This is a genomic window from Nocardiopsis sp. NPDC006139 (assembly GCF_040614155.1).
GTDB lineage: Bacteria > Actinomycetota > Actinomycetes > Streptosporangiales > Streptosporangiaceae > Nocardiopsis > Nocardiopsis changdeensis.
In genome coordinates, this window is sequence record NZ_JBEXTT010000001.1 from 415,766 (window position 1) to 501,946 (window position 86,181).

78 protein-coding genes and 3 tRNA genes (1 of these 81 running past the window's edge) are annotated in these 86,181 nt (G+C 73.6%); 32 read left to right on the forward strand and 49 right to left on the reverse strand.

Annotated elements, in window-relative coordinates; all coding sequences use genetic code 11:
• Positions 1-441: the 3' portion of a LysR family transcriptional regulator gene (locus ABZ249_RS01715; protein WP_355255802.1), read on the forward strand. Its footprint begins 459 nt before the window's first position; 441 of the gene's 900 nt are visible here — the last part of the coding sequence; its start codon lies off the left edge, out of view; it ends in the stop codon at positions 439-441.
• Between the two features lie 161 nt (positions 442-602).
• Here the strand turns inward: ABZ249_RS01715 and ABZ249_RS01720 are convergent, their stop codons facing one another.
• Entirely contained in the window at positions 603-1,625 is a 1,023-nt protein-coding gene (locus ABZ249_RS01720; RefSeq protein ID WP_355255805.1) for a glutathione S-transferase C-terminal domain-containing protein, read from the reverse strand.
• A 102-nt stretch (positions 1,626-1,727) separates the two neighbouring features.
• Between ABZ249_RS01720 and ABZ249_RS01725 the strand changes: the two genes are divergently transcribed.
• Positions 1,728-2,624, forward strand: a complete 897-nt coding sequence (locus ABZ249_RS01725) for an AraC family transcriptional regulator (RefSeq protein ID WP_355255808.1) — start codon at positions 1,728-1,730, stop codon at positions 2,622-2,624.
• On the opposite strand, the gene ABZ249_RS01730 is transcribed toward ABZ249_RS01725, so the two are convergent.
• Entirely contained in the window at positions 2,539-3,465 is a 927-nt protein-coding gene (locus ABZ249_RS01730; protein WP_355255811.1) for an NAD(P)-dependent oxidoreductase, read from the reverse strand. The two genes, ABZ249_RS01725 and ABZ249_RS01730, sit on opposite strands and share 86 nt — an antisense overlap.
• A gap of 150 nt (positions 3,466-3,615) precedes the next feature.
• Here ABZ249_RS01730 and ABZ249_RS01735 point away from each other — a divergent pair, with 150 nt between their 5' ends.
• Positions 3,616-4,173, forward strand: a complete 558-nt coding sequence (locus tag ABZ249_RS01735; RefSeq protein WP_355255814.1) for a TOPRIM nucleotidyl transferase/hydrolase domain-containing protein — start codon at positions 3,616-3,618, stop codon at positions 4,171-4,173.
• Positions 4,174-4,193: 20 nt separating this feature from the next.
• Here ABZ249_RS01735 and ABZ249_RS01740 read toward each other — a convergent pair whose 3' ends face one another.
• Entirely contained in the window at positions 4,194-5,291 is a 1,098-nt protein-coding gene (locus tag ABZ249_RS01740) for an NAD(P)-binding domain-containing protein (protein ID WP_355255817.1), read from the reverse strand.
• A gap of 330 nt (positions 5,292-5,621) precedes the next feature.
• Entirely contained in the window at positions 5,622-5,993 is a 372-nt protein-coding gene (locus tag ABZ249_RS01745) for a cupin domain-containing protein (RefSeq protein ID WP_355255820.1), read from the reverse strand.
• A 103-nt stretch (positions 5,994-6,096) separates the two neighbouring features.
• Between ABZ249_RS01745 and ABZ249_RS01750 the strand changes: the two genes are divergently transcribed.
• Complete coding sequence (locus ABZ249_RS01750; protein ID WP_355255823.1) at positions 6,097-7,080, forward strand: DUF5937 family protein; 984 nt, start codon at positions 6,097-6,099, stop codon at positions 7,078-7,080.
• Between the two features lie 216 nt (positions 7,081-7,296).
• Entirely contained in the window at positions 7,297-7,557 is a 261-nt protein-coding gene (locus tag ABZ249_RS01755) for a hypothetical protein (RefSeq protein WP_220562373.1), read from the forward strand.
• Positions 7,558-7,713: 156 nt separating this feature from the next.
• Here the strand turns inward: ABZ249_RS01755 and ABZ249_RS01760 are convergent, their stop codons facing one another.
• Positions 7,714-8,280 carry a TetR family transcriptional regulator gene (locus ABZ249_RS01760; protein WP_355255826.1) on the reverse strand — a complete coding sequence of 189 codons (567 nt, stop codon included), beginning with the start codon at positions 8,278-8,280 and terminating at the stop codon, positions 7,714-7,716.
• Between the two features lie 22 nt (positions 8,281-8,302).
• Positions 8,303-9,808: an MFS transporter gene (locus ABZ249_RS01765; RefSeq protein WP_355255829.1), complete on the reverse strand. Its 1,506-nt coding sequence runs from the start codon at positions 9,806-9,808 to the stop codon at positions 8,303-8,305.
• Positions 9,809-9,947: 139 nt separating this feature from the next.
• Here ABZ249_RS01765 and ABZ249_RS01770 point away from each other — a divergent pair, with 139 nt between their 5' ends.
• Complete coding sequence (locus tag ABZ249_RS01770; RefSeq protein WP_355255832.1) at positions 9,948-10,469, forward strand: SRPBCC domain-containing protein; 522 nt, start codon at positions 9,948-9,950, stop codon at positions 10,467-10,469.
• A 12-nt stretch (positions 10,470-10,481) separates the two neighbouring features.
• Here the strand turns inward: ABZ249_RS01770 and ABZ249_RS01775 are convergent, their stop codons facing one another.
• The 3 genes from ABZ249_RS01775 to ABZ249_RS01785 form a co-directional block, all read right to left on the reverse strand.
• Positions 10,482-11,267, reverse strand: a complete 786-nt coding sequence (locus ABZ249_RS01775) for a hypothetical protein (protein ID WP_355255835.1) — start codon at positions 11,265-11,267, stop codon at positions 10,482-10,484.
• 229 nt (positions 11,268-11,496) lie between these two features.
• Positions 11,497-12,120 carry a maleylpyruvate isomerase family mycothiol-dependent enzyme gene (locus ABZ249_RS01780; RefSeq protein WP_355255838.1) on the reverse strand — a complete coding sequence of 208 codons (624 nt, stop codon included), beginning with the start codon at positions 12,118-12,120 and terminating at the stop codon, positions 11,497-11,499.
• Positions 12,117-12,395: a DUF1905 domain-containing protein gene (locus ABZ249_RS01785; RefSeq protein ID WP_220562381.1), complete on the reverse strand. Its 279-nt coding sequence runs from the start codon at positions 12,393-12,395 to the stop codon at positions 12,117-12,119. The genes ABZ249_RS01780 and ABZ249_RS01785 overlap by 4 nt, the downstream gene beginning before the upstream one ends.
• Before the next feature lie 95 nt (positions 12,396-12,490).
• Between ABZ249_RS01785 and ABZ249_RS01790 the strand changes: the two genes are divergently transcribed.
• Together ABZ249_RS01790 and ABZ249_RS01795 are read left to right on the forward strand one after the other, a co-directional pair.
• Positions 12,491-13,120 carry a TetR/AcrR family transcriptional regulator gene (locus tag ABZ249_RS01790; RefSeq protein ID WP_355255841.1) on the forward strand — a complete coding sequence of 210 codons (630 nt, stop codon included), beginning with the start codon at positions 12,491-12,493 and terminating at the stop codon, positions 13,118-13,120.
• A gap of 128 nt (positions 13,121-13,248) precedes the next feature.
• Positions 13,249-13,593, forward strand: a complete 345-nt coding sequence (locus tag ABZ249_RS01795; RefSeq protein ID WP_355255844.1) for a DoxX family protein — start codon at positions 13,249-13,251, stop codon at positions 13,591-13,593.
• Here the strand turns inward: ABZ249_RS01795 and ABZ249_RS01800 are convergent.
• Positions 13,578-14,804: an MFS transporter gene (locus ABZ249_RS01800; protein WP_355255847.1), complete on the reverse strand. Its 1,227-nt coding sequence runs from the start codon at positions 14,802-14,804 to the stop codon at positions 13,578-13,580. The two genes, ABZ249_RS01795 and ABZ249_RS01800, sit on opposite strands and share 16 nt — an antisense overlap.
• 115 nt (positions 14,805-14,919) lie before the next feature.
• Between ABZ249_RS01800 and ABZ249_RS01805 the strand changes: the two genes are divergently transcribed.
• Positions 14,920-15,834 carry a LysR family transcriptional regulator gene (locus tag ABZ249_RS01805; protein WP_355255850.1) on the forward strand — a complete coding sequence of 305 codons (915 nt, stop codon included), beginning with the start codon at positions 14,920-14,922 and terminating at the stop codon, positions 15,832-15,834.
• 233 nt (positions 15,835-16,067) lie between these two features.
• Here ABZ249_RS01805 and ABZ249_RS01810 read toward each other — a convergent pair.
• Positions 16,068-16,141: transfer RNA gene (locus tag ABZ249_RS01810), tRNA-Pro, on the reverse strand.
• Between the two features lie 168 nt (positions 16,142-16,309).
• Positions 16,310-16,930, reverse strand: a complete 621-nt coding sequence (locus ABZ249_RS01815) for a TetR/AcrR family transcriptional regulator (protein ID WP_355255853.1) — start codon at positions 16,928-16,930, stop codon at positions 16,310-16,312.
• Positions 16,931-17,023: 93 nt separating this feature from the next.
• Between ABZ249_RS01815 and ABZ249_RS01820 the strand changes: the two genes are divergently transcribed.
• The 8 genes from ABZ249_RS01820 to ABZ249_RS01855 all read left to right on the forward strand — a co-directional run bounded on the left by ABZ249_RS01820 (position 17,024) and on the right by ABZ249_RS01855 (position 25,887).
• Entirely contained in the window at positions 17,024-18,556 is a 1,533-nt protein-coding gene (locus ABZ249_RS01820) for an MFS transporter (protein WP_355255856.1), read from the forward strand.
• 280 nt (positions 18,557-18,836) lie between these two features.
• The gene (locus ABZ249_RS01825) at positions 18,837-20,084 is read left to right on the forward strand and encodes a helix-turn-helix transcriptional regulator (protein ID WP_355255859.1); all 1,248 of its coding nucleotides are present in this window, start codon (positions 18,837-18,839) and stop codon (positions 20,082-20,084) included.
• A 199-nt stretch (positions 20,085-20,283) separates the two neighbouring features.
• Entirely contained in the window at positions 20,284-20,787 is a 504-nt protein-coding gene (locus ABZ249_RS01830) for a hypothetical protein (RefSeq protein ID WP_355255862.1), read from the forward strand.
• A 221-nt stretch (positions 20,788-21,008) separates the two neighbouring features.
• Positions 21,009-21,185, forward strand: coding sequence for a hypothetical protein (locus ABZ249_RS01835; protein WP_355255865.1), 177 nt, complete (start codon positions 21,009-21,011; stop codon positions 21,183-21,185).
• 119 nt (positions 21,186-21,304) lie between these two features.
• Positions 21,305-21,901 carry a TetR/AcrR family transcriptional regulator gene (locus tag ABZ249_RS01840; RefSeq protein ID WP_355255868.1) on the forward strand — a complete coding sequence of 199 codons (597 nt, stop codon included), beginning with the start codon at positions 21,305-21,307 and terminating at the stop codon, positions 21,899-21,901.
• Positions 21,902-21,977: 76 nt separating this feature from the next.
• Entirely contained in the window at positions 21,978-23,225 is a 1,248-nt protein-coding gene (locus tag ABZ249_RS01845; RefSeq protein WP_355255871.1) for an MFS transporter, read from the forward strand.
• A 287-nt stretch (positions 23,226-23,512) separates the two neighbouring features.
• Positions 23,513-25,303, forward strand: a complete 1,791-nt coding sequence (locus ABZ249_RS01850; protein ID WP_355255873.1) for a TIGR03767 family metallophosphoesterase — start codon at positions 23,513-23,515, stop codon at positions 25,301-25,303.
• Between the two features lie 152 nt (positions 25,304-25,455).
• The gene (locus ABZ249_RS01855; protein WP_220562397.1) at positions 25,456-25,887 is read left to right on the forward strand and encodes a methyltransferase domain-containing protein; all 432 of its coding nucleotides are present in this window, start codon (positions 25,456-25,458) and stop codon (positions 25,885-25,887) included.
• Between the two features lie 38 nt (positions 25,888-25,925).
• Here ABZ249_RS01855 and ABZ249_RS01860 read toward each other — a convergent pair whose 3' ends face one another.
• The gene (locus ABZ249_RS01860; RefSeq protein ID WP_355255876.1) at positions 25,926-26,408 is read right to left on the reverse strand and encodes a TipAS antibiotic-recognition domain-containing protein; all 483 of its coding nucleotides are present in this window, start codon (positions 26,406-26,408) and stop codon (positions 25,926-25,928) included.
• A gap of 209 nt (positions 26,409-26,617) precedes the next feature.
• Here ABZ249_RS01860 and ABZ249_RS01865 point away from each other — a divergent pair, with 209 nt between their 5' ends.
• From ABZ249_RS01865 to ABZ249_RS01875, 3 genes are all read left to right on the forward strand, one after another.
• Positions 26,618-27,442 (forward strand): SAM-dependent methyltransferase, encoded by an 825-nt coding sequence (locus ABZ249_RS01865; RefSeq protein ID WP_355255879.1) that lies wholly within the window; start codon positions 26,618-26,620, stop codon positions 27,440-27,442.
• Positions 27,443-27,533: 91 nt separating this feature from the next.
• The gene (locus tag ABZ249_RS01870; RefSeq protein WP_355255882.1) at positions 27,534-28,370 is read left to right on the forward strand and encodes a DUF1963 domain-containing protein; all 837 of its coding nucleotides are present in this window, start codon (positions 27,534-27,536) and stop codon (positions 28,368-28,370) included.
• Positions 28,371-28,483: 113 nt separating this feature from the next.
• Entirely contained in the window at positions 28,484-28,888 is a 405-nt protein-coding gene (locus ABZ249_RS01875; RefSeq protein ID WP_355255885.1) for a four-helix bundle copper-binding protein, read from the forward strand.
• A 91-nt stretch (positions 28,889-28,979) separates the two neighbouring features.
• Here the strand turns inward: ABZ249_RS01875 and ABZ249_RS01880 are convergent.
• The 3 genes from ABZ249_RS01880 to ABZ249_RS01890 all read right to left on the reverse strand — a co-directional run bounded on the left by ABZ249_RS01880 (position 28,980) and on the right by ABZ249_RS01890 (position 30,260).
• Positions 28,980-29,053, reverse strand: a tRNA-Pro gene (locus ABZ249_RS01880).
• Between the two features lie 96 nt (positions 29,054-29,149).
• A complete protein-coding gene (locus tag ABZ249_RS01885; RefSeq protein WP_355255888.1) occupies positions 29,150-29,809 on the reverse strand; it encodes a dienelactone hydrolase family protein in 660 nt (219 codons plus the stop codon).
• 85 nt (positions 29,810-29,894) lie between these two features.
• Positions 29,895-30,260, reverse strand: coding sequence for a VOC family protein (locus tag ABZ249_RS01890; protein ID WP_355255891.1), 366 nt, complete (start codon positions 30,258-30,260; stop codon positions 29,895-29,897).
• A gap of 166 nt (positions 30,261-30,426) precedes the next feature.
• Between ABZ249_RS01890 and ABZ249_RS01895 the strand changes: the two genes are divergently transcribed.
• Together ABZ249_RS01895 and ABZ249_RS01900 are read left to right on the forward strand one after the other, a co-directional pair.
• Entirely contained in the window at positions 30,427-31,365 is a 939-nt protein-coding gene (locus tag ABZ249_RS01895) for a helix-turn-helix domain-containing protein (RefSeq protein ID WP_220562408.1), read from the forward strand.
• The gene (locus tag ABZ249_RS01900; RefSeq protein WP_355255894.1) at positions 31,362-31,925 is read left to right on the forward strand and encodes a dihydrofolate reductase family protein; all 564 of its coding nucleotides are present in this window, start codon (positions 31,362-31,364) and stop codon (positions 31,923-31,925) included. Before ABZ249_RS01895 ends, ABZ249_RS01900 begins: the two co-directional genes overlap by 4 nt.
• Here ABZ249_RS01900 and ABZ249_RS01905 read toward each other — a convergent pair.
• Positions 31,904-32,425 carry a DUF523 domain-containing protein gene (locus ABZ249_RS01905; protein WP_355256040.1) on the reverse strand — a complete coding sequence of 174 codons (522 nt, stop codon included), beginning with the start codon at positions 32,423-32,425 and terminating at the stop codon, positions 31,904-31,906. The genes ABZ249_RS01900 and ABZ249_RS01905 overlap by 22 nt on opposite strands.
• A gap of 235 nt (positions 32,426-32,660) precedes the next feature.
• On the opposite strand from ABZ249_RS01905, the gene ABZ249_RS01910 reads away from it, so the two are divergent.
• Positions 32,661-34,088 (forward strand): MFS transporter, encoded by a 1,428-nt coding sequence (locus tag ABZ249_RS01910; RefSeq protein WP_355256043.1) that lies wholly within the window; start codon positions 32,661-32,663, stop codon positions 34,086-34,088.
• A gap of 75 nt (positions 34,089-34,163) precedes the next feature.
• Here the strand turns inward: ABZ249_RS01910 and der are convergent, their stop codons facing one another.
• The 16 genes from der to uvrB form a co-directional block, all read right to left on the reverse strand.
• Positions 34,164-35,591, reverse strand: coding sequence for a ribosome biogenesis GTPase Der (gene der, locus ABZ249_RS01915; RefSeq protein ID WP_220562412.1), 1,428 nt, complete (start codon positions 35,589-35,591; stop codon positions 34,164-34,166).
• 243 nt (positions 35,592-35,834) lie between these two features.
• Positions 35,835-36,539, reverse strand: a complete 705-nt coding sequence (cmk, locus tag ABZ249_RS01920; protein ID WP_355255898.1) for a (d)CMP kinase — start codon at positions 36,537-36,539, stop codon at positions 35,835-35,837.
• Positions 36,540-36,642: 103 nt separating this feature from the next.
• Complete coding sequence (locus tag ABZ249_RS01925; protein ID WP_355256046.1) at positions 36,643-37,755, reverse strand: prephenate dehydrogenase; 1,113 nt, start codon at positions 37,753-37,755, stop codon at positions 36,643-36,645.
• Between the two features lie 117 nt (positions 37,756-37,872).
• Positions 37,873-38,235, reverse strand: coding sequence for a chorismate mutase (gene aroH, locus ABZ249_RS01930; RefSeq protein ID WP_220562414.1), 363 nt, complete (start codon positions 38,233-38,235; stop codon positions 37,873-37,875).
• A 111-nt stretch (positions 38,236-38,346) separates the two neighbouring features.
• Positions 38,347-40,503: a pseudouridine synthase gene (locus tag ABZ249_RS01935; protein ID WP_355255901.1), complete on the reverse strand. Its 2,157-nt coding sequence runs from the start codon at positions 40,501-40,503 to the stop codon at positions 38,347-38,349.
• Positions 40,490-41,065 carry an SMC-Scp complex subunit ScpB gene (gene scpB / locus ABZ249_RS01940; protein WP_220562416.1) on the reverse strand — a complete coding sequence of 192 codons (576 nt, stop codon included), beginning with the start codon at positions 41,063-41,065 and terminating at the stop codon, positions 40,490-40,492. The genes ABZ249_RS01935 and scpB overlap by 14 nt, the downstream gene beginning before the upstream one ends.
• Positions 41,062-41,904, reverse strand: coding sequence for a segregation/condensation protein A (locus tag ABZ249_RS01945; protein WP_355255905.1), 843 nt, complete (start codon positions 41,902-41,904; stop codon positions 41,062-41,064). Before ABZ249_RS01945 ends, scpB begins: the two co-directional genes overlap by 4 nt.
• 121 nt (positions 41,905-42,025) lie before the next feature.
• Positions 42,026-42,418 carry a hypothetical protein gene (locus tag ABZ249_RS01950; RefSeq protein ID WP_220562418.1) on the reverse strand — a complete coding sequence of 131 codons (393 nt, stop codon included), beginning with the start codon at positions 42,416-42,418 and terminating at the stop codon, positions 42,026-42,028.
• Entirely contained in the window at positions 42,415-43,374 is a 960-nt protein-coding gene (locus tag ABZ249_RS01955) for a ParA family protein (RefSeq protein ID WP_220562419.1), read from the reverse strand. Before ABZ249_RS01955 ends, ABZ249_RS01950 begins: the two co-directional genes overlap by 4 nt.
• Before the next feature lie 218 nt (positions 43,375-43,592).
• Entirely contained in the window at positions 43,593-44,633 is a 1,041-nt protein-coding gene (locus ABZ249_RS01960) for a tyrosine recombinase (protein WP_355255909.1), read from the reverse strand.
• The gene (locus ABZ249_RS01965) at positions 44,630-45,295 is read right to left on the reverse strand and encodes an NUDIX hydrolase (RefSeq protein WP_220562421.1); all 666 of its coding nucleotides are present in this window, start codon (positions 45,293-45,295) and stop codon (positions 44,630-44,632) included. Before ABZ249_RS01965 ends, ABZ249_RS01960 begins: the two co-directional genes overlap by 4 nt.
• A 42-nt stretch (positions 45,296-45,337) precedes the next feature.
• Positions 45,338-46,978: a CTP synthase gene (locus ABZ249_RS01970; RefSeq protein ID WP_220562422.1), complete on the reverse strand. Its 1,641-nt coding sequence runs from the start codon at positions 46,976-46,978 to the stop codon at positions 45,338-45,340.
• A gap of 656 nt (positions 46,979-47,634) precedes the next feature.
• Positions 47,635-48,558, reverse strand: coding sequence for a hydroxymethylglutaryl-CoA lyase (locus ABZ249_RS01975; RefSeq protein WP_355255914.1), 924 nt, complete (start codon positions 48,556-48,558; stop codon positions 47,635-47,637).
• 89 nt (positions 48,559-48,647) lie between these two features.
• Positions 48,648-49,643, reverse strand: coding sequence for a GNAT family N-acetyltransferase (locus tag ABZ249_RS01980; protein WP_355255917.1), 996 nt, complete (start codon positions 49,641-49,643; stop codon positions 48,648-48,650).
• A 302-nt stretch (positions 49,644-49,945) separates the two neighbouring features.
• On the reverse strand, positions 49,946-50,380 hold the full coding sequence (locus ABZ249_RS01985) for a DUF3060 domain-containing protein (protein ID WP_220562425.1): 435 nt from the start codon (positions 50,378-50,380) through the stop codon (positions 49,946-49,948).
• A 147-nt stretch (positions 50,381-50,527) separates the two neighbouring features.
• Positions 50,528-52,624 (reverse strand): excinuclease ABC subunit UvrB, encoded by a 2,097-nt coding sequence (gene uvrB, locus ABZ249_RS01990; RefSeq protein ID WP_355255920.1) that lies wholly within the window; start codon positions 52,622-52,624, stop codon positions 50,528-50,530.
• Between the two features lie 244 nt (positions 52,625-52,868).
• Here uvrB and ABZ249_RS01995 point away from each other — a divergent pair, with 244 nt between their 5' ends.
• Complete coding sequence (locus ABZ249_RS01995; RefSeq protein ID WP_355255923.1) at positions 52,869-54,050, forward strand: hypothetical protein; 1,182 nt, start codon at positions 52,869-52,871, stop codon at positions 54,048-54,050.
• A gap of 193 nt (positions 54,051-54,243) precedes the next feature.
• Entirely contained in the window at positions 54,244-55,287 is a 1,044-nt protein-coding gene (locus ABZ249_RS02000; RefSeq protein WP_355255926.1) for a hypothetical protein, read from the forward strand.
• 168 nt (positions 55,288-55,455) lie between these two features.
• Here the strand turns inward: ABZ249_RS02000 and coaE are convergent, their stop codons facing one another.
• Positions 55,456-56,058 carry a dephospho-CoA kinase gene (gene coaE, locus ABZ249_RS02005; RefSeq protein ID WP_355255929.1) on the reverse strand — a complete coding sequence of 201 codons (603 nt, stop codon included), beginning with the start codon at positions 56,056-56,058 and terminating at the stop codon, positions 55,456-55,458.
• A gap of 55 nt (positions 56,059-56,113) precedes the next feature.
• On the opposite strand from coaE, the gene ABZ249_RS02010 reads away from it, so the two are divergent.
• Entirely contained in the window at positions 56,114-57,526 is a 1,413-nt protein-coding gene (locus ABZ249_RS02010) for a hypothetical protein (protein ID WP_355255932.1), read from the forward strand.
• On the opposite strand, the gene ABZ249_RS02015 is transcribed toward ABZ249_RS02010, so the two are convergent.
• From ABZ249_RS02015 to polA, 4 genes are all read right to left on the reverse strand, one after another.
• Complete coding sequence (locus ABZ249_RS02015; protein ID WP_355255935.1) at positions 57,513-58,004, reverse strand: GNAT family N-acetyltransferase; 492 nt, start codon at positions 58,002-58,004, stop codon at positions 57,513-57,515. The two genes, ABZ249_RS02010 and ABZ249_RS02015, sit on opposite strands and share 14 nt — an antisense overlap.
• Before the next feature lie 176 nt (positions 58,005-58,180).
• The gene (gene rpsA, locus ABZ249_RS02020) at positions 58,181-59,671 is read right to left on the reverse strand and encodes a 30S ribosomal protein S1 (RefSeq protein ID WP_220562431.1); all 1,491 of its coding nucleotides are present in this window, start codon (positions 59,669-59,671) and stop codon (positions 58,181-58,183) included.
• A gap of 460 nt (positions 59,672-60,131) precedes the next feature.
• The gene (gene arfB / locus ABZ249_RS02025; protein WP_355255938.1) at positions 60,132-60,575 is read right to left on the reverse strand and encodes an alternative ribosome rescue aminoacyl-tRNA hydrolase ArfB; all 444 of its coding nucleotides are present in this window, start codon (positions 60,573-60,575) and stop codon (positions 60,132-60,134) included.
• A gap of 20 nt (positions 60,576-60,595) precedes the next feature.
• Positions 60,596-63,340, reverse strand: a complete 2,745-nt coding sequence (polA, locus tag ABZ249_RS02030) for a DNA polymerase I (protein WP_355255941.1) — start codon at positions 63,338-63,340, stop codon at positions 60,596-60,598.
• 54 nt (positions 63,341-63,394) lie between these two features.
• On the opposite strand from polA, the gene ABZ249_RS02035 reads away from it, so the two are divergent.
• Both ABZ249_RS02035 and ABZ249_RS02040 read left to right on the forward strand, forming a co-directional pair.
• The gene (locus ABZ249_RS02035) at positions 63,395-63,802 is read left to right on the forward strand and encodes a hotdog fold thioesterase (protein WP_355255944.1); all 408 of its coding nucleotides are present in this window, start codon (positions 63,395-63,397) and stop codon (positions 63,800-63,802) included.
• A 365-nt stretch (positions 63,803-64,167) separates the two neighbouring features.
• The gene (locus ABZ249_RS02040) at positions 64,168-65,421 is read left to right on the forward strand and encodes an ABC transporter substrate-binding protein (RefSeq protein ID WP_355255947.1); all 1,254 of its coding nucleotides are present in this window, start codon (positions 64,168-64,170) and stop codon (positions 65,419-65,421) included.
• A 780-nt stretch (positions 65,422-66,201) separates the two neighbouring features.
• Here the strand turns inward: ABZ249_RS02040 and ABZ249_RS02045 are convergent.
• The 5 genes from ABZ249_RS02045 to ABZ249_RS02065 form a co-directional block, all read right to left on the reverse strand.
• Positions 66,202-67,146: an ABC transporter ATP-binding protein gene (locus ABZ249_RS02045; protein ID WP_355255950.1), complete on the reverse strand. Its 945-nt coding sequence runs from the start codon at positions 67,144-67,146 to the stop codon at positions 66,202-66,204.
• Between the two features lie 2 nt (positions 67,147-67,148).
• Positions 67,149-67,991, reverse strand: coding sequence for an ABC transporter ATP-binding protein (locus ABZ249_RS02050; RefSeq protein WP_355255953.1), 843 nt, complete (start codon positions 67,989-67,991; stop codon positions 67,149-67,151).
• Complete coding sequence (locus tag ABZ249_RS02055; protein WP_355255956.1) at positions 67,981-68,973, reverse strand: branched-chain amino acid ABC transporter permease; 993 nt, start codon at positions 68,971-68,973, stop codon at positions 67,981-67,983. Before ABZ249_RS02055 ends, ABZ249_RS02050 begins: the two co-directional genes overlap by 11 nt.
• A gap of 11 nt (positions 68,974-68,984) precedes the next feature.
• The gene (locus tag ABZ249_RS02060) at positions 68,985-70,544 is read right to left on the reverse strand and encodes a branched-chain amino acid ABC transporter permease (RefSeq protein ID WP_355255959.1); all 1,560 of its coding nucleotides are present in this window, start codon (positions 70,542-70,544) and stop codon (positions 68,985-68,987) included.
• A 316-nt stretch (positions 70,545-70,860) separates the two neighbouring features.
• Positions 70,861-71,430: a response regulator gene (locus tag ABZ249_RS02065; RefSeq protein ID WP_220562440.1), complete on the reverse strand. Its 570-nt coding sequence runs from the start codon at positions 71,428-71,430 to the stop codon at positions 70,861-70,863.
• 156 nt (positions 71,431-71,586) lie between these two features.
• Here ABZ249_RS02065 and ABZ249_RS02070 point away from each other — a divergent pair.
• From ABZ249_RS02070 to ABZ249_RS02080, 3 genes are all read left to right on the forward strand, one after another.
• A tRNA-Leu gene (locus tag ABZ249_RS02070) sits at positions 71,587-71,669 on the forward strand.
• Positions 71,670-71,772: 103 nt separating this feature from the next.
• Entirely contained in the window at positions 71,773-72,567 is a 795-nt protein-coding gene (locus ABZ249_RS02075) for a transcriptional regulator (RefSeq protein ID WP_355255962.1), read from the forward strand.
• 248 nt (positions 72,568-72,815) lie between these two features.
• A complete protein-coding gene (locus ABZ249_RS02080; RefSeq protein ID WP_220565249.1) occupies positions 72,816-73,775 on the forward strand; it encodes a DUF1266 domain-containing protein in 960 nt (319 codons plus the stop codon).
• Between the two features lie 192 nt (positions 73,776-73,967).
• Here the strand turns inward: ABZ249_RS02080 and pyk are convergent, their stop codons facing one another.
• From pyk to gltB, 6 genes are all read right to left on the reverse strand, one after another.
• Positions 73,968-75,401: a pyruvate kinase gene (gene pyk, locus ABZ249_RS02085; RefSeq protein WP_355255965.1), complete on the reverse strand. Its 1,434-nt coding sequence runs from the start codon at positions 75,399-75,401 to the stop codon at positions 73,968-73,970.
• Positions 75,402-75,710: 309 nt separating this feature from the next.
• Positions 75,711-76,643, reverse strand: a complete 933-nt coding sequence (locus tag ABZ249_RS02090) for a prenyltransferase (RefSeq protein ID WP_355256050.1) — start codon at positions 76,641-76,643, stop codon at positions 75,711-75,713.
• Between the two features lie 71 nt (positions 76,644-76,714).
• Positions 76,715-77,122, reverse strand: coding sequence for a DUF2784 domain-containing protein (locus ABZ249_RS02095; protein ID WP_355255968.1), 408 nt, complete (start codon positions 77,120-77,122; stop codon positions 76,715-76,717).
• Between the two features lie 24 nt (positions 77,123-77,146).
• A complete protein-coding gene (locus tag ABZ249_RS02100) occupies positions 77,147-77,572 on the reverse strand; it encodes a DUF2784 domain-containing protein (protein WP_355255971.1) in 426 nt (141 codons plus the stop codon).
• Between the two features lie 168 nt (positions 77,573-77,740).
• On the reverse strand, positions 77,741-79,198 hold the full coding sequence (locus ABZ249_RS02105) for a glutamate synthase subunit beta (RefSeq protein WP_355255974.1): 1,458 nt from the start codon (positions 79,196-79,198) through the stop codon (positions 77,741-77,743).
• Positions 79,199-79,228: 30 nt separating this feature from the next.
• A complete protein-coding gene (gltB, locus tag ABZ249_RS02110; protein WP_355255977.1) occupies positions 79,229-83,791 on the reverse strand; it encodes a glutamate synthase large subunit in 4,563 nt (1,520 codons plus the stop codon).
• Positions 83,792-84,355: 564 nt separating this feature from the next.
• On the opposite strand from gltB, the gene ABZ249_RS02115 reads away from it, so the two are divergent.
• On the forward strand, positions 84,356-86,050 hold the full coding sequence (locus ABZ249_RS02115) for a bis-aminopropyl spermidine synthase family protein (RefSeq protein WP_355255980.1): 1,695 nt from the start codon (positions 84,356-84,358) through the stop codon (positions 86,048-86,050).
• The last annotated feature ends 131 nt before the right edge of the window (positions 86,051-86,181 follow it).

Genomic DNA, 86,181 nt, shown 5'->3' on the forward strand with positions numbered 1-86,181 from the left:
CCGATGAGCGTCCCCGAGGGGGTGGCGCGGGAGCGCATCGGCGAGGACCGCTGCGACGTCCTGCTGCCGCCCGACCACCCCCTCACCGTCCGGGACTCCCTGACCCGCGCCGACGTGGCCGGGGAGCGGTGGATCTGCCAGCCCCCGGGGACGGTGTGCCACGACTGGCTGACCCGCACGGTGCGCTCCACCGGCACCGAGCCCGACATCGCCCACTACGTGGCCGAGTACCAGACGCAGCTGGCGCTGGTGGCCGCCGGCCTGGGCGTCGCCGTGGTCCCGCGCCTGGGCCGGGGGCCGCTGCCCGCCGACGTGGCGGTGCGGCCGGTGGACCCGGCACCGGTGCGGGGCCTGGCGGTGCTGTGGCGCGAGGGCGCGTCCCGCCGGCCGGCGATCACCGAGGCCGTGCGGGTGCTGCGCGAGCACGCCGCCCGTCTCTAGACCGTGTCCTCGCGGCCCTCCGCCGCGTGGCGGGAGGTCCCCGGCGGGCGGCCGACGGCCGCGGCACCGCCACCCTGCGCGGCGCCCTCGGGGGACGGGGGCCTTCGGCCCCGACGGCGCCTCGCGGACCCCGGCGGCACGGCGGGCGCTCGGGGCGGCGCTCAGTCGGCGATGGCGGGGACGCGCTCGCCCTCCGGGACCGGGCCGGGCGCGGTGCCCTCCCCGAACGGCGACCCGCCCAGCGCCTCGCGCCCGTGCGGGGCGAGCCACCCCTGCGGGTCGGGCCCGGCGGCGACGACCCGCGTCGGATTGATGCCGGTGTGCACCCAGTAGTAGTGGACCCGGATGTGGTCGAAGTGGGTGGTGTCGCCGAACCCGGGGGTCTGGAACAGGTCGCGGGCGTACGCCCACAGCGCCGGGTACTCGATGAGCTTGGCGATGTTGCACTTGAAGTGCCCGTGGTACACGGCGTCGAAGCGCACCAGGGTGGTGAACAGCCGGATGTCGGCCATCGTCAGGGTCTCCCCCACCAGGTAGCGGCGGGAGGACAGGCGCGCCTCCAGGTCGTCCAGGCGGGCGAACACCCCGGCCACGGCGCGGTCGTAGTGCTCCTGGTCGGGGGCGAACCCGGCCCGGTACACCCCGTTGTTGAGGTCGCGGTAGACCTCCGCGCCGACCGCCTCGATCTCCTCGCGCAGCGGTTCCGGGTACAGGTCGGGGGCGCCCTCGCGGGTGAGCGGCCCCCATTCGGTGGCCATGTCCAGGCAGAGCCGGTCGTAGTCGTTGGTGGCCAGGTGGCCGGTGGCGGTGTCGACCAGGCCGGGCACGCTCACCCCGCCGGTGTAGCCGGGGTCGCGGGCCAGGTAGGCCTCGCGCAGGGCGTGGATGCCCAGCACCGGGTCCACGCCGCCCGGGCTGCCGGTCTCCTCGGTGAACACCCAGTGCGGGTCGCCGTCGATGACCTCCTGCCTGGGGTCGGTGACGGCGAGGGAGACCGCGTCCTCCAGGCCCATGAGGCGGCGGACGATGACGGTCCGGTGCGCCCACGGGCAGGCCCGGTTGACCACCAGCCGGTAGCGCCCGGGCTCGGCGGCGCGGCCGAACCGGCCGTCCGCGGTGACCCGGTCGGCGAAGGCCGCCGGATCGCGTGTGATCTCCTCCGTGGGGACTTCGTTGGCCCGCATCCCGCTTCTCCTCCCGGCGACGGCACTGCCGGTCGCATCGTATCCCCGCGGCGGCGGCGCGTCCGGTACCGGACGGAGGGCCTGGGCTACCGTGGTCCTCCCATGGACGACACGACCCCGGAACCGGTCGGGCCCCTGGCGGGCGCCCGGGGCGGCAGGCTGCGCTACGGGCGCGGCGCCCCGGGGATCGAGCGGCTGGCGGTGTCGTTCTCCTCCGGGGGCTTCGCCCCGCACCGGCACGACGTGTACGCGGTCGGCGTCACCCTGGCCGGAGTCCAGGGGTTCGGCTACCGCGGCGGGCGCCACCACTGCCTGCCCGGGCAGGCCCACGTGCTGCACCCGGACGAGGAGCACGACGGGGCGGCCGGGACCGAGGAGGGGTTCGGCTACCGGATCGTCCACATCGACCCCGCGCTGGTCCAGCGGGCGCTGGGCGGGGTGCCGCTGCCGTTCGTGGCCGACCCCGTGGTGCCCGCCGAGCGGGTGCCCCGCGCCCTGCTGCGGTGGCTGGGCACCATGGACGACCCTTTGGACGGCCTGGCCGGGGCGGAGCTGGCCGCGTCCCTGGCCGACCTGCTCCTGGCCTGGTCGGGGCGGTCCGCCCAGGCCCGGCCCCGGGGCGGTCCCCTGCCGCTGGCGGCGCTGGAGCGGGCGCGCGGGCTCATCGCCGACGACCCGGCCGCCGCGCACTCCGCCGAGGAGCTGGAGCGGGCCTGCGGACTGGACCGGTGGACGGTCGCGCGGCGGTTCCGCGAGGCGTTCGGCACCAGCCCCACCCGGTTCCGCGCCATGCGGCGGCTGGACCGGGCCCGGCGGCTGATCGCCTCGGGCGTCCCCCTGTCCGCGGCGGCGGTGGAGGCCGGGTTCGCCGACCAGAGCCACCTCACCCGCGTCTTCAAGGGCGCCTACGGGCTCACCCCCGGCCGCTGGGCGGCAGCGCTGGAGCGGGCGCCCGCTCCGGAGCGGGGCCGGGGTCGGCCGCCCGCAGCGCCTCGATGACGGCGGCCATGTCCCGGCCGCCGTGGCCGGAGCGGTCGGCGTCGGCGAACGCGCGCAGGCACGCCTCCATCAGCGGCGCCGCCGCACCCGCCGCGCGGGCGGCCTCCACGACCAGGCGGCTGTTCTTGAACACGTCGGTGACCGCCGCCTGCGGCGCGAAGTCCCCGGAGACGAGCTTGTCCGCCTTGGCCCGGGAAACGGCGCTGGCCATGGGCCCGGCGTCCAGGACACGGGCCAGCAGGCCCGGGTCCAGCCCCTGGCGCTCGGCGAAGTGGAACGCCTCGGCCAGCCCGGTGACCAGGGTGATGAGGAAGGTGTTCACCGCGAGCTTGAGGGTCAGGGCGGCGGGCACCGGCCCGCACACGACCTGGTCGGCGCACAGCGGCGCGATGATCCGGGCGGCCTCCGCCACCGGCTCCGGGTCGCCCGCGAGCATCGCCACCAGGGTCCCCTCCTCGGCCGGCCCGCGCGAGCCCGAGACCGGGGCCTCCACGTAGCGGCCGCCCGCGGCCTCGATGTCCGCCCCCAGGGAGCGGGAGGCCGCCGGGGCGATCGTGCCCATGTGGACGACCGTGCGCCCGGCGACGCCGACGGCCACCTCCCCCTCCGCCGTGCGGCCCAGCACGGCGTCGGCGGCCGCCTCGTCGGAGAGCATGAGGATCACCGCGGAGCAGGAGTCGAACACCTCGGCCGGGTTCGCGGCGATCCGCGCGCCCGCGCGTTCCAGGGGCCCGCACCGGTGCGGGGACCGGTTCCACACCACGAGGTCGGTGCCCGCCCGCAGCAGCCGCAGCGCCATGGGGGTCCCCATGATCCCCAGTCCGACGAAACCGATCGCCATGTCCTCGTCTCCTCCCGGGAGGGTGCCGTCCGGGCGCCGCCCGGCGCCCCGCACGTATCGGAGCACCGCGGGGCCGAGCGCGTCTTGAACGATCGTGCGGCGGCGAAAACGGCGTGCGGCCACCGGTCCGCGGACCGTAGTGTGACGCCCGTGGAAGGGCTGAACGGCTTGGGCACCGCGATCCTCGTCGAGGGCGAGAGCGATCGCGCCGCCCTGCTGGCCCTGGCCCCGGGGCGCGGACTGGACCCGCGGCTCCTGGGCGCGGCGATCGTGCCGATGGGCGGGGCCACCAACGTCGGCCGCTTCGTGGCCCGGCTGGGGCCGCGGGGCGCCGGGCTGCGCCTGGTGGGGCTGTGCGACGCCGCCGAGGAGCGGCACTTCGCGCGGGCGTTCGCCGGGGCGGGACTGGGCCGGGACTTCCACGTGTGCGTGGACGACCTGGAGGACGAGCTGATCCGCGCGCTGGGCGTGGCCGGGGTGGAACAGGTGATCGCCGGCCAGGGCAGGGAGCGCTCCCTGCGGATCTACCGCAGGCAGCCCGCGCACCGGGGCCGGCCGGCCGACCGGCAGCTGCACGGGTTCATGAGCAACAACAAGGAGCAGTACGCCCGGGCGATGGCACGGGCCCTGGCCCCCGAGCGGGTGCCGGGGCCGCTGGCGGCGGTCCTGGCCGCGCTGGAGGCGGCGGCCGGGGAGGCCTCCGCCTGAACGGGGCGGGCCCGGTCGGCTCAGGCGGCGGCCGGTGCGCCGCGCAGGTACTCCACCACCTGGCGGGCGACGGTCCGCCCGGCCCGGTTGGCGCCGATGGTGCTGGCCTGCGGCCCGTACCCGGCCAGGAACACGCGCGGGTCGCGCACCGAGCGGCCCTGCTCCACCCTCACCCCTCCCCCGGGTTCGCGCAGCCCCAGGGGGGCCAGGTGGGTGAGCTCGGCGCGGAAGCCCGTGGCCCAGATGATCGCGTCCACGGGCTCGAAGGTCCCGTCGGCCCAGCGCAGCCCGTCGGGCTCCACGGCGGCGAACATGGGGCGGGCGACCAGGAGCCCGCGCTCGACGGCGGCCAGGTTGCGCGGGGTGGCGGGCAGGCCCGTGCCGCTGGAGATGCTGGGCAGCGGCCGCCCCGCGCGGGCGGCCTCGTCCGCCCGGCGCACCGCGGCGACCCCGGCCCCGGGGTCGTCGGTGAACCGCACCGGGCGGCGGGTGACCCAGACCGTCGAGGCGGCCACCCCCTCCAGTTCGTGCAGGAAGCCGGTGGCGGAGGTGCCCCCGCCCACCACGGCCACGCGCAGGCCCGCGAAGTCCCGCGCGGACCGGTACTGCGGCGTGGACACCTGCACGCCCCGGAAGTCCGCGGCGCCCGCGAAGTAGGGGCGGAAGGGCCGAGCCCAGGTGCCGCTGGCGTTGACCAGCGCCCGGGTGAGCAGGGCTCCCCGGTCGGTCTCCACCCGCAGGCGGCCGTCGCCGGCCTCGCGGACCGCCGTGACCTCGACCGGGCGGCGCACCCGCAGGTCGAAGGCGCGTTCGTAGCGGTCGTAGTACTCACGGACGACGTCGCGGGCCGGGCGGTCGCCGTCGGCGGTGGCGAAGCTCAGCCCGATCTCCCGCATGCCCGGCAGGTCGTCGACCTTGTGGGCGTCGTCCAGGCGCAGCGCCTCCCAGCGGAACTGCCAGGCCCCGCCGGGGGCGGGCCCCCGGTCCAGGACCACCGCGTCGGTGCCCGGTACCAGGCCCAGGCGGCGCAGGTGCCAGGCCGCCGACAGGCCGGCCTGGCCCGCGCCCACCACGACCGCCTCGGCCTCCTGCGGTCCTCCCGGTGCTCCGCCCGTCATGGCGTCCCCCTTAGCGTCGTCGCCGTCCATGGGCAACAACGCGCGGCGGAGTTTCTTCCCGGTGCTGCGCCGGGGCTCGGACGGCCGTGGCGGAGGCCTCTCTGACCAGGCTCCGGGTCGCCACCGTGCGCAGGAAGCCGGTGTCCGGCACCCACCCCGCCCCCGGCCGCGACGGCGGACTCCGAGCGGCGCGCGTCCTCCGTGTCCTGGGCCCGGTCCTGTCGGCCGCCGGTCCGGTGCCCGCCGCCTCCCCGGGCGCCCCGGCCACCGGCGAGCGGCCCGGGCGGGTCCTGCGCCGGGCCGCCTGGGGCGCCGGTCCCGGAGGGCGGGTCACAGTTCGTCCTTGAACTCCTGGATCATGGTGTCGGAGGCGTGCACGCACATGATGCGCAGGCGTCCGGTGCCGGAGTTGACGAACCCGTGCCACACGTGGGGGCCGACCACCGCGGTGTCCCCGGCCCGGGCCACCAGTCGCTCCTCGCCGATGGTGATGGTGGCCTCGCCCTCCAGGACGGTCCAGGTCTCGCTGTAGGGGTGGCGGTGCAGGCCGGGGCCCTGGCCGGGCTCGTTGTCGACGAGGAAGAAGCTGATCCCGGAGCCGTACCTGCGGCCCTCGAAGAGCAGGGTGCGGCGGGCCTCGCCGATGACGATCTCGTCGAACGGGATGGCGCGGGGGGCCGCGGTGTTCGCGGTGGTGTCCATGGTTTCCTCTTCTCCTGTGGGGCCTCCGAGCGGTTCGCGTCCCCGCCGTCCGGCCGATGTCCCCACTCTGGCGGGCGAGCCCGGGAGGCTCTACTGTTTCGACATGGATCGAAAGAGCGCCCGGTTCCACATCGGCGCCGACGACGTGTCGGCCATCCGGTTCGGGGTGTCCCCGGGCCACGAGCTGGCGCACGCCGTGCGCATCCTGCTGAACCCGCAGCGGCACCCGCTCCAGTGGGGGTGGCTGCGGTCGGTGCGGGCGTCGGTGCCGGCCGCGGCCCTGGACCGGCTGACCGCGGTGATCCGCCGGGAGGGGTACTTCCCGGACTTCCTCACCGCGGCGCCGAGCTGGGACATGACCCCCGAGGAGGAGATCGAGCGGCTGCGCGCGGTGCCGATGGACGCGGTCCGCTTCGACCTGGGCAAGGTGCTGGTGCGTTCGGAGGGGCGCGCCAGGGACCTGGTGGCGGGCATGATCGAGCACCCGCGGCGGACCCGGGACATGATCGCCGACGCCTGGGAGCAGGTGTGGGAGGCGACGATGGCCCCGCACTGGCCGCAGATCCGCCGGCTGATGGGCGCGGACATCGACCTGCGGATGCGGCGGATGGGCGCCGGCGGGGTGGGCGCGATGGTGGCGACCCTGCACGAGACGGTGCACTGGCATCGCAACACCATCGAGGTGTCGCTGCGCATGCACGACGAGGACGTGCGGTGCGAGGGCAGCGGGGTGGTGCTCGCCCCGTCGGTGATGGGCACCGCCCGGTGCGCGGTGCTCACCGAACCGCCGGTCCAGCCCTCCCTGTTCTATCCGGTGGACGGGCTGGCCGAGACCTGGATCCACGGCCCCGCCGCCGAGGAGGCGCTGACGGAGCTGCTGGGCGCGGGCCGGGCCCGGGTGCTGGCCTGCCTGGACGGGCCCCGGACCACCTCGGAGGTGGGCGACGCCTGCGGGATGGCGGTCTCCACGGCCTCCCACCACCTGGGGGTGCTGCGCCGCTCCCGGCTGGTCCACGCCCGCCGGGAGGGGAACCGGGTGCTGCACACCCGCACCCCGATGGGCGAGACCCTCCTGGGCCGCGGCTGACCGGGCGCTCCGCCGCCCCGGCCGCCCCGACAGAACACGATAAAAAACCAGAATTCGTATATATGAATTCGCTTGACCATTGCTTTACCCCCGCTTTCCCCCGGCTTTAGACCCGTGGAATTTATGATCATCTCGATCCGGATGAGCGCGATCGCGCACCCGCTCCATCGGGTTCCTTTCCGGTCACCCTTTACGGGACAAAAGAAGAGGTGGTTCGTGAAGTTCGCCAAGACGCTCGCCGTCGCCGCCATGACGACCGTCGTCACCCTCGGTCTCGCCTCCCCCGCCGCGGCGGTCGAACCGACCCCGCAGTGCGAGCACAACGGCAACGTTCCTCCCTGCTGGGAGTACTACTCCTGGTACTGGACCTACTCCGCCTGCCACGAAGAGGGGCGCAAGCAGGTGCAGAGCAGCCGCTACTCGGACTACCTCTGCGACGGCGGGGCCACCGTCTACCTGTGGCTGCGCCGCGTCTGATCCCGGCCCGAACGAGAAGGGGCCCCGCCGGAATTCCGGCGGGGCCCCCGCATATCCGGACAACACGGGGTTCGAAAAACAGCACCCGCCCGGAACGGGAAAAGGGATTCCGAAAACGGCACCCCGCGCCGCCCGGAACGGTTTCGGGCCGGGCGGTCACCGGCCTCCGGTGAGGGCGTGGCTCAGGACCGCGTGCAGGTGGTCGACGTCGGCCTCGGCGCCCCCCAGCAGCAGGGAGGCGCACAGCCCGTCGGAGGCGGCGACCAGGGCCTCGACGGCGGCCGGGTCGTCGGTGCGGGCGCGGGCCAGCCCGGCGACCTCCTCCCGCCACCGCCGGGCCAGCGGGCGCAGCGCGGGGCGCCGCGCCGCCAGGGTGGACAGTTCGCGTTCGGCGAGCGCGCGCTCGCGCCCGGGGCCCGCGGACTCCGCGAGGAGCTCGGCCAGTCCCCGCAGGGTGTCCCCGCCGGCGGCGGTGACGGCCCGGATCCTCGCGGTGTAGTGGTCGGCGACGGTCGACAGCGCCGCCACGAGGAGGTCGTCGAGCGTGGCGAAGTAGTAGGTGGTCAGACTGGCGGTCACCCCGGCCTCGCGGGCGACGGTGCGGTGGGTGACGCCCGCGGCGCCGTCGCGGTGCACGACCCGCAGGGTCGCGTCGATGATCTCGGCCCGGCGGCGCTCCCCCCTGATCCTGCGCCCGTCGGTGACCGCCGTCGTCTCGCCCATGGTGCCTCCCTCACCGCCCAGGCTAGTGGCCGCCGCCCGTTCCGGCCCCGATGGGGCGGACGTGCCGCAGGGCGACGGCGCAGACCACGGCGAGCACGGCGACGACCGGTCCGGTCGCCAGGGCCGCGAGGTTGAGCCCGGCGACGAACGCGTCGACGGCGTCCCGGACGGTGGCCTCGGGCAGCCGGTGGGCCACCGACCGCACGCCCGACAGACCCTCGCCGACCCGCGCGGCCACGGCGGCGGGCGCGTCGTCCGGAGGGGCGACCCTGGAGCGGTGGACGGCGGTGGACAGCCCGCCCAGCAGCACCACGCCGACCGCCAGCCCCAGTTCCTGCACGGTTTCGGACACCGCCGCCGCCGAACCCGCCCTGTCCGCGGGCGCCGCGCCCACGACGATGTCGGTCCCCAGGGCCGCGATGGACCCGAGCCCGAGGTAGACCAGGGTGAACCCGGCGACCACGCAGACCCGCTCCTCCGGGCCGGCGGCGGCCAGCAGCGCGTACCCGGCCAGCGAGGCGCCGAGCGTCGCGGCCATGACGGTGCCGGGGCGGATCCGCCGGGCGGCCAGCGGGGCGCCGACCGCGGCGGCGAGCATCGCCAGCGCGGGCGGTCCCATCCACAGCCCCGCCTCGGTGGCGGAGAGCCCTTCGACCAGCTGCAGGTACTGGGTGACCAGGAACATGACCCCGCCGACGCCGACCAGCCCGACCAGCAGCACGAGCAGGGCGGCGGAGAAGGCGCGGTCGGCGAACAGGGACACGTCCAGCAGCGGCTCCGGAGAGCGGAGCTGGCGGCGGACGAACAGCACCGAGCAGACCGCGCCCAGCAGGGCGGCGCCGAGGGTCCACGGGTCGGGCCCGTCGGCGGCCAGGTGCTTGACGGCGTAGACCAGCGGCAGCAGCGCCCCCAGCGACAGCGCCACGCCGGGCAGGTCGAAGCCGCCCCGGCCGGGGTCCCGGTGCTCCGGCAGCAGGAACGGGGCGGCGGCCGCGACGACCGCGGCGACGGGGACCGCGAGCAGGAACACCGACCCCCAGGGGAAGTGCGCCAGCAGGGCGCCGCCGACCACCGGGCCCGCGGCCATCCCCAGCGCGAACATGGTGGCCCAGATCCCGATGGCCAGGGCGCGGTGCCGGGGGTCGGGGAACAGCGTCCCCACCAGCGCGAGGGTGGAGGGCATGAGCGTGGCCCCCGCGACGCCCAGCAGCGCCCGGGCGGCGATCAGCCACTCCGCGGTGGGGGCGAACGCCGCGAGGACCGAGAAGAGGCCGAAGGCGACGACGCCCACGGACAGCAGCCGGCGGCGGCCGATCCGGTCCCCCAGGCTCCCCATGGTGATGAGGAACCCGGCGATGAGGAGCCCGTAGGCGTCCATGATCCACAGGGTCTGCGCGGCCGTGGGCTCCAGGTCCGCCGCCAGGCTCGGCAGGACGAGGTAGAGCACCGTGACGTCCAGGCCGAGCAGCACCGTCGGCAGTGACAGCAGCGCGAGACCGGCCCAGGCGCGCGCTCCGGGGCGTTCCACGGGTGTCTCCCTTCTCTCGAGAAAGTTGAACGAGAGTACAAGTTGTACCATCGTTCAATTTTTTGGGGAAGGGGCGGCCCCGGGCGGGGAACGTGAGCGGAACCGGAATCAGGGCGGGCGGGCGGCGGTTGGCAGCGGTATGACCGAGACCTCCCCCGTACTGCACGGCACCTTCACCGTGCCCTTCACGCTGGCCGCCACTCCCGGCCGGGTGTTCGCCGGATTCTCCGACGAGCCGCTGCGCCGCCGGTGGTTCCGCATGCCGGGACCGTCGGCGACGGCCCGCCACCGGCTGGACTTCCGGACCGGCGGCACCGAGGAGGCCGGGAGCGTCTTCCCCGGCACGGAGGGGCCGGAGGAGCTGGAGTACCGGTCCCGGTTCCTGGACATCGCGCCCGACCGGCGCATCGTGTACGGGTACGAGGCCCGGGTGAACGGGGTGACCCGGTGGACCTCCCAGGTGATCCTGGAGTTCGCGCCCGAGACCGGGGGGACCCTGCTGACCTGGACCGAGCAGTACGCCTTCCTGGTGCTGACCGGGGACGGGTCCCAGGACGTCGCCCACCTGAAGGGCGCCACCCGGCTGCGCCTCAACGGGCTGGCCTCCGTCGTGGAGGACCGCCCGGCCCCGGGGCGCCCGCTCAGCCGCCCCCGCCGGTAGCCCCCGGGCGGGTCACCGGTCGCCGGTCCACGCCTCCCCCCGCCATCCGTCGTCCGGGTACTCCTCCCCCTGCCAGCGGCCGTCCGACCAGTGCTCGTCCGGGGGCGCTCCGCCCGGCCGGCGCCCCGCCGACCCGGTGGACTCCGGCCGCTCCCCCCGCGGGTCCTCCCCGGGCCGGGGACGCCGCGGCCGGGGCAGGGCGACGGCCAGCAGGGAGGCGCCGGCCAGGAACCACACCGACGGCCACAGCAGGCCCAGCGCCTGTTCGGCCCGCATCGACGGCATGGTCCCCCGGGGGTCGCGGGCCACCTCCATGACCTGCCCGGGCTCCGCGTCGGGCCGGGTCGCGGTCGTTCGCGAGGTCGTCAGGGTGCCGCCGCAGTCCCACTCGACCGTGAAGTTCCCCGTACCCGTGACGGGGTCCTCCTCCCACACCCGGCCCGGTCCCCTTGCGGAGCGCCCGGCGATGGCCTCGCCGCCGACGTACGTCACCGTGCACGTCTCGACCACGGCGACCGTGCGGTAGGCCAGTCCGCGCCCCAGGAACTGGACTGCGCCGAGCAGGACCGCGACGGCCACGAGGCCGAGGATCAGAGGGGTCCAGCCGGCGGAATCCCGCACGACCGCGAAGAGGACCAGCACGACCCCGACGATCCAGGCGACCACGAGGACGAACACACCGGCGGCGTTCGGCGCCCATCCGTAATGGAGGTACGAGGCGCCCAGGAGCACCGTTACCGCGATGGGCGCCGCCAAGGCCGCGAGGAGCCACCGCGATCCCTCGACTTCGTCCCGCATGCGCCCACTATCCCGTTCCCGTCGTACGGTTCGCGGGTGGGACGGCCTTCCGAAGGAGGCGGTTCCGCCACGGCCGCGGGGTTCCCCGGCGGCGGGGCCGCCCGGGCCGTGCGGTTCCGGACGGGCGCGGGCGCACCGGCGGCGGAACCGGAGGTCGGGGCGGGGACGGGGCTCCGGGAGGGGCCTTCGCGAGGGTGTGGCCGGAACCGGCCGCGTGGCCCGCGGGGCCTCAGAGCCGGGCGCGGAGGGCGTCCGCGCCGGGGCCGCCCAGCCCCTCCAGCGCCGCCCCGCGGCCCGAGAGGGCCAGGAGCAGGTCCAGCGCCGTACCGGAGACGACCGGGCCGTCGCCCAGTTCGGGCCCTCCGTCGGCGGCGGCGAGCCGCAGTCCGGCGGCCCTCTCCCGGCCTCCGCCATAGGCCGCCGGTGTGCGGGCCTGGAGCCGGAGGGCGCGCTCCACCGCCTCCGGCGGGTACGCGCGGACGATCCCCAGGGGGCGCCGGATGTCCTCGCCGTGGACGACCTCCTCCACGAGCCGCGTGTCCAGGGGCGCCGGAGGCGCCGTCGTCCGCGGCGCGACCTCCCGCAGCCGCTCCAGGGTGTCGGCGGGGCCGTTCCCGCGCTCGCGGGCGACACCGGCCCCGTTGAGCCGGTCGAAGTCCAGCCGCGCCCGCAGCATGCCCAGGACGAAGCCGACGCGCGTGGTCCGCGCGGAGTCGACCAGGTGCGCCGCCACGTCGTGGACGGTCCAGCCGTCGCAGAGCGAGGGCGTCCCCCACCGGTCCGGCGACAGCCCGGCCAGGTCCTCGACGAGGGCGCGGCGTTCGGCGTGCACGAGCGCCCAGACCCCGTTCACGGCGCGACCGCCGCGACGCTCACCCGGACGCGGTCGCCCGCCTCCTTGCCCAGCGCCTTGCGCGTCGCCGCCTTGACCGAGCCCATGTGGCCGCCGTTCCCGGTGGGCATGAGCGTGATCTGCACGGGCACCTCGTCGAGGGTGCCGTGGACCCGCACCGGCCGCCGGGTGCCGAAGAAGGCCGCGGAGCCGGGCACGTCGAAGACGGTCCAGGAGCCGGCCTCCGGGCCGGTGCGCAGTTCGGCCTCGAAGACGAGAGGTGTGTCGGCGGACATGGCGGCCCCACTTTCTGGACTGATGAGTCTTACTTCTCTGAGATTAGACTGCCGAGTATGATTTCTGCAAGAGAAGAAGCGTGAGGAGTGAGCGCGTGCGCCCCAGTTCGGTCCAGAAACGGGAGGCCGCCCTCGCGGCGGCCGAGCGCCAGTTCCTGGCCACCGGGTACGAGTCGGTGACCATGGACTCGATCGCGAGCGAGTCCGGTATCGCGAAGCAAACGCTGTACAGCCACTTCGGCAGCAAGCGGGCGCTGTTCCTCGAACTGGTCACCGCCAAGACGGTGGCGGCGAGCGAGCACGTGCTCGCCGAGCCGCCGCGGCCGGCGCCCGGATCCGACCCGCGCGCGGTGCTCGGCGAGGTGCTCCGCGCCCAGCTGGCGACGGTGCTGGACCCGGCGATCCTGGGCCTGCGGCGGCTGGTGATCGGCGAGGCGACCCGGTCCCCGGAGCTGGCCGCCGCGCTGTACGAGCACGGCCCCCGCCGGGCGATCGCCTCGCTCGCAGCGACCCTGCGCGCCCTCGACGGCCTCGCGATCCTGGACGTGCCCGACCCCGGGCTCGCCGCGACCCACCTGAACTGGCTGGTCATGGGCGAGCCGGTCAACCGCGCCATGCTGTTGGGCGACGGGGCCGCGCGCCTGGACGAGGACGAGGTCGAGCGGCACGTCCAGGCGGCCCTGGACACCTTCCTGCCGAGCGTGCTGCCGGGGCGGGAGCGGTAGCCCGCCCCGGGCGGAGCACGGGGGCGCCGCCCGGGGCGGTCCCCGGGTCCGGGCGGCGCGGTGTCACATCAGGGGGACGCGGTCCGTCCCAGGGGTGTAAACGACCCCGAACGGTCCGGAGCCGAACGATGTCCTTTCTCCACCTCGCCGCCGTCCTGCCCGCGGCGCTCCTCTGCGCCGCCGCGGCGGTCGCGAACCTCACCGGCCACCGCTACCCGCGCGAAGAGGCGGACCGGCTGGGTGTGCCCCGCACGTGGATCCCGGTGCTGGGGACACTGCTCGGCGCGGGAGCGCTGGGGCTGCTGGCCGGCCTGGCCGTACCCGCCGTGGGGCTGGCCGCCGCGGCGGGGCTCGTCCTGTACTTCATCGGCGCCCTCGTCGCCCACCTGCGCGTCGGGGACCTCCGCCTCGGCGCCTGGGCGCTGTTCTCCGTCCTGTCCGCGGCGGCCCTGACCGCCTACCTGCTGTTCTGATCCCGGGCCCCCGGCCGCCCGCCCGCTCCGGCCCCCGCACCCAGGGCCCCGACGGCGAGGGCGGCCAGGGCGAGCCCCGCCGCGCCCCACAGCAGCGGGGCGGTCCCCGCGGTGTCGACGACGGCTCCCCCTGCGAAGGCGCCCAGAGCGATGGAGGCGGTGAAGACCCCGGCGTACAGGCCGGTGACGTGTTCGACGCGGTCCGGCGCCGCCGCGGTCATCCAGAGCTGCCCGGCCACGGAGAGCCCGCCGTAGGCCGCGCCCCACAGGGCGACCGCCGCCACCACCGCGGCGGCCGTCCCGGAGGCCGCCAGAACGGCGACGGCCGCGGCGATCCCCCCGGCCAGCAGCAGGACCGTCGGTCCGGGCCGACGCGCCGCGAGGGCCCCGGCGCCGAAGTTGCCGGCGAGCCCGAAGACCCCGTACAGCAGCAGGAGCACGGCGATCGCCCCCGCCGGGAACCCCGCCCGGTCCTCCAGGACCGGGCGGACGTAGGTGTAGGCGGCGAAGTGCGCGACGACCAGGAGTGCCACGGCGGCCAGGCCGGCGGCGACCGCCGGGCGGAGCAGGCGGCGGCGTTCGCCGCCGCCCTCCGCTCCGGCGGGCTCCGGGCGCCGCAGCCGGGGCAGCACGGCGGCCAGCCCGACGGCCAGCACGAACGCGAGGACGGCGAACACCGCGAACGCCGCCCGCCAGCCGGCGAGGCCGCCGACCAGGGTGCCCAGCGGCACGCCCAGGACGGAGGCCGCGGCCACCCCGCCGACGGTGACCGACACGGCCAGGGCGGCGTCGCGCGGCGAGACCAGGCGGACGGCGACCGCCGCCGCCAGGCCCCACACCGCCCCCATCCCGATCCCGAGGACGATCCGCGAGACGACGAGGAGTCCGAAGCCCCCGGCCAGGGCGGTCAGCAGGTTGCCCAGGCCCAGGACGACCATCGCCGCCGCGAGCACGGCGCGGCGGTCGAGGTCCCCCAACAGGCGGGGCACCACGGGCGCGACCGCCGCAGCGACCAGGCCGGTGACCGTCAGGCTGGTGCCCGCCGCCCCGGGGGACACCCCGAGGCCCTCCGCCATCGGGGTCAGCACCCCCACGGGCAGCATCTCGGACGTCACCACGGTGAACGTGGCCGATGCCAGGACGGCGACCGCGGCCCGGCCGCGGGGAGAGGTCCGCGCGTGATCGCGCGCGGGAGGAGAGAGTCGTTCCATGGGGTCCACCCCACCGCTCCGGAGCCCCGGGAACAACGGCGATCCGCTCAAGGATCGATGAGCTAGGCTCATCGATATGCCGGACACCCCTCCTTCGACGAACCGGGTCCCCCCGATGAACCAGGTGCACCTCCAGCAGGTCGAGTGCCTGGTCACCCTGGCCGAGGAGCTGCACTTCGGCCGGACCGCCGAGCGCCTGGGCTACTCCCAGTCCCGTGCCAGCCAGCTCATCGCCTCGCTGGAGGGGCGCGTCGGCGCGCGGCTGGTGGAGCGCACCAGCAGGCGGGTGGCGCTCACCCGCCTGGGTGCCGAGTTCGTCGAAGAGGTCCGCCCCGCCTACCGGGCACTGGCGGCCGCGTTCTCCCGGGCGCGCGAGAACGCCATGCGGGGAGCGCTGCGGGAACTGCGGATCGGCTTCACCGGCATGGTGTACGAGGAGGTCACCCGGACGTTCCGCGCCCTGCGGGAGGAGCACGGGGTCTCGGTGCACACCTGCGACCTGCCCCTGGGCACGCCCTTCGCGGCGGTGCTGGAGGGCGCGGTGGACGCCGTGATCGCCGAGCTCCCCGTCCACGAGCCGGAACTGACGGTCGGGTTCCTCTTCCCGCCCCAGGACCGGCTGCTCGCCCTGGCCGGTGACCACCCGTGGGCGGACCGGGAGGCGGTCCCGGTGGAGGACCTGGCCGGGTCCGACCTGCTGCACCGCGTCGGCGACGCCCCGGACTACTGGACGGCCGCCCACACCCCGCCGACCACGCCGGCGGGCCGCCCCATCCCCTCCACCCGGGGTGTCGCCACCCTCCAGGAGGGGCTCGCCCTGGTGGCCTCAGGGCACCACACCATGCTGGTCTGCCGCCCGCTGAGCGAGCACAGCACCCGCACGGACGTGCGGTTCCTCCCGGTCCGGGGGCTGGAGGGGGCGAGCCGCCTCGGACTGCTCTGGCGGACCGACCGCACCGTCCCCCCGCTCACCGTCCTGGCCCGGCTGCTGGCCGACGCCCACGGAGCGCCGCATCCCTCCCCCGCCTGACCCGCCCCCGCGAGCGCCGGACGGCGCGCCGGGGCGCTCCCCGGCGTGCCCCCCTGCACCGGGCACCCAGACCACGACACCTGGGAGGACGCCGCCGCCACCCACCTCCGCGGCGTCGTCTGGCCGCACCGCCCGAGGCGGTGCGGCCGCGGTCCCGGACGGCCGAGGGGGGCACCGGTGTGCTCCCCGGCACACGGAAAAGGGCGTTCACCTCGGTGAACGCCCTTCATCTGTCGGGACGGCGGGATTTGAACCCACGACCCCTTGACCCCCAGTCAAGTGCGCTGCCAAACTGCGCTACGTCCCGCCGGCGCCACCGCGGCGGCGCCAACAGGTAAGACTGTATCGCATGTTCGTACGGCTCCGAACCGCCGCCCCAGGGGTGTACGGGATCCGCGGACCGGCGGCCCGCCCCGCCCGTCGGCCGGGCGGACACCTCCGAGGAGTCGACGGGGCACGCCTCCGCGGCGGCCGGCTACCGGGGGTGCGCGCCCTCGGCGTGTCCGGCGGCCTTCGCCGCCAGGGCGTCGTAGTCCGATGCCAGGCCGCGGAGCAGCCCGGTGACGGCCCGACCGATCTCCCGGGCGTCCACCGGCGCGTGCCCGAACAGCAGCCGGTAGTGCACCAGCGATGCCAGGCCGTCCACTGTCAGCTCCAGGTCGGCGTCGGCGCGCAGGTCACCGCGCTCGCGCCCCTTCTCCAGGGTGGTGCGCACGGCCGCCCGGGGCGGGTCGAACAGAGTGTCCATGAACGTGCGGCGCAGTTCGGGGTCGGATGAGCAATCGGCCAGCAGGGGTCCGAAGAACTCCGGTCCCATACACCGGAAGGTCCGGGCGAACAGCGCCAGGGATTCATTGAGGTCGCACAGGGTGCAGCCGGTGTCGGGGGTCTCCACCCGCCCCAGACGGCGGCTGAGTTCGGCCAGCACCAGCCGCTGCCGGTCGGGCCAGCGCCGGTACACCGCGGCCTTGCTCACCCCGGCCCTGCGGGCGACGCGCTCCACGGCGAGTTCGCGGTAGCCCGACTCCTCCAGGAGGTCGGACACCGCACCGAGCACCGCCCGGTCGATCTGGGCGTCGCGTGGACGACCGCTCATTGACGTTCCCCTCCTTCAGTGCCTACCCTTTCATTTCGATTCGGTCCGTACCGTATCGTATTCACTCAGGACCTCCGAGAGCGAGGAACCCCCATGACCGCCGAGCCCCCGTCCCCTGTCGACCACCCGCCCGCCCGTGCCGGGCGGCGTGAGTGGGCGGGTCTGGCCCTGCTCACCCTCCCCCTGTTCGTGCTCGCCCTGGACGCGAGTGTGCTGTTCCTGGCCGCTCCGCACATCGGTGCCGACCTGGCCCCCGACGCGAACCAATGGCTTTGGATCATGGACGTCTACGGCTTCATGATCGCCGGGTTCCTCATCACCATGGGCGCTGTCGGCGACCGCATCGGGCGTCGCCGGCTGCTGCTCCTGGGCTCTGCCGCATTCGCGCTCGCCTCCCTGTGGGCTGCGCTGGCCGACTCCCCGATCGCCCTCATCGCCGCCCGTGCGGTGCTGGGCGTCGCCGGGGCCACCCTGATGCCGTCCACGCTCGCCCTCATCCGCACGATGTTCCGTGACGACCGCCAGCGCACCACCGCCGTCGCCGTATGGATGACGACCTTCTCGGTGGGTGTGGCCCTGGGTCCGCTCATCGGCGGGGCCCTGCTGGAGGTCCTCCCCTGGGGATCGGTCTTTCTGCTCGCCCTGCCGGCGATGGTGCCGGTGGTGCTGTTGGGGCGGATGCTGCTTCCCGAGAGCCGCGACCCCGCCCCTGCCCGGACCGACCTGCCGGGGGCCGCCCTGTCGGTGATCGCGATGATCTCCCTCGTGTACGGGCTCAAGGAGCTGGTCGCCCAAGGGCCCGAACCCGCGGGGGCGATCGCCCTGCTGCTGGGCCTGGCCGCCGGAACGGTGTTCGTGCGTCGGCTGCGCCGGGTGCCCGCCCCGCTGGTGGACCCGGCGCTGTTCGCCTCCAGGGCCCTGCGCACGGCCCTGGTCCTGCTCCTGCTCGGAGTTTTCAGCGCAACCGCGGTGAACTTCCTGGTGCCCTCGTTCCTACAGGCGTCCGCCGGCGCGGGACCGCTGGTGGCAGGCCTTCTGACGGCGCCCGTGGCGGTGGCGGCGATCGGCGGTTCGCTGGCCGCCCCCGCCATGGCGGGCCGCTGGGGACCGCTGCCGGTGATCGCGGGCGGCGCGGTGCTCTCCCTGGCGGGCCACCTGGTCCTGGCCCAGGCCGCGGCCGGTGGGCCGGTGTGGGCGCTGGTGGCCGGGGGCGCGCTGGCGGTGCTGGGCGTGAGCCCCACCACGGTGCTGGGCACCGACCTGGTGGTGTCCTCGGCCCCCGAGGAACGCGCGGGGTCGGCGGCCGCGCTCTCCGAGACCGGCGGCGAGCTGGGCGTCGCCCTGGGCATCGCGGTGATGGGCGGTCTGGCCTCGGCCGTGTACCGGTTCCGGGTGGAGTCCCTCCTGCCCGCGGAAGTGGACCCGGCGACGGCCGCGGCCGTCGCCGAGAACGCGGTGTCCGCCGAGCGGGCGGTGTCAGGCCTGCCCCCGGACACGGCCGGAGCGGTGCTCACCGCGGCCGGGGAGGCCTTCGCCTCGGGTGTCTCCGCCGCAGGCTACGCCTGTGCCGCCGTCGCCCTGCTGCTGGCGGGACTGGCGGTGCGCTCCGCCCGCACACGGCGGTGACCACCGCAGCGACGGACGCGCGCCGCCACCGGGCCGCGGTGATGATGGTCGGCGGTAGCGATGTGCGGGTTCAGGGGTTCCGGGCCTTCGCACCACCGGTGCGCGATTCCACCCTGGTGCGCGATTCCACCCTCCGGCGGTCCGGCGACGGATCGTGGGGAAACCCTCCCGGAGCGTGCGCGCCGCCCCTACGCTGGTGCCGTCCGCCCGCGCGGCACGGCCGGCGCGGCACCGGCGGACGGCACGGGCCGCCGCGGCGGCGTATCGGGAAGGACTCCGCATGGCCTCCGACGGCATCGGGGAGATCGAGGAAACCGCCGGCTCCGACATCCCCTTCGGCACCCGCCTCAAGCTCCACCGCTCCCGCAGAGGGCTGACCCGCGAAGTCCTGGGCGGGCTGGTGGGCCGCTCGGCCTCCTGGGTGAAGGCCCTGGAGACCGGCCGCCTGGGCACCCCCAAGCTGCCGCTGCTGCTCAAGCTGGCGGACGCCCTGCGGATACGCGACCTGGCCGAGCTGACCGGGGCCGGGTCGATCCCGGTCGAGCCGTTCAGCGGCCCCGGGCACCGGCGCCTGCCCGCCGTGCGGGCGGCGGTCAACGCCTTCGCGCCCGACGCCGACCGCCCCGTGCCGGGGCTGCCCCACCTGCGGGCCCGGCTGCGCGGGGCGTGGCGGGCCCGGCACGCGGCCCCCGACCACCGCGAGGTGCTGGGCGCGCTGCTGCCGGAGCTGATCGAGGACGCGCAGGCCGCCGTGCACGCGGCGGACCGCGAGTCCCACCGGCGGGCCGCCCGCGCGGTACTGTCCGAGGTGTACTCGCTGGCGCAGTTCTTCATCGCCTACCAGCCCGCGCAGAGCCTGCTGTGGCGGGTGTGCGAGCGCGCCGTGGTGACCGCGCGCGAGGCCGACGACCCGCGCGCCCTGGGCATCGCCGCCTGGCTGATGGTCCAGGCGCACCGCGACGCCGGCGACTGGGACGCCGCGGACGCGGTGGCCGAGGGGGCGCTGGCGCACCTGGGCGCCCACCTGGACCGGCGGGATTCCGACGAGCTCCGGTCGCTGTGGGGCTCCCTGCAGTTCGAGGCCGGGTACACCGCCGCCCGGCGCGGCGAGAGCGGCGCGGCCTGGCACCGGTGGGACACGGCGCGGCGGGCCGCGGAGCGGCTTCCGGCGGGGTTCTACCACCCGGTCACCTCGTTCTCCCGGGCCGTCATGGGCGCGCACGCGGTGACGGTGGCGGTGGAGCTGCGCAACGGCGGCGAGGGGGTGCGCCAGTCGCTGCGGTCGGAGGCGCACACCATCCCGTCGCGGCCGCGGCGGGCCCGGCACCGGATCGAGCAGGCCCGGGCGTACCGGCTGGACGGGCGGGAGGGCGAGGCACTGCGGCTGCTGGCGCAGGCGCACGCGATCGCCCCGGAGACCATCCGCTACAACGGGCACGCCCGCGCCATGATCATGGAGGGCCTGCACTCGCGCGAGCACCGCGCGCGGGCGGCCGGACTGGCCGACCGGGTGGGCGTCCCGGCCTGAACCGCACCCGCCCCGCCGACCGGAGCGCCCGTGACCCGGTCTTTGCCCGGCAGGGGGCACATTCCCTACCCCCTGCGGGGCGCGGACCGGGTTAGCGTCGGTGGGGTCCCGGACCGGGAGGGGGTCCGGGACCCCACCGACGGTTTCGAGGAACACCGACGATGATGCGCATCGGCGGCCGCCCACGGGGGGCTCGCGAGTGAACGGCGGAGCGGTGACGCCCGCCCCCGGCGACAGGACCGCCTCCCGGGAGACGGCGCGGTCGGAGGACGGCGGGGCCGGGGAGGCCGTGAAGGCGGTGGTGGTCCACGACCGGGCGGAGATCGAGGCCTGGGCGCGGGCCCGGGGCGTCGCGGTCCGGCAGGTGGATGAGGACTGGGAGTCCATCACCTACGAGGCGGAGGCGGTGGAGCCGGGCGGGACGCGGGCCCGCTGCCGGTACCGGTACCCGATCCCGCGGCCGGCGGCGCTGCGCCGCCTGGCCCGGACCTACGTGGTGGGGATGGTGCACGACGCGGGACGGGCGCGCTGCCACCACGTGCGCCGGGTGATCCCGGTGGGCGCGACCGAAGACGAGCTGCGCCGCAACGCCGTCCTCGTCGCCTCGGCGCTGATCGACCTGCAACGCCATGAGCGCTGCGGCGCCAGCGTGGTCACCCTGACCGCGTACACGGTGGTGTCGGCCCTGGAGTGGAAGGGCTGACCCGGCGCCGGGCGGCGCCTGCGGCGGCGCGCGGCGCCGTGCCCCCGCACCGGTCCCTGGCCCTGCGGCACCCCGCCCGTGAGCCACGTCACCCGCATCCCACCGGCGACCCGTGCTAGGTTTCATATTGAAACGATCGGTTCAAAACGGATCGCCCCCGCGTTCCCACGGCCCTGCCCCGCCCTCCCCTGCACCCCTTCACGGATCGGACGACCGACGACATGAGCGACATCCTCGACGGCAAGCGGACCCTCGTGACCGGCGGAGGCCGCGGCATCGCGCCGGGCCGGTCCGGCGCCCCGGAGGAGATCGCCGAGGCGGCCGCCCGCCCGGTCTCGCCCTCGGCGGGGTACGCCACGGGCGCGCGCCCGGGCGTGGACGGGGGGTCCGACACCTGAACCCGCCGACCCGCCGCCCCCGCAGCCCACCGTCCGGCCCGCCCCTCCCCGCCCCTTCCTCCCCGGACCCGCGCACCGGTTCTGGTCCGAACGTTCCACAACCGGGTAGCGTGGCGTCCATGGGAAGACCACGGGGGTTCGACGAGGAGCAGGTGGTCAGGGCCGCCCGCGACGTGTTCTGGGAGAAGGGGTTCGACGGGACCTCCACGGCCGACCTGTGCGCGGCCACCGGACTGAACCGCTCCAGCCTGTACAACACGTTCCGGTCCAAGGAGCACCTGTTCCTCAGGGCCCTGGCGCGGTACACCGAGGACACCACCGACGGCCAGGTGGAACTCCTGGACGACGACGGCCTCAGCGGCCTGGACCGCATCCGGGCGCTGCTCGCCCGCATCGTGGACGACGCGGTGCGGATCCGGGAGGAGGGCCCCGGGTCGGGCTGCTTCGTGGTCAACACGACCACGTCGTTCGCCGCGCACGACCCGGCGGTCGCCCGGCTGCTCGGCACCGACCGCGACCGGCGCCTGGCGTCGCTGCGCACGGCCGTCCTGGCGGGCCGCGCCGACGGGTCGGTCCACCCGGACCGCGAGCCCGAGGCGACGGCCTGGTACATCGTCTCGGTGATCTCCGGCATCCGGGTGGCCGGGCAGTCCGGCGCCCGGCGGGAGGTCCTGGAGTCCGTCGCCGGGACCGCGGTCGAGGCGCTGCGGGCCTGAGCCCTGCCCCTTCCGGCCGGGCTTCGCACACCCCGATTTTGAAACGATCAGTACAAAAACCCAAAGGAGAGCCCCCGTGCCCCCTGCCGTGCCCCTCCTGGCACTCGGCCTGTTCACCATGGTCACCAGCGAGTTCCTGGTCGGCGGCCTCATGCCGCAGATGGCCGAGGACCTGGGGACCAGTGTCACCCGCATCGGCCACCTCATCACCGCGTTCGCCCTGGCCATGGCCCTGGGCGGCCCGGCCGCCGCCCTGGCGGTGCGCCGCCTGCGCCCCGACCGCGCCCTGCTGGCGCTGTTCGCCGTCTTCCTCCTGGGCAACGCCCTGGCCGCCCTCGCCTGGTCCTATCCCGCCGTGTTCGTCGCCCGGGTCCTCACCGGGGCGGCCGCCGGCGGCTTCTTCGGGGTGGCGGTGTCCACCGCCTCCCGCCTGGTCCCCGCTCACCTGCGCGGTCGCGCCGTCGGCACGGCCCTGCAGGGGGTGATGGTGGGCACCCTGCTGGGGCTCCCGCTGTCGACGCTCCTGGGCGGATGGCTCGGCTGGCGGGCCGCCTTCGCCGCCGTCGGCGTCCTCACCGTCGCGGTGGCCGCGGCCACCGCCCGCTACCTGCCCCGGCTGGAGCCGACCGCGGCCGGCCGCGGGCACGGCGGCGGGGTCGACGCCGGGGACGGCGTGGACGGCGCCGGGATCGCGAAGGGGACCGGGGCCGGCGAGGCCGCCGCGTTCCGCGACCCCCGCCTGTGGGCGGCCATGGCCACCTCCACCCTGATCATCGGCGCGACCTTCAGCGCGTTCAGCTACTTCACCCCGATCCTCACCGAGGTCACCGGCCTGCCCCGGGAGCTGGTCCCGCTGCTGCTGTTCGGCTACGGCGCGGCCACGGTCGCGGGCACCGCCGTGGTGGGCCGGCTGGCCTCCTCCCACGCGGTCGCCGCCATCGTGGCGGGGCTGGCCCTCAACACCGTGTTCCTGACCGGGTTCGCCCTGTTCGCCGCGTCCCCGGTCCCGGCGCTGATCGCCATGGCGGGCATCGGCCTGGTCGGCATCACCCTCAACCCGGCGATGGTCACCCGCGTGCAGCGGGTGGGCGGGGCCGGGACCATGGTCAACACCGCGCACAGCTCGTTCATCACCCTGGGCGTGGTGGTCGGCTCCTGGGCGGGCGGGGAGGGCATCGCGGCCTTCGGGCTGCGCGCGCCCCTGTGGATCGGCGCCGCGCTCGCGCTGCTCGCCCTGCTCGCGATGGCGCCCGCGGTCCTGGCCTCCCGGCGGTCCGGCTCCCCCGCCGGGGCGGCGGCGGTGTCCGCATCCGGCCAGATATGAAAAACCCTCACCTTTATGACGGTTCACCGAGGCCGCCGCGAACGGCCGGCCACCGGGCTCCGACACCGCGGTGACCGGCCGGGACACACGCGGGGTCGGCGCTCCGTCACCGAGCGTTCCCGATCCGGAGCCGAACCGGGAATCGTACCCACCGGCCCCGCGCCCCTCCCCGCGGGGGTGCGGGTCCCCGCCCGCACCCCCGTTGCCAACGGGCCGGTCCCGGTCTTCAATGACGACGCCCCGTCCCCCGCAAGGCCCGCCCCCCGGGCCGAAAGGACACCGTGCCCATGGCCTCCCTCGACCGCCGCCGCTTCCTCCTGGGGAGCGGCCTCCTGGGGACCGCAGCCGGGCTGGGCCTGGCCGCCCTGCCCACCGCCCCCGCGCACGCACTCGACGCCGCCTCCCTCGACCGACTCGTCCGCCGGAGCCTGGCCCGGGCCGCCGCCCCCGAGGGCACCACCCTGGTCCAGGCCGCCGCGGCCGTCGGCGACGGCTACCGCCTCCTGTCCGCGGGCCCCGGCTGGCCGCTGGAGGTCCGCGAGGACCTCGTCCCGGCCTGGTCCGGCCGCGACGACCGGCGCGTCCCCCTGGCCGCGTTCGTCCAGTTCACCGACCTGCACATCGTGGACGCCCAGAGCCCGGTCCGCTTCGAGTACACCCACCCCCTGCTCGGCTCCAGCGCCCACCGCCCGCAGGAGACCCTGTCCGCCGTCGGCGCCTCCGCGCTGGTCTCCCGGGTGAACTCCCTGCGGGTCGGGCCGATCACCGGGCGCCCCTTCGACTTCGTCATGACCACCGGCGACAACACCGACAACCACGAGCTGATCGAACTCGACTGGCTCATGGCCGTGTTCAACGGCGGAGACCTCACCCCCGACACCGGCGACCCGAGCCGCTACGAGGGCGTCCAGGACAGCGGGTCCGAGCTGTACTGGCACCCCGAGCGCGACCTCGCCGACCGCTACAAGGCCGACCACGGCTTCCCCGTCCTGCCCGGGTTCCTGGCCGCCGCCCGGGCCGGGTTCCGCGCCCCCGGGCTCGACGTCCCCTGGTACTGCACCATCGGCAACCACGACGACACCCCGGCCGGATCCCTGCCCGCCGGGACCCTGACCGAGTGCTTCACCGGCGACCGCAAGATCATGTACACCGACGACCGGGCCGCCGCCCGCACCGCCGAGGCCATGACCGAGGCCGACAGCGTCGGCGAACTGCCCGCCGCCGTCGAGGGGCTGGCCGAGCCGGGGGCGGCGACCGCGGCCGGGTCGATCGTCTCCACCGTCACGGCCGACGAGCGCCGCGCCCCCTTCGACACGGCCGGGTTCGTCGCCGCCCACCGCGACGGGGCCAACACCGGCCCCGGGCCGGTCGGCCACGGCTTCACCGAGGAGAACGCCGACGGGGTGGACTGCTTCTACACGTTCACCATCGCCGAGGGCGTGACCGGGATCAGCCTCGACACCACCACCCTCGCCGGGCTGGCCAACGGCTCGATCGGGCACACCCAGTACCGCTGGCTGGAGAACACCCTGCGCGCGGGCAGCCCGGTCTACTACGACCTCCTCGGGCGGCGGCGCTCCCAGCAGGTGACCGGCGAGCTGTTCGTACTGTTCAGCCACCACACCAGCGACACCATGGACAACCCGCTGCCGGACCGGCGCCGCCCCGCCGAGCTGCGCTACACGGGCGGGGTGCTGGTGTCGCTGCTCAAGCGGTACCCCAACGTCCTGGCCTGGGTGAACGGGCACACCCACCGCAACACCGTGCGGGCGCACACCGCCGACCGCCCCGAGTGCGGGTTCTGGGAGATCAACACCGCCTCGCACATCGACCACCCGCAGCTGGCCCGCTGCATCGAGATCGTGGACAACGCCGACGGCACGGTGTCGCTGTTCACCACGCTCATCGAGGCGGACAGCCCCTACCGGGTGGAGCACGGCGACTTCTCGGCGGACGGCCTGGCCTCGCTGTACCGGGAGCTGTCGGTCAACGACCCCTACGCCGACGGCGCGAACCTGGGCTCGGCCCGCGACCGCAACGTCGAGCTCCTCGTCCCCGCCGTCCCCCCGACCCGCTAGCCCCCGACCGGCGGTTCCCGGGCGTCCCGCCGTGCCGACCGCGGCACGGCGGGACGCGGGGCGGAGGAGCCCGGCACGGCGGGACGGCGGGGCAGAGGAACCCTGCACGGCGGAACCCGCCGCGGCGGCCGCCGTCCGCCTACCATGTCCGCATGAGCGCCTTGTCCCCACGGCTGCGGGCGGTCGTCGACGCCCTCCCGCTGCGTCCCGGTCTGCGCGTGATCGAGATCGGCTGCGGCCCGGGCGCCGCGGCGCGCGAGGTCGCGCACCGGGTCGGCCCGGACGGCCACGTGCTCGCGGTCGACCGCTCCGCCGCCGCGATCGCGCAGCTCACCCGCTCGGCGCCGGACCTGATCGCGGCGGGCCTGCTCACCGCCCGGCAGGGCACCGCCGAGCAACTGGAGCTCGCCGAGGGCGAGGAGCCCTACGACCTCGCCTTCGCCGTCCGGGTGGGCGCGTTCGACGGGCGCCACCCCCGCGCCGGCGCGCTCGCGCTCGAACGGCTCGCCCGCGCCCTCGTGCCGGGAGGCGTGCTGCTCATCGACGGCGGCGACCCGCTGCGCGAGGTGGCCCTGCCCTCCTGACCCGCCGCCGGCCGACGGCACCCCGGGGCCGGACCGGCTCAGCCCCCTTCCCGCGCCCGTTCCCGCCGCCGGGCCCGCTCCGCGTTCGCGACGATCGCGGCCCGCAGCCACTCCGCGGCGCCGGGGGCGGTGTTCTCCTCGATGCCCTGCCGGTACCTCTCGTCCTGGACGTAGAGCTCGCTCTTGGTCACGTGGAACCCGTGGTCCATCGCGTAGAACCACCGCGACACGTGGAGCCGGGACGCCTCCGCGACGTCCATCGCCTCCGTGCCGCGCGGGTCCGCGCCGGCGGCCATCAGTTCGCGGATCCTCGCCTCGATGGCCGCGTTGTCCCGGTTGATCCGCTCCCACTCGGCCCGGCCGTACCCGGCGACGCGCCGGGCGGAGTCGGCGTACGCCTCGGTGCCGCCCCACCGGTGTTCGACCTCGTCGAGGTACTCCTCCTCGCGGTCCGCGAAACCGCCCCAGACCTCGCGCTTGTCGTCGTCCGACAGCGGGGACCCCGCTTCTCTCCTCGTCATGCCGCCATGGTGCGCCCTGACGCCGCGTCGGGGTCAAGTGCTCGGCGACCGGGCCCCACGTGTTCCGCGGGCGGCGCGGCGGATCCGGCGGGTGCGGTGTCGTCTAGTGTGGGGGCGAACGAGAACCCCGCCGTGGCCGGGCTTTGCGGCGTTCGGACGCCGACGGCCCGCCTCCGCGGCGGCCCCCTGCGCACCGAGGTGGTTGCCCCATGACCGACGCCCCGTCCCCGTCCTCCCCCGCGGGCTCCGACGACCGCCCCCCGGCCATCGACACCACCCGGACCCACTCGGCCCGGATCTGGAACTACTGGATGGGCGGCAAGGACCACTACCCGATCGACCGGATCGCGGGCGACGCGGTGGCCGAGGGCTTCCCGGAGATCGTGGACCTGGCCCGCACCAGCCGGAAGTTCCTCATCCGCGTCGTCACCCACCTGACGCGGGACGTGGGCATCCGCCAGTTCCTCGACATCGGCACCGGGATGCCCACCGCCGACAACACCCACGAGGTCGCCCAGTCGATCGCCCCGGAGTGCCGGGTGGTCTACGTGGACAACGACCCCCTCGTGCTCGCGCACGCGCGCGCCCTGCTGGTCGGCACCCCCGAGGGGGCCACCGACTACATCGACGCCGACCTGCGCGACCCCGACACGATCCTGGAGCGCGCCGCCAAGACCCTGGACTTCGACCAGCCCGTCGCGCTCATGCTCATGGGGATCCTGGGCCACATCCCCGAGGACGACGTCCAGCCGATCGTGCGCCGCCTGCTGGACGCCCTGCCCTCCGGCAGCTACCTGGCCAGCTACGACGGCGCCAACACCAGCGAGGCCTACAACAGGGCCATCGAGGCCGGCAACGAGCAGGGCGACGTCCCGTACCTGCTGCGCAGCCCGGAGTTCATCGCCGCCCGGTTCGAGGGCCTGGAGCTGCTCGAACCCGGTGTGGTGCCCTGCCCCCGGTGGCGCCCGGCGCCCCTGGAGGCCCACACCAAGCGCGGCCTGGACCAGTACGGCGGCGTCGGCCGCAAGCCCTGACCCCGAGGCCCGGGCGAGCGGTGCCGTGGCGGCGGCGCCGCCCGCCCGGACCGGGGGCGGGAACGTCCGCCGCAGGGTCTACGGTGTCCGCGTGACGAACGGAACGGACGAGACCGTGGACAGGGTGCGGCGTTTCCGCGCCGGAGCAGCGGAGCGGGGCCTGCCGCCGGACGCCGCGGAGAGGTGGGTGCGGTCCCTCCGGCACGCGGCGTACCTGGCGGACGGCGGCGACGGACCGGTGGCGGCCCGCCTGGGCGGGCGGCCGCGGCTGCCGCACGGGGCGCCCGTGCCCCCGCACGGCTTCGTCGCCTCCGTCGACTGCGCCCTCCTGCGCGCGGACGCCACCGACCTGCCGCTGCCCGCCGACGGCCACCTGCTGTTCTTCGCCGTGCCGGACATCGACTTCACGGGGCGCCGCGAGGACGTGGTGCGGTACGTCCCCGCCGGGACGGCGACGGCCGAGCTCCCCGACGGCGAGGGCAGGGAGCTCTTCCCCGGGCGGGAGCTGCGCACGGTGGCGTACGCGTCCAGCGCCCAGGAGTCCGGGAGCTTCACCAGGAGTCAGTACGGGGATCCCCCGCCCCAGGACGAGTACGAGCGGACCTACAGGCTGTCCGAGGCGTGGCAGGCCGCGGGCGGTGACGGCGGCGGCGACTGGCGCCTACAGCTGGGCGGCCACCCTCTGGTCCCCGACATCGACCCCCTGGAGGGCCTCCGCGGCTACGACCCGGACGAGGAGGGCTCCGAGCGCACCCGCACGGGCGGCCGCGACGACTGGACGCTGCTGGCCACCTGGCGCTGCGGCGACGACGCCCTGGACGAGGTCGGGCTGGACGGGCTCGTGGTCCACTGGCTGGTCCTGCGCCGGGACCTGGCCGCCCTGCGCCTGGACCGGGTGCTCACCTTCGTGGACATGTGGGCCCCGTAGGGAGCACGACCCCCTGACCTGGGACGCGGCGTTTACCGCCGCGTCCGGCGGTCAGTGGCGAACAGGACGGGGTCCGGCGTCCGGGCCGGAGCCCCACTGTGCCAGGAGGCGTCATGAGTACGGCGGGTCGGATGCTGGAGAGCCACCCCGGGGGTCCGGGCGGGGTGGACGGCGAGAAGCTGCGGGTGTGCATCGAGGCGTGCTTCGAATGCGCCCAGGCCTGTACCGCCTGCGCGGACGCCTGCCTGGGCGAGGAGGCGGTCGCGGAGCTGGTCACGTGCGTGCGCACCGACCTCGACTGCGCCGACCTGTGCGAGACCACCGGTCGGGTGATCTCGCGCCGCACCGGCCACGACGCCGACGTCGCCCGCGCGGTGCTGGAGGCCTGCGCGCTGGCCTGCGAGAGCTGCGCCGACGAGTGCGAACGGCACGCCTCCATGCACGAGCACTGCCGGGTGTGCGCCGAGGCGTGCCGCCGCTGCGCCCGGGCCTGCCGGGAGCTGGCCGGCTCCCTGTGACCGGCCGGGGCGCCAGCGCCCCGGCCCGCGCGTCGGACACACGCCCGGAACACGAAGAAGGGCGTTCACTCGCGTGAACGCCCTTCGCCTGTCGGGACGGCGGGATTTGAACCCACGACCCCTTGACCCCCAGTCAAGTGCGCTGCCAAACTGCGCTACGTCCCGTCGGGCCAGGCCGCTGGCCTCGCCGACGGGAAAGACTCTATCGCATCCACCGGACCCTCCGCACCGCAATTGCGGGTGCGCGGCGCCGCACCCCCCTCATTCCCCGCGTCCGCCCATCGCGCGGGCGAACCAGGCGGAGGCGGCGCGGGCCGCCTCCTCCAGGGCGCCCTCCTCCTCGAACAGGTGCCCGGCGCCGGGGACCACGTGGATCCGGCCGGGCCCGCCGAGTTCGCCGAGGGCGCGCTCGTTGAGTTCCAGCACACGCGTGTCCGCGCCGCCGACGACGAACAGGACCGGGGCGCGCACCCGCCGCAGCGCCTCCTCGCCGGCCAGGTCGGGGCGGCCGCCGCGGGAGACCACGGCGGCCACCCGTCCGGGGCGCTCGGCCGCGCACCGCAGGGCCGCGGCGGCCCCCGTGCTGGCGCCGAACAGCCCGACCGGCAGCCCCGCCGTGCCCTCCCACTCCGCCAGCCGGTCCACCGCGCCCGTGAGGCGCCCGGTGAGCAGACCGATGTCGAAGCGCAGCCCGGCCGTGGCCCGGTCGACGCGCTCCTCCTCGGGGGTGAGCAGGTCGAACAGCAGCGTCGCGATCCCCTCGTCCCGCAGGACGGCGGCGACGGCCCGGTTGCGGGGGCTGCGCCGGGAGCTGCCGCTGCCGTGGGCGAAGGCCACCGCGCCGACGGCGGCGGGCGGCAGGTCCAGGTCCCCGTCGAGTGCGGCGTCCGCGGTGTGCACCGTCACTTCACGCCCGCTCATGGCGTCTCCTCCCGGCCGGTCCCCTCGACGGGTCCGCTACCCCCGGGCCCGGAACGCACACACGCGGCCCCGCCTCCCGGGCCGGTCATCCGCCCAGGGTGCCGTCGAGCCGCTCGACCAGGCAGAACTCGTTGCCCTCGGGGTCGGCCAGGACCGCCAGCAGGTGACCGTCCTCCTCGAAGACGGGCCGCAGCACCCGCGCGCCCAGGGCGCGGACCCGCGCGATCTCGGCCTCCACGTCGTGGACGACCATGTCCAGGTGCATCCGGTTCTTGCCCGCCTTGGGCTCGGGCACCTGTTGCAGCAGCAGGTCGGGCCACCGCCCGCCCGGGTCGCGCAGCGCCAGGTACGGGCCGTGCTGCGCCTCCTCCCGCTCGAAGCCGAGCACGGCGCACCAGAAGTCGGCCGCGGCCCGCAGGTCGCCGGTGTCGAGTACGCAGACCAGTCGCATGTGCCCTCCGCTCCTCCGCGGGGCCGAAGGCCCGGTGCCCCCGGCCGGATGCGGCACACCCTACGCCGCGGCGGCGCGGCCGCCCACCGCCCGCGCGGGCCCGCCCCGACACGGGTGCGCAAGAACGGTCAAGCGCCGCCCGGGGCCGCCCGAACATACTGGTCCCATGACCGAACCCACCACCGGCCGGGACCGGCTCCGCGAGCTCCTCGACGCGGTCCTGGCTGACGAGGACGGCGGTGAGGGCACCGCCTTGGCCGCCATGGCCGAGCGGGCCTACAGCTCGCCGTTCCACTTCTCCCGGCGGCTGAGCCGCGACACCGGGGAGTCACCCGTGGCGCTGCGCCGCCGGGTGCTGCTGGAGCGGGCCGCCTGGCAGATCCGGCAGGGGTCCAGCGTCACCGACGCCGCGTTCGCCGCGGGCTACCGGTCGGTGGAGGGGTTCATCCGCGCGTTCGGGCGGGCCTTCGGGCACCCGCCGGGGGCGACCACCTCCGGCAGCGGCACCTGGCTGCCCGCGCCGAACGGCATCCACTTCCACCCCCCGATCCACCTGTGGATCGAGTCGCCACCCCAGGAGCGCCCCGCGATGGACGTCGTGTCCCTGCAGGTCCACCACGACATCGCCGACACCGGTCGGCTGATCGAGGCGGCCTCCGGGCTGTCGGAGGAGGCCTACCGCAGGGTGCACGCCCCCGGATGGACCGTCCTCACCTGGGACGGGCCCGAGGAGTCGATCGCCGCCGTCCTGGACCACCTGGTGTGGGCCAAGGAGGTGTGGTGCGCGTCCGTCGACGGCACGGACTTCCCCGAGCGCGGCGGCGACGGCCTGGAGGAGCTCGCCGAGCGGCACCGGGTGATCGGCCCGCACTGGGTGGCGACGGTCGAGGGCATCGGCCGCCGCGGCGCCTGGGGCGACCGCCTGGTCGACGCCCTGTGCGATCCGCCGGAGAGCTTCGTGCTGGGGTCGGTGGTCGCGCACGTCCTGACGTACGCGGCGCACCGCAGGCAGCTGGTGCGGCACATGCTGCGCGCCGAGGGGGTGGAGGTGGACCACGGGGATCCCATCGAGTGGTTGCAGGACCGATACGGAGGCACATCATGACCCGGACCGTCTACAACACCGCGACGAGCCTGGACGGCTTCCTCGCCACGGAGGACCATTCGCTGGAGTGGCTGTTCGCCGCGGAGGCCGAGGGCGTGGCGCAGGGCGAGAGCGCAGAGAGCGAGGTCGAGGAGTTCATGAAGGGGGTCGGCGCCGTCCTCATGGGGGCCACGACCTACGAGTGGGTGCACCGGCACGAGGGCGACAAGGACTGGGCCTACGACATGCCGTCCTGGGTGCTGACCCACCGGGAGCTGCCGCCGTTCAAGGGCGCGAACGACATCCGGTTCGCGGCCGCCGACTCCGACGACGAGCTGCGGGCCCTGCACGCGAAGGTGGTGGAGTCGGCCGGGGGCAAGGACCTGTGGCTGCTCGGCGGCGGCCGGATCGCCGCGGACCTGGCCCGGCTGGGCCTGCTGGACGAGGTGATCGTGTCCATCGCCCCGGTCACGCTGGGGTCGGGCGCCCCGCTGCTGGCGGGCCGGGTGGACCTCCGGCCGCTGGACGTGCACCGGACGGGGGCCTTCGCCTGCGCCCGCTACGAGGTCGTGCGCTCCTGAGCCCGGCCGTCGCCGGCGCCCCGCAGGCGGGCGTCGGCGGCGGCGAGCCCGTGCTCGTTGAAGACCGCGACGCCGTTCCCGGCCAGCAGGTGGGCGGTGACCCCGCGCCCGACGCGCTTCCGCCCGGTGAAGGTGCCGTCGTAGACCTCGTGGAGCCCGCAGGAGGGGCTGGACTCCTTCAGAACGGCCACGGTCGCCCCGCGCTCGCGTGCGAAGGCCAGGGCGGCGCGGGCCCCCGCGACGAAGTACGCGGTGACGTCGTCGCCGTCGGGGGTGAGGATGCGGGCCCCGCCGTCGAGCACGTCGGCGGCGGTGGCCCCGGGCTCGATCTCGGCGGGCGGCCGCGGCACGGGCAGCCCGCCCGCCACCTCGGGGCAGTGCACCACCATGCGCCCCTCGGCGCGCCAGCGGTCGAGCAGGGCGTCGTCGACGGTCTTGGCGCGGCCGTCGTAGCGGACCGGGCGGCCCGCCAGGCAGGCGCTGACCAGGACCTTGTCCATGTTCCTCTCCTCCCGGGCGACACCGACCACGTTACCGCTCCTCCGTCACCGCCCCTCCGCGCCGGAGGCATGGGGCGACACGGACGGAACACCCCGACAATCCAGGCAATATCACACAAGGTCGCTATCGTGTTGCTTTGAGTGATTTCATGGAGGGGGACACGTGAGCGAGAACCGGCCCGGGGAGCAGCCCGGGAATCCGCCGGGCGAGGCGGCCGCGAAGCAGCCGGCGGCGCTGGCCACCGAGCACCGCACCACCCGCAAGGCCGTCACCGCCGCCGCGATCGGCAACGCCACCGAGTGGTACGACTTCGGCGTTTACAGCTACCTGGCCGTCACCATCGGCCTGGTGTTCTACCCCTCGCAGTCCCAGGGCGTGCAGCTCATCGCCACCTTCACCACGTTCGCCGCGGCCTTCCTCGTGCGCCCGCTCGGCGGCCTGTTCTTCGGCCCGCTGGGCGACCGGATCGGCCGCAAGCACGTGCTGGCCTTCACCATGCTGCTCATGGCGGTCAGCACGTTCTGCATCGGGCTCATCCCCTCGGCCGCCACCATCGGCATCGCCGCGCCGGTCCTGCTGCTCGTCGCCCGCATGCTCCAGGGCTTCTCCACCGGCGGCGAGTACGGCGGCGCCACCACCTTCATCGCCGAGTACGCGCCCGACAAGCGCCGCGGCTTCCTCTCCTCCTGGCTGGAGTTCGGCACCGTCAGCGGGTACGTGGGCGGCGCCGCCATCGTCACCGTCCTGACCCTGCTGCTGAGCCCGGACACCATGCTCGCCTGGGGCTGGCGCATCCCCTTCCTGCTCGCCCTGCCGCTCGGCGCCGTCGGCCTCTACCTGCGGGTCAAGCTGGAGGAGACACCGGTGTTCTCCGACAGCGCCGAGCACGCCGAGGGGTTCGCCAAGGACCCCGAGGGGCACCGCCGCAAGGGGCAGCTGCGCGAGACCGTCGTCGGCCAGTGGCGGAACATGCTGCTGTGCATCGGCCTGGTGCTCGTGTTCAACGTCAACAACTACATGGTGACGGCGTACATGCCCACCTACCTGGAGGCCGAGCTGGGGTACGGCTCGACCGCGGCCCTGCTGCTCACCCTGGCCGCGATGGTCCTCATGCTGGTCGCCGTCACCGGGTTCGGGCGGCTCAGCGACCGGGTGGGGCGCAGGCCCGTGCTGCTGTCGGGCAGCCTGTTCTCCATCGTGCTCACCCTGCCCGCGTTCTGGCTGCTGCAGACCGGCAACCCGGCGGGGGTGGCCCTGGGCATCGTGGTGCTGGCGATCACCCTGGTGCACTTCTCCGGCGCCGCCCCGGCGACGCTCCCGGCGTTCTTCCCGACCAGCGTCCGCTACGGCGCGCTGGCGATCAGCTTCAACATCTCGGTGGCGCTGTTCGGCGGCACCACCCCGCTGGTGGCCGAGTCGCTGGTGCAGTCCACCGGCAACCTCTACTCGCCCGCCTGGCCGGTGATGGCGGCCGGCGCCGTCGGCCTGGTCGTGGTGTGGCGGATGAAGGAGAGCGCCGGGCGCCCGCTGCCGGGCGCGCCCGCCATCCCCGTGCCCGAGCACACCCCGGGCGGCACCCGGCTGCCCTACCCGCGCCCCACCGGCGAGAGCGGGCCCCACGTGCCGCCCAGCAACGTGCGCAGGCTGCCCTCCGAGTCCTGAGCCGCGGACAGGCGAAGGGGGCGCCTCCCTGCCGGGAGGCGCCCCCTTCGGCGTCCGGGCCGCGCCCGTGCGCGGTCAGCGGCGGCGGCGCTGGCGGTCCGGGCGCACACTGCCCTTGGACGCCTTGCCCACGGGCCCGCCCTTCTTCTCCCGGATCCGCATGCTGATGTGGATCGGCGAGCCCTCGAACCCGAAGTCCTCGCGCAGGCGCCGCTCGATGAACCGCCGGTAGTTGTCCTCCAGGAACCCGGTGGTGAACAGCACGAACTGCGGCGGCTTCGCCCCCGCCTGCGTCGCGAACAGGATCTTGGGCTGCTTGCCTCCGCGCACCGGCGGCGGGGTCGCCGCCACCAGCTCCTTGAGCCAGTTGTTCAGCTGCCCCGTCGGGATGCGCTGGGACCAGCCGGCCAGGCTCGTCTCGATCGCCGGGACCAGCTTCTCCATGTGGCGGCCGGTCCGGGCGGAGATGTTCACCCGGGGCGCCCAGGCGACCCGCGCCAGCTGGCGGTCGATCTCCTTCTCCAGGTAGATCCGGCGCTCCTCGTCGAGGATGTCCCACTTGTTGAACGCCAGCACCAGGCCGCGGCCGGCCTCCACCACCTGCTCGACCACGCGGATGTCCTGCTCGGCCAGCGGCTCGCTGACGTCCATCAGGACCACCGCGACCTCGGCCCGCTCCAGGGCGGTGCCGGTGCGCATGGTGGCGTAGTAGTCGGCGCCCTGGAGGGCGCGGAACCGGCGGCGGATGCCGGCGGTGTCGATGAACTTCCAGGTCTTGCCGCCCAGCTCGATCAGCTCGTCGACGGCGTCGCGGGTGGTGCCCGCCACCGAGTCCACGACCACGCGGTCCTCGCCGGCGAGCCGGTTGAGGAGGCTGGACTTGCCCACGTTCGGGCGCCCCAGCAGGGCCACCCGCGGCGGGCCGTCCTCGGTCTCGGGCGCCTCGGCCTCCCGGGCCTGCTCGGGGAAGGCCGCCACGACGGCGTCCAGCAGGTCGCCGGTGCCGCGGCCGTGCAGGGCGCTGATGGGGTAGGGCTCGCCCACGCCCAGGTTCCACAGCTCCAGCGCGTCGGACTCCTGCATGCTGCCGTCGACCTTGTTGGCCGCCAGCACCACGGGCCGGTTGGTGGCGCGCAGCACGCGGGTGACGGCCTCGTCGGCGTCGGTGATGCCGACCGTGGCGTCCACCACGAACAGGACCACGTCGGCGGTCTGCGCCGCGTATTCGGCCTGGCGGGCGACCATCGCGGCCAGCCCGCTGACGCTGGTCTCCCAGCCGCCGGTGTCCACCAGGGTGAACTGGGTGCTCTGCCACTCGGCGTCGTAGGCGACCCGGTCCCGGGTCACCCCCGGCACGTCCTCGACCACGGCCTCGCGGCGGCCGATGATGCGGTTGACGAGACTGGACTTGCCCACGTTGGGGCGGCCCACCACGGCCACCACCGGCAGCGGGGCGGTCTCGCCCCCGGTGCCGATGTCGGCGTTCTCGAAGTCGTCGTTCACGTACTGCTCCCGGTCCTTGAGTCCCCGCGCGCCCAGGATGCGTGCCGCGGGGAGTGCGAAAGCCGACCGGCCGCGCCCGTGCGATACGGGGCGGCCCGATCGGCGCGGACGCCGTCGGCGTCCGCGTGTGTACCGCGAAGGGCAACCTCCGCGGGTGTCCGTGTGTTCCCCCCGGTGTCCGATGTCACCCCGCGCTCACGGGGCCGGACCGGGGAGGGGCGGCCCCTGCGGGCGCCCGGAGGGTCAGGCGCGGGCCGCCGCGGCGGCCTCGTCGACGAGCTTGACGACCAGGGCGACGACCTCGTCCAGGTCCAGCCCGGTGGTGTCCAGCTCGGCGGTGTCAGAAGTCAGCGTCAGCGGCGAGTGGGCGCGGCTGGAGTCCAGCTTGTCCCGCAGCTCCAGGGCGGCCTGGGTGCCGGCCACGTCGCCGGTGCGGATCTCCTTGCTGCGGCGCTGCGCGCGGGCCTCCGCGCTGGCGGTGATGAACAGCTTCACCGGGGCGTCGGGGGCGACCACCGTGGTGATGTCGCGGCCCTCCACCACGATGCCCGCGCACTCGCGCCGGGCGGCGTCGATGATCTCCCGCTGGGCGCTCACCAGCAGCTCACGGGCCTGCGGCACCGCCGAGACGGCGCTGACACTGCCGGTGACCTCCTTGGTGCGGATCTCCACGGCCACGTCGCGGCCGTCGACGGACACCGTCGGGGCGGCCGGGTCGGTGCCCATCTCGATGACCGGGCGCCCGACGGCGGCGGCCACCGCGGCGGAGTCGTGCACGTCCACGCCGTTGTCGAGCATCCACCAGGTCAGCGCGCGGTACATGGCGCCGGTGTCGAGGTAGCGCAGGCCGCGCGCCCTGGCCACACCCTTGGAGGTGCTCGACTTGCCCGACCCGGAGGGACCGTCGATCGCGATGACGATGCCCTCGGTGCTGCCCTGCCCGCTCACGTGATCCTGCCTCTACCGCTCGTCGTACTGCCGACGCCCCAGCCTACCGGCGCGGAACACTCGCGGCGTCCACGCGCGGCACCGCCCACGCGGTGCGCGCCGTTCAGGCGCCCGGGTGGACCGACCAGCCGTCGGCGGCCAGCGCCCGGCCGAGGGTGTCCACCCCCGCGGGCAGCACGTACAGCTGCGCCACGCCCAGCGGCAGGCCCGGGGTGTGCTCGATGCGCACGTCCTCGATGTTCACGCCGGCGTCGGCGGCCGCGGCGAACAGGCGGCCCAGGGTGCCCGGCTCGTCCGGGATCACCACCGGGATCACCGTATAGTCCGGCAGCGTCGGCTCGCCGTGCTTGCCGGGGATGCGCCCGTGCCCGTCCCGGCCCCGGACCAGCAGGTCCCGCACCGGTCCGGCCTCCATGTCCGGCCCGGCCAGCGCGTCGGCGGTCCGGGACAGGTCCTCGGCCACCGCGCGCAGCACCCGCGCGACCGGGGCGGCGTTGTGGGTGAGGATCTCCGTCCACAGCGACGGGTCGCCGCCCGCCACCCGGGTGACGTCGCGCAGGCCCTGGCCGGCCAGGGTCAGGGCGTCCTCGCCCGCGTCGAGCAGCCGGGCCGCCACCGCGGAGGAGGCCAGGTGCGGGACGTGGGAGACCAGCGCCACGGCCCGGTCGTGCGCGGCGGCGTCGACGACCAGCGGGTCGGCCCCGCACAGGCGGGCCACCTCCGCGACCCGCTCGACCGCGCCCGGGTCGGCCTTGCCGGTCGGGCACAGCGCCCACGAGCGGCCCAGGAACAGGTCCGCGCGGGCCGCGCCCGGCCCCCGCTTCTCCCTGCCGCCCATCGGGTGCCCCGGCACGAAGGTCGCCAGGTCGCAGCCCAGGTCCTCGGCGGCCGCCACCACGCTCGCCTTCACGCTGGCCGCGTCGGTGTAGACGTGCGCGAGCCCGTCGTCCTGGGCCCGGCGCAGCACCTGCGGGACCACCGCGGGCGGGGCGGCGATCACCGCGACGTCGGCCGGGCGGCCGCCGGAGCCCTCCAGCGGCTCCCCCGCGCCCAGGTCGCAGGCCAGCCGCAGGGCGGCCGCGTCCGGGTCGGACAGCAGGACCTCCACGCCGTGCGAACGCAGGGCCAGCGCGATCGACGTGCCGATCAGGCCGGCCCCCAGCACCGCGACCCGGCGCACGGACGGCCGTCCGTCGCGCGCCCCCGCGTCCCCGATCCCGCTCACCGTGCTCCCCCGCCCCGTACGTCCGATTCCGTGTCATCCCAGATTAGGGCGTGTCCGGCGGGCACCGCCCGCGACGGGTCCGCGGAACGGCGGCCGGGGCGGCGGCGCCTACTGCGCGATGTCCAGCCGCAGCGCCTGCGCGCCCCGCAGGTACACGTGGTGCAGCTCCGCGCGCGGGCGGTCGGTCTCCACGTGCGCCATCAGCCGCACCACGCGCGGCAGGGCGTGCGGGACCCCGATCTCGGTGGCGCACATCAGCGGGACGTCGACGAACCCGAGCTCGCGGGCGGCCAGCGCCGGGAACTCGCTGGTCAGGTCCGGGGTGGCCGTGAAGAGCACGCTGATGACGTCCTCCGGCTCCAACCCGTTGCGCCGCATCACCTCGGAGACCAGTTCGGCGGTGGCCTCCAGCACCTGCCCGCGTTCGTCCGCGTCGACCTGCACCGCTCCGCGAATGGCCCGTACCGCCACGTCGATCCCGCCTTGTCCGTCGTTCCGCGTTCCCGTCCCCGGTCGGAGGAACGGGAACGGCGGCCGCGACCCCGGGTCGCGACCGCCGTCAACTGTATAACCAGCCGGGACCTACAGCCCGGCGGCCTTGTAGAGCTCGCTGACCTCGCGCGGGGTCAGCGCCCGCATCGTGCCCAGCTTGAGGGTGTTCAGGTCGATCGGGCCGACCTGGGTGCGGGCCAGGTCCGCGACCGGGTGGCCGACGGCCTCCATGACGCGGCGCACGATGTGCTTGCGGCCCTCGTGGAGGCGGATCTCCACCAGCGCCTTCGCACCGTCGTTGTCGACCACGCGGAAGGAGTCGATCTCGACCGGGCCGTCCTCCAGCTCCACGCCCGCGCGCAGCTGCTTGACCACGCTGTGCGGGACGGGGCCGGGCACCTTGGCGATGTAGGTCTTGATGACCTTGTACCGCGGGTGGGTGAGCCGGTTGGACAGCTCGCCGTCGTTGGTGAGCAGGATGAGGCCCTCGGTCTCGGTGTCGAGCCGGCCGACGTGGAAGATCCGCTCCTCGGTCTGGCCGGTGTAGTCGGCCAGGGTGGGGCGGCCCTCCGGGTCCCACATGGTGCTCACGACGCCGCGCGGCTTGTTGAGCGCGAAGTAGAGCTTGTCCGGGGACGTGACGACGCGCATGCCGTCGACGCGGATCTCGGACTTCTCCGGGTCCACCCGGGCGCCGAAGCGGCGGACGACCTCGCCGTCCACGCTGACGCGGCCCGCGGCGATCATCTCCTCGCTGGCGCGGCGGCTGGCGACGCCGGCGGCGGCGAGGGCCTTCTGGAGGCGGATGCCGCCCTCGACGTCGGTGTAGCTGTCGCGGGCCTCGTCGGGACGGTCCTCGTCCTTGGGGTCGTACTCCGAACGCAGCGCGTTGAGGCGCTCGCGGGCGGCCTTGGAGAGCTGGTTCTCGCTCTTGATGTCGCCCATGCGCACCTTGCGGCCGCCGGGGAGGTCGCCGGAGTGGTCGATCTTGTGCCGGGGCTTCTTGGGACGCGCGTCCCGGTCGCCCTCGAAGGAGCGCCCGCCGGGACCGCGCGAGTCGCGGTCGCCGAAGGAGCGGCGGTCGTCGCCGTCGCGCCCGCCGCGGAAGCCGCCCTCGCGCGAACCGCCGAAGGAGCGCCCGCCGCGGTCGTCGCGGGAGCCGCCGTGGGAACGGCCGCCGGGACCGCGCGAGTCGCGGTCGCCGAAGGAGCGGCGGTCGTCGCCGTCGCGCCCGCCACGGTAGCCCCCGCGGTCGCCGCCCTCACGGGAGCCGCCGTAGGAACGCCCGCCACGGTCGTCACGCGAGCCCCCGTAGCCGCCACGGCCACGGTCCCCGCCATCACGGCCACCCCGGAAGCCGCCCTGGCCACGGGAGTCACCACCGTCACGCCCACCGCGGTAACCACCACGGTCGCCACCCTCACGCGAACCGCTGAAGGAACGGCGGTCGTCGCCGTCGCGCCCGCCACGGTAGCCCCCGCGGTCGCCGCCCTCACGGGAGCCGCCGTAAGAACGCCCGCCACGGTCGTCACGCGAGCCCCCGTAGCCGCCACGGCCACGGTCCCCACCGTCACGGCCACCCCGGAAGCCGCCCTCGCGGGAGCCGCCGAAGGAGCGCCCGCCGGGACCGCGCGAGTCGCGGTCGCCGAAGGAGCGGCGGTCGTCGCCGTCGCGCCCGCCGCGGAAGCCGCCCTCGCGCGAACCGCCGAAGGAGCGCCCGCCACGGTCGTCACGGGAACCCCCGTAGCCGCCACGGCCACGGTCCCCGCCATCACGGCCACCCCGGAAGCCGCCCTGGCCACGGGAGTCGCCACCGTCACGCCCACCGCGGTAACCACCACGGTCGCCGCCCTCACGGGAGCCGCCGTAGGAACGCCCGCCGCCGTAGCCGCCGGAGTCACGTCCGCCACGGGAGTCGCGGTCGCCGTAGGAACGACGGTCTCCACCGTCACGAGAATCACTCATGGAACGTCCCTCACCTGCGCCACGGAAATCACGGCCGCCGCTGCGGCCCCCACCAGTACCACGGAAGTCACGCCCGCCACGGGAGTCACCACCGTCGCGCGGGCCGCGGAATCCGCCGCGGTCCCCGCCGTAGGAGCGGCCTGCGCGGCCGCGGTCGTCCCCACCCCGGGGACCTCGTTCGTCGCGGCGGTCGCGGCCGCCGCCGTTGTCGTTTCGATCGCCGCGCTCACCGCGCGGGGCGTAGTCCCGCGCACCGCGGGAACTGTCGTTAGGTGTGCTCACCGGTGTCGTCTAGACCTTCGATGTCGTCGGGCAGGAACGGTGCCAGATCCGGCAGCTCGTCGAGGCTGCGCAGGCCGAGCCGTTCCAGGAAATAGGAGGTGGTCCGGTACAGCAGGGCACCGGACTCCGGGTCGTGACCGGACTCTTCGATCAGCCCCCTCAGTACGAGGGTACGCATGACGCCGTCGCAGTTGACACCGCGGACCGCGGAGACCCTGCCACGGGAGACCGGCTGGCGGTAGGCCACCACCGCCATCGTCTCCAGCGCGGCCTGGGTCAGCCGCACCTCCTGCCCCTCCTTGAGGAAGTGCTCCACGATGTCGGCGCACTCCGGCCGCGTGTACACGCGCCAGCCGTCGGCCACCGCCCGAAGGTCGAAACCCCTGCCCTGCTCGGTGTATTCCCGCGACAGCGATTCGAGCGTCTCGGAGACCACCGCCACCGGCACCCCCAGCGCGCGGGCCAGGTCGTACTCCGAGACCGGCTGGTCCACCACCATCATCACCGCCTCCAGGTCGCGGCGCAGGGTCGGCGGCACCTCGGCGGTCTCCTCCACGGTCACTGGTCCTCCCCCTTCTCCGCGTCCGCCGGATCGGCGTCGTACTCGCTGTCCACCTCGACCTCGCCCTCGCCGCCGGTCCAGGTGACGACCAGCTCCCCGAGCGGCTCGGGCTGGTCGAAGCCCACGTTCGCGGCCCGGTACAGCTCCAGCAGAGCCAGGAACCGCGCGATGACCTCGAAGGTACCGTCGCACTCGGCGGCCAGCTCCGCGAACGTCATGCTCCCCCGCTCGCGCAGCACCGCCACCATCAGCTCGCCCTGCTCCTTGACGGAGGTCTTGGGCTGGTGGATGTGGGTGACCGGGACGCTCGGCGGCTCCTTGGGGGTGAACACCATCCCGGCCAGCGCCGCGAACTCCTGCGGCCCCAGCTTGAACAGCACCTCCGGGCGCAGCGCCTCGAACCGCTCCTCCAGCGGCACGGCGCGCGCGTACCGGCGGCCCTGCGCCCCCAGCCGGTCGCGCAGGAACGCCGCGACCTCCTTGTACGCCCGGTACTGCAGCAGCCGGGCGAACAGCAGGTCGCGGGCCTCCAGCAGGGCGAGGTCCTCCTCGTCCTCCACATCGCCGCGCGGGAGCAGCCGGGCCGCCTTCAGGTCCAGCAGGGTGGCGGCCACGAGCAGGAAGTTGCTGGCCTGGTCCAGGTCCCAGGCCTCCCCGTGGGCACGGATGTGCGCGATGAACTCGTCGGTGACCTTCGACAGCGACACCTCGGTGATGTCGAGCTTGTGCTTGGCGATGAGCCCCAGCAGCAGGTCGAACGGCCCCTCGAAGTTGTCCAGGTGCACCAGGAAGGCGTTCTCGCCCGCCTCCACGGCCTCGTCCGGAGGTCCCCCCGTCATACCCCCGGCCCCTCGTCGTCGTAACCCATGCACACAAGGGTGTCACCGGCCAGCCCCCGCCGGTGACACCCTCGGTCGTCCCCGCCCCCCGGTACCCCCTCCGACACCGGGCGGGCGTTGTTCAATCCTCGCTCAGCCGCCGCACCAGCATGCTGGCGGGCCCGTGCTCCTCGAAGTCGGCGAGCAGGACGGCGACCGCCTCACGGACCAGGCGGCCCCGGTCGGCGGACAGCCCGTGCTCGGCGCGCAGCGACAGCCGGGTCTGCTCCAGGGCCAGCAGCTCGGGCCCGGAGATGTAGACGGTGATCTTCTCGTCGTGGCGCTGCCTGCCGCTGGGCTTGGGTGCGCCGTCGACCACCCTGGTGGAGCCCTTGGCGCGCGCGGGGCGCGTCCGGGGCTCGGTCCTTCGCTGTTCCGGTGCCGTGTACTGGCGTTCGGTCTCCGTGTCGGGCACCGCGTCCACCTCGGTGCCGCTGGGGCGGAAGAACAGTTCGTCCGCCCCGGGTAGGGTCACGCGCCGCGACCGCTGAGAGGCCACCTCGCCAGCACCTCCTTGGCCAGTTCCCGGTAGGCGTTGGCGCCGGCCGAGGAGGAGTCGAACCTGGTGATGGGCTCGCCCGCCACGGTGGCGTCCGGGAAGCGCACGGTGCGGTTGATGACCGTGCCGTAGACCTTGTCGCCGAAGCCGTCGATGATGGTGGACAGGACCTCGCGGGCGTGGAGTGTGCGCGGGTCGTACATCGTGCCCAGGAAGCCGTCGATGACGAGGCGCTCGTTGAGCCGCTCCTGGACCTTCTGGATGGTGTCCATGAGCAGGGCCACACCGCGCAGCGCGAAGAACTCGCACTCCAGCGGCACGATGACGCCGTCGGCGGCGGTGAGGGCGTTGACGGTGAGCAGGCCCAGCGAGGGCTGGCAGTCGATGAGGACGACGTCGTAGTCGTCGATCACCGGTCGCAGCGCCCGGCCGAGCATCTGCTCGCGGGCCACCTCGCCGACCAGCTGCACCTCGGCGGCGGACAGGTCGATGTTGCTCGGGATCAGGTCCAGGCCGTCGATGTCCGTCTTGAGCAGGACGTCCTCGACCGTCACGTCCCGCTGCATGAGCAGGTTGTAGACGGTCAGGTCCAGCTCGCGCGGGTCGAGCCGGCCCAGCCCGACCGACAGGGCTCCCTGCGGGTCGAAGTCGACCAGCAGCACCCGTCTGCCGTACTCGGCGATGGCGGCGCCGAGGTTGATGGTGGTGGTGGTCTTGCCGACCCCGCCCTTCTGATTACAGAGTGCTACAATCCGTGCCGGGCCGTGTTCGTCGATGGGCTCTGGCACCGGATAGGTCCGTTCAGGTCTTGACGCGTGCAGATCGGCCCCCGTGTTGCGTGTCGTGCCCCAGGGGTTGGTCACCGGGTCGGCGAGTTCCTGCTCGCCGACGGCCGCGCCGTGCGCGGCGGCGTCGTTCTCCGACCAGTTCACAACCCTGGACCTCCCCTACGGACCGGCCACGGCCCGAAGGGATGCCGTGCCCCTGGAGCCTGGCGGCCGTCGGAAACTCAATATGTCGACAGCAACGTACCTCTGTGCGGCGACTCTAGAACGCCGACACGACGCACTTCAATGAAACCCGAGTGTAGAATCCCACGTCCTCGCCCCGGAGGGAAACCGAACGCACATATCCGGTCACGCGCGATCCCCTACCCCTGGGGGCTTTCCCGCAGGTCGGAGCCGCCGCGGCGGTGCGCGCGCGGATGGCTGGCCGCGTAGACCTCGCGCAGCCGGTCGACTGTCACAAGTGTGTAGACCTGTGTAGTGGTGACCGAACTGTGCCCCAGGAGCTCCTGCACGACCCGGATGTCCGCACCGCCGTCGAGCAGGTGGGTGGCGAAGGAGTGCCGCAGGGTGTGCGGGGACACCCCCGCCACCCCCGCGCGTTCGGCCACCGCCCCCAGCACGCCCCAGGCGCCCTGCCGGGTGAGCCTGCCGCCGCGCGCGTTGAGGAACAGCGCCGGGCCGCCCCGGCCGCGCCCGGCGCGGGCCAGCACCGGCCGGGCCCGCGTCAGGTAGGCGGCCAGCGCCCGCCGGGCATGGGAGCCCACCGGGACCAGCCGTTCCTTGCCGCCCTTGCCGGTGATCCGCACCAGCCCCACGTGGTCCTCGGGCACGGGGGCGTCCAGGCCGACGGCGTCGGCCACGTCGTCCACGTCGGCGCCGACCGCCTCGGAGATGCGCGCGCCGGTCCCGTACAGCAGCTCCAGCAGGGCCCGGTCGCGCAGCGCCAGCAGGGCGGCCCGGTCGCCGGCGGCGACGGGGGCCTCCACCGGTCCGGCGGCCGCCAGCAGGCGCTCGACCGTCTCCACCGGGACCGCCTTGGGCAGCCGCATCGGGGTGGCGGGCGGGGCCAGGTCGGCGGTCGGGTCGGTGGCGGCCCGCCCCTCGCGCACCGCGAACCGGTGCAGGCCGCGCACGGCGGCCAGGGTGCGCGCCGCCGACGCCGCCGCCAGCGGCGCCCGCCCGTCCCCGCCCTCGCGCAGGGCCCGCACGAAGGAGCCCGCCACGGCGGGGGTGACCAGGTCGACCGAGTCCACCCCCGCCGCGGCCAGGTACTCCCGGTACCGGCGCAGGTCGGCGCGGTAGGCCGCCAGCGTGTTGTCGGCCAGCGCCCGCTCGGCGCTCAGGTGGTCCAGGAACGCCGCGCACACCCGCTCCACCCCGGAGGGGCCGCCCGCGCCCGTCACGGCTCGGCGGGCTCGCGCAGGCCGGTGAAGCCCTCGCGGGAGGCGGCGTGCGCGGCCAGGACGCCGATCACCGTCGCCCCGTTGTGCAGCCGCCCGGCCAGGGCCAGGCCCACCGCCTCGTCCAGCGGCACCCACTCGGCGACCAGGTCGGCCTCCTCGTGCTGGCGCTCGAAGTCGATCTCCTCGGCCGGCACCTCCGACAGCCCGCGGGCCAGGAACACGTGGATGCGCTCGTTGGAGAAGCCGGGGCTGGGGAAGAAGTCGGCGAGCTCGTGCCAGGTGTCGGCGCGCAGCCCCGCCTCCTCCACCAGCTCGCGGCGGGCGGTGGCCAGCGGACCCTCGCCCTCGCCGTCGATGATCCCGGCGGGCAGCTCCCACAGCGTGTGCCGGGTGGCGTGCCGGTACTGGCGCTGCAGCAGCACCCGGCCGGCGTCGTCCAGGGCCAGCGCGGCCGCGGCCCCCGGGTGCTCCATGTAGTCGCGGGCGGCGAGGCTCGTACCGCGGCCGCCCGGGCCGGGCATCCGCACCCAGTCGGTGCGCATGCCCACCAGGCGGGAGCGGAAGCGGTCCTCGGACCGCTCCACCGGCCACGACGCGGGGGCGTCCGCGATCTTCGCGTCCGCCCCCGTGTTGTCGGTTCCGGCCGGGCGGGTGTGACTCATATGCTCTCGCCTCTCAGGCTCGTGCCCCGCCCGGCCCCACCTTCAGGACTTCTTGTTCTCCAAGGCCGCCGCGATCAGACCGCGGAACATCGGGTTGGCCTTGGTCGGCCGGGAACGCAGTTCCGGGTGCGCCTGCGTGGCGATGTAGAACGGGTGGACGTCCCGGGGCAGCTCGACGTACTCCACCAGCTTGCCATCCGGGGACAGCCCGGAGAACACCAGACCCGCCTCCTCCAGCTTGGGCCGGTAGGCGTTGTTGACCTCGAACCGGTGGCGGTGGCGCTCGGACGCCTGCGCCTGGCCCCCGTACAGGTCGCGCGCCAGGGTGCCCTCGCCCAGGTCGGCGGGGTACAGGCCCAGCCGCATGGTGCCGCCCATGTCGCGCTCGCCCGAGACCACGTCCTCCTGGTCGGCCATGGTGGCGATGACCGGGTCGACGGCCTTGTCGTCGAACTCGGTGCTGTTGGCGCCCTCCAGGCCCAGCACGTTGCGCGCGTACTCGATGACGATCGCCTGCAGGCCCAGGCAGATGCCCAGCAGCGGGACGCGGTTCTCGCGGGCGTAGCGGATGGCGCCGATCTTGCCCTCGATGCCGCGCACGCCGAACCCGCCGGGGATGAGGATGCCGTCGACGCCGTCCAGCTCGGCGGCCGCGCCCGAGGGGCTGGCGCAGTTGTCGCTGGCGACCCAGCGGATGTTCACCCGGGTGTCGGTGGCGAACCCGCCGGCGCGCAGCGCCTCGGAGACCGACAGGTAGGCGTCGGGCAGGTCGATGTACTTGCCGACCATGGCGATGGTGACCTCGTGGTCGGGCTGGTGCACGCGGCGCAGCAGCGAGTCCCACTCGGTCCAGTCCACGTCGCGGAACGGCATGCCCAGGCGGCGCACGACGTAGGCGTCCAGGCCCTCGCGGTGCAGGACCTTGGGGATGTCGTAGATGGACGGGGCGTCGGGGGTGGAGACCACGCCCGCCTCGTCCACGTCGCACATGAGGCTGATCTTGGCCTTCAGGCTCTGGGTGATGGGCCGGTCCGAGCGGCACACGATGGCGTCGGGCTGGATGCCGATGCTGCGCAGGGCGGCGACCGAGTGCTGGGTCGGCTTGGTCTTCATCTCGCCCGAGGGGCCCAGGAAGGGGATCAGCGAGACGTGCAGGAAGAAGCAGTTGTCGCGGCCGATCTCGTGCCGGATCTGGCGGACCGCCTCCAGGAACGGCTGCGACTCGATGTCGCCGACCGTGCCGCCGATCTCGGTGATGACGATGTCGACCTCGGGGTCGTCCATCGCGTAGATGCGCGACTTGATCTCGTTGGTGATGTGCGGGATGACCTGCACGGTGTCGCCGAGGTAGGCGCCCTGCCGCTCCTTGGCGATGACGCTGGAGTAGATCTGCCCGGTGGTGACGTTCGCGGTCGCCGACAGCTCGGTGTCGAGGAAGCGCTCGTAGTGGCCCACGTCCAGGTCGGTCTCGGCGCCGTCGTCGGTGACGAACACCTCGCCGTGCTGGAACGGGTTCATCGTGCCGGGGTCCACGTTGAGGTACGGGTCCAGCTTCTGCATGGTGACCCGCAGCCCGCGCGACTTCAGGAGCCGGCCGAGGCTCGAAGCGGTGAGGCCTTTGCCGAGACTGGAGGCGACGCCGCCAGTAACGAAAAGGTGCTTGGTACTCGCGGCGGATGCCAAAGTGTTGCTCCCGTGGGTTGAGTGGCTACGGCGGGCTCGGAGGAGCCAGAGCGGCCGTGCGGCGGTCCGGTTCCGAGGCGGTGGGATCATCGCTTCGGTCCGCCCGGACATCCACGGGGCACCAGGATAACAGGCCCCCGCGGAACCACATCCGCAGAACACCTTTCCCGGGGCCGCTGTTCCCACCGCGACCTGCGACGATCCCGGGGGCCAGGGGAAGGCGCCCCCGCGGCGGCGGCCGTGTCGTGTGCGTCACGGTCACGGAAACGCCCGCCGGAAGGGGCTTCCCGTCCGCCGCCGCCCCTTCCTGCGCCGCCCCCGCTTCGCGACGAACACCACAGGCCCCGCCCGCCCCACCCGTCACCCGGGTGGCCGGTCTCGGACCGGCGGGGACCGTATCCCCGGCCCCTGCCGGACGGGATCCGCGAAGGGACACGCGCGTCCCCGCCGAGCGCGTACGACCGCCCCGGCCCGGGAGGGCCCCGCCCCGGCGGGGGCCGAGAGGACCCGTCGCGAAGGACCCGAAGGGACACGCAGGTCCCCGCCGAGTGCGTACGAGCGTCCCGGCAAGGGACGAGAGGGCCCGTCCCGCGAAGGGCGCGAAGGGTGCCGCGAGCGAGCACCGTCGCCCCGCCCCGGCGGGGCCGGCGGGCCGGTCAGGCGGGGAAGTCCCCGGCGCGGCCCAGGTAGGCCGGGGGCGCCTTGTCCAGGCGCTCGCCCGTCCAGTCGCCCAGGGCGGCGGCCGCCGACAGGCTCACGCCCGTGTGCAGGCCGCTGCGGTGCAGCAGGTACAGCAGGTCCTCGGTGGCGATGTTGCCGGTCGCGGCGGGCGCGAACGGGCAGCCCCCGAAGCCGCCCACGCTGGAGTCCAGCACCCGCACCCCGGCCTCCGCCGCCGCCCAGGCGTTGGCGTAACCGGTGTTGCGGGTGTTGTGGAAGTGGCAGCGCAGCGCGCGCCCGCCGGCGACCGCGGCCACCGCCCCCACGAGTTCGGTGACCTGGTGGGGCACCCCCACGCCGATGGTGTCGGCCAGCGCGATCTCCACCGCCGAGGTGTCGGCGATGCGCCGCACCACCTCCACCACCCGCTCCGTGGACACCTCCCCGTCGAAGGGGCAGCCGAACGCCGTCGACACGGTGACGCTCAGCGGGACGCCGGTGCCCTCCAGGGCCCGGTCGATGTCGGCCAGCGCGTCGAGCATCCCGTCGACGGTGGTGCCCTGGTTGCGCACGCAGAACCCGTCGGTGGCGGGCACCGCGACGTTCACCTCCGACACCGCGGCCTCGAGCGCCCGGTCCAGGCCGCGCCGGTTGAGGACCAGCCCGATGTGGGAGACGCCCGGGGCGCGCCGCACGCCCTTCATGATCTCCTCGGCCCCGGCCATCTGCGGGACCCTCTTGGGGTTGACGAAGCTGACGGCCTCGATACGGCGCAGCCCCGCGTCTGCGGCCCGGTCGATCATCGCGATCCGGTCCTCGACCGAGAGCACCTTCGCCTCGTTCTGCAGCCCGTCGCGCGGCCCCACCTCGACGATCTCGACGTGCTCGCCGCCCGCCGGCCCCCGGTCGTCCACGGTCATGTCCGTCCCCTCCCACGCGCCCGTGCGTTCGCGCACAGGCTAGCCCAGGGGACCGCGGACGCCGGGAGGCGGGGCCGGTCGGCCCGCGGTCAGCGCAGGGCGAGGGCGGGGCGGATCTCCCAGGTCGTCCAGACCGGGCGGTAGCCCATGCGGTGCCAGAACGGGCCCGACAGCGGGTTCATGGCGGCGTAGTTGAGCACCGAGACGCCCACCCCGTGGCTGTCCAGGGCCTGGTGGGCCTGGCCGACCAGGGCGGTGCCGATGCCGTTGCCGCGTTCGGCGGCGGTGACCACGCCGTAGCCGATGTGCGCGATCGGGCGCGCCTTGACCAGGGACTTGGCCCAGCGGGACCGCTCGGGCGGGGACACCCACAGCAGGCCCACGGCGCGGCCGCGCCGCTCGGCCAGCCAGATCCAGGAGCGGTCCCGTTCCAGGGCGCGGGCGGCCACCTTGCGGGTCTGCTCGGCGGTGTCGGGCTGGAGGAAGACGCCGCCGAAGTGCTGCTCGTAGCGGTGCTCCTCCATGAGGAGGCCCACCACCTGGGTGAGGTCGCTGCGGTCGGCCAGGCGGATGGTGACGTCGCGCGGCGGCAGCGACGGGGGCACGCCGCGGCGGCGCTGGCGCGCGGCGAGCACGGTGTAGGGCTGCAGGCCGTGGCGCTGGAGCGGGATGATGCCGCAGACGTCGCGGGCGGGCCAGCTCACCAGGGCGGCCGACTCCGAGCCGGTGCCGGTGGGCAGGTCCTCCAGCTGGTCGCGCCAGCTGGTGAGCAGCGAGTCCAGGGCGCGGGCGGGCTCGGGGCCGCCGACGATGGGGGTCAGCCAGTGCTGGTCGGGCACGCCCCAGATCCGGCCGACCTCGCCGGGCTGGTACCAGGTGTAGTGCATGGCGCCCGCCGCGACCGTGCGGCCGTCCTCGTCGCTGACGGTCAGCAGGGGGTAGGAGTCGGCGGCGAAGCTCACCGGTTCGGGCAGCAGGGGGTCCGCGGCCGCCCAGCGCTGGGCGGCGGACCGCACCAGCGGGTCGAGGCCCGCATCGCCTCCGGGCGACTCATCATGTCGCACCCGGGCGACATAACCGCTCATCCACCCCTCCCCTAGCGGGTCTCACGTGTCCGCCCCCGCCGTCGTGCCGCCCCGACGACGGGCGGGACGAAACGACCGTACCGCCTCAGAGTCGGACGGGGGAACGATACAGCCGACCGACACCGAAAGTTCACCCTCGGTGGTGGCATCCGTCCGATCCGTGGCCCTCCTCCGCGCCGACGCGGACGTGGACGCTGACCACCGTAACCGATCGAAGGTCACTCTCAGGTGGCGGGGCGGTCAATCCGGCGACACGGAATCCCGTCGTGACACGGGATCGCGGCGCCCGGGCGCCGCGGGGGTCACTCCTGGGCGACCCCGCCCTCGGCGACGGTGGTGTTGCGGCCCTGGTTGACGATCGTGGGCTCGCCGCCCGCGAAGGAGATGGTGTTGTCCACTCCGACCAGCACGATCTTGTCGGCCGAGCCCACGTCGACGGTGGAGCCGCGGCCGGTGGCGCGGACCACGCCGCAGGACCCGTCGAGCACCACGACGGCGTCGTCGGCCGAGACCACGACCTCGCGCCCCTCGCACTCCTCGTGGATCTCGGAGCCGTCGTCCACGACGATGAGCACGTCGTGGGCGTCGACGTTCTCCTCGGGGATCGTGACGGCGTCGGACCCGGGCGGCAGGTCGGGGCCCTCGATCTGCTCGCGGCCGAAGGCCAGGCCGCACCCGGTCAGCATGGTGCCCAGCAGCACGGCGCCGCCGGCGACCACCTGGAGTCGAGCCCTCATCGTTTCCCCCACACCCGGATTCATCCGGCAATTGCGACATACATCCTGCGCAAGACCAAGATTATGTCACGCGGAGGTAACTACGCGACCCTATCGTTGCTCCACCGTATCCGGACCGAGACCGAGCGGGGCGGGAAGCCCCACGGCTCAGGGGGTCCCGGCCGCGTCCATGCCCCGCAACTCCCGCTTGAGCTCGCCGATCTCGTCCCGAAGCCGGGCCGCCAGCTCGAACCGCAGGTCCGCCGCCGCCTGGTGCATCTGCCCGCTCAACTGGTCGATGAGGCCCGCCAGCTCCGCCCGCGGCATGTTCGCCGCGTCCACGCCCCGCTCGCCCAGCGCCGGGACCGGGGCCTTGGCCGCCGCGCCCGCGCCGCGGTACCCGCTCGCCATCAGCTCCTCGGTGTCCACGTCCTCCCGGTTCAGGGAGTCCAGGATGTCCGCGATCTGCTTGCGCAGCGGCTGCGGGTCGATACCGTGCTCGGCGTTGTACGCCAGCTGCTTCTCGCGGCGCCGGGTGGTCTCCTCGATCGCCGCCCGCATCGAGTCGGTGACGTTGTCCGCGTACATGTGCACCTGGCCCGCCACGTTGCGCGCCGCCCGGCCGATGGTCTGGATCAGGGAGGTCTCCGACCGCAGGAAGCCCTCCTTGTCCGCGTCCAGGATCGCCACCAGCGACACCTCGGGCAGGTCCAGGCCCTCCCGCAGCAGGTTGATGCCGACCAGCACGTCGAACTCGCCGACCCGCAGCTCCCGCAGCAGCTCCACCCGGCGCAGCGTGTCCACCTCGCTGTGCAGGTACCGCACCCGGATGCCCAGCTCCGCGAAGTAGTCGGTGAGGTCCTCGGCCATCTTCTTGGTCAGCGTGGTGACCAGCACCCGCTCCGAGCGCTCGGCCCGCACCCGGATCTCGTGCACCAGGTCGTCGATCTGCCCCTCGGTGGGCTTGACCAGCACCTCCGGGTCCACCAGGCCGGTCGGCCGGATGACCTGCTCCACCACGTCGCCCGCGCTCTGGCGCAGCTCGTAGCGGCCCGGGGTCGCCGACAGGTACACCGTCTGCCCGATCCGCCCGACGAACTCCTCCCACTTCAGCGGCCGGTTGTCCAGCGCCGACGGCAGCCGGAACCCGTGGTCCACCAGGGTCCGCTTGCGGGAGGCGTCGCCCTCGTACATCGCCCCGATCTGCGGGACCGTCACGTGCGACTCGTCCAGCACGAGCAGGAAGTCGTCGGGGAAGTAGTCCAGCAGCGTGTTGGGCGCGCTGCCCGGGGGGCGCTCGTCGAAGTGCCGCGAGTAGTTCTCGATGCCCGAGCACGTCCCCAGCTGGCGGATCATCTCCAGGTCGTGGGTGGTGCGCATCCGCAGCCGCTGCGCCTCCAGCAGCTTGCCCTGGCCCTCCAGCTCCGCGAGCCGCTCGCCCAGCTCCGCCTCGATCGTCTGCACCGCCCGCGCGGTGCGCTCCTCGCCGGCCACGTAGTGCGAGGCGGGGAAGATGAACATCTCCTCGCTCTCCCCCAGCACCTCCCCGGTCAGCGGGTGCAGGGTGAGCAGCCGCTCGACCTCGTCACCGAACATCTCGATGCGGATCGCCAGCTCCTCGTAGACCGGGATGATCTCGATCGTGTCGCCGCGCACCCGGAACGTGCCCCGCGTGAACGCCATGTCGTTGCGGGTGTACTGCATCTCCACCAGGCGCCGCAGCAGGTCGTCGCGGTCCACCTCCATGCCCACCGACAGCTGCGCCATCCGGTCCACGTACTCCTGCGGCGTGCCCAGGCCGTAGATGCACGACACAGACGCCACCACGATCGTGTCCCGGCGGGTGAGCAGCGAGTTGGTCGCCGAGTGGCGCAGCCGCTCCACCTCGTCGTTGATCGAGGAGTCCTTCTCGATGTAGGTGTCGCTCTGGGGGACGTACGCCTCGGGCTGGTAGTAGTCGTAGTACGACACGAAGTACTCGACGGCGTTGTTCGGCAGCATCTGCCGCAGCTCGTTGGCGAACTGCGCGGCCAGCGTCTTGTTGGGCTGCATCACCAGGGTCGGCCGCTGCAGCTGCTCCACGGTCCAGGCGACCGTCGCCGTCTTGCCGGTGCCGGTCGCGCCCAGCAGCACCGTGTGCGCGTCGCCGCCGCGCACCCGCCGGGTGATCTCCTCGATCGCCTTGGGCTGGTCGCCCGCCGGACGCATGTCCGAGACCACCTCGAACGGGTTCTCACTGCGCTTGATCTCGGTGACCGGTCGCACGTCGCCCTCATCCCCTCGTCGCCCGGGGCCCGACCCCGCACACGGGCCCCCGTCCACCTAACGCTACCGACCGCCCACGACATCCCGCGGCCGGAGGCCGACGCGCCTCCCCGCGGCACCGGCGGCCGGACCGTCCGTCCACAGCCCGCCGAAGACCCCTGACCGGGCGGGGATCCCGGGGTTACCATCGAAATCAGCGCACTGTACCCCCGGAAACCGTGCCCCCGGAATAGAGGTGCCAGCCGTGTCCCACCCCTCCCGACCCACCTTCGATCCGACCCTGCCGCGCCGGACGATCGCCCGTCTGCACGCCCACCCCGAGCGGCTGCTGCCGGATTCGGTCGGCCCCTCCTCACGGCTCACCTGGCGCCGCGGCGCCGCCCTTACCGCCGCCGGCGGCACCTCCCTGGCCGCGCTCGCCCTGCTCGTGCCCGGTGCGGCCACCCCGCTCATCGCCCTGCTGTGCCTCATCGTCACCGCCGTCGTCCTGGGCCTGGTCTCCGACCGGGGCTCGCTCGCCGACGACTGGGCCGACCTGCTCATGCACGGCTTCTGGGCGCTGCCGCTGTCCGCCGCCGCCGTCCTGACCGGCCACGTGGTCCTGGGCGACGCCCTGGAACCCCTGGCCGCCGCCGTCCCCGGCAGCGCCTCCGCCGCCGCCCTCTACCTGGCCGTCGCCGGGGGCGGGGCCGGCGCGATCATGCGCCCGGGCATGCTGCCCCGGCTGGCCTCGGAGAACCGCCGCCGGTACGTGCTGCCCGAGGACTTCGGCCGCCCCTACAGCTACGCCACCCGGCACGAGGAGCCCGAGGCCCACCTGTTCGCCCGCCTGCAGCAGGCCACCGACCGCGTCGAGGAGGGCACCCGCGTGCTGGGCGCCTCCTTCGACGCCGCCCACACCCTGCCGCTGCTCCGCGAGGAGGAATGGCGCATGTCGCAGGAGCTGCTGCGGCTGCGCGCCCTGCGCCGCGAGCTGGTCCAGCGCAAGCGGGAGGCGGTGTCCCGGCAGGTCACCCGGGCCCTGCAGCCGCAGGAGGAGGCGGTGGCCCGCGCCCACGCCGCCCTGGCCGAACGCATCGGCGTCCTGGCCGACTACGGCGAGCGCGTCCACGCCGCGGTGACCGCCCACCGCGAGTGGGAGCAGTGCCAGGCCATCGCCGACCGCGCCGCCGAGTACGCCGACCTGGCCCTGACCACCGCGCGCGGCGCCATGCAGACCGACGAGATCGACGACAGCCTGCTCAGCGTGCGGGCCGCCCACTCGGTCCGGGAGGAACTGGTGCGCGAGGCCGTGGACGCCGGGTCCTCCCTGTCGGCGGCGCTGCACCCCGAGGCCGGGCGGACCCGCCGCGAGCCCCTGGACATCCCCCGACCACGTCAGGCCCGGTCCCCCGAACCCGCGGCCCCGCAGCCGACGGAGGACTGAGGCCGTCCGCACCCGCCCCCGCGCACGGACGCCGGGGCGCGCTCCGCCCTGCCCGGCCGAGGGCCGCCGCGCGGCCGGTAGCGGCCATCCCCGTTTTCCGGGCCCCGCACCCGGTCATCATGGGGGCATCCCACCCCGAGGCCGCCCGCTCCGGCACCCCGTCCACCGACCGCACTCAACGCCGAGGCGGCCCATGCACGCTCGCCCCACGCCCGACCCCGACCACGCCCCCGATTCCGCGACGCCGCCCGGAACACCGCGGCCCGGACCGCACCGGCCCCGGAGCGCCGACGAACGCGTCGCCGCGCTCGCGGCCGCCCCCTACCTGTACCCCCACCCCGACCCCGTCGACGGCGGGCCGCCCGGGACCTGGCCGGAGACCCCCTACCTGTTCCTCCTCCAGGAGGCCACCGACAGCGCCGCCGAGGCCGAGCGCGTCCTCGCCCCCGACCCGGACGCCGCGTGGGCGACCGGGCTGATGCGCCGGGCGGAGTGGGCGCAGGTCTACGCGGCCCACGTCATCCGGGCCCTCGTCCCCGATCCGGACACGGAGATCCCCTTCTCCGAGGAGGACCGGCCGGAGGAGGCCGAGGAGGCCGTCCGCCTGGGCGCGCTGGCCCGGCGGGCCGCCCAAGAGCCCGACCGGTACGGCGCCGCCTACCTGGACCGGGTCCGGGAGCTGCGGCGGGAGGTCGAGGCGCACGGGGCCGCCGCGGAGGACGCCGTGGCGGCCGGAGGACCGCGCGCGCCGCGGGAGCACGCCGACGAGCGGCCGCGCGGGGCCGGCGGGATCCCCGTCCTGCTCCCCGGCCCGGTCCGGCGCGCACGGGCCCGGCCGTCGTCCCGGGCGGCCACCGCGCTCACGGGTCTGCTCCTGGTGCCCGCCGGGCTGTCCGCCCTCTCCCAGCCGTACGCCACCGTGCACCTGGCGATCGTGTGCGGGGCCGCCGTGGGCGCCTTCATCGTGTGGAGCAACCTGCGGTACGACCCCGGGACCTCGCGCCTGTACCTGGCGGGCGTCGCCCTGGTCGGCCTCCTCGTCGGCGGCGCGCTGGCCGACTACCTCCACGGCGCCCTGGCGCTCCTGTTCGCGCAGCTCGCCCCGCAGGCCTCCGACGCCGCGCCGGGGGACGTCGTCACCGCCGGACTGTACGGCCTGGCCGCGCTGGTCTGCTGGGTCCTCGCCGCGACCGGCGCCGGCGGCCTGCACCCGCGGGCCGAGCAGGCACCGCCGTAGGGGCCCGGGCCGACCGGCCCCGCCCGACCCGCCGACGGGCGGACGCCCCCGCGTCCGCCCTCCCCACCCCGACCCCGAGGCGACACCCATGCGAGCCCGCACCGCCCCCGGCCCCGCGGCCCCGGCGCGCCCCCGTGCCCGGCCGGGCGCCGCCGCGCCGGTGCCCGGTCAGGACGCCCTGGCCAGCAGCTCCTCCCACACCTGCGCGACCCGCTCCGTGAGCTGCTCCCGGGTCCCGGAGTTGTCCACCACCAGGTCCGCCGCCGCCAGCCGGGTCTCTCTGTCGGCCTGCGCCCGGATCCGCGCCCGCACCTGTTCAGGGTCCATGCCCCGGCTCCGGACCACCCGGTCCACCCGCACCTCGTCGGGGGTGTCGACGACCACCACCACGTCGTACAGCGACTCCAGGCCGTTCTCCACCAGCAGCGGCACGTCGTACACCACCACCGGGGCGCCGTCCGCCTCGGCGCGCGCCATCAGCTCCGCGCTGCGCTCGCCCACCAGCGGGTGCACGATGGCGTTGAGCCGCGCCAGCCGCGCCTCGTCGGCGAACACGATCTCCCCCAGCCGGGGCCGGTCCAGGCTCCCGTCCGGGGCGAGCACGCCCTCCCCGAACTCCTCGACCACCGCCGCCAGGCCCGGTGTGCCGGGCTCCACCACCTCGCGGGCGATCGCGTCGGCGTCGATCACCACGGCCCCGTGCCCGGCCAGTTCCGCGGAGACCGCGCTCTTACCCGAGCCGATCCCCCCTGTGAGTCCCACTTTCAGCATGTCACGACCCTAGTGACCGCCGCCCCTCCACCGCCCCCCACCCCCCGGAGTCCCCGTGACCGCACCCCGGCCGACCGTCCGCCCCGGCCTCCCCCCGGACCGGGTCGCCCGGCTGACCGCCCGGCTCGACGGCCTGACCGCCCCCTCCCGGGCGCTCGACCCGCCCGACCCGGTCCGCGCCCACCTGTGGACGGCCGGCGTCCACATGTACGCGGCCGCCCTCGCCCTGCTCGTCCCGGTGCCCTCCTGGGCCGGCGGGCTCCTGCTGGGCCTGGGGGCGGCGGGCTGCGCGGGCGCGGTCGCCGTGTACGCCCGGCCCCGGACGTTCTCCCCCGCGCTGGGCGGACCGCGGTGGGCGGCCCCGGTCCTGTTCACCGCCCTGGGACTCTGCCTGGCCGCGGCCTGCGCCGCGGCCGCCCACCTGCTGCACCTCTCCGTCCGGGAGCTGATCGCGGGCCCCGGGGCCGGGGCCGCCCTGCTCTCGGCCGTCCTCGCCGTCGTCGCCCTGGCCGGCGCGCGCCACTGGTCCCGGGACCGGCGGTCCGTCCACGGGGTCGACCACATCACCCCCCACCTGCTGCCCGCCACTCCGTGGGAACCCGCCGCCGAGGAGCCCGGCGGCCTGCGCGCCACCCGCCCGCTGCACCCGCGCGAGCAGGCGCTGGCCGACCTGCGCGCGTGCGTCGACGCCTTCGACGAGCTGAAGCGCACCGGAGCGCCCCTGCCCGGTGCCGGCGGCGTCCTGGGCCGCCTGCGCGACCACGAGTGGCGGGCCGGCCGCATCATGCTGCTGCGCCGCCGCCGGATCCGCCGCGACCTGGCCCGCGGCCCCCTGCCCGGCCCCGATCCGTACGCCGCGGAGGCCGCCGTCCTGGCACCCCTGGCCCGCGCCGCCCTCCAGGCCCACCGGGCCGTCCTCGCCGCCCGCGGCCGGGGGGCGAAGGGCCGTACGGTGCACGCTCTCACCGCCGAGCGCGACAAGCGCCTGCGCAGGCTCCACCCGCGCATCGAGCGCATCCTGCGCTGGAGCCGGGCCGCACCCGCGAAGCCCCGGCCCTACGAGCCCGCCCGCCCGCTCGTCCGCCTGCTGTACGCGGTGGCGGGGCTGGCGGCACTCGGCGCCGCCTGGGCCGCCCTGCTGTACCCCGCCGCGGGAACGGTGCTGCTCTTCGCCTCGGGCCCCGTCGTGTCGGCCTGCGTCCTGCTGTGGGTGCGCCTGCGCTATGCCGAACGGTGGACGCCGAAGCGGATGGCCGGGATGCTCCTGGCCTCGGGCTACATCACCGCCATGCTGTCCTGGGGGTTGTACGAGCTGTGGGAGGCGATCGCGTGGTGGGTCGCCACCGGCCTCTTCTTCGTCGCGCGGGGCGACGCGACGGTGGCCTTCTACCTGTACCTGGTCGCGTTCTTCTGCTGGTTCCTGGCCCTGACCGGTTGGGGGCGCGCCCACCCCCTCAGCCGGAGGTGACCGCCGCCAGCTCCTTGCGCATGTGCACCATCACCAGGTGGTCGGCGACCCGCTCCCGGTGCGTCACCGCGTAGCCCGCACGCCGGTACAGGAGCTGGTTCTGCGCGCTCTGCGCCCCGGTGAACAGGGTCAGCGCCGCCAGGTCGGGCCGCAGGCCCCGCAAGTCCTCCTCCATCCGCTCCAGCAGCGCGGCCGCCACCCCGCGCCGCCGCCGGTCCGGGGCCACCGCCAGCCGGCCCACCACCCCGGTGGTGCCGGTGACCTGCGCGCGCACCGCGCCGATGATCCGGTGCCCCTCGACGGCCTTGAGCACCAGGGACCCGGGGTCGGCCAGCAGCCGCTCCACCCGCTCCAGGGTCTCGGTCAGCGGCAGGATGAACGGGTCCCCGTAGGCCTGGGCCTCGTCGACGAACGCCGCCCGCTGCAGGGTGTGGATCTCCCCCGCGTCGGCGGGGGCGGCCGGGTGGATCTCGAACACGCCGTCTCCTCACACGCCCCGCTCGCCGGGGCACGGCACGAGACTAGCCCGATCGGCCACGACACGGTGCGCTCCCGGCCCAGGACACGGCGAAGGGCCGCCCCCTGGTGGGGACGGCCCTTCGTCAGGCTGTCAGGTCCCGCGGACGGGACCCGCCGAACGGTTCACCGAACCGGTCAGGCGTCGCCGCCGGCGAGCTTCTCGCGCAGGGCGGCCAGGGCCTCGTCGGAGGCCAGGGCACCGCTGGAGGCGGACTCCGAACCGGAACCGGAGCCCTGGGACCCGCCGGTGTAGTCCTCCTCCTCGGCCTCGACCGGGGCGTTGGCCGCCTCGGCCTCGGCCGCGCGGGCCTCCTCGACCTGCTTGCGGTGCGCCTCGAACCGGGCCTGGGCCTCGGCGTAGCTGCGCTCCCACTCGTCGCGCTGGGCCTCGTAACCCTCGAGCCACTCGCCGGTCTCGGCGTCGAAGCCCTCGGGGTACTTGTAGTTGCCCTGCTCGTCGTACTCGGCGGCCATGCCGTACAGGGTGGGGTCGAAGTCCACCTGGTCCGGCGAGACGCTCTCGTTGGCCTGCTTCAGCGAGAGGCTGATGCGGCGGCGGTCGAGGTCGATGTCGATGATCTTGACGAAGATCTCGGTGCCGACCTGGACGACCTGCTCGGGCACCTCGACGTGGCGCTCGGCCAGCTCGGAGATGTGGACCAGGCCCTCGATGCCCTCCTCGACGCGGACGAACGCGCCGAACGGGACGAGCTTGGTGACCTTACCCGGGACGACCTGACCGATCTGGTGGGTCCGGGCGAACTGCTGCCACGGGTCCTCCTGGGTCGCCTTCAGCGACAGGGAGACGCGCTCGCGCTCCATGTCGACGTCCAGCACCTCGACGGTGACCTCCTGGCCCACCTCGACGACCTCGCTCGGGTGGTCGATGTGCTTCCAGGACAGCTCGGAGACGTGCACCAGGCCGTCGACGCCGCCCAGGTCCACGAACGCACCGAAGTTGACGATCGAGGAGACCACACCCTTGCGGATCTGGCCCTTCTGGAGGGTGTTGAGGAACGTCTGGCGGACCTCGGACTGGGTCTGCTCGAGCCAGGCGCGGCGGGACAGGACCACGTTGTTGCGGTTCTTGTCCAGCTCGATGATCTTGGCCTCGAGCTCGCGGCCGACGTACGGCTGCAGGTCGCGGACGCGGCGCATCTCGACCAGGGAGGCGGGCAGGAAGCCGCGCAGGCCGATGTCGAGGATGAGACCACCCTTGACGACCTCGATGACGGTGCCGGTGACGACGCCGTCCTCCTCCTTGATCTTCTCGATCGTGCCCCAGGCGCGCTCGTACTGGGCGCGCTTCTTGGACAGGATCAGACGGCCTTCCTTGTCCTCCTTCTGGAGGACCAGGGCCTCGACCTGGTCGCCGACGGCGACGACCTCACCGGGGTCGACGTCGTGCTTGATCGAGAGTTCCCGGGACGGGATCACACCCTCGGTCTTGTAGCCGATGTCGAGCAAGACCTCGTCTCGATCGACCTTCACGATGGTGCCCTCGACAATGTCACCGTCGTTGAAGTACTTGATGGTCTCGTCGATCGCCGCGAGGAAGGCTTCCTCGGACCCGATGTCGTTGACCGCTACCTGGGGTGTCGAGGTGGCCTCGGTGCTGCTCGTCATTTGTGGGTGGACTCCGGATACGGACAGATTCAGAAGATGGGCACGCCGCAGATCCGAGCCCGCCGATCCGTCATCCTGAAGGAGAGGAACGGTGCCACCGCGGAAAGGAGCCTTCCGCAGCGACCGACCGCCGGGTCCAGAAGCGTGGACTTTGGTGGTGCCGCCCCTCGGCCTCCCTGGCGGGAGACATCAGACGGCGCACGAACCCACAACGCTCCGGCCAGCATATGAGACAAGGGCTTCCTGGTCAATCGGAACCCTGGAGCGCCAACCCGGCGAAGATCGCAATGGCCGCAATGTACCCGAGGCACAGGTGAAGATCAACTAGACGGCACCGTCACCCGTGAACTGGGTGGACACCTGCCCCCACAGGGGCTCCCGCGGCCCTCCGGGCCGATCGGTGCGGTCCGTACGGGGACGGTCACCCGGCATCACCGGGCGCCCTCCGCACCGGTTCCGGTCAGTCCGAAGTCGGCCGAGAGCGTGACCGTTTGATGTCCCCGCGGCGCTTCTTCGCGTCCAGCCGGCGCTGCCGCGCCGCCCGGCCCGGACGCGTCGCCCTGCGCTCGCGCGGCGGCGGCGCGATCGCCTCCGCCAGCAGCGCGGCCATCCGCTCCCGCGCCTCCGCCCGGTTGCGGGCCTGGGACCGGTGCGTCTGCACCGACACCGTCAGCACCCCGTCCACCAGGCGCCCCGCCAGCCGCTCCAGGGCGCGCTCGCGCCGGGTCCGCCCCAGCGCCGCGCACCCCGCCACGTCCAGCGACAGCGACACCCGGGTGTCGGAGGTGTTGACGTGCTGCCCGCCCGGCCCCGACGAGCGGGAGAACCGCCACGCCAGGGCATCGGCGGGGACGGTGACCGGCCCCACGACCAGACCGCCGTCCCCGGCGGTACCCGTGTTCACGTCACCGTCCCCCTCCCCCGCTAGTGCGCGGCGTCGTGCCAGCTGCGTCCGCCGCCGACCGACACGGCCAGCGGAACACGCAGATCATAGGCGGTGCTCATCTCGTGGCGCACGAGGTTTTCCACCGCCTCCCGCTCACCCGGGGCGACCTCCACCACGAGCTCGTCGTGCACCTGCAGCAGCACCCGGGAGGCGGCCCCGCTCTCGGCCAGCGCCGCGTCCACCTGGAGCATCGCCACCTTGATGATGTCGGCGGCCGACCCCTGGATGGGCGCGTTGAGCGCCATCCGCTCGGCCATCTCCCGCCGCTGCCGGTTGTCGCTGGTCAGGTCCGGCAGGTATCGGCGCCGCCCCAGGATGGTCTCGGTGTACCCCACCCTGCGGGCCTCCTCCACCACCGCGTTCAGGTAGTCGCGCACCCCGCCGAACTCGGCGAAGTAGTCCTCCATGAGCTTCTTCGCCTCCTCCGGCGTGATGCCCAGCTGCTGCGACAGCCCGTAGGCGCTCAGCCCGTACGCCAGCCCGTAGCTCATCGCCTTGATCCGCGACCGGGCCTCGCCGTCGACGTCCCCCACCTCGATGTCGAACACCTGCGCCGCCATCTGCGCGTGGAAGTCGTAGCCGCTGTTGAACGCGTCGATCAGCGCCTTCTCCTGCGACAGGTGCGCCATGATCCGCAGCTCGATCTGGCTGTAGTCCGCGGTGAGCAGCTCCTGGTACCCCTCCCCCACCACGAACGCCCGCCGGATGCGCCGCCCCACGTCGGTGCGCACCGGGATGTTCTGCAGGTTGGGATCGGTGGAGCTGAGCCGCCCGGTCGCCGCCACCGTCTGGTTGAACGTCGTGTGGATGCGCCCGTCGTCGGCGACCGTCTTGATGAGCCCCTCGACCGTGGTCCGCAGCTTGGTCTGGTCGCGGTGGTGCAGCAGCACCCCCGGCAGCTCGTTGTCGGTCTGGGCCGCCAGCCACGTCAGCGCGTCCGCGTCGGTGGTGTACCCCGTCTTGATCTTCTTGGTCCGCGGCAGCCCCAGGTCCTCGAAGAGCACCTGCTGCAGCTGCTTGGGCGAACCCAGGTTGAACTCCCGGCCCACGATCTCGTGCGCCCGCTCCACCGCCGCCCGCGCCGCCGACGCGAACTCGCCCTGCAGCTCCTCCAGATAGGCGCGGTCGGCCGCGATCCCGGCCCGCTCCATGCGCGCCAGCACCGGCACCAGCGGCAGCTCCACCCCGCTCAGCAGGTGCGCGCCGCCGCGCTTGTCCACCTCGGCCGCCAGCACCGCCGCCAGGTCCCGGGTGGCCGCCGCCCGCACCGCCAGGGCCTGCCAGCGGCCGGTGGACCCGCCACCGTCCAGGTCCAGCGCGAGCTGGTCGCCGGGGGCCTCCTCCTCCAGCTCCCGCCCCAGGTACTTGCGGCACAGGTCGACCAGGTCGAACCGGCGCTGCCCCGGCTGCACCAGGTACGCGGCCAGCGCGGTGTCGCTCACCACCCCGCCCAGGTCCCAGCCGTGGGCGCCCAGCGCCAGCAGCGCCCCCTTGTACTCGTGCACCGCCACCGGCCGCTCCGGGTCGGCCAGGAACGCCGCCAGCGCCTCGGTGTCCGCAGCGTCCATCAGCGCCGGGTCCACCGACACCGCCGCACCCGACGCCACCGCGATGGACAGCCCGTCCACCCGGCCGGTGCCGGCGCCCCACGCCCCCTCCAGGGCCAGGCCGGCCGGCGCCGCCGCGGTGACGTCGTCGGCGGCCGCGTGCTCGGCCAGCCAGGCCGCCAGCGTCCCGGTCCCGGCCACCGTCAGGTCGACCTCGAAACCCTCACCCGCCGGGGCCTGCGCGGCGGCCTCCTCCAGGGCCACCACCGCGTACAGGCGCTCACGCAGGTTGGACGCGAACTCCAGGTTGTCGAACAGGGCGTCCACCCCCGCCCGGTCCGCCCGCCCCAGCAGCAGGTCGTCCAGACCCACCCCCAGGTCCACGTCGGTGGCCAGCAGGTTGAGCCGCTGGTTGCGCAGCACGTCGTCCAGGTGGTCGCGCAGGTTCTGCCCCGCCTTGCCGCCGATCTCGTCGATGTGCTCGACCAGCCCGTCCAGCGAGCCGTACTTGACGATCCACTTCGCCGCCGTCTTGGGGCCCACCCCGGGGACACCCGGCAGGTTGTCGGCCTTCTCCCCCACCAGCGCCGCCAGGTCGCGGTACCGCTGCGGGGACACCCCGTACTTCTCCTCCACCGCCGCCGGATCCATCCGGCGCAGGTCCGACAGGCTCTTGCCCGGGTACAGCACCGTGCACGAATCGGTGACCAGCTGGAACGCGTCCCGGTCGCCGGAGGCGATCAGCACCTCCGCACCCGCCTCACCGCCCATACGGGCCAGCGTCGCGATGACGTCGTCGGCCTCGAAGCCCGGCGAGGACAGGTTGGTCACCCCGATCAGCCGCATCAGCTCCTGGGTGAGCGGCACCTGGGAGGGGAACTCCGGCGGCGTCTCCGAACGCCCGTCCTTGTACTCGGCGTACTCCTCGTGCCGGAACGTGGGCCCCGACAGGTCCCACGCCACCGCGACATGGGTGGGCTCCTCGTCTCTGAGCAGCTTCACCAGCATCGACGCGAAGCCGTACACGGCGTTGGTCGACTGCCCGGTGCTCGTGCCGAACTTGTCCACCGGCAGCGCGAAGAACGCGCGGAAGGCCATCGAGTGGCCGTCCAGGAGGAGAAGGCGGGGACGTCCGCCGGCCTGCGATGTCTCGGGGGTCTCACGATTGGTCACCACAGATGAATCCTAGGATGCGACGCGGACACTTCGACGACCGAAAGGCGGAACACCATGGACCCCGAGATGCGGAAGCTGCTCGCCGAGGGCGGCCTGTCCGAGCGCATGGGCATCGAGATCACCGAGGCCTCCGCCGAACGCGTCGTCGGCCGCATGCCCGTCAAGGGCAACACCCAGCCCTTCGGCCTCCTGCACGGCGGCGCCTCCTGCGTCCTGGCCGAATCCCTGGGATCCATCGGATCCACCCTCCACGCCCAGCAGTTCGGCAAGGTCGCCGTCGGCATCGAGATCAACGCGACCCACCACCGCTCGGCCACCGACGGACACGTGACCGGCGTCGCCACCCCCGTCCACCTCGGCCGCACCCTGGCCACCTGGGACATCACCATCACCGACGACCAGGACCGCAAGGTGTGCACCTCCCGCCTCACCTGCATGCTGCGGGAACTGCCGGGCAACTGAAAATACGGCCAGCCGAAAACAGGGCGCCTTCACAACACTGTGAAGTCGCCCTGTAACCCGACCGCAAAGTTCGACGCTCGGACCCCTGTCCGCGCGCCGCCGCGACACTTTGTCACCCCGCGCCCACCCAGGCAGAACCACCGTCCAGACGATGCCCGGGATGACTACAGAGCCATAACAGCCTGACGGCGAGTCGGCACCAACGCGCATTCCACGCTTTCGAACCATGAACTTCCGTGATTAAGCTCCGCTAACGCTCCCGATTAAGTCATGCCACACATCGCGGGCATCAGGGCGCAAGAGCACCATCCGGCACGGCTGCACCACGCAGCACGTGCTCGCCGGTTGAACGGAGTGACCACATCATGGCAAGCAAGAAGGTCCTAGGCCTCACTGCCGCAACCGCGGCCCTGGTACTGGGGCTGACCGCGTGTGGCGGCGGTGAGGATGGAAACGGCGGCGGCGACAGCGCCGGCGGCGGCGAAGCCTTCCAGTTCGGCATCCTCTACCCCCAGACCGGTAGCCTCGCCTTCCTCGGCCCGCCCCAGCTGGCCGGTGCCGAGTACGCGATCCAGGAGATCAACGCGGCCGGCGGCATCCTCGGCACCGAGGTCCCCGCCCCCACCCCGGGCGACGAGGCCGGCGACGCCGCCCAGGCCAACGAGGCCGCCAACTCGCTCGTCTCCGACGGCGTCAACGCCGTCATCGGCGCCGCCGCCTCCGGCATGACCCAGGCGACCTACGACACCATCACCGGTTCGCAGATCGTCCAGTGCTCCGGCTCCAACACCGCCCCGGACCTCACCGACATCGACGACGGCGGCTACTACTTCCGCACCGCCCCCAGCGACCTGCTCTCCGGCCCGGTCATGGCGCGCAAGATCGTCGAGGACGGCCACCAGAGCATCGCCATCGTCTCCCGCGCCGACGACTACGGCGCCGGCTACGCCGGCGGCCTCCAGACCGAGCTGGAGAACCTGGGCGCCGAGGTCGTGGCCAACGAGACCTACGACCCCGACACCACCACCTTCAGCTCCGTGGTCAGCGCCGTCAACGACGCCGAGGCCGACGCCATCGCCCTGATCTCCTTCGAGGAGGGCGCCCAGGTCATCGCCGAGCTCCTGGAGACCGGCACCGAGGGCGACCAGCTCTACATCACCGACGGCCTCAACAGCCCCGAGCTGGGCACCTCCGTCAACGAGAGCGACCCCGAGATCGTCACCGGCATCACCGGTGTCGCTCCCGGCGCCGACAACGAGGCGTTCAACGAGAGCCTGGCCGAGTTCGCCCCGGACCTGGAGACCTTCCAGTTCGGCCCGCAGGTCTTCGACTGCGTCACCGTGATCGCCCTGGCCGCCGAGGCCGCCGGCAGCATCGCCCCGGCCGACTACGTCGCCGAGCTGCCCAACGTCAGCGCCCCCGAGGGCACCGAGTGCACCACCTTCGCCGAGTGCCGCGACCTGCTCGCGGACGGCGAGGAGATCAACTACCAGGGCGCCAGCGGCAACATCGACTTCGACGACAACGGCGACCCGACCTCCGCGACCTTCCAGATCTTCCACTTCGGCGAAGAGGGATACGAGACCCTCGGCTTCGAGGAGTACTCGGTCAACGAGTAACACCACCACCCACCACCCACCACCCCCCAAGCGCCCCGGGCCCCAGGCCCGGGGCGCTCCCCATTCCCCCGGACACCAACGCAGCCCCCCACCCCCGGGGACCACACCCGGGGGCCGGCCATAGCCGGAGGGCGTCGCAGCGCCTCCGCCGCAGGGGATTTCCCACCCGACCGGGACCTCCGCCCCAGCCGTGTCACACCAGTAGGGTGCCCGACCCCAGGGGGTCTTCGCCGAGGTAGTTGTAGGTTTCCAAGAGCTCGGCCGCTTGGGAACGGCGGTCCGCGCCGGGTGGGCCCGGCCCCGGCCGCAGTCGGTGTCCGGCAGACCGCCAGGGGGAATCGTTGGGCTCCCGCCCGGGGTGGTGGGGGTGTGACTGCCGGAGCCGGGTGCACGCGGAGCGCGCGCACCCGCACCGCCTGGAAAGGTTGGGGGCGCCGGCGGCGGTGAGGGGGCTCCACGCCGTTGCCTACTCCCGCGGATGACCGCGGTACGGACGGGAGCGGGGGTGAAAGCCGCACGCACCCGCGCCCCCGGCCCCAGACCGGGCACAGGACCGCACACCTCAACCCCAGGGGGTGAAGGCCGCGCGTACCCGCAGCATCAGCCAGCGGGGGAAGGAAGAACCGCGCCCCCCACCCCAGAAGGTGCCGCCGCGCGTACCCACAGCACCGACCCTCGCGAACCAGGGAAACCACCCCCACAACAAAGGAGGCGGAGCCCTCAGGCCCCGCCTCCCCACTACTCCCCGGCCGGTCTCACAACCCCCCGACCGGTCCCCGGTCAGTCCTTCTTCCCGAGGGTCCCCAGGTACAGCTCGATGACGTTCGGGTCGTTCAACAGGTCCGCACCCGTACCCGTGTACGCGTTGCGACCCTGGTCCAGCACGTACCCCCGGTCACAGATCTGCAGGCACCGGCGAGCGTTCTGCTCCACCATGATCACCGAGACACCCGCCTCGTTGACCTGCTTCACCCGCTGGAAGACCTCTTCCTGGTACAGCGGCGACAACCCCGCCGTGGGCTCGTCCAGCAGCAGCACGGACGGGTCCATCATCAGAGCCCGCCCCATCGCCACCATCTGGCGCTCACCGCCCGACAGCGACCCGGCCTTCGCCTTGCGCCGCTCCCCCAGCAACGGGAACAGCTCCGCCACGAACGTGAACCGCTCCGCGAACGCCTTCGGCCGCAGATAAGCCCCCATCTGGAGGTTCTCCTCGATCGTCAGCGACGGGAACACGTTCTGCGTCTGCGGGACGTAACCCACACCGCGCTCCACCAGGCTGTGCGCCGGCAGACCCGCGATGCTCACCCCCCGCAGCGTCAGACCGCCCTCACGGATCGGGATCAACCCGAAGATCGTCTTGATCAGCGTCGACTTCCCGGCCCCGTTCGGACCGATGATCGCCACGACCTCGCCCTCGGTGAGCGTCAGCGTGCACCCGTTGAGGATGTTCACCCCCGGCACGTACCCGGCCACCAGCTCCTTGGCCAGCACCAGGTAGTCCCCGGGATCACCCACCTCCACGGACTCCTCCATGGCCTGCTCCAGCAGCTCCTCACGGTGCTCCTGGGCCACCACGGCCTCCTCCGCCGACTCCGGGATCAGCTCAGCCTCCGGCTTCGCCCCGGCCTCGACCTTCGACCCGGCTCCGGCCTCCGGCTTCACCCCGGCCTCGGCCTTCGGCTCCAACTCCCCGTTGCCGTTCCCGGTCCCGCTCTCACTCATGCTCAGTCCTCCTCACGGGAACCCAGGTAGGCATCGATGACCTGCTGGTTCGAGCGGATGTCCGAGGGACGCCCCTCGGCGATGACCTGCCCCTGCGCGAGCACCACGATCCAGTCGCTGATGCCCATGATCACGTCCATGTCGTGCTCCACGAACAGGACCGTCTTGCCCTCGTCGCGCAACGACGTGATGTGCCCCAGCAGCGACTGCACCAGCGCCGGGTTCACACCCGCCATCGGCTCGTCCAGCATGATCATGTCCGGGTCGGTCATCAGCGCGCGCGCCATCTCCAGCAGCTTGCGCTGCCCGCCCGACAGCGAACCCGCCATGTCGTCGCGCTTGGCGATCAGCTTGAAGCGCTCCAGCAGCTCCAGCGCCCGCTCGGTGTTGGCCCGCTCCTGGCGCTGCCACAGCGGACGCGCGAACGCACCCGCCATCCGCTCCCCCGCCTGGCCCTTGGCCCCCAACAACATGTTGTCGAGCACCGTCAACCGGGTCAGCGCCTTGGTCAGCTGGAACGTGCGCACCATCCCGGCCCGGGCCACCTGGTGGCCCCGCTTGCCGCTGATCCGCTGCCCCTGGAACGACCACGTCCCCCGGTCCACCCGGTCGAAACCGGTCAACAGGTTGAACAGGGTCGACTTGCCCGCGCCGTTCGGACCGATCAGCGCCGTGATCGTCCCGCGCTGCACCTCCAGGTGCTCCACGTCCACCGCGGTCAGACCGCCGAACGAACGCCGCACGCCGTCGACCACCAGGATCGGGTCGGCCTTGGCCGAACCGGGCACCGTCTCGGTGCCCGACATACGGTCGACCACCTTCTGGCCCGTCTCGTCACTTGACATTGATCAGCATCTCCTTGCGGTCCCCGATCAGGCCCTGTGGACGGAACACGATCAGCAGCACCAACATCAGGCCCGCGAACGCCAGCTGGAGCGCACCGTAGTCCGGACCGTCCAGGAAGGGCATCAGCCCCAGGTCGCGGCCGACGTACTTCAGCACACCGTCCGTGAAACTCATCAGGAACCAGAACGCCATCGCGCCCAGGACCGGACCGAACACCCGGCCCGCCCCGCCCAGCAGCAGGATCGCCCACAGGAAGAACGTCACCTGCGGCTTGAACTGGTCCGGCTGGATCGACGCCTGGTGCACCGCCATCATGCAGCCCGCCAGCGCACCGATCAGACCGCCCAGCACCAGGATCTGCATCTTGTACGCGAACACGTTCTTGCCCAGGCTGCGGACCGCGTCCTCGTCCTCACGGATGCCCTTGATCACACGACCCCACGGGCTGTGGATCAACAGCCACGTCAGACCCGCCATCAACAGCACCAGCGACCAGGTCACCACCATCGTCCACAGGTGCGTACCCGTGTACGTCAGCTCACCGAAGCCGTACCGCGCACCCGGCTCGAACGGGTTCAGCTCGCGGAAACCGCCCGCCAGGTTCTGCAGACCGTACACACCGCCGGTCAGCGGCTCGGCGAACCCGGCCCGGTACACCAACCGGACCACCTCCGCCGCCGCGATCGTCGTGATCGACAGGTAGTCCGCCCGCAACCGCAGCGTCGGGATGCCCAGCAGCAGCGCCAGCGCCAGCGCGCACAGCAGGCCCACGCCGAAACCGACCAGCAGCGGCAGACCGAACACCGACACGCTGATACCGACGCCGTACGCGCCCACCAGCATGAAGCCGACCTGGCCGAAGTTCAGCAGGCCCGTGTACCCGAAGTGCAGGTTCAGGCCGATGGCCGCCAGGGCGTAGATCGCCGCGATCGGGCCCAGGGCCGACCGGACCGACTCGACCAGGATAGAAAGGATGTCCATCGTCTTCTCCCCTAGCCGACCCGCTCAGCACGCCCGAGCAGGCCCTGGGGCCTGACCAGCAGCATGAGGATCATCAACGCCAGCGCCCACGCCTGCATCAGCTGCGACGGGAACCACAGGGTGGACAGCATCGCCACCAGGCCGACGGCGATACCGCCGACCATCGCACCGTAGGCCGTGCCCAGCCCGCCCAGGATCACCGCGGCGAACATCAGCAGCAGCAGACGGAAGCCCATCTCGTACTGCACCACCTGGTTCAGGCCGTACAGAACACCGCCCAGCGCCGCCAGACCGCCGCCCAGGCCCCACACGTACAGCGTGACCCGGTCCACGTCGATACCCGACGACTCCGCCAGGTCCCGGTTGTCCGACACCGCGCGCATCGCCTTGCCGATCCGGGTGAACTGCAGCAGACACGCCACCAGCACCAGCACCACGACCGCGACGCCCATGATCACCAGGTCGCGCGGGGGCATCGCGATCGGCCCCAGCCGCACCACCTCCTGGATCTGGAAGCCCGCGTACCGGCTGCGGTCCGCACCGAACAGCACCAGGATCACGTGGCGCAGGATCAGCGCCAGACCGATCGACACGATGAACATCTGGATCAGCGCCACGTTGCGGCGGCGCAGGGGACGCCAGATGTACCGCTCCATGGAGGCGCCCAGCACGGCGCCCATCACCACGGCGATACCCGCCGCGATCCACAGCGGGACCTGCCAGCCCACCGAGTCGCCCAGCACGCCCAGCACCGTGGCCAGCGCGATACCGGCGAAGATCGACGACCACTGGGCGATGATCAGGGCGGTCCGCGCCAACCGGGTCTCCAGGAAGGCGCCGATGAGGACCGCACCCCCCAGACCCGCGAAGACCGCGAGCAGGGAGTTGCCCATGCCCGCCGCACCGCTGCTGAACACCAGCGCGACCATGGCCCCGAAGGTGACCATGTCGCCGTGGGCGAAGTTGATCATCTTCGTCGACCCGAAGATCAGCGACAGGCCGATCGCCGAGATCGCGATCACCAGGCCGAAGAGCAGGCCCGCCGCCGTCAGCTGGATGACCCTGGAGCCGAAGGAGCCGCCGGCCGCGGGGGCGACATCGCCCTCCTCCGCGCCCGCGTCGTCCTCGGCCGGGGTCTCCGAGTCCGACGCCGAGGGCGACTCGGCGTCCGACTCCCCGCCGCCTCCGGCGGGTTCCAAAGCGATGATCAGGGGACGCTGATCGTTCGCCTCGACCTCCACCTCGGTCTCGCCGTCGACGAGGATGGCCGTCTCCCGTACGGAGAACTCTGCGGGAACGGACTCCTGGTCCACCACGACGCGGTAGGTGCCCGGTCCGGGCAGCTCCACCACCCAATTTCCATCAGAGTCGGTTTCGGCTGCCCCGATCTCGTCCTCACCGTCGAACACCTGGATCGTGATGCCTTCGACACCCTGATCCCGGTCGTCCGGGTTGCGGATCTGACCCTGCAGCGCTTCACCGCCCTGTTCGTCCGCCGTCGCCGCCGGCCCGGGGATCACCAGGATGGCGGTGATCAGGGCGAGCAGCACGGTCACGAGGCGTGTGCGCACGCGCGCTCCTTGCGCATCTGAGGGTAACGGTGCCGTATGCGCGCATTCGACACCGTTGTCCATTGCTGTTCGGTGCGGCGAGTTTAGCCCGGTTTACCCTGGTCATTCAGCTTCGCTTAAACCACGTGACCCAAATGTCATCCCATCGTGCAGAAACGAGACTGAACCGTCACGGGACCCCCCTTGACGCTGGACACCTGTCTCGTTTCCCACCTGGCGAGTGAGCGATCTGCACATTTCCCACATGCCCCGGACACGACGAGGGGCCGCACCCGGGCGGGTGCGGCCCCTGTTCAGTCCGTCTGCGCGGGATCCGTTAGGCCTGCTTGCCTCCGAGGGTCTCCACGACCGTCTCCGCCACCTTGCGCATGGTCAGACGGCGGTCCATCGAGTTCTTCTGGATCCAGCGGAACGCCTCCGGCTCGCTCATCCCGTGGCGGCTCTGGAGCAGGCCCTTGGCCTGCTCCACCAGCTTGCGGGTCTCCAGCCGCTCCTGGAGGCCGCCGACCTCCGCCTCCAGCGCCGCCAGCTCGGCGTACCGGGAGGTCGCCATCTCGATGGCGGGCACCAGGTCGGCCTTGCTGAACGGCTTGACCAGGTACGCCATGGCACCGGCGTCGCGCGCCCGCTCCACCAGCTCGCGCTGGGAGAACGCCGTCAGGATCACCACGGGGGCGATCCGCTCCCCGGCGATCCTCTCGGCGGCGGAGAGGCCGTCGAGCACGGGCATCTTGATGTCGGTGATCACCAGGTCCGGTTTGAGCTCGCGAGCGAGCCGGATGGCGGTCTCCCCGTCCCCGGCCTCGCCGACGACGGCGTAGCCGTCCTCCTCGAGCATCTCCTTGAGGTCCAGGCGGATCAGGGCCTCGTCTTCCGCGATCACCACGCGGCTCTGCGTCCTCGTCACGTACATGAGGTTACCGAGATCCGCTAGGATGCTGATCGTCGGGCCCGGCAATGCTGGCCAATCGTGACATCACCGTTGGCCGACCGTCGCCGAACCGGACGTTCACTCCCAGACCGCAACAAAACAGACAAACCGGCCGGAATGGCGGAATGGCATACGCGGCGGTCTCAAACACCGCTGCCCGCAAGGGCTTGTGGGTTCGAATCCCACTTCCGGTACCCACAGAGCCACCCACGGGTGGCTCTCGTCATTTCGGACATATCGCCTCTGACCTGGGAAGACACCATCGATTTGTCGTAGGCGTGAGCAAGCATGCGCAGCATGTACTCACGTGACATCGTCGACAAAGCCCTCCACCTCCACACCCAAGGACACAGCGACCAAGCCGTCGCCAACGCCTGCGGCGTCTCCATCTGGACGGTCCGGCACTGGCGCTATGGACGGCGCCGGGGTCCCGACGTCGAAGCCCGCCGCCAGGACCGCACGACCTACTGCCCGCGATGCAGCAGCGGACATCTCGATCCGCAGGCCTACGCCTACCTGCTCGGCCTGTACCTCGGCGACGGCTACATCGGCTGGATCCGCAACGGAGTCGACTATCTCGGAATCGTCTGCACCGACACGTGGCCCGGGCTGATGGACGAGTGCGCGCAGACCATCACCCGGGTCTTCCCGGTCAAGGTGTTCCGCGTCCAGCGCAGGGGCTGCACCGAGGTCAAAGCGACCTCCAAGCACTGGCGCTGCATCTTCCCCCAACACGGCAAAGGCATGAAGCACACGCGCAGGATCTTCCTGAGGCCGTGGCAGCAGGAGATCGTGGACGCCCACCCGGAGAAGTTCATCCGGGGCCTCATCCACTCCGACGGCTGCCGGGTCACCAACAAGGTGCGCAGGATGGTCCAGGGGCAATGGAAGTACTACGAGTATCCGCGGTACTTCTTCACCAACGTCTCCAAGGACATCGCCGGCCTGTTCACGGCTTCGCTGGACCGTCTCGACATCCCGTGGAAGTGCCGGACGAAACCCAACCCCCCGCACCAAGACGTCTTGGTCGTGTCGATCGCGCGGAAGGACGCCGTGGCACGGCTCGATCGGTTCGTGGGGCCCAAGGGCTAGCAAGAACCGGTTAGCGGTTTGACCCCCGGTGTGCCGGGTGGGCGGTTCGGTCGGGGCGGAACGGGTGTAACTACCCGGCCGGTTCAGCACAAAAAGGGCCTTTTGTCACTTCATGCCCGGGCAAGGCGGGTCTAACCGGTCACATCACGGCCACAACCTGAGTACAACCCGTGGGTTCGGTCCCCGCCGCTGCCCGGATTCGATGATCCTTGAGAATCGGAGACGGGTTCTCAGGAGAGGAGCAGCCGGTGCTGACCGTGGCGGCCGGGGTGTTCGGCGCACTGGTGATCGGCGCCTGGGTCGTGGTGGCCTGGGGGTCCGGTCGGCGCCGCCCGTGGCTGCTGGCACCGCTCGCGCTGCTCGTCGTCGTCCTGGTGGCGGTGGCGCCCGGATGGGCGTTCCTGCCCGCGGTGGCGGTGGCGGCCGGCTCCTTCGTCGAGCTGGTGCTGGGGTCGCGCGAGTCCCCCGCGCTGCGCACCCGCGACGCCGACGCCCCCCTGAGCACCGAGCGCTGGGCCGCCGCGGTGGCCGCGCCGTTCCGGGTGGCGCTGGCCGAGCCGTGGGACGTGGTGGCGCGGCCGACGCTGCGCCGCCAGTACCGACGGCTGTTGGAGCGGCAGTGGGACGTGACGGACCGCGAGTCGCTGCTGGCGGCGGTCGAGCGGCAGATGGACGAGCTGCACCAGGGTCCGAGCCTGGACCTGGTGGTCGACCTGGCGGCGGGGGTGGCGCGTTCGCGGCTGCCGCGCGAGCAGGGCGGCCACTCCACCGGTGAGCAGGTGCGGTTGACGCCGGAGCAGGTGGGCCGGCTGCGGATGGTGACCGGGGTCGCCGAGGGCGACGAGACGGTGATCATCGGCGCCTACCAGTGGTGGAAGTCGGTGCACGTGATCCGGCTGGTGTGCGGGGGCGCGACCCTGGACTGGCTGAGCCCGGTGGAGTCGCAGACGACGCTGCGCCGGGTGGCGTCGGACCTCCAGCGGCGCTATTCCTCGTGGCAGCAGCTGTCGATGGCGTTCCACGCGGGTTACCTGCTGTGGCCCGAGAAGGGTGTGGAGGGCGACCACGGCGGTACCGACCGGGTGTGGGCGGCGCTGGGGATGCTGACGGAGGATCCGCGCAGTCCGTGGAACCTGCTGCCGTGGGACATGCCGTTGGAGCGGGTGATCCCGGAGCCCGGCGGCCAGGAGCAGGAGTCGCACCGCTGACCCGCCGGTCGTCCGGCCGGTGCCGTTCCCGTACGGCCGCGCCCCGTCCGCCTCGTTCCCGGCTCCCTGCCGGTCCCTGGCTCTCCGGCGGCTTTCCGGCCCTGGTCCAGGTCCGGCTCCGCCCCCGGGTCCGGCCCCGGTCCGCGGGCGCGGCTCATACGCCCCGGACCGGCAACCGGACGGTGAACGGCGTCAGCTTCCGTCCAGGGCGACGGTGTCGCCGAGGCGGTGGACGCGCAGGGAGTTGGTGGAACCGGTGGTTCCGGGCGGGCTGCCCGCCACGATGACGACCTTGTCGCCCTTGGTGTAGTCGCCGAGCTGGAGCAGTTCGCTCTCGACCTGGCGGACCATGTCGTCGGTGTTGTCGACCCAGGGGACGAGGTTGGTCTCCACGCCCCAGGTGAGGGACAGGCGTCCGCGGGTGGCGGTCTCGGTGGTGAACGCCAGCAGCGGGATGGGCGAGCGGTAGCGCGCCAGGCGGCGGGCGGTCTCGCCGGACATGGTGAAGGCGACCAGTGCCTTGGCGCCGATGGTGGCGCCGATCTCCGCGGCGGCGCGGGCGATGGCCCCGCCGGTGGTCTCGGGCACCCGGTTGAGGATGTGCGAGGCGCGCAGGGATTCCTGTTCGGCGGCGCTGATGATGCGCGCCATGGTCTCGACGGTCTCGACGGGGTACTGGCCGACGCTGGTCTCTCCGGAGAGCATGACGGCGTCGGCGCCGTCGAGGACGGCGTTGGCGACGTCGGAGGCCTCGGCGCGGGTGGGCCGGGGCGATCCGATCATGGATTCGAGCATCTGCGTGGCGACGATGACGGGTTTGGCCTTGTCGCGGCAGCGTTCGATGGCGCGCTTCTGGACCATGGGGACGTTCTCGAGGGGGAGCTCGACGCCGAGGTCGCCGCGGGCGACCATGACGGCGTCGAAGACCTCGATGATGTCCTGGAGGCGCTCGACGGCCTGGGGCTTCTCGATCTTGGCGATGAGGGGGACGGTGACGCCCTCCTCGTCCATGATGCGGTGGCACTCCTCGGCGTCGGCGGGGCTGCGCACGAAGGAGAGCGCGACCATGTCGACGCCGTTGCGCAGGGCCCAGCGCAGGTCTTCCTCGTCCTTGTCGGTGAGGGCGGGGACGCTGACGGCGACGCCGGGGAGGTTGAGCCCCTTGTGGTTGGAGACGGTCCCGCCGTAGATGACGCGGGTGTGGACGTCCGTGCCGGTGGTCTTGGTGCATTCCAGCACGATGCGGCCGTCGTCGATGAGGACGCGGTCGCCGGGGCGGACGTCGCCGGGGAGTCCCTTGTAGGTGGTGGAGACCCGGTGGATGTCGCCGGGGACGTCCTCGGTGGTGATGGTGAACTCGTCACCGGGGTTGAGGTCGACGGGTCCGTCGGCGAAGGTGCCGACGCGGATCTTGGGTCCCTGGAGGTCGGCGAGGATGCCGACCGCTCGTCCGACCTCGTCAGCGGCGGCTCGCACGTTGGCGAGGTTGGCGCTGTGGTCGTCGTGGGTTCCGTGGCTGAGGTTGAGTCGGGCGACGTCCAGTCCGGCGCGGACGAGCCTGCGGAGGATCTCCGGGCTCGAGGTGGCGGGACCGAGGGTCGCGACGATCTTTGCTCGACGTGTCACGCGTAACACTTTAGAGCGTCCGGGGGATGCAGTGGTCTAAACCAGGTTGCGAATGGACGTATCTCAGGCTGCGCGAAGGCGAATGGGGGCTGTGCACGAGTGTGTCGCCGGGGGTGTCGGCGGGGTGTCCGGGGTCTTCTCCGAAACCGTGTGCGGGGCCTTCCCGGGGCCGTGCGGGCCCCTCTCCCGAACCGTTGCGGGCTCGTCCCCGGCGTCCTCCTGGAGCCGTGCCGGGATCTCCCGCGGGGTGTGTCGGATCCCTCCCCGGAGCCGCTCGGGTCCGTCTCCGGAGCGGTGCCCGTGTCCCGGTCAGCGGTCGCGCCGGGGGGTGGGGATGCCGTGTTCGAGGCGTCCGTAGGCGCGCAGGATGCGCAGTCGCTGGACGGTGCGGATGCCTTCGAGTTCGAGGGTGGCGGTGGTGTCCCAGTGGTCCCAGTCGGCGTTCCAGCCGCCGTCGTGGCGCTGGGTCTTCTCCAGGTGGTCGAGGTTGGCGGCGAGTTCGGCGTCGGTGAAGATCGGCCGGGCGATGCAGGCGGGGTCGGGTGCCAGGTCCAGGGGTGTGTGGATGTGGTGGCGGGGGGCTGCGCCGCTGCGGGGCCCGGGGATGTCGGGGGTGTACTCGGGGCGGATGCGGACGACGGCGCGGATCATGGTGGCGAGGTGGTTGACGGTGGCGACGGCGCGGGGGCGGTCGGGGACGTGCTGGAGGAAGGCGCAGATGCCGATGGCCTCGTGGGGGTCGGTCCAGTGGAGGGCGTCGATGTGCTTCCAGCAGTAGGCGGTGGCGCGGTCGCGCCAGGGGTGGGTGATGTTGTGCTTGTGGAGGCGGCCGGTGATGGAGGCGGTGAGGGCGAGGTCGGGGGTGCGGCCGCTGTGTTCGCGCCACCAGGGTGCGGCTTCGGTGTGGCGGACGGCGGGGGTGACGGGGGGCAGGCCGCCGTCGGGTGAGGAGACGGTGGTGAGGTAGCGGCAGATGCTCTGGCCGAGTCCGGCGGGGATGGGGCCGAGTTCGTCGAGGTAGCGCAGGGCGGTGTCGACGGCGAGGGGTTGGCTGGCGTGTCCGCGCAGGTCGGGGTCGAGGGCGTTGCCGTAGCCGCCGTCGATGTTGCGGTAGGCGGCGAGGGCGGAGCGGATGGGGGCGGTGGGGCCGGCCTGGAAGTGGTAGGCGAAGCGGTACCTGTCGATGAGCCGGGCGGTGCGCATGGTGAAGTGTTCTGCGGCGCGGAAGGATTCCCAGGTCACAACGCTCATGTGGGAACGGTACCCGTGGCTCGGGCGGGGGTGCGCGGTCGCGGCCAATCCATTCGTGTTCTTTACGTGGGGTCGCGGCGTGCGGGTCTCCGGTGGCGGTGCGCGGCGTTCCGGCGGTGGCGGAGCGCGCGGGTGAGGGGGACGGTCCAGGTGAGGAGGATGAGGGCGGCCGCGGCGAGGCGGACGGTGGCGAGGTGCTCCTCGGGGTAGACGACGCCGGTGAGGTAGTGGTCGATGAAGCCGGTGGGGGGCAGGCCCTCCTGTCCGGCGTGGTGGCGTGCCCGGCGTTCGACGTGGGTGAGGGGGCATTCCCAGCCGATGAGGGTGATGCCGAGGGCGTAGGCCGTGGCGGCGAGGTGGGGCCACAGGGCCCGGGGCCACTTCCAGGCGGCGAGGCCGCCGAGGAGCACGTAGGCGAGGAAGGCCATGTGGAGGACCATGGCCGTGTCCGCGAGGATCCGGTAGGCCATGGTCCATGGTAGGCGGGGGTGCCGTCAGGTGTCGGTGCGGACCTCGGCCTCGACGCCCGCTCCCCCGCCCGCGCCCTTACCCGCGCGGGCGCGGCGGCGCCGGGCCGTGAGGACGGCGTGGCCGGCCCAGGAGAGGACGACGAGGGCGCCGACGGCGGCCTGGGCCTCGCGGAGGGCTTCGGCGGGGTAGATGACGCCGGTGAGGTAGTGGTCGATGAAGCCCTCTTCGGCGAGTCCGGCCCGTCCGGCGTTCTCCCTCCCCCAGTTCTCCACCAGGGTGAGGGGGCAGGTCCAGGCGAAGACGCTGATGGCGAGGCCGTAGGCGGCGACGGCGAGGTGGGCCCAGAGGGTGCGGGGCCACTTCCAGGCGAGGAAGCCGCCGAGGGCGATGTAGAGGATGAACGCGAAGTGGAGGAGCATGGCGGCGTCGCCGATGATCCGGTAGGCCATGGTCGTTGCTCCCGTCGGGGGGTGGGGGTGCCGGGGCGGGGCCCGGTTCCCAGTGTCGCGGGTGTGTGCGGGGAGCGGGTCACGGCGGGGTCACCGGTGTGCGGCGCCGGACGCGCGCGGGGGCGCGCAGGGTGGTCCCTGCGCGCCCCCGTGGCCGTGGTGTGCGGGTCAGACGAGCGGTCGTGCGGTGGGCGGGATGGCGACGGGCAGGTCGCTGTCGACGCCGGTGAGGTGGCGGTCGACCGCGGCTGCGGCGGAGCGGCCCTCGGCGATGGCCCAGACGATGAGGGACTGGCCGCGGCCCATGTCGCCGGCGCAGAAGACGCCTTCGACGCTGGTGCGGTAGTCGGCGTCGCGGACGACGTTGCCGCGTCCGTCGAGTTCGACGCCGAGCTGTTCGATCATGCCCTCCTTCTGGGGGCCGACGAAGCCCATGGCGAGGGTGACGAGGTCGGCGGGGATCTCGCGCTCGGTGCCCTGGACGGGCTCGAAGCCGTTGGCGGTGCGCTGGACCTCGACGAGCTTGAGGGCGCGGACGCGGCCCTGGTCGTCGCCGAGGAACTCCAGGGTGTTGACGGAGTAGATGCGCTTGCCGCCCTCCTCGTGGGCGCTGGTGACCTTGTACAGCATCGGCATGGTGGGCCAGGGCTGGGAGTCGGGGCGCTTGGCGGGCGGCTTGGGCATGATCTCGAGCTGGGTGACGCTGGCGGCGCCCTGGCGGTGGGCGGTGCCGACGCAGTCGGCGCCGGTGTCGCCGCCGCCGATGACGACGACGTGCTTGCCCTCGGCGTTGATGGGGGCGCGGTCGTAGTCGCCGAACTGGACGCGGTTGGCCTGGGGCAGGTACTCCATGGCCTGGTGGACGCCGGCGAGTTCGCGGCCGGGGACGGGCAGGTCGCGCCAGGCGGTGGCGCCGCCGGTGAGGACCACGGCGTCGTGGTCGGCGCGCAGCCGTTCGACGGTGATGTCGGCGCCGACGTCCACGCCGGTGCGGAAGACGGTGCCCTCGGCGGTCATCTGGGCGATGCGGCGGTCGATGTGCCGCTTCTCCATCTTGAACTCGGGGATGCCGTAGCGGAGCAGGCCGCCGATGCGGTCGGCGCGTTCGTAGACGGTGACGTCGTGTCCGGCGCGGGTGAGCTGCTGTGCGGCGGCGAGCCCGGCGGGGCCGGAGCCGACGACGGCGACCTTCTTGCCGGTGCGCGTGGCGGGGGGCAGGGGCTTGACCCAGCCCTCCTCCCAGGCGCGGTCGATGATGGAGACCTCGATGTTCTTGATGGTGACGGCGGGCTGGTTGATGCCGAGCACGCAGGCGGATTCGCAGGGTGCGGGGCACAGCCGGCCGGTGAACTCGGGGAAGTTGTTGGTGGCGTGGAGCCGTTCGATCGCCTCGGCCCAGTCGTGGGTGTGGACGAGGGTGTTCCACTCGGGGATGAGGTTGCCCAGGGGGCAGCCGTTGTGGCAGAAGGGGATGCCGCAGTCCATGCAGCGGGACGCCTGCTTGGTGACGGTGCCCCGGTCGAAGTCCTCGTAGACCTCGCGCCAGTCCTGGATGCGGACGTCCACCGGGCGGTGAGCGGGGAGCTCGCGTTCGGTGATCTTCAGGAAACCCTTGGGGTCAGCCATGATTGTTCCTCCTTTCGTGTGTGCTGACGCTCAGGACTGCGCGGAGGCCATGACGGCCTCGTTGACGTCGCGGCCGTCCCGTTCTGCTTCGGCCTGGGCGAGCAGGACGCGCTTGTAGTCGCGCGGCATGACCTTGGAGATCCGGTCGAGTCCGGCGTCGCCGGCGGCCAGGAGGCGTTCGGCGACGGTGGAGCCGGTCTCGGCGTGGTGGCGGGTGAGCACGTCGGTGAGGAACGCGCGGTCCTCGTCGGTGGGTGCTTCGACCTCGACCATCTCGGTGTTGACCCGGTGGGGGTCGAGGTCGAGGACGTAGGCGATGCCGCCGGACATGCCGGCCGCGAAGTTGCGTCCGGTGCGTCCGAGGACGACGGCGCGGCCGCCGGTCATGTACTCGCAGCCGTGGTCGCCGATGCCCTCGACGACGGCGAGGGCGCCGGAGTTGCGGACGCAGAAGCGTTCGCCGACGATGCCGCGGAGGAAGATCTCCCCGGAGGTGGCGCCGTAGCCGATGACGTTGCCGGCGATGATGTGGTCCTCGGCGGTGAGGGTGGAGGTGTCGGCGGGGCGGACGATGACGCGGCCGCCGGACAGGCCCTTGCCGACGTAGTCGTTGGCGTCGCCCTTGAGGCGGAGCGTGACGCCCTTGGGCACGAAGGCGCCGAAGGACTGTCCGGCGGAGCCGGTGAAGGTGACGTCGATGGTGTCGGCGGGCAGGCCGTCGGCGCCGTAGCGCTTGGTGACCTCGTGTCCGAGCATGGTGCCGACGGTGCGGTTGACGTTGCGGACGGGCAGTTCGAGCTTGACGGGCTGCCCGAAGTCGAGTGCGCCTTCGGCGAGCTGGATGAGGGTGTTGTCCAGGGCCTTCTCCAGGCCGTGGTCCTGGCTGCGGGTGCGGACGCGGTGGTCGCCGGCCCAGGGCTCGACCTCGTGGAGGATCGGGGACAGGTCCAGTCCCCTGGCCTTCCAGTGCTCGACGGCCTCGGTGGTGTCGAGCAGGTCGACGGCGCCGATGGCCTCGTCGAGGCTGCGGAAGCCGAGGGCGGCGAGGTACTCGCGGACCTCCTGGGCGATGAACTCGAAGAAGTTGACCACGTACTCGGCCTTGCCGGAGAACCGCTCGCGCAGGACGGGGTTCTGGGTGGCGACGCCGACGGGGCAGGTGTCGAGGTGGCAGACGCGCATCATGACGCAGCCGGAGACGACCAGGGGCGCGGTGGCGAAGCCGTACTCCTCGGCGCCGAGCAGGGCGGCGATGATGACGTCGCGGCCGGTCTTCATCTGGCCGTCGGCCTGGACGACGATGCGGTCGCGCAGGCCGTTGAGCAGCAGGGTCTGCTGGGTCTCGGCGAGGCCGAGCTCCCAGGGGGTGCCCGCGTGCTTGAGGGAGGTCAGCGGCGAGGCGCCGGTGCCCCCGTCGTGGCCGGAGATGAGGACGACGTCGGCGTGGGCCTTGGAGACGCCGGCGGCGACGGTGCCGACGCCCGCTTCGGAGACCAGCTTGACGTGGACCCGGGCGGACGGGTTGGCGTTCTTGAGGTCGTGGATGAGCTGGGCGAGGTCCTCGATGGAGTAGATGTCGTGGTGGGGCGGCGGGGAGATGAGCCCGACGCCGGGGGTGGAGTGGCGGGTGTCGGCCACCCAGGGGTAGACCTTGTGTCCGGGCAGCTGGCCGCCCTCGCCGGGCTTGGCGCCCTGGGCCATCTTGATCTGGATGTCGTCGGCGTTGGTGAGGTAGTGCGAGGTGACGCCGAAGCGGCCGGAGGCGACCTGCTTGATGGCGCTGCGCCGCAGGTCCCCGTTGGCGTCGGGGGTGAAGCGGGCGGGGTCCTCGCCGCCCTCGCCGGTGTTGGACTTGCCGCCGAGGCGGTTCATCGCGATGGCGAGGGTCTCGTGGGCCTCGGCGGAGATGGAGCCGTAGGACATGGCGCCGGTGGAGAAGCGCTTGACGATCTCCGATACGGGCTCGACCTCGTCGACGGGGACGGGTTCGCGGACGCCCTCCTTGAGGCGGAAGAGGCCGCGCAGCGTCATGAGCCTCGCCGACTGGTCGTCGATGAGGTCGGTGTACTCCTTGAAGATCTCGTACTTGCGGGTACGGGTGGAGTGCTGGAGCTTGAAGACGGTGTCGGGGTTGAACAGGTGCGGTTCGCCCTCGCGGCGCCACTGGTACTCGCCGCCGATCTCCAGGCGCCGGTGGGCGCCGGAGGCCGGGTTGTCGGTGTGGGCGCGGCGGTGGCGGATGGCGACCTCTTCGGCGAGGACGTCGAAGCCGACGCCGCCCAGGCGGGAGGTGGTGCCGGTGAAGCAGCGGTCGATGACCTCCTGGCCCAGGCCCAGGGCCTCGAAGATCTGGGCCCCGGTGTAGGAGCTGACCGTGGAGACCCCGATCTTGGACATGATCTTCAGGACGCCCTTGCCGTACGCCTTGACGGTGTTGCGGACGGCCGTGTCGGCGTCGACGCCGCCGATGGTGCCGCGCTGGACCAGGTCCCGGACGGTGGCCAGGGCGAGGTAGGGGTTGACGGCGGAGGCGCCGTACCCGATGAGCAGTGCGACGTGGTGGCACTCGCGGACGTCGGCGGCCTCGACGATGAGGCCGACCTCGGTGCGGGTCTTCTCGCGGACGAGGTGGTGGTGGACCGAGCCGGTGAGCAGCAGGGACGGGATGGGCGCCAGGCGGGCGTCGGCGCGCCGGTCGCTGAGGACCAGGATGTGGGCGCCGTCGGCGATGGCGGCGTCGATCTGGGTGTTGAGCTCGGCGAGCCGGGCGGCCAGGGCGTCGCCGCCGCCGTCGACGGGGTAGGTGCCGTCGACGGTGAAGGTCTTCAGGGCGGGCTCGGTGCGTCCGGCCTCGACGATGGCGGCGAGTTCGGCCTGGTCGACGACCGGGGTGGGCAGGACGAGGCGGCGGGTGTCGCCCGGTGCCGCGGTGAGGATGTTGTGTTCGGCGCCCAGGAGCGTGGACAGGCTGGTGACCATCTCCTCGCGGATGGCGTCCAGGGGCGGGTTGGTGACCTGGGCGAAGTTCTGCGAGAAGTAGTCGAAGAGCTGCCGGGAGCGCTCGGAGAGCGCGGCGACCGGGGTGTCGGTGCCCATGGAGCCGATGGGCTCGGCGCCGGTGCGGGCCATGGGGGTGAGGATGACGCGGAGTTCTTCCTCGGTGTAGCCGAAGACCTGCTGGGCGAGGTTGAGCTCGGTCACGGGGACGGGCTCGGCGGCGGGCAGGTCGGTCAGGCGCATGACGCCGGAGTCGATCCACTCCCGGTAGGGGTGCTGGGCGGCGAGTTCGGCCTTGATCTCCTCGTCCTCGATGATCCGCCCCTGGGCGGTGTCGACGACGAAGATGCGGCCGGGCTGGAGCCGTCCCTTGCGGACGACGTCGGCGGGGTCGATGTCCAGGACGCCGGCCTCGGAGGCCAGGACGACGAGGCCGTCCTGGGTGACCCAGTAGCGTCCGGGGCGCAGGCCGTTGCGGTCCAGGACGGCGCCGACCAGGGTGCCGTCGCTGAAGGAGACGGACGCGGGGCCGTCCCAGGGCTCCATGAGGGTGGAGTGGTACTCGTAGAAGGCCCGGACGGCCGGGTCCATCTCGGTGTGGTTCTCCCAGGGCTCGGGGATCATCATGAGCACCGCGTGCGGCAGGGAGCGGCCGCCCAGGTGGAGGAGCTCCAGGGCGTCGTCGAAGGACGCGGTGTCGGAGTCGTCGGGGTCGACGATGGGGAAGATGCGGTCCAGGTCGCCGGGGATGAGGTCGGTGGCGAGCTTGGCCTCGCGGGCGCGCATCATGTTCCGGTTGCCCTTGACGGTGTTGATCTCACCGTTGTGGGCGACGTAGCGGAAGGGGTGGGCCAGCGGCCAGGACGGGAAGGTGTTGGTGGAGAACCGGGAGTGGACCAGGGCCAGGCCGGAGGCGTAGCGCCGGTCGGACAGGTCGGGGAAGAACGGTTCGAGCTGGGGGGTGGTGAGCATGCCCTTGTACACGATGGTGCGCGGGGACAGGCTCGGGAAGTAGACGTCGGCCTCGTGTTCGGCGCGCTTGCGGACGCAGTAGGCGTAGCGCTCCAGGTCGATGCCGGTGAGGCCTTCGGTGGCGGTGCCGGGGGTGCCCGTGATGAAGAGCTGCCCGAAGTAGGGCATGGCGTCGCGGGCGGCCGGGCCGCTGTACTGGGGCTCGAAGGGCAGGTCGCGCCAGCCCAGGAGGGTGAGGCCCTCTTCGGCGACGATGCGGTCGACCACGGCGATGGCCTCGGCGCGGGCGGCGGCGTCGGCGGGCAGGAAGGCGATGCCGGCGGCGTAGGAGCCGGCCTCGGGCAGGGCGAAGTCGCAGACCTCGGTGAACAGCTCGTGCGGGATCTGGGTGAGGATGCCCGCACCGTCGCCGTCGTCGGGGTCGGCGCCGGAGGCGCCGCGGTGGTCGAGGTTGCGCAGTACGGTGAGCGCCTTCTGCACGATGTCGTGGCCGCGGCGGCCGGTGAGGTCGGCGACGAAGCCCACACCGCAGGCGTCGTGCTCGAAGGCGGGGTCGTACAGGCCCTGAGAAGTGGAGATCGCGTTCGCTCGGACGGACGAACGCCGCACCTGACCAGCGGGCATCTACCCTCCTGTCGTCTTTCGTCGGCTTCGTGAAAAGCGCATCCGGGACGACATTGGCCCTGCTGCGTGCGTGAAGTTGTGGGTGCTCGGCCTGTGGACGCCGTGTGGTCCGCCACCGTACCGCGGCCACGTCCTCGTGGTGCGAATGGCGGCCGGTCGCCCTCTTGCGAGCGGTCCTGCCTGTTCCCGCGGGTCCGGCCGCGACGTGGGTCGCAGGTCTAGACCATGGGGTGCCGCGGTGCGCCCCGGGTCGCGTGTCGCGGCCCCCTGCGGGTGGGACCGCGGTTCCTCCTACGGAGGGTTCCCCGTCGGAGGTGTGCCTAGCCGGTTTTTCCACGAGGGAATCCCGCTAAACCTCCCAAAGCGGATAAAACCCGACGGTTGGTCGTGTTCGTCGCTTCGGGCACGCGAACGCCGTGCGCCGCGCCCCCACATTACCCCGGCGTTAACACTCCGCCCAAGGGGGACTCCCCCGGCCGGCCGAGTGATATGTCACTCTCCCGCCGGAAGCGGCCCTGACCTGCGGCCGGACCCGCTCCCTCCGGGGCGTGGGACGATCGGTGCATGGCAGCAGACCCCAACGACCCCGGCGTCCCCGGCCCCCCGCGGACGCCCCTCCCGTCCCCTCCGCCCCTGCCCGGGGCCGCGCTGGACGCGCTGCGCGCCCACGGGGTGGACGCGCCCCGGCTGCGCGCCGTGCTCGCCGCGCTGTCGGACGGCCGCGGCCGGAGCGCCGACGACCTGGTGCGGGCCACCGGGGTCGCCCGCGTCCTGGTGGTGGCGCTGCTGGAGCGGTTGGTGGAGGCCGGGGAGGCCGAGCGCGCGCCCGGCGGTGACCGGGTGCGGCTGGTGCGGCCCGACCACTACGCCGGCGCGGCCGGGGACGCCCTGGCGGACCCGGTGCGGCACCTGGTGCCCGCGCGGGCCGGGGCGGCCGCCGAGATCGCCCGGGCCGTCGCCGAGGGGCCCGCGTCCGACCTGGACCTGGACCACGTCACCGCGACCGCCGACACCGCGCTGCGCCGGGCGCTGTTCCTGGCCACCCGGTTCGACCTCGCCGACCGCACCGTCCTGTGCGTGGGCGACCACGACCTCACCTCGGTCGCGCTGGCCCTGGTCGAGCCCCGGGCGCGGGTCCTGGTGGCCGACATCGACGAACGGGTGCTCGCGCACATCGACGCGGTCGCCGGGCGGCTGGGGCTGGACGTGCGCACCCACTTCGCCGACCTGCGGCTGGGCCTGCCCGCGGGGCTGCGCGGGCAGGCCGACGTGGTGTTCACCGACCCGCCCTACACCGCCGACGGGGTGGAGCTGTTCGTGCGCCGCGGCCTGGAGGGGATGACCGACCCGCGCAGGGGCCGGGTGCTGGTCGCCTACGGGGTCAGCGAGACCACGCCGCGGCTGGCCGCCGCCACGCAGGCCCGGCTGCTCCGGCTGGACCTGGTGCTGGAGGCGATGTGGCCGGACTTCCACCGCTACGAGGGCGCCGAGTCCATCGGGGCCGCCTCGGACCTGTACGTGCTGCGGCCGCTGTCGCGCACCGCTCCCCCGTCGGCGGAGAGCGGTGCCCGCGTGTACAGCCAGGGCGTCAACGCCAAGGAGGCCCGGGGTTCGCTGACCGAGGAGCGGGCGGCCGCCGCGCTGGAGCGGGCCGCCGCCGACTCCGGTGGGCGGCCGGTGCCGGTGGGCGCCTGGCCCGCGGCGGTGCTGCCCGACGCGGGGCGGGTGCGCCTGTCCACGTGGATGGAGGCGCAGGTGCCGCTGTCGGGGCCGCCGGTGGTGGACCTGACCGGCGGCTGGGAGCGGATCGCGGCGCGGGCGGCGCTGGCCTGCCCCGAGGCGGGCGGGTACCTGCTGGTGCCCTCGTCCGCGGCGTGCGTGCGCGACGAGCGGGGCCAGTCGGAGCTGCGGGCCGTGGTGGAGCCCCGGTTCCGGGTGCGGTTCCTGCGCGGTTTCGGCGACCCGTCGCTGACCGCGGTCCGGCTGGTCCGGGCGCCGGAGGCGCAGGACCCGGTGGACCGGCTGCTGGCGCACGTCCAGGAGAACGCCCGCGGGACGCTGACGTCGGTGCTGCGCGCCGGGGTGGTGCGGGTCGCGCAGGAGGGGGGCGCGCCGGTGAACAAGCGCACGGCCCGGTTGGCGGTGGCCGCCGCCCCGCCGTGGGTGGCCGGGCGCACCCTGCTGGACCTGCCCGGGCACCGGTTCGCCCGGCTGAGGGAGGCCGTCGCGGCGGTGTGGGGGGCCGTGGAACGGCCCTGAAACGGGGGCGGGGGGGGGGGGGGGGCGGGCCCCCCCCGGGGGGGGCCCCCCCCCCCGCGGGGGGGGGGGCCCACAGAAATAATAAAGGCAAAACCGGGGGGGTTGGGGGTTTAGGGGGAGTGGGTGTTGAT

Coding starts and splice junctions, on each gene's coding strand:
- ABZ249_RS01720 (WP_355255805.1), bottom strand. CDS start 1,625: ATGCGGGCCAACGAAGTCCCCACGGAGGAGATCACACGCGATCCGGCG.
- ABZ249_RS01725 (WP_355255808.1), top strand. CDS start 1,728: ATGGACGACACGACCCCGGAACCGGTCGGGCCCCTGGCGGGCGCCCGG.
- ABZ249_RS01730 (WP_355255811.1), bottom strand. CDS start 3,465: ATGGCGATCGGTTTCGTCGGACTGGGGATCATGGGGACCCCCATGGCG.
- ABZ249_RS01740 (WP_355255817.1), bottom strand. CDS start 5,291: ATGACGGGCGGAGCACCGGGAGGACCGCAGGAGGCCGAGGCGGTCGTG.
- ABZ249_RS01745 (WP_355255820.1), bottom strand. CDS start 5,993: ATGGACACCACCGCGAACACCGCGGCCCCCCGCGCCATCCCGTTCGAC.
- ABZ249_RS01750 (WP_355255823.1), top strand. CDS start 6,097: ATGGATCGAAAGAGCGCCCGGTTCCACATCGGCGCCGACGACGTGTCG.
- ABZ249_RS01760 (WP_355255826.1), bottom strand. CDS start 8,280: ATGGGCGAGACGACGGCGGTCACCGACGGGCGCAGGATCAGGGGGGAG.
- ABZ249_RS01770 (WP_355255832.1), top strand. CDS start 9,948: ATGACCGAGACCTCCCCCGTACTGCACGGCACCTTCACCGTGCCCTTC.
- ABZ249_RS01775 (WP_355255835.1), bottom strand. CDS start 11,267: ATGCGGGACGAAGTCGAGGGATCGCGGTGGCTCCTCGCGGCCTTGGCG.
- ABZ249_RS01785 (WP_220562381.1), bottom strand. CDS start 12,395: ATGTCCGCCGACACACCTCTCGTCTTCGAGGCCGAACTGCGCACCGGC.
- ABZ249_RS01795 (WP_355255844.1), top strand. CDS start 13,249: ATGTCCTTTCTCCACCTCGCCGCCGTCCTGCCCGCGGCGCTCCTCTGC.
- ABZ249_RS01800 (WP_355255847.1), bottom strand. CDS start 14,804: ATGGAACGACTCTCTCCTCCCGCGCGCGATCACGCGCGGACCTCTCCC.
- ABZ249_RS01805 (WP_355255850.1), top strand. CDS start 14,920: ATGAACCAGGTGCACCTCCAGCAGGTCGAGTGCCTGGTCACCCTGGCC.
- ABZ249_RS01815 (WP_355255853.1), bottom strand. CDS start 16,930: ATGAGCGGTCGTCCACGCGACGCCCAGATCGACCGGGCGGTGCTCGGT.
- ABZ249_RS01820 (WP_355255856.1), top strand. CDS start 17,024: ATGACCGCCGAGCCCCCGTCCCCTGTCGACCACCCGCCCGCCCGTGCC.
- ABZ249_RS01825 (WP_355255859.1), top strand. CDS start 18,837: ATGGCCTCCGACGGCATCGGGGAGATCGAGGAAACCGCCGGCTCCGAC.
- ABZ249_RS01835 (WP_355255865.1), top strand. CDS start 21,009: ATGAGCGACATCCTCGACGGCAAGCGGACCCTCGTGACCGGCGGAGGC.
- ABZ249_RS01840 (WP_355255868.1), top strand. CDS start 21,305: ATGGGAAGACCACGGGGGTTCGACGAGGAGCAGGTGGTCAGGGCCGCC.
- ABZ249_RS01850 (WP_355255873.1), top strand. CDS start 23,513: ATGGCCTCCCTCGACCGCCGCCGCTTCCTCCTGGGGAGCGGCCTCCTG.
- ABZ249_RS01855 (WP_220562397.1), top strand. CDS start 25,456: ATGAGCGCCTTGTCCCCACGGCTGCGGGCGGTCGTCGACGCCCTCCCG.
- ABZ249_RS01860 (WP_355255876.1), bottom strand. CDS start 26,408: ATGACGAGGAGAGAAGCGGGGTCCCCGCTGTCGGACGACGACAAGCGC.
- ABZ249_RS01865 (WP_355255879.1), top strand. CDS start 26,618: ATGACCGACGCCCCGTCCCCGTCCTCCCCCGCGGGCTCCGACGACCGC.
- ABZ249_RS01875 (WP_355255885.1), top strand. CDS start 28,484: ATGAGTACGGCGGGTCGGATGCTGGAGAGCCACCCCGGGGGTCCGGGC.
- ABZ249_RS01885 (WP_355255888.1), bottom strand. CDS start 29,809: ATGAGCGGGCGTGAAGTGACGGTGCACACCGCGGACGCCGCACTCGAC.
- ABZ249_RS01890 (WP_355255891.1), bottom strand. CDS start 30,260: ATGCGACTGGTCTGCGTACTCGACACCGGCGACCTGCGGGCCGCGGCC.
- ABZ249_RS01895 (WP_220562408.1), top strand. CDS start 30,427: ATGACCGAACCCACCACCGGCCGGGACCGGCTCCGCGAGCTCCTCGAC.
- ABZ249_RS01900 (WP_355255894.1), top strand. CDS start 31,362: ATGACCCGGACCGTCTACAACACCGCGACGAGCCTGGACGGCTTCCTC.
- ABZ249_RS01905 (WP_355256040.1), bottom strand. CDS start 32,425: ATGGACAAGGTCCTGGTCAGCGCCTGCCTGGCGGGCCGCCCGGTCCGC.
- ABZ249_RS01945 (WP_355255905.1), bottom strand. CDS start 41,904: ATGACGGGGGGACCTCCGGACGAGGCCGTGGAGGCGGGCGAGAACGCC.
- ABZ249_RS01965 (WP_220562421.1), bottom strand. CDS start 45,295: ATGAGTCACACCCGCCCGGCCGGAACCGACAACACGGGGGCGGACGCG.
- ABZ249_RS01975 (WP_355255914.1), bottom strand. CDS start 48,558: ATGACCGTGGACGACCGGGGGCCGGCGGGCGGCGAGCACGTCGAGATC.
- ABZ249_RS01980 (WP_355255917.1), bottom strand. CDS start 49,643: ATGAGCGGTTATGTCGCCCGGGTGCGACATGATGAGTCGCCCGGAGGC.
- ABZ249_RS01985 (WP_220562425.1), bottom strand. CDS start 50,380: ATGAGGGCTCGACTCCAGGTGGTCGCCGGCGGCGCCGTGCTGCTGGGC.
- ABZ249_RS02000 (WP_355255926.1), top strand. CDS start 54,244: ATGCACGCTCGCCCCACGCCCGACCCCGACCACGCCCCCGATTCCGCG.
- coaE (WP_355255929.1), bottom strand. CDS start 56,058: ATGCTGAAAGTGGGACTCACAGGGGGGATCGGCTCGGGTAAGAGCGCG.
- rpsA (WP_220562431.1), bottom strand. CDS start 59,671: ATGACGAGCAGCACCGAGGCCACCTCGACACCCCAGGTAGCGGTCAAC.
- ABZ249_RS02035 (WP_355255944.1), top strand. CDS start 63,395: ATGGACCCCGAGATGCGGAAGCTGCTCGCCGAGGGCGGCCTGTCCGAG.
- ABZ249_RS02040 (WP_355255947.1), top strand. CDS start 64,168: ATGGCAAGCAAGAAGGTCCTAGGCCTCACTGCCGCAACCGCGGCCCTG.
- ABZ249_RS02045 (WP_355255950.1), bottom strand. CDS start 67,146: ATGAGTGAGAGCGGGACCGGGAACGGCAACGGGGAGTTGGAGCCGAAG.
- ABZ249_RS02050 (WP_355255953.1), bottom strand. CDS start 67,991: ATGTCAAGTGACGAGACGGGCCAGAAGGTGGTCGACCGTATGTCGGGC.
- ABZ249_RS02055 (WP_355255956.1), bottom strand. CDS start 68,973: ATGGACATCCTTTCTATCCTGGTCGAGTCGGTCCGGTCGGCCCTGGGC.
- ABZ249_RS02075 (WP_355255962.1), top strand. CDS start 71,773: ATGTACTCACGTGACATCGTCGACAAAGCCCTCCACCTCCACACCCAA.
- ABZ249_RS02095 (WP_355255968.1), bottom strand. CDS start 77,122: ATGGCCTACCGGATCCTCGCGGACACGGCCATGGTCCTCCACATGGCC.
- ABZ249_RS02100 (WP_355255971.1), bottom strand. CDS start 77,572: ATGGCCTACCGGATCATCGGCGACGCCGCCATGCTCCTCCACTTCGCG.
- ABZ249_RS02105 (WP_355255974.1), bottom strand. CDS start 79,198: ATGGCTGACCCCAAGGGTTTCCTGAAGATCACCGAACGCGAGCTCCCC.
- gltB (WP_355255977.1), bottom strand. CDS start 83,791: ATGCCCGCTGGTCAGGTGCGGCGTTCGTCCGTCCGAGCGAACGCGATC.
- ABZ249_RS02115 (WP_355255980.1), top strand. CDS start 84,356: ATGGCAGCAGACCCCAACGACCCCGGCGTCCCCGGCCCCCCGCGGACG.